At 68.5% G+C, this 111,572-nt stretch carries 109 protein-coding genes and 1 pseudogene (2 of these 110 cut by a window edge); 45 read left to right on the forward strand and 65 right to left on the reverse strand.

Annotation, left to right across the window (positions count from 1 at the left end; genetic code table 11):
• Positions 1-271, reverse strand: the start of a protein-coding gene (locus NR810_RS10615; RefSeq protein WP_257450940.1) for a S8 family peptidase. Its footprint begins 1,658 nt before the window's first position; 271 of the gene's 1,929 nt are visible here — the first part of the coding sequence; it begins with the start codon at positions 269-271; its stop codon lies off the left edge, out of view.
• Positions 272-464: 193 nt separating this feature from the next.
• Between NR810_RS10615 and NR810_RS10620 the strand changes: the two genes are divergently transcribed.
• The 4 genes from NR810_RS10620 (at position 465) to NR810_RS10635 (ending at position 7,947) form a co-directional block, all read left to right on the forward strand.
• Entirely contained in the window at positions 465-2,177 is a 1,713-nt protein-coding gene (locus NR810_RS10620) for a GTPase (protein WP_407653767.1), read from the forward strand.
• A 219-nt stretch (positions 2,178-2,396) separates the two neighbouring features.
• The gene (locus tag NR810_RS10625; RefSeq protein ID WP_257450943.1) at positions 2,397-5,264 is read left to right on the forward strand and encodes a serine/threonine-protein kinase; all 2,868 of its coding nucleotides are present in this window, start codon (positions 2,397-2,399) and stop codon (positions 5,262-5,264) included.
• 5 nt (positions 5,265-5,269) lie between these two features.
• Complete coding sequence (locus tag NR810_RS10630) at positions 5,270-6,292, forward strand: peptidase associated/transthyretin-like domain-containing protein (RefSeq protein WP_257450945.1); 1,023 nt, start codon at positions 5,270-5,272, stop codon at positions 6,290-6,292.
• A gap of 8 nt (positions 6,293-6,300) precedes the next feature.
• Positions 6,301-7,947, forward strand: a complete 1,647-nt coding sequence (locus NR810_RS10635; protein WP_257450947.1) for a DUF4215 domain-containing protein — start codon at positions 6,301-6,303, stop codon at positions 7,945-7,947.
• A gap of 31 nt (positions 7,948-7,978) precedes the next feature.
• Here the strand turns inward: NR810_RS10635 and NR810_RS10640 are convergent, their stop codons facing one another.
• Both NR810_RS10640 and NR810_RS52070 read right to left on the reverse strand, forming a co-directional pair.
• Positions 7,979-8,635 carry a hypothetical protein gene (locus NR810_RS10640; protein WP_257450949.1) on the reverse strand — a complete coding sequence of 219 codons (657 nt, stop codon included), beginning with the start codon at positions 8,633-8,635 and terminating at the stop codon, positions 7,979-7,981.
• A gap of 107 nt (positions 8,636-8,742) precedes the next feature.
• Positions 8,743-9,495 carry a M23 family metallopeptidase gene (locus NR810_RS52070; RefSeq protein ID WP_306818068.1) on the reverse strand — a complete coding sequence of 251 codons (753 nt, stop codon included), beginning with the start codon at positions 9,493-9,495 and terminating at the stop codon, positions 8,743-8,745.
• Between the two features lie 151 nt (positions 9,496-9,646).
• On the opposite strand from NR810_RS52070, the gene NR810_RS10650 reads away from it, so the two are divergent.
• From NR810_RS10650 to NR810_RS10660, 3 genes are all read left to right on the forward strand, one after another.
• Complete coding sequence (locus NR810_RS10650; protein WP_257450960.1) at positions 9,647-11,116, forward strand: amidohydrolase family protein; 1,470 nt, start codon at positions 9,647-9,649, stop codon at positions 11,114-11,116.
• Between the two features lie 23 nt (positions 11,117-11,139).
• Positions 11,140-11,550 carry a TfoX/Sxy family protein gene (locus tag NR810_RS10655; RefSeq protein WP_257450962.1) on the forward strand — a complete coding sequence of 137 codons (411 nt, stop codon included), beginning with the start codon at positions 11,140-11,142 and terminating at the stop codon, positions 11,548-11,550.
• Positions 11,551-11,642: 92 nt separating this feature from the next.
• Positions 11,643-12,035, forward strand: coding sequence for an HIT family protein (locus tag NR810_RS10660; protein ID WP_257450965.1), 393 nt, complete (start codon positions 11,643-11,645; stop codon positions 12,033-12,035).
• Positions 12,036-12,095: 60 nt separating this feature from the next.
• Here NR810_RS10660 and NR810_RS10665 read toward each other — a convergent pair whose 3' ends face one another.
• Positions 12,096-13,499 carry an ATP-binding protein gene (locus NR810_RS10665; RefSeq protein WP_257450967.1) on the reverse strand — a complete coding sequence of 468 codons (1,404 nt, stop codon included), beginning with the start codon at positions 13,497-13,499 and terminating at the stop codon, positions 12,096-12,098.
• Positions 13,500-13,721: 222 nt separating this feature from the next.
• Here NR810_RS10665 and NR810_RS10670 point away from each other — a divergent pair, with 222 nt between their 5' ends.
• The gene (locus tag NR810_RS10670; protein ID WP_257450969.1) at positions 13,722-15,971 is read left to right on the forward strand and encodes an ATP-binding protein; all 2,250 of its coding nucleotides are present in this window, start codon (positions 13,722-13,724) and stop codon (positions 15,969-15,971) included.
• A gap of 52 nt (positions 15,972-16,023) precedes the next feature.
• Here the strand turns inward: NR810_RS10670 and NR810_RS10675 are convergent, their stop codons facing one another.
• The 14 genes from NR810_RS10675 to atpG all read right to left on the reverse strand — a co-directional run bounded on the left by NR810_RS10675 (position 16,024) and on the right by atpG (position 28,528).
• The gene (locus NR810_RS10675) at positions 16,024-17,841 is read right to left on the reverse strand and encodes an AMP-dependent synthetase/ligase (protein ID WP_257450971.1); all 1,818 of its coding nucleotides are present in this window, start codon (positions 17,839-17,841) and stop codon (positions 16,024-16,026) included.
• Between the two features lie 92 nt (positions 17,842-17,933).
• Complete coding sequence (locus NR810_RS10680; RefSeq protein WP_257450973.1) at positions 17,934-18,983, reverse strand: cytochrome d ubiquinol oxidase subunit II; 1,050 nt, start codon at positions 18,981-18,983, stop codon at positions 17,934-17,936.
• Complete coding sequence (locus NR810_RS10685; protein ID WP_257450976.1) at positions 18,973-20,301, reverse strand: cytochrome ubiquinol oxidase subunit I; 1,329 nt, start codon at positions 20,299-20,301, stop codon at positions 18,973-18,975. The genes NR810_RS10680 and NR810_RS10685 overlap by 11 nt, the downstream gene beginning before the upstream one ends.
• Positions 20,302-20,426: 125 nt before the next feature.
• The gene (locus NR810_RS10690; RefSeq protein WP_257450978.1) at positions 20,427-20,957 is read right to left on the reverse strand and encodes a hypothetical protein; all 531 of its coding nucleotides are present in this window, start codon (positions 20,955-20,957) and stop codon (positions 20,427-20,429) included.
• A complete protein-coding gene (locus NR810_RS10695; RefSeq protein ID WP_257450980.1) occupies positions 20,954-21,358 on the reverse strand; it encodes a phage holin family protein in 405 nt (134 codons plus the stop codon). The genes NR810_RS10690 and NR810_RS10695 overlap by 4 nt, the downstream gene beginning before the upstream one ends.
• A gap of 168 nt (positions 21,359-21,526) precedes the next feature.
• The gene (locus NR810_RS10700) at positions 21,527-22,561 is read right to left on the reverse strand and encodes an ADP-ribosylglycohydrolase family protein (protein ID WP_257450982.1); all 1,035 of its coding nucleotides are present in this window, start codon (positions 22,559-22,561) and stop codon (positions 21,527-21,529) included.
• A 125-nt stretch (positions 22,562-22,686) separates the two neighbouring features.
• On the reverse strand, positions 22,687-22,944 hold the full coding sequence (locus NR810_RS10705; protein ID WP_257450984.1) for a hypothetical protein: 258 nt from the start codon (positions 22,942-22,944) through the stop codon (positions 22,687-22,689).
• A gap of 10 nt (positions 22,945-22,954) precedes the next feature.
• Positions 22,955-23,413, reverse strand: coding sequence for an RrF2 family transcriptional regulator (locus NR810_RS10710; RefSeq protein ID WP_257450986.1), 459 nt, complete (start codon positions 23,411-23,413; stop codon positions 22,955-22,957).
• Complete coding sequence (locus tag NR810_RS10715) at positions 23,391-24,407, reverse strand: 2Fe-2S iron-sulfur cluster-binding protein (RefSeq protein WP_257450988.1); 1,017 nt, start codon at positions 24,405-24,407, stop codon at positions 23,391-23,393. The genes NR810_RS10710 and NR810_RS10715 overlap by 23 nt, the downstream gene beginning before the upstream one ends.
• Before the next feature lie 23 nt (positions 24,408-24,430).
• Positions 24,431-24,823, reverse strand: coding sequence for a group I truncated hemoglobin (locus NR810_RS10720; RefSeq protein WP_257450990.1), 393 nt, complete (start codon positions 24,821-24,823; stop codon positions 24,431-24,433).
• A gap of 240 nt (positions 24,824-25,063) precedes the next feature.
• On the reverse strand, positions 25,064-25,468 hold the full coding sequence (locus NR810_RS10725; RefSeq protein ID WP_257450992.1) for a F0F1 ATP synthase subunit epsilon: 405 nt from the start codon (positions 25,466-25,468) through the stop codon (positions 25,064-25,066).
• 30 nt (positions 25,469-25,498) lie between these two features.
• Positions 25,499-26,041, reverse strand: a complete 543-nt coding sequence (locus NR810_RS10730) for a hypothetical protein (protein WP_257450994.1) — start codon at positions 26,039-26,041, stop codon at positions 25,499-25,501.
• A 30-nt stretch (positions 26,042-26,071) separates the two neighbouring features.
• On the reverse strand, positions 26,072-27,517 hold the full coding sequence (atpD, locus tag NR810_RS10735) for a F0F1 ATP synthase subunit beta (protein ID WP_257450996.1): 1,446 nt from the start codon (positions 27,515-27,517) through the stop codon (positions 26,072-26,074).
• A gap of 114 nt (positions 27,518-27,631) precedes the next feature.
• Positions 27,632-28,528, reverse strand: coding sequence for an ATP synthase F1 subunit gamma (atpG, locus tag NR810_RS10740; protein WP_257450998.1), 897 nt, complete (start codon positions 28,526-28,528; stop codon positions 27,632-27,634).
• A gap of 245 nt (positions 28,529-28,773) precedes the next feature.
• Here atpG and NR810_RS10745 point away from each other — a divergent pair, with 245 nt between their 5' ends.
• From NR810_RS10745 to NR810_RS10760, 4 genes are all read left to right on the forward strand, one after another.
• A complete protein-coding gene (locus tag NR810_RS10745) occupies positions 28,774-29,196 on the forward strand; it encodes a response regulator (RefSeq protein ID WP_257451000.1) in 423 nt (140 codons plus the stop codon).
• A 77-nt stretch (positions 29,197-29,273) separates the two neighbouring features.
• A complete protein-coding gene (locus tag NR810_RS10750) occupies positions 29,274-29,927 on the forward strand; it encodes a SanA/YdcF family protein (protein WP_257451002.1) in 654 nt (217 codons plus the stop codon).
• Positions 29,928-30,026: 99 nt separating this feature from the next.
• Positions 30,027-30,305 carry a hypothetical protein gene (locus NR810_RS10755; protein ID WP_257451004.1) on the forward strand — a complete coding sequence of 93 codons (279 nt, stop codon included), beginning with the start codon at positions 30,027-30,029 and terminating at the stop codon, positions 30,303-30,305.
• A 15-nt stretch (positions 30,306-30,320) separates the two neighbouring features.
• Positions 30,321-31,457, forward strand: coding sequence for an AI-2E family transporter (locus tag NR810_RS10760; RefSeq protein WP_306818070.1), 1,137 nt, complete (start codon positions 30,321-30,323; stop codon positions 31,455-31,457).
• Between the two features lie 56 nt (positions 31,458-31,513).
• On the opposite strand, the gene NR810_RS10765 is transcribed toward NR810_RS10760, so the two are convergent.
• The gene (locus tag NR810_RS10765) at positions 31,514-32,974 is read right to left on the reverse strand and encodes an SMI1/KNR4 family protein (protein ID WP_257451006.1); all 1,461 of its coding nucleotides are present in this window, start codon (positions 32,972-32,974) and stop codon (positions 31,514-31,516) included.
• Between the two features lie 184 nt (positions 32,975-33,158).
• On the opposite strand from NR810_RS10765, the gene NR810_RS10770 reads away from it, so the two are divergent.
• The 3 genes from NR810_RS10770 to NR810_RS10780 all read left to right on the forward strand — a co-directional run bounded on the left by NR810_RS10770 (position 33,159) and on the right by NR810_RS10780 (position 34,933).
• Complete coding sequence (locus NR810_RS10770; RefSeq protein WP_257451008.1) at positions 33,159-33,686, forward strand: hypothetical protein; 528 nt, start codon at positions 33,159-33,161, stop codon at positions 33,684-33,686.
• Positions 33,687-33,811: 125 nt separating this feature from the next.
• Positions 33,812-34,516 (forward strand): DUF4142 domain-containing protein, encoded by a 705-nt coding sequence (locus NR810_RS10775; protein ID WP_257451010.1) that lies wholly within the window; start codon positions 33,812-33,814, stop codon positions 34,514-34,516.
• Positions 34,517-34,588: 72 nt separating this feature from the next.
• A complete protein-coding gene (locus NR810_RS10780; protein WP_204224659.1) occupies positions 34,589-34,933 on the forward strand; it encodes a thioredoxin family protein in 345 nt (114 codons plus the stop codon).
• A gap of 13 nt (positions 34,934-34,946) precedes the next feature.
• Here the strand turns inward: NR810_RS10780 and NR810_RS10785 are convergent, their stop codons facing one another.
• From NR810_RS10785 to NR810_RS10795, 3 genes are all read right to left on the reverse strand, one after another.
• Positions 34,947-36,005 carry a terpene synthase family protein gene (locus NR810_RS10785; RefSeq protein WP_257451014.1) on the reverse strand — a complete coding sequence of 353 codons (1,059 nt, stop codon included), beginning with the start codon at positions 36,003-36,005 and terminating at the stop codon, positions 34,947-34,949.
• Positions 36,006-36,348: 343 nt separating this feature from the next.
• The gene (locus tag NR810_RS10790) at positions 36,349-37,347 is read right to left on the reverse strand and encodes a Gfo/Idh/MocA family protein (protein ID WP_257451017.1); all 999 of its coding nucleotides are present in this window, start codon (positions 37,345-37,347) and stop codon (positions 36,349-36,351) included.
• A 6-nt stretch (positions 37,348-37,353) separates the two neighbouring features.
• Positions 37,354-37,800, reverse strand: coding sequence for a hypothetical protein (locus NR810_RS10795; protein WP_257451019.1), 447 nt, complete (start codon positions 37,798-37,800; stop codon positions 37,354-37,356).
• Between the two features lie 268 nt (positions 37,801-38,068).
• Here NR810_RS10795 and NR810_RS10800 point away from each other — a divergent pair, with 268 nt between their 5' ends.
• Entirely contained in the window at positions 38,069-40,054 is a 1,986-nt protein-coding gene (locus tag NR810_RS10800) for a M3 family metallopeptidase (protein ID WP_407653770.1), read from the forward strand.
• Positions 40,055-40,129: 75 nt separating this feature from the next.
• Entirely contained in the window at positions 40,130-40,807 is a 678-nt protein-coding gene (locus NR810_RS10805) for a phosphoribosylanthranilate isomerase (protein ID WP_257451023.1), read from the forward strand.
• A gap of 42 nt (positions 40,808-40,849) precedes the next feature.
• On the opposite strand, the gene NR810_RS10810 is transcribed toward NR810_RS10805, so the two are convergent.
• On the reverse strand, positions 40,850-41,425 hold the full coding sequence (locus tag NR810_RS10810) for a CDP-alcohol phosphatidyltransferase family protein (RefSeq protein WP_257451025.1): 576 nt from the start codon (positions 41,423-41,425) through the stop codon (positions 40,850-40,852).
• Between the two features lie 79 nt (positions 41,426-41,504).
• On the reverse strand, positions 41,505-42,104 hold the full coding sequence (locus tag NR810_RS10815) for a hypothetical protein (RefSeq protein ID WP_257451027.1): 600 nt from the start codon (positions 42,102-42,104) through the stop codon (positions 41,505-41,507).
• A gap of 105 nt (positions 42,105-42,209) precedes the next feature.
• Here NR810_RS10815 and NR810_RS10820 point away from each other — a divergent pair, with 105 nt between their 5' ends.
• The 3 genes from NR810_RS10820 to NR810_RS10830 all read left to right on the forward strand — a co-directional run bounded on the left by NR810_RS10820 (position 42,210) and on the right by NR810_RS10830 (position 44,790).
• Positions 42,210-42,818 (forward strand): 2,3-bisphosphoglycerate-dependent phosphoglycerate mutase, encoded by a 609-nt coding sequence (locus tag NR810_RS10820; protein ID WP_257451029.1) that lies wholly within the window; start codon positions 42,210-42,212, stop codon positions 42,816-42,818.
• A 641-nt stretch (positions 42,819-43,459) separates the two neighbouring features.
• The gene (locus tag NR810_RS10825) at positions 43,460-44,176 is read left to right on the forward strand and encodes a hypothetical protein (protein ID WP_257451031.1); all 717 of its coding nucleotides are present in this window, start codon (positions 43,460-43,462) and stop codon (positions 44,174-44,176) included.
• A 173-nt stretch (positions 44,177-44,349) separates the two neighbouring features.
• Positions 44,350-44,790, forward strand: a complete 441-nt coding sequence (locus NR810_RS10830) for a VOC family protein (protein ID WP_257451033.1) — start codon at positions 44,350-44,352, stop codon at positions 44,788-44,790.
• On the opposite strand, the gene NR810_RS10835 is transcribed toward NR810_RS10830, so the two are convergent.
• On the reverse strand, positions 44,766-45,533 hold the full coding sequence (locus tag NR810_RS10835; protein ID WP_257451035.1) for a VOC family protein: 768 nt from the start codon (positions 45,531-45,533) through the stop codon (positions 44,766-44,768). The two genes, NR810_RS10830 and NR810_RS10835, sit on opposite strands and share 25 nt — an antisense overlap.
• A gap of 232 nt (positions 45,534-45,765) precedes the next feature.
• Between NR810_RS10835 and NR810_RS10840 the strand changes: the two genes are divergently transcribed.
• A complete protein-coding gene (locus tag NR810_RS10840; protein WP_257451037.1) occupies positions 45,766-46,701 on the forward strand; it encodes an SDR family oxidoreductase in 936 nt (311 codons plus the stop codon).
• A 46-nt stretch (positions 46,702-46,747) separates the two neighbouring features.
• Here the strand turns inward: NR810_RS10840 and NR810_RS10845 are convergent, their stop codons facing one another.
• Positions 46,748-47,206 (reverse strand): hypothetical protein, encoded by a 459-nt coding sequence (locus NR810_RS10845; RefSeq protein WP_257451039.1) that lies wholly within the window; start codon positions 47,204-47,206, stop codon positions 46,748-46,750.
• 465 nt (positions 47,207-47,671) lie between these two features.
• Between NR810_RS10845 and NR810_RS10850 the strand changes: the two genes are divergently transcribed.
• Positions 47,672-48,355 (forward strand): hypothetical protein, encoded by a 684-nt coding sequence (locus tag NR810_RS10850; protein ID WP_257451041.1) that lies wholly within the window; start codon positions 47,672-47,674, stop codon positions 48,353-48,355.
• Between the two features lie 38 nt (positions 48,356-48,393).
• Here NR810_RS10850 and NR810_RS10855 read toward each other — a convergent pair whose 3' ends face one another.
• The 3 genes from NR810_RS10855 to NR810_RS10865 form a co-directional block, all read right to left on the reverse strand.
• Positions 48,394-49,512, reverse strand: coding sequence for a 3-deoxy-7-phosphoheptulonate synthase (locus NR810_RS10855; protein ID WP_257451044.1), 1,119 nt, complete (start codon positions 49,510-49,512; stop codon positions 48,394-48,396).
• Between the two features lie 333 nt (positions 49,513-49,845).
• Positions 49,846-50,601, reverse strand: coding sequence for a PH domain-containing protein (locus NR810_RS10860; protein WP_257451046.1), 756 nt, complete (start codon positions 50,599-50,601; stop codon positions 49,846-49,848).
• Positions 50,598-51,113: a PH domain-containing protein gene (locus NR810_RS10865; RefSeq protein WP_257451048.1), complete on the reverse strand. Its 516-nt coding sequence runs from the start codon at positions 51,111-51,113 to the stop codon at positions 50,598-50,600. Before NR810_RS10865 ends, NR810_RS10860 begins: the two co-directional genes overlap by 4 nt.
• A gap of 104 nt (positions 51,114-51,217) precedes the next feature.
• Here NR810_RS10865 and NR810_RS10870 point away from each other — a divergent pair, with 104 nt between their 5' ends.
• The gene (locus tag NR810_RS10870) at positions 51,218-51,511 is read left to right on the forward strand and encodes a hypothetical protein (RefSeq protein WP_257451051.1); all 294 of its coding nucleotides are present in this window, start codon (positions 51,218-51,220) and stop codon (positions 51,509-51,511) included.
• Positions 51,512-51,942: 431 nt separating this feature from the next.
• On the opposite strand, the gene NR810_RS10875 is transcribed toward NR810_RS10870, so the two are convergent.
• Positions 51,943-55,164, reverse strand: a complete 3,222-nt coding sequence (locus NR810_RS10875) for an RCC1 domain-containing protein (protein ID WP_306818072.1) — start codon at positions 55,162-55,164, stop codon at positions 51,943-51,945.
• A gap of 449 nt (positions 55,165-55,613) precedes the next feature.
• On the opposite strand from NR810_RS10875, the gene NR810_RS10880 reads away from it, so the two are divergent.
• The 4 genes and pseudogenes from NR810_RS10880 to NR810_RS10895 all read left to right on the forward strand — a co-directional run bounded on the left by NR810_RS10880 (position 55,614) and on the right by NR810_RS10895 (position 58,262).
• Entirely contained in the window at positions 55,614-55,784 is a 171-nt protein-coding gene (locus NR810_RS10880; protein ID WP_257451057.1) for a hypothetical protein, read from the forward strand.
• A gap of 232 nt (positions 55,785-56,016) precedes the next feature.
• Positions 56,017-56,849 (forward strand): annotated as a pseudogene (locus tag NR810_RS10885) (IS5 family transposase).
• Positions 56,850-56,892: 43 nt separating this feature from the next.
• Positions 56,893-57,288: a hypothetical protein gene (locus NR810_RS10890; RefSeq protein ID WP_257451058.1), complete on the forward strand. Its 396-nt coding sequence runs from the start codon at positions 56,893-56,895 to the stop codon at positions 57,286-57,288.
• A 152-nt stretch (positions 57,289-57,440) separates the two neighbouring features.
• Positions 57,441-58,262, forward strand: a complete 822-nt coding sequence (locus NR810_RS10895) for a penicillin-binding transpeptidase domain-containing protein (RefSeq protein WP_257451061.1) — start codon at positions 57,441-57,443, stop codon at positions 58,260-58,262.
• A gap of 19 nt (positions 58,263-58,281) precedes the next feature.
• On the opposite strand, the gene NR810_RS10900 is transcribed toward NR810_RS10895, so the two are convergent.
• Entirely contained in the window at positions 58,282-60,381 is a 2,100-nt protein-coding gene (locus tag NR810_RS10900) for a lectin (RefSeq protein WP_257451063.1), read from the reverse strand.
• Positions 60,382-60,562: 181 nt separating this feature from the next.
• On the opposite strand from NR810_RS10900, the gene NR810_RS10905 reads away from it, so the two are divergent.
• Positions 60,563-61,489: a glutaminase gene (locus NR810_RS10905; protein ID WP_257451065.1), complete on the forward strand. Its 927-nt coding sequence runs from the start codon at positions 60,563-60,565 to the stop codon at positions 61,487-61,489.
• Positions 61,490-61,492: 3 nt separating this feature from the next.
• Here the strand turns inward: NR810_RS10905 and NR810_RS10910 are convergent, their stop codons facing one another.
• The 11 genes from NR810_RS10910 to NR810_RS10960 form a co-directional block, all read right to left on the reverse strand.
• Entirely contained in the window at positions 61,493-62,314 is an 822-nt protein-coding gene (locus NR810_RS10910) for an alpha/beta fold hydrolase (protein ID WP_257451067.1), read from the reverse strand.
• A 91-nt stretch (positions 62,315-62,405) separates the two neighbouring features.
• Positions 62,406-63,320 (reverse strand): ion transporter, encoded by a 915-nt coding sequence (locus tag NR810_RS10915; RefSeq protein WP_257451069.1) that lies wholly within the window; start codon positions 63,318-63,320, stop codon positions 62,406-62,408.
• A gap of 110 nt (positions 63,321-63,430) precedes the next feature.
• Entirely contained in the window at positions 63,431-64,318 is an 888-nt protein-coding gene (locus tag NR810_RS10920) for a hypothetical protein (RefSeq protein ID WP_257451071.1), read from the reverse strand.
• A 108-nt stretch (positions 64,319-64,426) separates the two neighbouring features.
• Positions 64,427-64,753, reverse strand: a complete 327-nt coding sequence (locus NR810_RS10925; protein ID WP_257451073.1) for a hypothetical protein — start codon at positions 64,751-64,753, stop codon at positions 64,427-64,429.
• Between the two features lie 11 nt (positions 64,754-64,764).
• Positions 64,765-65,526 (reverse strand): SDR family NAD(P)-dependent oxidoreductase, encoded by a 762-nt coding sequence (locus tag NR810_RS10930; RefSeq protein ID WP_257451076.1) that lies wholly within the window; start codon positions 65,524-65,526, stop codon positions 64,765-64,767.
• Positions 65,523-66,191 carry a TetR/AcrR family transcriptional regulator gene (locus NR810_RS10935; protein ID WP_257451078.1) on the reverse strand — a complete coding sequence of 223 codons (669 nt, stop codon included), beginning with the start codon at positions 66,189-66,191 and terminating at the stop codon, positions 65,523-65,525. The genes NR810_RS10930 and NR810_RS10935 overlap by 4 nt, the downstream gene beginning before the upstream one ends.
• Positions 66,192-66,554: 363 nt before the next feature.
• On the reverse strand, positions 66,555-67,469 hold the full coding sequence (locus NR810_RS10940) for a TPR end-of-group domain-containing protein (RefSeq protein WP_257451081.1): 915 nt from the start codon (positions 67,467-67,469) through the stop codon (positions 66,555-66,557).
• Between the two features lie 35 nt (positions 67,470-67,504).
• Positions 67,505-68,044: an NUDIX domain-containing protein gene (locus tag NR810_RS10945; RefSeq protein ID WP_257451083.1), complete on the reverse strand. Its 540-nt coding sequence runs from the start codon at positions 68,042-68,044 to the stop codon at positions 67,505-67,507.
• A 2-nt stretch (positions 68,045-68,046) separates the two neighbouring features.
• A complete protein-coding gene (locus NR810_RS10950) occupies positions 68,047-69,909 on the reverse strand; it encodes an OPT/YSL family transporter (RefSeq protein ID WP_257451085.1) in 1,863 nt (620 codons plus the stop codon).
• A 37-nt stretch (positions 69,910-69,946) separates the two neighbouring features.
• A complete protein-coding gene (locus tag NR810_RS10955) occupies positions 69,947-70,267 on the reverse strand; it encodes a hypothetical protein (RefSeq protein ID WP_257451087.1) in 321 nt (106 codons plus the stop codon).
• An 8-nt stretch (positions 70,268-70,275) separates the two neighbouring features.
• Positions 70,276-70,764, reverse strand: coding sequence for an NUDIX hydrolase (locus tag NR810_RS10960; RefSeq protein WP_257451089.1), 489 nt, complete (start codon positions 70,762-70,764; stop codon positions 70,276-70,278).
• A 115-nt stretch (positions 70,765-70,879) separates the two neighbouring features.
• Between NR810_RS10960 and NR810_RS10965 the strand changes: the two genes are divergently transcribed.
• Positions 70,880-71,590 carry a transglycosylase domain-containing protein gene (locus tag NR810_RS10965; protein ID WP_257451092.1) on the forward strand — a complete coding sequence of 237 codons (711 nt, stop codon included), beginning with the start codon at positions 70,880-70,882 and terminating at the stop codon, positions 71,588-71,590.
• 55 nt (positions 71,591-71,645) lie between these two features.
• On the opposite strand, the gene NR810_RS10970 is transcribed toward NR810_RS10965, so the two are convergent.
• The gene (locus NR810_RS10970; RefSeq protein WP_257451093.1) at positions 71,646-72,332 is read right to left on the reverse strand and encodes a Crp/Fnr family transcriptional regulator; all 687 of its coding nucleotides are present in this window, start codon (positions 72,330-72,332) and stop codon (positions 71,646-71,648) included.
• A 302-nt stretch (positions 72,333-72,634) separates the two neighbouring features.
• Between NR810_RS10970 and NR810_RS10975 the strand changes: the two genes are divergently transcribed.
• Positions 72,635-73,840: a cyclic nucleotide-binding domain-containing protein gene (locus tag NR810_RS10975; RefSeq protein WP_257451096.1), complete on the forward strand. Its 1,206-nt coding sequence runs from the start codon at positions 72,635-72,637 to the stop codon at positions 73,838-73,840.
• A gap of 18 nt (positions 73,841-73,858) precedes the next feature.
• On the opposite strand, the gene NR810_RS10980 is transcribed toward NR810_RS10975, so the two are convergent.
• Positions 73,859-75,721 carry an ABC transporter ATP-binding protein gene (locus tag NR810_RS10980; protein WP_257451098.1) on the reverse strand — a complete coding sequence of 621 codons (1,863 nt, stop codon included), beginning with the start codon at positions 75,719-75,721 and terminating at the stop codon, positions 73,859-73,861.
• A gap of 141 nt (positions 75,722-75,862) precedes the next feature.
• The gene (locus tag NR810_RS10985) at positions 75,863-76,372 is read right to left on the reverse strand and encodes a YfbM family protein (RefSeq protein ID WP_257451100.1); all 510 of its coding nucleotides are present in this window, start codon (positions 76,370-76,372) and stop codon (positions 75,863-75,865) included.
• Between the two features lie 100 nt (positions 76,373-76,472).
• Between NR810_RS10985 and NR810_RS10990 the strand changes: the two genes are divergently transcribed.
• Positions 76,473-76,598 (forward strand): hypothetical protein, encoded by a 126-nt coding sequence (locus NR810_RS10990; RefSeq protein ID WP_257451103.1) that lies wholly within the window; start codon positions 76,473-76,475, stop codon positions 76,596-76,598.
• Positions 76,599-76,623: 25 nt separating this feature from the next.
• Here NR810_RS10990 and NR810_RS10995 read toward each other — a convergent pair whose 3' ends face one another.
• The 6 genes from NR810_RS10995 to NR810_RS11020 all read right to left on the reverse strand — a co-directional run bounded on the left by NR810_RS10995 (position 76,624) and on the right by NR810_RS11020 (position 81,847).
• Complete coding sequence (locus NR810_RS10995; protein ID WP_257451106.1) at positions 76,624-77,874, reverse strand: M20/M25/M40 family metallo-hydrolase; 1,251 nt, start codon at positions 77,872-77,874, stop codon at positions 76,624-76,626.
• A 188-nt stretch (positions 77,875-78,062) separates the two neighbouring features.
• Positions 78,063-78,980, reverse strand: a complete 918-nt coding sequence (locus NR810_RS11000) for an aldo/keto reductase (protein ID WP_257451108.1) — start codon at positions 78,978-78,980, stop codon at positions 78,063-78,065.
• Positions 78,967-79,752 (reverse strand): phosphotransferase, encoded by a 786-nt coding sequence (locus NR810_RS11005; protein ID WP_257451111.1) that lies wholly within the window; start codon positions 79,750-79,752, stop codon positions 78,967-78,969. The genes NR810_RS11000 and NR810_RS11005 overlap by 14 nt, the downstream gene beginning before the upstream one ends.
• A gap of 25 nt (positions 79,753-79,777) precedes the next feature.
• Positions 79,778-80,371 (reverse strand): hypothetical protein, encoded by a 594-nt coding sequence (locus tag NR810_RS11010; RefSeq protein ID WP_257451113.1) that lies wholly within the window; start codon positions 80,369-80,371, stop codon positions 79,778-79,780.
• Entirely contained in the window at positions 80,364-80,924 is a 561-nt protein-coding gene (locus NR810_RS11015; RefSeq protein ID WP_257451115.1) for a hypothetical protein, read from the reverse strand. Before NR810_RS11015 ends, NR810_RS11010 begins: the two co-directional genes overlap by 8 nt.
• Before the next feature lie 29 nt (positions 80,925-80,953).
• Positions 80,954-81,847 (reverse strand): GNAT family N-acetyltransferase, encoded by an 894-nt coding sequence (locus NR810_RS11020; RefSeq protein WP_257451117.1) that lies wholly within the window; start codon positions 81,845-81,847, stop codon positions 80,954-80,956.
• Between the two features lie 55 nt (positions 81,848-81,902).
• Between NR810_RS11020 and NR810_RS11025 the strand changes: the two genes are divergently transcribed.
• A complete protein-coding gene (locus tag NR810_RS11025) occupies positions 81,903-83,279 on the forward strand; it encodes a cytochrome P450 (RefSeq protein WP_257451119.1) in 1,377 nt (458 codons plus the stop codon).
• A 40-nt stretch (positions 83,280-83,319) separates the two neighbouring features.
• Here the strand turns inward: NR810_RS11025 and NR810_RS11030 are convergent, their stop codons facing one another.
• Positions 83,320-84,453, reverse strand: a complete 1,134-nt coding sequence (locus NR810_RS11030; protein ID WP_257451121.1) for a hypothetical protein — start codon at positions 84,451-84,453, stop codon at positions 83,320-83,322.
• Positions 84,454-84,795: 342 nt separating this feature from the next.
• Here NR810_RS11030 and NR810_RS11035 point away from each other — a divergent pair, with 342 nt between their 5' ends.
• Positions 84,796-84,963: a hypothetical protein gene (locus NR810_RS11035; RefSeq protein WP_257451124.1), complete on the forward strand. Its 168-nt coding sequence runs from the start codon at positions 84,796-84,798 to the stop codon at positions 84,961-84,963.
• On the opposite strand, the gene NR810_RS11040 is transcribed toward NR810_RS11035, so the two are convergent.
• Together NR810_RS11040 and NR810_RS11045 are read right to left on the reverse strand one after the other, a co-directional pair.
• Positions 84,960-86,252, reverse strand: coding sequence for an RIO1 family regulatory kinase/ATPase domain-containing protein (locus NR810_RS11040; protein ID WP_257451125.1), 1,293 nt, complete (start codon positions 86,250-86,252; stop codon positions 84,960-84,962). The two genes, NR810_RS11035 and NR810_RS11040, sit on opposite strands and share 4 nt — an antisense overlap.
• A 50-nt stretch (positions 86,253-86,302) precedes the next feature.
• The gene (locus NR810_RS11045; RefSeq protein WP_257451128.1) at positions 86,303-87,877 is read right to left on the reverse strand and encodes a phytoene desaturase family protein; all 1,575 of its coding nucleotides are present in this window, start codon (positions 87,875-87,877) and stop codon (positions 86,303-86,305) included.
• Positions 87,878-88,054: 177 nt separating this feature from the next.
• On the opposite strand from NR810_RS11045, the gene NR810_RS11050 reads away from it, so the two are divergent.
• From NR810_RS11050 to NR810_RS11080, 7 genes are all read left to right on the forward strand, one after another.
• Complete coding sequence (locus NR810_RS11050) at positions 88,055-88,531, forward strand: chemotaxis protein CheW (protein WP_257451131.1); 477 nt, start codon at positions 88,055-88,057, stop codon at positions 88,529-88,531.
• Positions 88,528-89,970 (forward strand): CheR family methyltransferase, encoded by a 1,443-nt coding sequence (locus NR810_RS11055; RefSeq protein ID WP_257451133.1) that lies wholly within the window; start codon positions 88,528-88,530, stop codon positions 89,968-89,970. Before NR810_RS11050 ends, NR810_RS11055 begins: the two co-directional genes overlap by 4 nt.
• Complete coding sequence (locus NR810_RS11060; RefSeq protein ID WP_257451135.1) at positions 89,970-90,599, forward strand: chemotaxis protein CheW; 630 nt, start codon at positions 89,970-89,972, stop codon at positions 90,597-90,599. Before NR810_RS11055 ends, NR810_RS11060 begins: the two co-directional genes overlap by 1 nt.
• Positions 90,596-92,245 carry a methyl-accepting chemotaxis protein gene (locus NR810_RS11065; protein WP_257451137.1) on the forward strand — a complete coding sequence of 550 codons (1,650 nt, stop codon included), beginning with the start codon at positions 90,596-90,598 and terminating at the stop codon, positions 92,243-92,245. The genes NR810_RS11060 and NR810_RS11065 overlap by 4 nt, the downstream gene beginning before the upstream one ends.
• 2 nt (positions 92,246-92,247) lie before the next feature.
• The gene (locus NR810_RS11070; protein WP_257451994.1) at positions 92,248-94,389 is read left to right on the forward strand and encodes a hybrid sensor histidine kinase/response regulator; all 2,142 of its coding nucleotides are present in this window, start codon (positions 92,248-92,250) and stop codon (positions 94,387-94,389) included.
• Complete coding sequence (gene cheB, locus NR810_RS11075; RefSeq protein ID WP_257451139.1) at positions 94,386-95,444, forward strand: chemotaxis-specific protein-glutamate methyltransferase CheB; 1,059 nt, start codon at positions 94,386-94,388, stop codon at positions 95,442-95,444. Before NR810_RS11070 ends, cheB begins: the two co-directional genes overlap by 4 nt.
• Positions 95,445-95,582: 138 nt before the next feature.
• Positions 95,583-97,256, forward strand: a complete 1,674-nt coding sequence (locus tag NR810_RS11080) for an ATP-binding protein (protein ID WP_257451141.1) — start codon at positions 95,583-95,585, stop codon at positions 97,254-97,256.
• A 69-nt stretch (positions 97,257-97,325) separates the two neighbouring features.
• Here NR810_RS11080 and NR810_RS11085 read toward each other — a convergent pair whose 3' ends face one another.
• The 3 genes from NR810_RS11085 to NR810_RS11095 form a co-directional block, all read right to left on the reverse strand.
• Positions 97,326-97,706, reverse strand: coding sequence for a hypothetical protein (locus tag NR810_RS11085; protein WP_257451143.1), 381 nt, complete (start codon positions 97,704-97,706; stop codon positions 97,326-97,328).
• A gap of 213 nt (positions 97,707-97,919) precedes the next feature.
• Positions 97,920-98,471 carry a hypothetical protein gene (locus NR810_RS11090; RefSeq protein WP_257451145.1) on the reverse strand — a complete coding sequence of 184 codons (552 nt, stop codon included), beginning with the start codon at positions 98,469-98,471 and terminating at the stop codon, positions 97,920-97,922.
• 7 nt (positions 98,472-98,478) lie between these two features.
• On the reverse strand, positions 98,479-98,880 hold the full coding sequence (locus NR810_RS11095) for a hypothetical protein (protein ID WP_257451147.1): 402 nt from the start codon (positions 98,878-98,880) through the stop codon (positions 98,479-98,481).
• Positions 98,881-99,107: 227 nt separating this feature from the next.
• Between NR810_RS11095 and NR810_RS11100 the strand changes: the two genes are divergently transcribed.
• Genes NR810_RS11100 through NR810_RS11115 form a run of 4 tightly spaced genes read left to right on the forward strand, consistent with a single transcriptional unit; the run spans position 99,108 to position 102,230 of the window.
• Positions 99,108-99,788 (forward strand): hypothetical protein, encoded by a 681-nt coding sequence (locus NR810_RS11100; RefSeq protein WP_257451149.1) that lies wholly within the window; start codon positions 99,108-99,110, stop codon positions 99,786-99,788.
• Entirely contained in the window at positions 99,785-101,191 is a 1,407-nt protein-coding gene (locus tag NR810_RS11105; protein ID WP_257451151.1) for a glycoside hydrolase family 1 protein, read from the forward strand. Before NR810_RS11100 ends, NR810_RS11105 begins: the two co-directional genes overlap by 4 nt.
• A gap of 51 nt (positions 101,192-101,242) precedes the next feature.
• A complete protein-coding gene (locus NR810_RS11110) occupies positions 101,243-101,734 on the forward strand; it encodes a PilZ domain-containing protein (RefSeq protein ID WP_204224616.1) in 492 nt (163 codons plus the stop codon).
• 10 nt (positions 101,735-101,744) lie between these two features.
• Positions 101,745-102,230 carry a PilZ domain-containing protein gene (locus tag NR810_RS11115; protein WP_257451154.1) on the forward strand — a complete coding sequence of 162 codons (486 nt, stop codon included), beginning with the start codon at positions 101,745-101,747 and terminating at the stop codon, positions 102,228-102,230.
• On the opposite strand, the gene NR810_RS11120 is transcribed toward NR810_RS11115, so the two are convergent.
• From NR810_RS11120 to NR810_RS11155, 8 genes are read right to left on the reverse strand one after another with little or no spacing between them, the layout of a single operon-like run.
• Positions 102,223-103,092: a CheR family methyltransferase gene (locus tag NR810_RS11120; RefSeq protein ID WP_257451156.1), complete on the reverse strand. Its 870-nt coding sequence runs from the start codon at positions 103,090-103,092 to the stop codon at positions 102,223-102,225. The genes NR810_RS11115 and NR810_RS11120 overlap by 8 nt on opposite strands.
• 4 nt (positions 103,093-103,096) lie before the next feature.
• Positions 103,097-103,615, reverse strand: coding sequence for a chemotaxis protein CheW (locus NR810_RS11125; RefSeq protein ID WP_257451158.1), 519 nt, complete (start codon positions 103,613-103,615; stop codon positions 103,097-103,099).
• A gap of 16 nt (positions 103,616-103,631) precedes the next feature.
• The gene (locus NR810_RS11130) at positions 103,632-105,290 is read right to left on the reverse strand and encodes a methyl-accepting chemotaxis protein (protein ID WP_257451161.1); all 1,659 of its coding nucleotides are present in this window, start codon (positions 105,288-105,290) and stop codon (positions 103,632-103,634) included.
• Positions 105,291-105,308: 18 nt separating this feature from the next.
• Positions 105,309-106,988, reverse strand: coding sequence for a methyl-accepting chemotaxis protein (locus NR810_RS11135; protein ID WP_257451162.1), 1,680 nt, complete (start codon positions 106,986-106,988; stop codon positions 105,309-105,311).
• Positions 106,989-107,030: 42 nt separating this feature from the next.
• Positions 107,031-108,656 carry a chemotaxis protein CheA gene (locus NR810_RS11140; RefSeq protein ID WP_257451164.1) on the reverse strand — a complete coding sequence of 542 codons (1,626 nt, stop codon included), beginning with the start codon at positions 108,654-108,656 and terminating at the stop codon, positions 107,031-107,033.
• A gap of 29 nt (positions 108,657-108,685) precedes the next feature.
• Entirely contained in the window at positions 108,686-109,321 is a 636-nt protein-coding gene (locus NR810_RS11145) for a GAF domain-containing protein (RefSeq protein ID WP_257451166.1), read from the reverse strand.
• On the reverse strand, positions 109,318-109,701 hold the full coding sequence (locus tag NR810_RS11150) for a response regulator (protein ID WP_257451168.1): 384 nt from the start codon (positions 109,699-109,701) through the stop codon (positions 109,318-109,320). The genes NR810_RS11145 and NR810_RS11150 overlap by 4 nt, the downstream gene beginning before the upstream one ends.
• A gap of 44 nt (positions 109,702-109,745) precedes the next feature.
• Positions 109,746-110,915 carry a PilZ domain-containing protein gene (locus NR810_RS11155; protein ID WP_257451170.1) on the reverse strand — a complete coding sequence of 390 codons (1,170 nt, stop codon included), beginning with the start codon at positions 110,913-110,915 and terminating at the stop codon, positions 109,746-109,748.
• Between the two features lie 491 nt (positions 110,916-111,406).
• On the opposite strand from NR810_RS11155, the gene cutA reads away from it, so the two are divergent.
• Positions 111,407-111,572 carry the 5' portion of a divalent-cation tolerance protein CutA gene (gene cutA / locus NR810_RS11160; protein ID WP_257451172.1) on the forward strand. It continues 182 nt past the right edge of the window, so the window shows 166 of its 348 coding nt (coding positions 1-166); its start codon is at positions 111,407-111,409; its stop codon lies off the right edge, out of view.

The following is a 111,572-nucleotide window of genomic DNA, read 5'->3' on the forward strand; positions in this document are numbered from 1 at the left end:
CGCGGCGAGCCAGGAGCGAGCGCTCCTCGGGGCCGCGCTCGGAGGCGAGGGCCACCAGCCGGCCGTCGCGCGGACGCACCCGGGTGCCCTCGTGGAACTTCACCACCAGACGCTCCACATACATGCCCCGAGGCAGCTCGGCGCCCCGGGACTTCACCGCGGCGGCGCGCGGCACCAGCTCCTTCGCCGCGGCTTGCGCGTCGGGAATGGCCGTCAGCGACAGGCCCAGCGCCAGGGTGTGCAGGATGCGTCCCTTGAATACAGCTTGCATGCGTTGCCCTCATTTCGTGGGTGATGCAACGGCGCGGGAACGACTGGCGTCCGCGCCGCGAAGCACACTGGCATGCCTGTCTGACATGGATTTTTGTTTGGAATTGTCTTGACGGACTCGAGACCTTCCGGGTTCGGAGCGAAATGCCCGCTGGCGGAAGCTCGCCCGAATTCAGTGCTGGGCAGGAGCGCGCGTGTTGGCGAGGCTGGGGCCCGTGGACACCCTGCCCGACCCCCAGGAACTCGAGCCCCTCCTCTCCGCCGCGCTGGCGCTGCCCGCGCTGAAACCCCAGGCCGCCCGGCTCGAGCGGCTGCTGCGGGACTACGCGCGCGGCCTGGAGCGCAAGGACGCCCCCCTCTCCGTGGCCCTCGTCGGCGCCACGGGCGCGGGCAAGTCCACCCTGCTCAACGCGCTGGCCGGCCAGTCGCTCGCGCGCGAGGGGGAGGACCGCCCCACCAGCTCCGCCGCCACCCTCTTCGCCCCCGAGGGCGCGGGGCTCGACGACCTGGCCCAGACAGGCGCGAAGGTGGTGCGCTACACGCCGGGCCCCCGGGGGCTGTGGAGCGGCCAGGTGTTCATCGACACGCCGGACCTCAACAGCGTGGCCACCGTGCACCGCGAGGTGGCGCGAGCGGCCCTGGAGCGCGCGGACGTGGCGCTCGTGGTGATGCACCGGGGGAGCGTGGCCGAGGCCACCCAGGTGGAGTTCCTCTCCGAGTTCGCCCGGCGCCGGGCACTCGTGTTGCTCGTCAACTTCGCGGACGAGCTGTCCCCCGAGTCACGTGAGGCCCTGAAATCCCAGTCGCGCCGGCTGGCGGCGGAGCAGTACGGGCTGCCGCTGGAGTCCGTGCCCGTCTTCGCCATCAGCGCCCGGGCGGCGCAGCGGGGGGAGGATCCCTCGGGCGAGTTCGGCGCCCTGCTCTTCCATCTCAAATCCCTGGCCACGCAGACGGTGGCCGAGCGGGTGCGGCGCACCAACGCCCGGGGTGTGTTGGAGGAAATCACCACACGGGTGGAGGGCGCGCTGAAGGAGACGGAGGACACGCTGGCGCGGACGCGGGGCGCGCTGGAGTCGGGCCTCGCACGTGCCTCCGAGTCGCTGAAGGCGGACTTCGACGGGCGGCTGGGGCTGGCGCAGGGCCACCTGGGCTCGGAGGTGCGGAGCCAGGCGGCGGGGCGCTTCTGGGGCCCGGCGGCGTGGGGCATGCGGCTCTCGTACGTGGGGGCCGGGGGACTGGGAGCGGCGACGCTGGTGGCGCGGCGGAGCCTGCCGGTGGGGCTGGCGGTGGCGGCGACCTCGACGGTGCTGGACGCGGTGCGGGACAGGACGCGGGCGCGAGCGGCGGAGACGGCGGTGGTGGAGCCCTTCGAGGACGACCTGGCGGTGGAGTCGGCCGCGCGCACCGCGCTGGTGGAGGCGCGGAGTCTGGCGCACGCGAGCGGGCTATCGCCGGAGACGCTGGGCCTGCCGGACGTGGAGACGTTGCTGGCGGAGCTGCGGTCGGCGCGCGCGAGCGCCTGGCGCTACACGCTCACCACGGCGGTGGCCGAGACGGTGTCGCGCTGGTGGCGCACGGCGCGCTGGCTGCTGCTGCCCCTGGTCAACCTGCCCCTGCTGGCACTCATGGGCCACGTGGGCTACCGCGTGGTGCGCGCGTACGTGGAGGGCCCGCTGCTGGGAGTGGACTACTTCCTCAACGCGGGGGCCCTGTTCGCGCTGCTCGCGGGGGCGGGGGCGCTGCTCACCTCGTTGAGTCTGGCGGGCACCACCCGCGCCGTGCGCCGCGCGGGCCTCGAGCGCTTCGTCGCGCTCCTGGGGGCGCTCGGGGGCAGGCTGGGAGAGTCCATCCAGGAAAGCCTTCTCAAAGAGCGAGAAGCCGCCCGTAACATCTTACGATTCCGCTAAACAACAGACAGAAACTCTGTACCCGCGTCCGGGGTAGGCAGGGGGGCAGGGGTATGGCCATCATGTTGCCGTTGTTGCTCTAAATCAGACAGGCAAGACTCACGCTCGAAGCCCTGTCCATCTCTCGCACTCCGGCGGTTCATTCCATCGCGCCTCCGGGAGCATCGACGAGCATCCACTCCCATCGCGTTTCTGACTGTCCTGGGGAGGCAGCCAGACATGATCAAGAACCACAGCAGTGCCTTGCGCTCGATTCCGCCCACCGGAGTCCCGGGCCCTTCCAACAACGAGCTCGGGCCCGGCACGCGCATCCAGCACTACGAGCTCATCCGGGAGATCGGCAGTGGAGGAATGGGCACGGTCTACCTCGCCCGCGACACGCGGCTGGGCCGCCGCGTGGCCATCAAGTTCCTGCACACCCAGGACGCGGACCTCACCCGGCGCTTCATCCTCGAGGCCCGGGCCACGGCACGGTGCAGCCACGAGAACATCGTCATCATCTACGAGGTCGGCGAGCACGCGGGCAGCCCCTTCATGGTGTTGGAGTTCCTCCAGGGCCAGCCGTTGAAGAAGCTCGTGGCGGGCCAGCGGACTCCGGCCCCGCGCGCGGTGGAGCTGATGGTGCCGGTGGTGCGGGCCCTGGTGTGCGCCCACGAGCAGGGCATCGTGCACCGGGACCTCAAGCCCGAGAACATCCTCGTGACGGACTCGGGCGGCATCAAGGTGCTCGACTTCGGCATCGCCAAGGTGTTGCAGGAGGAGGAGCAGCCCGCCGCGGTCGGCAACGCCTCGGACACCTTCGTGGGGAGGCTGCTCGACGGAGAGGCCGGAGACCTCACCCGCCGCGGCGCCATCCTGGGGACGATGGCGTACATGTCCCCGGAGCAATGGGGCAACGGCGTGCCCATCGACCACCGGACGGACATCTGGGCCGTGGGCATCATGCTGTTCCGGATGCTCGCGGGCCAGCATCCGCTGGGGACGATGAGCGGCCCGCAGCTGGCGGTGACAGGCTTGCTCGACGAGCCGATGCCCGCCCTGCGCACCGTGGCGCCGGACGTTCCGAAGGAGCTGGCCGACATCGTCGACCGGTGTCTGCGCAAGCACAAGGAGGAGCGGTTCCCGGACGCGCAATCGCTGCTGCGCGCCCTGGAGCCCTTCCTGCCTGGGCGCTACGGCCGCGGCGAGCTGCGCATCGACGAGAGCCCCTACGCCGGCCTCAGCTCCTTCCAGGAGGCCGATGCGAACCGCTTCTTCGGCCGCACCCGTGAAATCACGGCCCTGGTGAACCGCATCAACGACCAGCCGCTGCTGGCGGTGGTGGGCCCCTCGGGCACGGGCAAGTCCTCGTTCGTGCGCGCCGGCGTCCTGCCCGTCCTCAAGCGCTCCGGCACGCCCTGGGAGTCGCTCGTCATCCGCCCTGGCCGCAGTCCCCTGTCCGCGCTGGCGGGTGTGGTGGCGCCGCTCGTGAGCTCCTCGCCCAGCATCGAGGAGGACATCCGGGAGCAGCAGATGCTCGTGGAGCGCCTGCGCGCCGAGCCCGGTTTCGTGGGCAGCGTGCTGCGCAGCCGCGCCCGGCGCGAGCACCGCAGAATCCTGCTCTTCGTCGACCAGTTCGAGGAGCTCTACACCCTGGTGCCGGACGCGAAGGACCGACTGGCCTTCACGGCGTGCCTGTCGGGCATCGCGGACGACGCCACCTCGCCCATCCGCGTGGTGCTCTCCATCCGCTCGGACTTCCTGGACCGGGTGCCGGAAGACGAGCGCTTCATGGCCGAGCTGAGCCAGGGCCTCTACTTCCTGTCCTCACCCAGCCGCGACGGCCTGCGCGACGCGCTGGTGCAGCCGGCGGAGATGGCCGGCTACCGCTTCGAGACTCCAGCGATGGTGGACAACATGCTGGAGCACCTGGAGTCCGCCCAGGGCGCGCTGCCCCTGCTGCAGTTCGCCGCCACCCAGCTGTGGGAGGCAAGAGACCCTTCGCGCAAGCTGCTCACGGAGAGCGCCTACAAGTCCATTGGAGGTATCGCCGGAGCGCTCGCCAGCCATGCCGACAGCGTGCTGGCCTCCCTGTCCACGCAGGAGCGCACGCTGGTGCGCGCGCTCTTCCTGCGCCTGGTCACCCCCGAGCGTACGCGCGCCATCGTCTCTCTGGAGGAGTTGCGTGAGCTGACGAAGGACACGGGGGAGATGCAACGGCTCATCGACCACCTCGTCCAGGCGCGTCTGCTCGTCGTGCAGACGGGAAGTGGCGCCACGGGCGCGACGGTGGAGATCGTCCACGAGTCGCTGCTCCACAGCTGGCCCACGCTGCGCCGCTGGCTGGACGAGGGCCAGGAGGACGCGGGCTTCCTGGAGCAGCTGCGCAACGCGGCCCGCCAGTGGCAGGCGAAGAACTTCGACGGCAACCTGCTGTGGCGCGGAGAGATGGTGGAGGAGGCGCAGCGCTTCCAGCGCCGCTATCGCGGGGAGCTGCCGCGGTTGCAGCAGGACTTCCTCGAGGCGGTCTCCTCCCAGGCGAAGCGGGCCACGCGCCTGAGGCGGGCGCTGCTCATCGGCTCCACCGTGTTCCTGGCGCTGCTGGTGGTCGCGGCGGCGGTGGCGCTGGTGGTCATCCGCAACTCCCAGCGAGAAGCGGAGCGGCAGGCGGAGGCGGCGAGGCAGGCCGAGACGGTGGCACGCAACGCGGAAGCGACGGCGCGCACCGCCGAGGCGGAGGCGAAGCAGCACCTGGTCGAGGTGCAGGCCAAGGAGCTGGAGCGCCAGAAGGCGGCGGAGGAGGCGCGCAAGGCCCAGCAGGCGGCGGAGGAGGCCGCCAGCCAGGTGGCACGCGCCAACGAGGAGCTGTTGAGCAAGAACGACGAGTTGCTGTCCGCGCTCAAGAGGGCTCGCGAGGCGCAGATGCGCGCCAGGGGCGCCAAGAAACGCGCCGAGCTGAGCGCGGAGGAGGCGCGTGAAGCCAAGGCGGCCGCCCTCAAGGCGGCGCAAGAGCTCGAGGAACTGCTGCGCAAGGAGCGGGAGCGCAACAAGCGGCTGAATGACCGGCTCGGCCCGGTCATCGAGAACCTGAAGGGGGCACGACAGTGAGAGGAATGAGGAACGGAGCCGCGCTCGGCCTGGCCCTGATGGTGTTGATGCACTCGCCGTGGACGGCGTCGGCGGCCACGCCCAACAAGCCAGGCACCAGACCCGAAACGGAAGCGACGCTCCCCTGGTCCCGGAACGTGCCACAGGAAGACCAGGACGCGGCCTATGTCCTGTTCCGCGAGGCCAACGGACTCCTGAAGGAGTCCTTCTTCCGCCAGGCCAGCGAGAAGTACACCCAGGCCCTGGAACGTTGGAAGCACCCAGCCATCCACTACAACCTGGCGCTGGCCCTGATGAATCTCGACAAGCCGGTCGAGGCCCATCAGCACCTGGAGTCGGCGATGCGCTACGGCCCCGAGCCCCTCGAGGAGGAGAAGTACGAGTACGCCCGCACCTACAAGGCCCTCATCGAGAAGCAGCTCACCCGGGTGGAGTTCAGCTGCGACACCCCTGGCGCCATCGTGACATTGGATGGACAGCCGCTGTTCACGGCCCCCGGCCATTACGTGGGGATGGTGCGTCCTGGCGCGCACAGCCTCGTGGCCACCAAGGAAGGCTACCTGCCCACGGACATGAGCCGGACCTTCATGCCCGGGGAGCAGCTCACCCTCGACCTCAAGATGTGCACCGTCGAGGAGTGCACCGTGTACAAGCGGCGTTGGCCCGTCTGGATGCCCTGGGCGGTGGTGGGGTCGGGCATGGCGGTCGCCGCGGGCGGAGGTCTGCTCCAACTCCAGACCAGCCAGAGCTACGACACCTTCGACGCCGGAATCCGGGAGTGTGGCGGATGCTCGATGAGGGACAAGCCGGACCTCGCCGCCCTGCGCACCCGGGGTGACAACCTGCAGCGGGCGGCTTTCGGCGCATATGGCATTGGCGGAGCCGCGCTCGTCACCGGCGCGGTGCTGCTCATCCTCAATCAACCCCAGGCCCACCGCACCGACCCGAACAAGCCGAACCATGCGGTGGATGTCACACCGCTGCTCGGCGGTGACACGAACGGCGTCCTGGCCACGTTCCGCTTTTGAGGTGCACGATGAAACGCGAGACCCTTCCCCCTGTTCGTCGAGCGCCCCTGCTCCCACTGGCGCTCCTGCTCCTGCCGCTCGCGGCCTGCCTCACCCCCGAGAGCGTGGACTGTCCGCCCGAGCTCGTCTGCCCCTCCGGACAGAGGTGCGCCGCCAGGCAGCCCGCGTGCATCAAGGATGATTGCGGTGATGGCGTCGTCCAGGCCGGCGAGACCTGCGATGACGGCAACATCGAAGACGGGGACGGCTGTAGCAAGACCTGCAAGTCGGACGAGAGCTGTGGCAATGGCGTCATCGACCTCACGTCGGAGGGGGGCGTCACCCGTAGAGAGGCCTGCGATGACGGCAACACCATCAATGGGGATGGCTGCAGTGCCGACTGCCTCTCGAGTGAGTTCTGCGGGAACACCATCGTGGACAAGGTTGCCGGCGAGGTATGTGACGACGGGAACAGGGCCAATGGCGATGGCTGCGACGCCGATTGCCTGTCCAACGAACAATGCGGGAACAAGGTCGTGGACACCGCCATTGGCGAGGTGTGCGACGACGGGAACAACACCACCGGTGATGGGTGCAGTGCCGACTGCCGCTCGGGCGAACAATGCGGCAATAGCAAACTCGACCCTGGCGAGGTGTGCGAAGACAACAACAGTGACAACACCGACAATTGCGTCGCCTGCCATCCAGCCAGGTGCGGAGATGGGTTCCTGCACAAGGGCGTCGAATCATGCGATCCCGGACCCGCCGGTAGCTCGCCGACCTGCAATTTCAACTGCACGACGAACAAGTGCGGCGACGGCATCGTGAACACCAGTGCCGGAGAACAATGCGATGACAGCAACGCCGTCGACACGGATGGCTGCACGGCTTTGTGCCAACTGGCTCTGTGCGGCGACGGCATCGTGAACACCAGTGCCGGAGAGCAGTGCGACGACGGAAACAAAGACAACGGGGATGGATGCACAGACTCGTGCCAATTGGCTCGTTGTGGTGATGGATACGTGAATGCCAGTGGCGAAGAGCAGTGCGAACCCGGGCTAGACGCGAACTGCAATCACAACTGCAAGTGGAATCAGTGCGGTGACGGCATTGCGAACATCAGCGCAGGCGAAGCATGTGACGACGGAAACAAGGAAGAGTGCGGCACCTGCAATAACGACTGCAAAAGGAACCAGGATCTAACCAGCGCAACCGGACGTATCATCGGCGTGCCAGCCGATACAATCACCGATGGCTCAAAGATTACCTTCAACAAGGGTCTAGAAAACGAGCGGGTCTTTGAGTTCGACAATAACGACAAGAAAACAGACGGCAACATCAGAATAGCCATCGCAGACTGGCAAGACTCCGACAGTGTTGCCGAAGCCATCCAGCATGCCATCAATCATCAATACAATGAAAACAACGGCTTCGACTGGCGTGTATCCGGCCGTTCTTGGAATGTCGTAATGCTCGAGTACAGGGCCGCAGGCCGGATTGACGAGGGCAAGAACATCACGGAGTCTGTTCCTGTTGGCGGCTTCTTCGCGGAACGGCTGACCCGTGGTTTCGGCTATGACTGCCCCACGAATACGGGGTGCAAGCGTAACGAGGACTGCAATTCCCAGAAGTGCACCATTCCACCGGGTCAGGTGAAAGGAACCTGCCAGCCCTAGCGAGCCAGGGTCGTCAATCTCCCCGCTCGACTCAACCGTGTCGGGCGGGGCGGACGACCCTGGCCTGCAAGCGCCTGTAGAGTTCCATCACCAGCAACAACTCCTCCGCGGTCCGCTGCTCGATGGCGCGGTAGTCGCCGCTCTCGTAGCTCTCCCACACGCCCTTGCTCGAGCCCTTCTTCTCGCGCAGCCCCAGGCGCCCGGCCATCTCCTTGGTCGTCTTGGGGTACAGGATGGGCTCCTCGGGGAAGAGGAAGCTCGCCTCGTTCGCCAGGTCGATCGGCCGGGCCTTGAAGAAGACCTCGAACAGCTCGGCCGGATCGGCGATCTCGTTGAAGAGCGAGCGGCAGTAGAGCGCCGGCAGGTCGAACTTGGCGATCCCCGCGCCACACACCACCAGGTCCGTCGCGGGCTTGCCGAGCACCCGCACGCCCTCGGCCCGCTGGCGCTTCCACTCCTCCTCGAAGCGCGCCTTGATGGCCCGGAGCAGCGCGGCCTCGGACTCGAAGTCCCACAGCCACAGCCCCTCCACCTCGGGTGCCTCTGGGATGGACTGCTCGAAGCGCTTGCTGAAGAAGCAGCCCCCGAGCAGCACGTGGCCCGGCCTCGCGGGATTGACGACGAGCGAGCTCAGGCTCGTGGCGCGCTCGCTCGGAGGCGCATAGGCCTCCAGGTCGAAGAACAGCATGGCCACCTCGTCGGGGGGTTCACCGAGAGGTGCACGCTAGCATGGAGAGCTGACGGGCAGCCGCTCCCCGGCGCACGGGGAGCGGTCCAACACCCGGAGTCCAGGTCCTACTCGGAGCGGCTGGCCTGGCGGGAGCCGCCGGCCGCATCCGATGCGCGACCCGCGGAGGAAGCCGCGCGCTCCAGGATGGCCTTGGCTCCAGCCGGGATGCCACCCGCGGCCTGCTCGCCCTCGCGAGGCGGGGCCGAGGCGGGCGCGAGCGGCTCGCTGCCACGCGCCGCGTCATGAGCGGCCATCACCGGCATGTCGCCCGTGTTGCCACACGCGGGCGCGGCGACGAGGGTGTCGCGCACCGGGTCGCCGTAGCCGGAGATGAGCGCGGGCACGGAGGGGTTGTTCCACCCGTTGCCCCGGGTCTGCGCCACCTTGAAGTGCAGGTGGGGACCGCAGGACCAGCCGGTGTTGCCCGAGTAGCCGATGAGCTGACCCTTGCGCACCTTGTCGCCTGCCTTCACCACCACCGCGCTGAAGTGGAGGTACTGCGTCTCGACGCCGCCCTCGTGGGAGATGACGATGTAGTTGGCGTACTGCGCCATCTTCGGATCGCACGCGCCCTGATTGCTGTCACCGCGCGCCATGCGCACCACGCCGTCCTGAGCGGCGACGATGGGGGTGCCAACGGGCATGCGGAAATCCCAGGCGTAGGTGTCGTTCTGAAGGTGGCTTCCCGTGTCGTGGCCCTGGCTCACCGGGAACACCCGGCCACAGGCAAACGGGACGCCCATCTCGGGAACCACGGTGTTGCGGGCGGAGGGGACTGCCGGAGCGGAAGCAAGCAGGAAGAGCGTGGGCAGGATCATGGGTGGGCCGCGCATAAACGACGGAGTGCCCTTGCTGTATTTCAGACTCTTTTTCCGCTTTCCTGCTCGTCTCCTGGTTCCGGGAACAGGCGACCAGACAGCCTTGTTGGCTGCGCCGCCCGGGGACCCCGGGTGAGGGGGAACGACACACATGCGGCGAGAGACACGGTGGCTTCGGTGGATGACCCTGGGCCTGGGGCTCGGGATGGCGGCCTGCGCGACGAGCCCGGCCACTCCAGCCGCGAGTGGGGAGGCTCCCCCCGTGGAGCGCGTGGTGGCCTTCGTGGACGTGAACGTGGTGCCCATGGATGCCGAGCACCTGCTCGCCCACCAGACGGTGGTGGTGAGGGGAGAGCGCATCGTGGCCCTGGGCCCGGTGGACTCCACGCGAGTGCCCCGGGACGCGGTGCGTGTGGAGGGACAGGGCCGCTACCTGATGCCTGGGCTGGCCGACATGCACCTGCACCTGGTGCCGGGCACGGGAGAGCCGGAGGATCCCGCCGGCCAGGTGCTCGCGCTGCTGGTGGCCAATGGCGTCACCTCGGCGCGGGCGCTGGGAGGCCCCAAGGACACCCCGCGGCTGGTGAGGGACCGGGTGGCGCGCGGGGAGGTGCTGGGGCCCACGCTGCGCGTCGCGGGGCCCTCGTTGCATGGCAAGTCGGTGCGGGGACCGGAGCAGGTGCGACAGCGGGTGCGCGAGTACGCGGCGGCGGGCTACGACCTGCTGAAGACACACGGCTCCCTGGGCCGAGAGACCTATGACGCCATGATGGCCGAGGCACGCGCGCGAGGGCTGAAGGTGAGCGGCCACGTGACACCGGACGTGGGGCTCTTCCACGCGCTGGAGTCGGGGCAGCAGATCGAACATCTGGACGGCTACCTCAACGAGCTGCTGCCCGAGAACGACGCCGCGCGGGTGGAGGTGGGCCAGGTGGAGCTGGGTGAGCCGCTGGAGCGGATGGACCCGGCCCGCATCCCAGCGCTGGCGGAGGCCACGAGAAAGGCAGGCGTGTGGAGCTCACCCACGCTGGCCCTGTTCGAGACGGTGACGAGCCCCGAGGGCGTGGAGCCGCTGCGTGCGCGTCCGGAGCTGCGCTTCGTGCCGCAGGCCTCCGTGGAGGCGTGGACGCGGATGGTGGCGGGAGACGCGCAGATGGCGGGAGTACCGGCGGAGCGCAAGCGCCGGTTCGCCGAGCTGCGGCGGCAGGTGGTGCACGGGCTGTACACGGCGGGCGCGAAGCTGCTGGTGGGCTCGGACTCGCCGCAGCTCTTCATGGTGGCGGGCTTCGCGGTGCACCGGGAGATGGAGGCGCTGGCGGCGGCGGGGATTCCGGCCTACGGGGTGCTGGAGGCGGCCACGCGCAACGCGGCGGAGTACCTGGGCGAAGCGAGCACCTGGGGCACGGTGGCAGAGGGCCGGCGCGCGGACCTGCTGCTGCTGGACGCCAACCCGCTGGAGGACGTGCGGCACACGCGCGCCATCGCCGGGGTGATGGTGCGCGGGCGCTGGCTGCCGAGGAGCGAGCTGGACGCGATGCTGGAGCGCACGGCGGTGGTGGCGAATGCGCCGCCCCGGGCGAAGAAGAAGAACGTGGCCACCACCGCGTCGGCGGTCCCATGATGGAGCGAACCGGAGGGCACCGCATGGCGCGCATGGACAGCTACGTGGAGTACACGCTGGAGCTGCTGGAGCCACTCGGCCCCGTGCAGGCGCGCAACATGTTCGGTGGGTGGGGCCTGTACCAGGGCGGGAGGATGTTCGGCCTCATCGCCGAGGACCGGCTGTACCTCAAGACGGACGACACCACGCGCCCCGCCTTCGAGTCCGCGGGAGGCGAGCCCTTCGTCTACGACGCGGGCAAGGGCCGCAAGCCCGTCACCATGTCGTACTGGACGCCTCCGCCGGAAGCGAGCGACGACGCCCACGCGCTGCTGCCCTGGGCGCGCCGCGCGGTGGAGGCCGCCCTGAGGGCCGCCCAGAAGAAGCCCGCCGCGAAGAAGAAGCCCGTGGCCCCGGCGAAGAAGAAGCCTGTCCGCCGCTCGCGGCGTGCCTGACTGTCACCGGTCCTCACTTTCCGAACGAGCCCGGCGCCCTTCGTGGCGGCAGCCGCTATCCTGCCGCCTCTTCCTTCAACGGAGGCAGCACCGTGGCCGCAGACACCCTCTTCGCGAAGATCGTCCGAGGCGAGATTTCCTGCCACAAGGTGTGGGAGGACGACCGGCACCTGGCCTTCCTGGACATCCGTCCGCTGAGGCCCGGGCACACGCTCGTCATCCCCAAGGTGGGGGTGGACTACCTCTTCGACATGGAGCCCGAGGCATATGGCGCGCTGATGCAGGCGGTGCGCACCGTGGCGCGGCTGCTCAAGGAGCGCACGCAATGCCAGCGCGTGGTGGAGGTGGTGCTCGGCTACGAGGTGCCGCACGCCCACGTGCACCTCATCCCCACCGACTCCATGGCGGAGTTGCCCTCGTTCGCCGGCAGCCCGATGGACCACGGCGAGCTGGCCAAGCTGGCCGCGCGCATCCGCGGGCAGTGAGCCGCTGACGCGCCGGGACGACCCTCACCCCAGCCCTCTCCCAGAGGGAGAGGGTGCTGCTCAACCTCTGTCGCCGGGGAGGTACGACAGCTCGACAATGAACGTGGCCCCATTCCCTGGCTCGCTCTCGACGCGAACGACGCCACCGTGAGCTTCGACCACTTGCCGGGTAATCCAGAGCCCGAGCCCGAGTCCGCCGTAATTCCGTGAGGACACCGCCCGCTCGAATCGGTCGAAGATGCGAGCCTGGTCCTTGAGCGGAATGCCAATGCCGTTATCCCGGACGGACAGCCGCGCTCGGCCCTTCCCCGCGTTCACCCGCACTTCCACGGGTTTGCCAACCCCGTACTTGAGCGCGTTGGAGAGCAGGTTCGTTATCACCTGCTCGATACGCAACCTGTCCCACTGCCCCCTCACGTGCTCCTCCACGCTCACCCTGAGCTGACATTCCGACCGGGCCACCGCTTCGGCGAAACGGTCCACCACGTCGAGCACGAGTGCTGACAAGTCACACTCCTCCAACCGAAGCGTGAGTTGGCCAGTGCTGAGGCGGGCAACATCCAGAAGCTCATCCGTGAGCGCGGCGAGCCGCTCGGTCTGCCGCCGCGCTTTTTCCAATTTCTCCTTCAGGCGCTCCTCCCCCCTCTCCTTCACCATGCCCAGGAGTGATTGGACATGGAGTTGGAGAGTGGTGAGGGGTGTCTTCAGCTCATGCCCGGCAACGGACAGGAAATCATCACGCAGCTTCAGCGCCTCCAACAGCTCCTTCTCGATCCGCTTCCGGTGCTCGATTTCAGCTTCGAGCGCCTGGGCGCGCTGCTGGAGAACGGAGACTTCGCGCAGGCGCGCATCGAGGGACTCGGCTTGTGAGTACTTCTCGGTGGGAATGACGTGGGAGTGTGCGCAGCAGACTTCGTGGAACGCCTGCGCATCGTCCTTCGTGCGGAAGTTTCCCATCTCGTAACCACACAGCAGGCTGAAGGGGTGCTCCTTGCCGAGCTCGTTCCACTGCTCCTCCAGCAGCAGTGCGGCCTGCGGATTTCGCTCCTTCCAGAGCAGGTCCACCATCTCGCCGTAGGCACGAACACATGCCCCCCCAGCGTTCCGATGACTCCTGTCGAGAACCCCACCGATGACATCCCGGAAGCGACTCCAGTCAGGCAGCCCCCCGACCATGAACCTGGCCAGGGTGTCCCGAGCGTCGAGGAGGACGAGACGCCCGTCCTCGCAGGCACGCTCCACGTCGAAGCCCTTCGCCTTCAGCCGCTGCACCAGGCCCGCTCGGTGCGCTTCCGTGGCGATGATGACAGCGGGTTCACCCGCCTGGAACCCCGCGTCCACGAATCGCACCACCACGTCGAAGAGGAACGTTGGGTCCTCGTAGAACTGAACGGTGTGGTTGTCCTCAGCCCTCCGCGGATGCTGGTTCTGGCTGTGCGCTGAACGTCCGGGTGCGGAGGTCATCTCAACACCCTAACACCAAGGGGGGGAGTCCCCCCTCTCCTCCATTCGCCCTCCACTGCTCCAGGCAGGCGAGCTGCTCGCGAGCCCCGGCGCGCTCTCGACGCGAACGCGCCCCCCCATCCGCATTTTAACGATCTCACAGTTGTCCCTGCCTCTTCCGACCGTCAGCGGGTAGGTAGCAGCATGGAGTAACGAGCAGATGTCTCCGCCAGGACTTTCCCGATGAAGACCGACACGTCCTTGCCCGGACAAGCCGTCGACCTGACCAACTGCGCCAAGGAGCCCATCCACATTCCGGGCGCCATTCAGCCGCATGGCGTCCTGTTCGCCCTGCACGAGCCCGCGCTGACGGTCGCTCAGGTGAGCGCGAACGTGGCGGACGTCCTGGGCATCGAACCGGAGCTGCTATTGGGCCGCCCGCTCGAAAACCTGCTCGATGCGACCTCGCTGGGCCTGCTGACCGAAGCGCTGCGGAGCGACCGTCCCCAGGAGAACAACCCATTTCCTGTCACGGTGGGCTCGCGCGCCTTCGACGGAATCGTCCATCGCCACCAGGGCGCCACCCTCTTGGAGCTCGAGCCGGTACGGCCCATGACTGAGGGGAAAGATGGGTGGTCCCTCCAGCGACTCCTCCAGCGGGCCCTCGCCCGGTTGCAGGCGGCGGAGAACCTGCGCGAGCTCTGCGACACGGCCGCCGCCGAGGTGCGCCGGCTCACGGGGTTCGAGCGGGTCACGATCTACCGCTTCGATGAGGAGGACAATGGCGAGGTCCTGTCCGAGGACAAGCTGGAGGGCCTGGATGCGTATCTCGGCCTTCATTATCCCGCCTCGGACATCCCCCAGCAGGCACGCCGGCTCTACCTGCTCAACTGGCTGCGCATCATCCCCGACAGGGAGTACAGGCCCGCGCCCATCCTTCCCAGCCTCCGGCCTGACAACCAGCAGCCCCTCGACTTGAGCTTCTCCGTGCTCCGGAGTGTCTCGCCCATTCATATCGAGTACATGCGGAACCTGGGCCTCCGCGCCTCCATGAGCATTTCCCTCGTCCATGGGGAAAGGCTCTGGGGATTGATTTCCTGCGGGAACCATTCCTCGCCAAGGTTCCTCCCTTACGAGCTGCGGGCCGCGTGTGAGCTCATCGGCCGCATCACCTCTCAGCTGATAGGAGCCATGGTGGAGCTCGAGAAGGTGGAGCTCCGCAAGAAGCTGCGTGGGCACCAGGAGCGCCTGGTGGAAGCAATGCGGGCCGAAGAGGAAGAGGCCCTCGCCGGTCTCGTCAAGCAGCCAGCGGAGCTGCTGGGGCTCGCGGGAGCGAGCGGCGCGGCCGTGTTCCGCGAAGGCAGGTGCTGGACAGTGGGGCGTGTCCCTCCAGAATCGGCCATCGAGGGCCTCGTCGAGTGGCTGCGCGAGACGGTCAAGGAGGGCCTCTTCCACACCAGGGCCCTGCCTGGCCTCTACCCGCCAGCGGAGGCATTCAAGGAGGTCGCCAGCGGCCTGCTCGCGATCTCCCTTCCCAAGCCCGCCCCCGACTACGTCCTGTGGTTCCGGCCGGAGGTCATCCAGACGGTGAACTGGGGAGGTGACCCCACCAAGCCCGTCGAGCGGGAGGGACAGGAGCTACGCCTCCACCCGCGCCGCTCGTTCGAGCTGTGGAAGGAGGTCGTCCGCTCGACCTCGCCGCCGTGGACGCCGGCCGAGGTGGAAGCCGCCGCGGACCTGAGGCGCTACGCCATCGAGATGGACCTGGGGCATCAGGTGCTTCGGGAGCAGAAGGCCGTCCAGGCCAGGGACGACCTGGTGGCGGTCGTCTCGCACGATTTGAAGAACCCGCTCGGGGTCATCCATCTCCAGGTAGGGTCCATCCTCCGGGCCTTGCCTCTGGACCGCGAAGGCCCCTGGCGGCGGCTCCAGAACTCAGCCGAGCGCATCCAGCACGCGACGGAGCGGATGAACACCCTCATCCGGGACCTGCTCGACCTCGCGAAGATCGAGGCGGGACGCTTCGTCATCGAGCCCGCGCCGGAGGAGTTGGAGAGCCTGCTCGAGGAGTGTCTGGAGATCCTACGTCCGCTCGCGGAGCAGAAGCGGCTGTCCATCTCACAGCGGGTGAGTCATCCCGAGGTGCTGATCCGAGTCGACCGGGACCGGATCTTCCAGGTGCTCTCGAACCTGATCGGAAACGCCATCAAGTTCACCCCGGAAGGAGGCTCCATCCAGCTCACGATCGATCTGGTGGGCAAGGCCGTGAGGTTCGCCGTGAAGGACACCGGCCCAGGCATTTCCGCGGAGCAGTTGCCCCACCTGTTCAACCGGTACTGGCAAGCCAAGAAGCGTGCTCGGGAGGGCACCGGGCTCGGCCTCTACATCGCCAAGGGCATCATCGAAGCCCATGGGGGCCAGCTGTGGGCGGAGAGCCAGGTGGGCTCCGGCAGCATCTTCTTCTTCACGCTGCCGGTGGCCACCTGGCCCTGAGAAGCACGGGGTCACCCGTCCGCGCTTCCACGCGGACGGCGAGCCATGGACCTCAGGCCGCTCGGGGCTCGCCGCTCTTCTCCGCCTCGCGGTACAGCTCCTCCACGGCCTCGTCGTACTTCTTGAGCACGCTGCGCCGCTTGAGCTTCAGCGACGCCGTCAGCATGTCATTGGCCGTGGTGAAGTCCTCGCTGATGAGCAGGAAACGCTGCGGCTTCTCGTACCCCTTGATGCTCTTGGTGTACTCAAGGATCTGCTCCCGGTAGAGCTGCTGCACCTCCTCGCGCTTGAGCAGCTCGGGGATGGAGGTGATGTCCAGTCCCTTCTCGGCCGCCCACTTCTTCAGCGCCTCCATGTCCGGGACGATGATGGCCACGTTGAAGGGCTTGTTCTGCCCGTGCACCATCACGTTCGTGATGAAGGGCGAGAGCTGCAGCGCCTGCTCGATGGGCACCGGCACCACGTACTTGCCGTTCTCCAGCTTGTACTGCTCCTTGATGCGGCCGGTGATCCACAGGTACCCGTCGTCATCCAGGTAGCCCATGTCGCCGGTCCTGTAGCCACCGTCGCCCGTGAAGGCCTTCGCGTTCTCGTCGGGCAGGTTGTAGTAGCCCAGCATCACGTTGTGGCCGTGGACGACGATCTCCCCCTGCTTCGGGTCGCCCGTCTCGCTACGGTCGATCTCCACGCGCGTGCCGGGGATGGCCTTGCCCACCGAGCCGATCTTCCGGTTGCCGGGGAAGTTGGCCGTGGCGATGGGGGACGTCTCGGTGAGGCCGTAGCCCTCGTAGACGGTGATGCCAAGGTTGTCGATGAACTCCGCCACCTCGCGCGAGATGGCCGCGCCACCGCTGAAGGCATACTTCAGCCGGCCGCCGAACCGGGCGCGCACCTTGGAGAAGACGACCTTGTCGAAGAAGGTGTGCTGCACGTCCACCAGCAGGCTGTTGTCCTTGCGGTCCGCCAGCTCGCGGCGCTGCCTGGCCACCTCCAGGCCGCGGGTGAAGAGCATGCGCTTGATGGGCGACTCCGAGGCCATGCGCTTCTGCAGCCCGTCATAGATGCGGTTGAAGATGCGCGGCACCGAGAAGAGCAGCGTGGGCTTCACCTCGCTCAGGTTGTCGATGATCTTGTCCACCGCCTCGGCGATGCCCATGGCGGCGCCCATGGAGAACAGGCCGTGCAGCTCCACCGACTGGCCGAAGACGTGCGCCCACGGGAGGAAGGACAGGGAGCAGTCCGCCTCGGACATGGGGAAGACTTCGTGGATGGCGGCCACGTTGCGCGCGATGTTGGAGTGGCTGAGCATCACGCCCTTGGGGTTGCCGGTGGTGCCCGAGGTGTAGATGAGGCCACACAGGTCCGTGGGCTTGGGCTGCACGACGGGGCTGGGCGTCTCCGTGCCCCGGCGCAGCAGACAGGCGAAGCTGTCCGTCTCGTGCGAGGTGCCGGTGAAGCGGATGATGTGCTCGAGCTTGGGTAGCTGCGGCTGAAGTGCCTTCACCTTGGCGGCGATGGCATCCGTGGCGACGAACACCACCTTGGCGCCACAGTCATTGAGGATGTACAGCCACTCCTTCTCCTGCTGCTGCTCGTACATGGGGACGTAGGCAGCTCCCAGCGTGTAACAGGCATATGCACCCACCGCCCACTCGTGGCGGTTGTTGGAGATGACGGCCACACGGTCTCCGTGCGTCACGCCGAGCTGTGACAGGCCCCCGCGCAGGTCATCCACCATCTGACCGAACTGGATGTACGTCATCCACGTCCATTGGCCGTTCTTCTTCTCGCCAAACAGGTTGCGAGGGCCGTAGTGGGCAGTGCTCTGCAGGAAGATGTCGACCAGCGTCTCGAACTTGGGGCTCGCCATGTACTCGGGCTCCTTGGGTGCTGGGAGGTGGACGGTTTTGAAGCTCCCCCCGTGCCTGAAGCCCGGACGCTACCTCATTTCATTTGGGGGCCCTACTGCATGGGTCTGGCCGCCTTTCCGCCCGCACCCGGGGTGGAAAATGGTGGGCGGGGTGACTGGAACACCCGCAGCAGGAAGAAGAGGGACGGGAAGATGAGGGCTCCCCCCACCGCGAGCGCCACCAGGAGGGCCCGCTGGGTGGCCACGTTCGCCGCCGCGCCCTGGAGGGTGACGTCCGGCACCACGAGGTAGGGGTACTGGGAGACCGCCCACCCCGAGACGATGAGGCCCACCTGTGCCGCCGCCGCCACGCGCGCCGGCCAGAAGTGTCGGGTGAGCAACAGTCCGAAGGCCAGCACCGCCGCCACCGCCGTGGCCGCGTGCAGCCCCAACGCGAAGGGAGAGCCCGTCAGCCCCGACCACACCCGGGGTGCCCCACCCCGCGCCAGCAGCAGCACGCCGAAGGCCGCGAGGAACACCGCCACGCCCGCGCCCAGCGCCCGCCGCCGGAAGTCCTCCTGGAGCGCGGGCTCGCGCGTCTCCGCCGTGAGGTACACCGCCGCCAGGAAGGCGAAGAGGCACAGCGCCAGCACGCCCACCGCCAGCGCGAAGGGCGACAGCCACGCGGAGAGGAAGCCGCTCACCACGGCGAGCCCCTCCACCTGGATGTCTCCGCTCACCATCGCGCCCACGCACATCCCCAGTAGCAGGGGCGCCAGCACGCTCGCCACGCTGAAGACGAGCCCCCAGCGCCGCTGCACCTTGTCCCCCCGCGCGTCGTAGGTGCGGAAGGTGAAGGCCGTACCCCGGAAGACGATGCCCAGCAGCAGCAGCGTCAGCGGCACGTGCAGCGCCACCGACAGCACCGCGAAGGCCCTCGGGAAGACGCCGAAGAGGATGACCACGCCGATGATGAGCCAGACGTGGTTCACCTCCCACACCGGCCCGAGTGCCCTGGCGATGAGCGCCCGCTGTTCCGCCTTCCGGGGCCCCGAGGCCAGCAGGTCCCACACCCCGCCGCCGAAGTCCGCGCCTCCGAAGAGCGCGTAGAGGACGAAGCTGCCCACCAGCGCTCCGCCCAGCAACCACAGCTCAGTGGACATGGGCCACCTCCGAGGGGGGCGCGCGGCCCGGCAGCGTGCCCGCCACCTGCCGCACCAGGAGGAACACCACCATCGCCCCCAGGAAGAGATAGACGAGCGTGAACGTCCAGAAGGGTACCGCCAGGTGCGTCACCGGCGTCACCGCGTCCGCCGTGCGCATCACCCCGCGGATGATCCACGGCTGGCGTCCCCACTCGGTGACGAGCCACCCCGCCTCCATCGCCACCACCCCGAGCGGTCCACACAGCAGCCAGCCCCACAGCACCCGCCGGCCCTCGGGCCACGCCTTGTGCCGCCAGCGCAGGAAGAGCGTCACCACCGCCAGCAGCGCCATCAGCCCTCCCGTGCCCACCATGACCTGGAAGGCCAGGTGCACCTTGAGCACCGGCGGCCACTCGTCACGAGGGAAGTCGTTCAGGCCCTTCACCTCCGCGTCCGGATCCCGGAACGCCAGGATCGACAGCCCCTTGGGTATCTCGATGGCGTAGGGCGTGGTACCCGTCTCCACGTCCGGCAGCCCGCCCACGCTCAGGGGCGCGCCCCGCTGCGTCTCGAAGAGGCCCTCCGCCGCCGCCAGCTTCACCGGCTGCGCATGGGCGATGTGCTCCGCCTCCAGGTCTCCCGCGAAGGGCTGCAGCAGCGCGGTGACGCACGCGAGCGGCAGCGCCACGGAGAGCGCCTTGCGGTGGAAGGCGGCTCCCGGGTGCCGCAGCAGCACGAAGGCGTGGATGCCCGCCATGGCGAAGGCGCTGGCCTGGTAACACGCGAGCAGCGTGTGCAGGACCTGATAGGCCCAGCCCGGGCTGAACATCGCCGCCACCGGATCCACGTTCACCGGCCCGCCCGCCGTGGGCGTGAAGCCCGCCGGGTGGTTCATGAAGGCGTTCACCAGCGTGACGAAGAAGGCGCTCGCCGCGCCGCTCACCGCCACCATCACCCCCGAGAAGAGGTGCAGCCCCGCCGGTATCCGCTCCCTCCCGTACAGATAGATGCCGAGGAACACCGCCTCGGTGAAGAAGGCCGTCCCCTCCAGCGCGAAGGGCAGCCCTATCACTTCTCCGTATGTCCCCATGAACGCGGGCCACAGCAGCCCCAGCTCGAAGGACAGCACCGTGCCGCTCACCGCCCCCACCGCGAAGAGGATGGCCGTGCCCTTCGCCAGCTTCTTGCTGAGCTCCACGTAGTCCGCGTCGCCCGTCCTCCGGGCCTTCACGTCACTGAGCACCATCAACAGGGGCAGCGCGATACCCGCGGCCGCGAAGATGATGTGAAAGGCGAGGGACAGCCCCATCTGGGCACGCGCGTAGAGCAGATCCATGACGTAGATGAGTCTGCTTTATGCGCTAATTTCTCGCAATCAACGATTCTTATCCATGTCACCAGCAGTGAACACGGCACGCCCCGTCGCCGGAGCATGCCGTATCCGCCGTCTGGCCCCGGACACTACGCGTGGGCCGGGGAGTGGTTGATGCGCAGCCCGAGGCGCTTCTTGCCTTCCGGGGCCTGCTGCGGCTCCGGGGAGGGAGGCACCAGCGTCTTCACTGCGCTCTTCGCCAGGGCCGAGGCCAGCGTGGAGGCGAAGATGAGGACGAGCTTGCGGCCGAGCTCGAAGCCGATGGGCCGCTCCTCGGCTTGCGAGGCCAGCCGGTCCGGATGCTCCCAGGCCCGCCGCAGCGCCTGGCGGCGGTGCTTCCACAGCAGCTCCTCGCGGTGGCGCGCCTTCCACCAGGAGTAACCCATGCTCATGACCAGCAACCCCAGCGCGACGCCGCCCGCCTTGATCAACACATCGCGGTTCTTCTCGACCGCGTGGCGCACCTGGTAGCGCACGTCCATGGCGCGCTCGCGGCGCCGGTCCAGCTCCTCGAGGGTGAGGAGCAGTTCGTCGCGCAGCCGGTCCGCCGTCTTCTCCACCTTCTCGCGCTCGTCCATGCCGGCGGTGATGTGCCCGCCGCCCTTTTCCTGCTCGCTCATTGCAGTGTCTCCCGGGTGCGGGCGATGTCCGTCTTCAACCGTTCCTGGGTGTGGGACAGGGGCTTCTTCGGCAGCCGCCTGGCGCCCGCGAATGCCAGGCCTCCCGCGAGCAGCACCAGGAAGACGCCCACCAACAGCACGCCGAGCCACTGGGCCAGCGGCAGCGCCAGGCCCGCCGCCACGAGGAGGGCCGCCAGGCCCACGAGCCCCAGCACGGCACCGGCGCCCAGGAGGATGCCGGAGGTGCGCGCCGCCTTCACCTCTTCCCGCAGCTCCTTCTTCGCGTGCAGCACCTCGGCGCGCGCCAGCAGCCGCGCTTCCTCGATGGCATGGCGGATGAGCTCCGCCGTGGACAGGGACTCCAGTTGTCTGCGCTCCAGACGCTCCGATTCGAGTTCCACGTCTCCGCCTCCCGGGGCATCCGGCGGGCCCACCCCGTGGTACCGGGTGCCACCCGCTCTCTCGCGGAAGGTGGGAGCGGAGACATTCCTGGGGAAGTCCGTCCGCCGGAACACGGCGATGCCCGGCCGCCTCCTTGGAAGCGAGCGAGCGGCCAGGGGCCCGGTGGGTCAGCGGCGGCGCTTCTGCTGGGCCAGCGCGGTGGCGAGCGTCTCGCGCACCTGCCTCGCCTGGAAGAGCCGGTCCGCCGCGTCCAGCAGCGTGTCCGCGTACAGCACGTTCTTGCGCAACCGGGCCGGGAGGATGGCCGTGCCCAGGTGCGCGCCCAGCAGCGCGCCCGTGCAGGCGGCGGCCACGTCCGCCTCGCCTCCGCAGCGCAGCGTCAGCTCCACCGCCTGCCGGAAGTCGTGCGGCACCTTCAAGGTCGCGTACAGCGCCGTGAGCAGCACCGGCACCACGTGCGGCGGCAGCCCGTCCACGCCCCGCAGCTGGCTGGGCGGGACGCTCACCTTGCGCAGCTGCCCCAGCGCCCGCGCCGTGTCCCACGTCAGCAACCGTGGCAGGTGCCGCAGCTCCTCGGCCAGCTCCTTGTCATGCGCCGCCGCGGAGAGTGCCAGCTCCTCGCAGAACGCCGCGGGCGTGAGGGGCTCCTTCGTCGTCAGCCCCAGCGCCACCGCCTGCGCGAAGGCCGCCGCCGCCGCCGCGCACGTCGGGTCCTTGTGCGTCAGCACCGACAGCACGCCCGCGTCGTGGCGGATGCGCACCTTGCTCTTGCTCTCGAAGAGGCCCACCACCACCGCGCGGCTCAGCACCGAGTGGCACTTCACTCCCAGCGGCGCCCCCGCGCTCATCCACGGCGTGCCCTGCGCCAGCTTCTGCAGCGCCTCGGACAGATGCTTGGGCGGCTGGAGGATGATGCCCTCCTGCCACAGCCACGCCAGGTGCGCCGCCGCGCTGCGCCCCTCCACCTTCCCCTCGCGGATGACGCTCTCGGCCGCGGCCAGCATCAGCTGCGTGTCATCCGAGAACTGGCCCTTGGCGAACTTCCCCCGAGGCCGAGGCGCGAAGTCCTCCGCCAGTCCAGGCAGGCGCGCGAGACTCGCCGGAGGGATGCCCCGCAGGGGAAAGCCCAGGGCATCCCCAATGGCGAGTCCCAGGAACGCGGCGTGGAACCTGTCCTGGCGCTCGGCGGGTGTCAGCGACATGGGGAGCGGCAAGATAACCGAGCCACGTCCCGTGACCAGCACCGACTTTCATCCACAGTGAGATCTCCCCGTGCCCACGCACGGGTTGGGTGGAGGACGCGCTCCCACCACAAGATCCGGAGCGACTACTCGTCGCGGCCGAGGTTGACAACCGCCTGCAGTCTGGCCAGTACCGCCTCGGCGCCCTGGTGCAGGTGCACGCCATCCCAGAGCGCCGGTGTGCTGTGTCCACCACGCTCTCGCCAATCCGCCTCCGCTTCTGGAAAGGCGACATTGCGGAAGCGCACCCGGTCCTCGAGCGCGTAGTCCACCACGTAACGGCGCGCCGCCGCCGAGGGAGGATCCGCGATGAGGTGGAAGAGCTCCAACACGGGCGACGTCACGGGAGGACCCTCAACCGACCCCGGCATCCGCCGTGGGCTTGAGGAAATAGGCGGACAGCTTGCGCGGGCTGCGGCGCAGGACGTCCTCCAGCGTGTACTTGTCCAACGAGGACTGGAAGGCGCGCGTGGCCTCGTTGAGTATGCCGATGAGCCCGCAGGCCGGGACGATGGGGCACTTGTTCGTCTCGGGATCGAAGCACTCCACCACGTGGAAGTCCGGCTCCATGCGGCGCACCACATCTCCCACGGAGATCTCCGACGGGGGCCGCGCGAGGATCACCCCTCCCGCGCGCCCCGGCCGCACCTCCACGAAGCCATGCCGGCCCAGGCCCTGCATCACCCGGACGAGGTGGTGCTTGGAGATGCCATAGGCGTCGCTCACCTCGCCCGTGGAGACCACCCTGTCGGGGTTGGACGCCAGGTACAGCAGCACGCGCAGCGCGTAGTCAGCGTGAAGGGTCAGATGCACTCGTCGTCACCCCTATGCCCACCTGCGGCGGAGGTGTACTCGGAAGGAACGCATCCGCATGGATCTCCTTGAGCGACAGTCCGGCGAGGAAGAGCTTCTTCCTCAGGGATAGCACCAGGTCCGGGTTGCCGCACAGCCAGGCGCGCCAGCCGGCCGGCCGGGGGCATGCATCCTTGATGAGCGCATCGAGCGCACCGACGGAGACGCCCACCCGTTCCGGCCCTCTCAGAACACAAGGCCGGTACTGCAACTGGGGGTGACGGGACTGCAAGGCGCGCAGCTCGTCCACGAGGTACAGCCCGGAGGCATCGACGGCACCGTGGAAGAGCCAGATGGGACCGGTGTGTCCCTGAGCCAGCGCGTCCCGGACGATACCGTACAGCGGCGCCAGACCCGTGCCCGACCCCGCCAGCAACAACGGTTGCTCCGGCCGCCCCGGCACGTAGAAGCATTCACCCGCGGGTCCTTGGAGCTCCACCGGATCTCCCGGCCGGGCCTCGTCGAAGAGCCACCCGCTCATGCGGCCTCCGGAAATCCGACGGACGTGGAGCTCCAACGTGTCCTCGTGCGGCTGGCTCGCGAGTGAGTAGCTGCGGGCCAGGCCATCGGCTCGAAGCAGGGACACGTACTGGCCGGCCCGGTACTCGAAGCCTCCCTCGGGGCGCAGCCGCACGCACAGCACGCTGTCGCTCAGACGCTCCAGCGAGGCGATGCGCGCGGACACCCGCAGGTCCGCGCCGGCGCTCGCCACCTCGAGCTCGGAGTCCGGACGGCACGCACACGCGAGGAAGTAGCCCTGGGCCTTCAGCGTCTCCTTCAGCCCCACCTGCGCCTTGGCCGGCACGTCTCCGCGCTCGGCCCGCATCAGACAGGACTGGCAGGCCCCCGCCCTGCACGAGTGCGGCACCGCCACGCCCCCCCGCAGCAGTCCGTCGAGCACCGACTCGCCCTCATCCAGCCCGTACCACTGGCCCTCGTGCTTCACCCTCGTCATGTGCGTGCCCTCCCCCCGGCTCTTCAGCGGTTGAGCACGTCCGCGCGAGCGCCCTCGGCGATCTTCAGCACCTGCTCCACCAGCGGCGCAGGCACACCCAGCTCCGTCAGCGTCGCGCCCAGGTGCTCCGCCACCGCGTTGAAGTGCGTGTCGTTCAGCCCCTGCTTCACCAGGTGCGCGTGCCCCTTGCGCATGTCCTTGCCCGAGTAGGAGACAGGGCCTCCGCACACCATCGTGAGGAACGCCTTCTGCTTCGCCGCCTGGCGCTCCATGTCCACGTCCTCGAAGAAGTGGCTGATGCGCTCGTCCGACAGCACCTTCCGGTAGAAGAGCTCCACCGCCGCGCTCATCGCCGGCTCTCCGCCAATCTGCTCGTACAGGCTGGACGGCTTCTTCTCCGCGACGCTGTTCTGCATGTGCCCCTCTCCCCTGGCCTTCTTGGGCCGCCATATTGATGCATTTCATATGCATCTTTAAAGGTGCATATGTGATGCACCTTTTTTGACGCAGCGTCAAGTCGCCCCCCAGGGTCGGGGAGTGGAAGTGGGGCCCAGAAACGCGAAGAGGGCATCCCAGGACCCGAACACGGGACCCGAGATACCCTCACCCCAGCCCTCTCCCAGCGGGAGAGGGTGGGTAGTCATGCGTTTGCGGAGTTAGCGCAGCGAGGCCGCGCTCATGCGCGCCGTCTCGCGGCGCACCGTCGCCTGCTCGATGTCGAAACGCACGTCGTCCGCCGACATGCCCTTGAGCCGCTCGGCGGCCTCCTGCATCCGGCGCCGCGCCGCCTCCACGTCGATGCCCGTCACCGACTCGGCCACGTCCGCCAGCACCAGCACCTTGTCGTTGCTCACCTCGACGAAGCCGCCCGCCACGAAGTAGTACTCGCGCCGCCCGCCGTCGATGAGCGTCAGCGGCCCCGGCTCCATCAGCGACAGGAACGGCGTGTGGCCCGGCCTCACGCCGAACAGGCCCTTGCCACCGGGGACGATCGCCTCGTCCGCCTGCACCGACAGGATGCGCTTCTCGGGGGTCACAATCTCGACCGTCAGCTTGGCCATGGGCTTCCGTGCTCCCTGGGTACCGCTTTTTCAGAAGGTCAGCTGGTGGGTCTTGCCGCCCACCGTCTCGAACTCGATGCGCCCGGCGTCCGTCAGGCGCGGGCCCTTGCCCGGAACCCCGAGCACGCCCTCCAACCACTTGAGGTGCTGCGCCATCTGCCGCACCTCGGGCAACTCGCGCGAGCCCACGAACTCCAGCAGGCGCCGCTCCTGCACCTGGCCCCGGCGGGTATACTGCGCCGCCACGGCCGTATTGGCCCACGCGGGTATCTTCCTGTTCTTCTTGCCGGCTAGCTTCACCGTGCCCTTGGGCGCCAGCGGGTAGAGCACCCACACCCGCTCCCCGTCATTGGAGACGAAGTACAGGTCGTCCACCCCGCCCACGCACTCCGCCAGCGTCCAGACGGGCCCGCTCTCCTTCGACACCTCCAGCGTGCACTGCCCGGGGTTCTTCTCCACCAGGCGCACACTGAAGGTACCGTTGGCGCTCACCCGCGTACGGCTGGAGCGCTCCGCGGCGGACACCGGGAGCGCCACCAGCAACAGCACCAGGACGAGGACGGATCGCAGCACGCTGACGACCTCCCGGCGCGGTACGGCCGACTAGGCCGCCGCCATCTTACGGGCCTTCTCCAGCGCCTCGTCGATGCCGCCCACCATGTAGAACGCCGACTCGGGGATGTCGTCGTGCTTGCCGTCGCAGATCTCCTTGAAGCCCTGGATGGTGTCCTGGAGCTTCACGTACTTGCCCGGGGCGCCGGTGAACACCGTGGCCACGAAGAAGGGCTGCGAGAGGAAGCGCTGGATCTTCCGGGCGCGCGCCACCACCAGCTTGTCGTCCTCGGACAGCTCGTCCATGCCGAGGATGGCGATGATGTCCTGCAGCTCCTTGTAGCGCTGGAGCACGCCCTGGACGCGGCGGGCCACCGTGTAGTGCTCCTGGCCCACGACGTCCGGCGACAGGATGCGGCTGGTGGAGTCGAGCGGATCCACGGCCGGGTAGATGCCCAGCTCGGAGATGGCGCGGTTGAGCACCGTCGTCGCGTCCAGGTGGGCGAACGCGGTGGCGGGCGCCGGGTCCGTCAGGTCGTCGGCGGGCACGTAGATGGCCTGCACCGAGGTGACCGAGCCCTTGGTGGTGGAGGTGATGCGCTCCTGCAGACCGCCCATCTCCGTGGCCAGCGTGGGCTGGTAACCCACGGCGCTCGGGATGCGGCCCAGGAGGGCGGACACCTCGGAACCGGCCTGGGTGAACCGGAAGATGTTGTCGATGAAGAGGAGCACGTCACGCCCCTCGACGTCGCGGAAGTACTCCGCGATGGTCAGGGCGGTGAGGGCCACGCGGGCGCGGGCGCCGGGCGGCTCGTTCATCTGCCCGTACACCAGCACCACCTGGCTCTCCTCCAGGTTGTCGATCTTGATGACCTTGGAGTCCTGCATCTCGTGATACAGGTCGTTGCCCTCGCGGGTGCGCTCGCCCACGCCGGCGAACACGGAGAAGCCACCGCGCTCCACGGCCACGTTGCGGATGAGCTCCTGCAGGAGCACCGTCTTGCCCACGCCGGCGCCGCCGAACAGGCCGATCTTCCCGCCACGGGTGTAGGGGGCCAGCAGGTCGATGACCTTGATGCCCGTCTCGAACATCTGGACGCGCACGTCCTGCTCGGTGAACGGGGGCGGCTGGCGGTGGATGGGCCAGGTCTCCTTGGCGGCCACGGGGCCCTTCTCGTCCACCGGATCGCCGGTCACGTTGAGGATGCGGCCCAGGGTGGCCTTGCCCACCGGCGCCTGGATGGGCGCGCCCGTGTTCGTCACCGGCTGGCCACGGCCGATACCGTCCGTGGAGTCCATGGCGATGCAGCGCACGGTGTTCTCACCCAGGTGCTGCGCCACCTCGATGGTGAGGTTGTTCTGCCCCGCGCTGATGTTGGGGTTGGTCACCTTGAGGGCGGTGAACACCTCGGGGAGCCCACCGGGCGGGAACTCCACGTCGACCACAGGACCGAGAACCTGGGTCACCTTACCTACCGTCGGAACTTGAGCGCTCATGGAATGTCTTCCGTCCCTCGTCGAATTTGTGGCCCGGGGGATGGGCGGGCCCCCTCTACAGGTGGCCTCCCCCAGGGGTCAAGCTTCGCGGCCCTTCGGCCAGAAGCGGAACTTCTACTTCAGAGCCTCGGCACCGGACACGATCTCCATCAGCTCCTTGGTGATGACGGCCTGGCGCGTGCGGTTGTACGTGAGCGACAGGGCGGCGATCATGTCCGTGGCGTTGCTGGTGGCGTTTTCCATAGCGCTCATGCGCGCGCCGTGCTCGCTGGCGACGCTCTCCAGCAGGGAGCGGTACAGCTTGATGGATACCGCCTGGGGCACCAGCCGATCGAGCACGTCCTGGCGGCCCGGCTCGTACTTGAAGTCCACCAGCGCCGGGGTGGCCGTCTCCGGAGCGGCCTGGACGGCCTTGGGGGCCTCCACCGACAGCGTCTGCAGCGGCAGCAGCTGGGCCACCGTCACCTTCTGGCTGATGGCGGACAGGAACTCGTTGTAGATGACGTAGACGGCGTCCACCTCGCCCTTGAGGAAGCGGGCGCTCATCTCCTCGGCCACCTGGGAGGCGTGGAGGTAGTCCAGCCGCTGGTAGAGCTGGCCGAAGTCCTTGCGCATCTTCTGGCCGCGCTGGCGGAAGAAGTCGTTGCCCTTGCGGCCGACGGTGGACACCTCGACGTCCATGCCGCTGTTCTCGTAGAGGAAGCGGCTGGCGCGACGGATGACGTTGGAGTTGAAGCCACCGGCCAGACCGCGGTCCGAGGTCAGCAGCAGCAGCTCCACCTTGCGCACCGGGCGCGAGGTGAGCAGCGGGTGCGCCAGGCCCTCGCCCTGGGAGCGCGTCACCAGGTCGGAGATGATCTGGTCCAGCATCTGCGCGTAGGGCCGGGCGGCGATGATGGCGTCCTGCGCCTTGCGCAGCTTCGCGGCGGCCACCATCTTCATCGCCTTGGTGATCTGCCGCGTGTTCTTCACCGAGCGGATGCGCTTGCGAATGTCGCGAAGGGACGCCATGGGGCCACCAACTCCTCTGGAAACGCGGACCTGAGCACCCCCGCGGGGGGGCGGGGTCCGGACGCGGCCCCCTATATAGGGCGGTGTGCCAGCCGGTCAACCGTGGCCTTCCACTAAAGAGGCCTCACGGGCCCCGGAGTGGGGTATGGCGTCCAGGCGGACACGCCGCGCGCCCGGGGATGCCGACCCGGGACCCGGGAACTAGCCTTCAAGGGCAGGCCCACACCTCACCGGAGCTCTGACCCATGGCCTCGCTGCGCGGCCCGGTACTCATCGTGGAGGACGACCCCGACATCCGCGAGTCGCTCCAACACTTCCTGGAGTCCCATGGCTATCCGGTGCGATCAGCGAGTCACGGGAAGGAGGCGCTCGAGATGATGGCGCGCGCCCCCCGGCCCGCCATGGTGGTGCTGGACATGTCCCTGCCCGTCATGGACGGCCACCGGCTGCTCACCACCCGGCGGGGGGATGACACCCTGCGCTCCATTCCCGTCGTCATCCTCTCGGCGTCCATGGCGAGGATGAGTCCGAGGGACCGGGCCCTGTACGCCTCCAGCTATGGGGTCGCCTCCTTCCTGGGCAAGCCGGCGGACCCCCGGCAGGTGCTGGAGGCGGTGGAGCGGCACGCGCAACGGGCCGAGGACACCAACGCGGGTGTCCCCGTGTGAGCAACCAGGCGGGGAATCGGTTCCCCACCGGAGGCGAGGGGACGAGAATGGGCCTCCCGGTGGTTGGGCCGGGGTCCATGGGGAGAGGCAAGGCGAGTCAGGTACGCAGGTGGGCGCTGGCGCTGCTGGCCATGGGGCTGGCGGTGACGCTGGGCGTGTGGGCGGCTTCCCTCTATGTGGAGAAGCGCTACGCGGACCGGATCCTCCCCCGTGCCGAGGCGCCCCAGAAGCCGGTGGCCATCGTGTACGGAGCGGGGCTCGCCCCCGGGGGGGTGCCCTCGCCGGTACTGGCCCAGCGGCTGGACGCGGCCATCGCCCTCTACCGCGAGGGCAAGGTGGACACGCTGCTGCTCAGCGGGGACAACTCGGACCGCTTCCACGACGAGACGCGGGCCATGCTGCACTACGTGCTGGAGCGGGGCATCCCGGCCTCCGCGGTACAGGAGGACGACGCGGGCCTGTCCACCTACGACAGCTCCGTGCGGGCGCACACCGTCTTCGGGGTGCGCGAGGCGGTGCTCGTCACCCAGCGCTTCCACCTGACGCGTGCCCTCTACATCGCCAACTCGGTGGGCATCGACGCCTGGGGGGTGGCCGCGGACGAGGGGCGGCCACGCACCCGCCGCTATGCCCTGCGTGAGACGCTCTCCCGGGTGCTGGCCCTGTGCATGGTGATGGCCGGGGCGGAGCCCCGCTACCCCTCCGGCCGGACGCTGGCCGGGTCGCGCTGAGCCACCTGACAGGCGAGCAACCTCGCCCTGTTGCGTGGAATCCACCCGGTTCGCACCGTTGGCTGGAGCAGCCAACCCGGCGTGCTCGGAGGAAGAGCCATGCGATTCAAGGACCTCGGAGCCGAGGACGTGGGTGAGTCGGAATCCTTGCGGAATCGGGACCCCGTCACCGGCCAGGAGCACATCAACTTCACGGACCAGGAGCTCACCGCGACCCCTCCGCTGGAGGACTCGCCGGACTACCGGGACATCCTTCCGGATCAGATCCACGAGTTCCGCCGCGGCGAGGGAGAGGACGAGGAGGAGCAGGCGGAGATCACCGCCCGGCCGAGGGAGCCGCTGCGGCCCCTGCCTCCGAACGATCTACCCGAAGGGTAGACGAGGGACGGTTCCTTGGAGACACGGACCCGACGCTCCGCGCCGCTGACGCCCCGAGTGGTGTGGATGGTGGCGCTGAACGTGCTGGCGCTGGTGGCCGTGCTGTGGCTGGTGGCCACGGTGTGGACGGTGCTGTCATGGATGCTGGTGGCCCTCTTCCTGGCGCTGGCGGCGAACCCGCTGGTGCGCTGGCTGGAGCAGAGGGGGCTGCGGCGAGGCCTGGCCGTGCTGGCGGTGTCCCTGTTGGGACTGGGCCTGGTGACGGCGCTGGTGATGACGCTGGTGCCGATGTTCATCGAGCAGGGACGCGCGCTCATCCGCGCGGCCCCGGACTACATCGAGCGCTTGCAGCAGCACCGGTGGGTGAGGACGCTCGACGATCGCTACGACATCATCGACCGGATCTCCCAGGAGCTGCGCCGGCGGATTGGAATGGCCCCGGGGCCGGTGCTCGGGATGGTGACGGACATCCTGCGGGACGTGGCGGCCGCGGTGACCATCGCCGTGCTGACGATCTTCTACCTGCTGTTCGGAGCGGACCTGTTCGACAAGGCGCTACAGTGGGTGGAGCCGTCGCGACGTGAGCACTGGCGGTCCCTGGGCCACGAGATGCACCGCACGGTGGGCGGCTACGTGGCCGGAGCGTTCTTCGTCTCGCTCGTCGGCGGGGTGGTGACGGCGGTGTTCACCCTGCTGCTGGGTGTGCCCTACTTCCTGCCACTGGGGTTGGCCATGGCGGTGCTGGGACTCATCCCCTTCGTGGGCTCCGCCCTGGGCGCCCTGCTGGTGGCGGGGACGACGTTCGCCTCGGTGGGAACGAAGCAGGGCCTCATCGCGCTGGCGGTGTTCCTCATCTACCAGCAGGTGGAGGGCAACCTGCTGCAGCCGCTCGTCCAGCGCCGGACCCTGAAGATGAACCCGCTGCTCATCGCCCTGGTGATGCTGGTGGGCACGAGCCTGACGGGGCTCGTCGGCGCGCTGCTGGCGCTACCGATCGCGGGCGCGGTCCAGGTGCTGCTCCAGGACCGGCTGTCGCAACTGCGCAAGCAGTGGAGCACGAACAGCAACGGGGCGACGCGCATCATCCTCGCCCCCGAGGCCCGGAAACTCCACGACGAGCCCCCCACCGAGCCGCCCGCCGTCCATCACTGAGCCCTACCCCGGAGCCCCGGTCCTCCGTGCGAAGGGAAGGACCAGGGCAACGAGGCTCAGCGCCGGCCGCGCGCGGCCCCTCGCTTGACGGCCGTCCGGGTATTCGCGGCCTTCTTCGCGGGGGACTTCTTCGCCGCCGCCTTCTTCGCTGGAGCCCTCGCGGCCACCTTCTTCGCCGCCGCCTTCTTCGCGGGGGCCTTCTTCGCCGCCGCCTTCTTCGCGGGGGCCTTCTTCGCCGCCGCCTTCTTCGCGGGGGCCTTCTTCGCCGCCACCTTCTTCGCCGCCACCTTCTTCGCCGCCACCTTCTTCGCGGGGGCCTTCGCCGCCGCCTTCTTCGCCGGAGCCTTCGCGGCTACCTTCTTCGCGGGGGCCTTCTTCGCCGCGCCCTTTCCGGCAGCGGGAGGCGTGGCCCGCACAGCCGTATTCTTCGCGACGGTCTTCACCACGGCGGCTGCCTTCTTCACGGCCTTCCGGGCAGGAGCAGCAACGGGCGCGACCTGGGCCTCGGTGGCCGATTGCTGGAGCTGCTCCACGCGGCGCCTGGCGGCGGCGACCACGGGCTTCCGCAATTCCTCCTCGGCCTCCTCCTCGTCAGCCTCGGTCTCGAGTTCCTCCTCGGCCTCGACCTCTTCTTCCTCGTCAGCCTCGGCCTCTTCCTCGTCAGCCTCGGCCTCTTCGCCGGCCTGCTCCTCTTCCGCCGTGGCCTCCAGTTCCCCGGGTTCGGCCTCCAGTTCCTCGGCCTCGGTCTCATCCTCCTCGGCTTCGGCGCCCTCCTCCTCGGCCTCTTCCTCCTCGGCCTCTTCCTCCTCGTCAGCCTCGGCCTCTTCCTCCTCGGCCTCCTCCTCGTCAGCCCCGGCCTCTTCCTCCTCGGCCTCTTCCTCCTCGTCAGCCCCGGCCTCTTCCCCCTCGGCCTCCTCCTCCTCGTCAGCCCCGGCCCGGGTCTTCACCTGCTCGCCCTTCTCTCCGTCCTCGTATTCCACGTGGAGGTCGGTCAGCGCGCCCTGCACCGCGGAGAGGGCCCGGGCGAAGGTCCTGTCACCGAACTCCTCCACCTCGGCGGGAGGCACGAGCACCTCGAGCATGCTCTGCAACGAGCGGTACAGCCGCAGCTCGCGCTTCTCCGTCTCCCAGGTGCCGTAGATCCAATCATCGTCCGAAAGCGTCTCCGCCCAGCTCGGGAGCGGGCTGTCGGCCTGCTCCACCATGGCGGACTTGCGCGCGGCGAACATCTGACGGTGCGGACCCTTCACCCCGATGCGCCAGAGGCCGGCGGCGGGCAGGCTCTCCAGCTTCAGCCGCGACTTCTCCAGCACGCTGGGCGCGCCCTCGGGGCCATGCAGCGGGAAGAGGTGGACCTCCCCCTGGAACTCACCGCCATCGAACGCCCGGTACAGCGCGCCGAGCTCCTCGGGGAATGGCACCCCGCACTCGGTCTCCGCCCGCCGGACGTCCTCGTGTCCCACTCCGGCCGCCACCCGCTTCGCTGACTTCTGAAGTCCCTCCAGCCACTCGAACATGTCCCCTCCACATCGAAGGGCCCCAACTTATGGCGCGCGGGGCCTGCTGCGCAGTGCGCCTCGTCGGATATTGTGCACGGCACCGGCCCGTGCGGGCAGCCTCTTTCCGCACCCGCGAGCCGCTGATCCCGTATCGACTCAACCCGCGGGAACACCCATCCACATCCCATTCTGGAGCCCCACCATGCACCGCCTCCTCATCCCCCTCCTCCTGATCCTGACCGCCTGTGGTGGCGGTCACGAAAGCACCGTCACCTATCAGGTGAACCTCAAGCCCGGCGATGTGACGGGCAGCACCATCGCCAAGGACCTGCGCGTGGACCCCGACGATGCTCAGTGGAAGACCTTTCTGTCCCAGGCCCAATCCACCCTGGGCGAGGCCCCCACGCGCTTCGAGGTGACGGGCGCGCGCATCCAGCTGGATGCCACGAAGTCGAAGAACGTGGGCATGCTGCAGGACGTGCTCTCCGGCGACGTGGTGGCCTTCCTGCGCGCCAGCGAGACCGGTGCCCAGGTGGAGGTCGCCGAGACGCGTGACCCCCGGGGCAGCGCCCAGGTCACCATGGACCCGACCGGCGGCTCGCTCGAGACGCTGGAGACCAACCTGGCCCGGAGCGACTTCCGGCTCGGGCTGCGCGGGGGCACCACCCGGACGGCCTCTGGCGACTTCGAGGCCACCATCATCCTCTCCCTGGACGTCACCGCCCGCTAGGCCCCCGTCCTCCAGGGCTCCCCCGTCTGGCCTGGGGGGCCCCGTCTGGCGGACTCCCCTCCCCTGTCCTCCCGTTCCCTCCCGCGCCAGCTTCCTCCGGTGAAAGCCTGCAAGGAGTGGAGCACATGAATCGCTCGTGGGGACGGTGGGCACTGCTCGGAGTGATGGCCGTGACGGTGGGAGGCCTGGCCCTGGCGCAGGAAAGACCAGGCGCGGCACAGCCGCCGGAGCAGAAGAGCGTACGGAGCGAGAAGCGCGACCCGATGGCGAAGCAGATCGCCGAGCTGGGCCGGATGATGGTCGCCGATGGCATCCCAGCCTTCCTCACGCAGCTCCACGGCATCAACCAGACGGAAATCGCCCTCGGGGAGCTCACCCGGCAGAAGTCCCTCTCGCCGACCGTGCAGCAGTACGGCGAGCACATGGTGCAGGACCATACCCGGGCCGACCAGCAGCTCATGGACCTCGCGAAGCAGCGCGGCATCCAGCTCGGCGCGATGGCGCAGCCGACCAATGACGTGCAGCGCCGGCTCCTGAGCGCCAACGAGGCCACCAAATCCAAGCTGATGGTGCTGCAGGGGAGCCTCTACGACCAGGAGTACCTGGCCTCGCAGGTGGCCTCCCACGACGAGACCATCCAACTGGTGACGCTCGCCCGGCAGCAGTACCCCGAGCTGGCCCCGATGCTGGACGGGCTGCTGCCCACCCTCCAACGGCACCGGGACCAGGCGTACCAGCTCCTCGGCCAGGTCAAGCCACAGGCCCAGGCCAGCCAGCAGCCACCTGCTCCACAGCAGCGGCAGGGGCGCCCGCCACCCGCTGGCCGGTGAGCGGCACCGCGCCAGGCCCCGGCACCCGCTTCCCCGGTTGAAGCGGGTGCGGTGTGCCGTTAGTCAGGGGCCATGGCACATCCCGTGAGCTACGACGCGACGACGGAGAACTTCGACGCGCTGGTGCTGGCCCCCCAGGGCGAGCTGGTGGTGGTGGACTTCTGGGGCCCCGGCTGCCCCAACTGCGACATCTACGCGGCCGCCGAGCCCGCGCTGCTCTCCGAGCTGGAGGGGGCCCGTATGCGCGTGGTGAAGGTGAACGCGTACGAGCACGAGGAGCTGGCGCGGCGCTTCGGGCTGTACGGCATCCCCACCTTCCTCCTCTTCCGCGACGGCAAGCTGCTCGGGAAGATGAGCCAGTACTACGGGCGCGAGTACTGGCTCGGCGTCATCCGCGACCACCTGCCCACGGCCTGAGCGCCCGCGGGGGCTACAGCAGGCGCATCTCGGGGAAGGGCGAGGTCCGCGAGCAGTAGCGCCCCGACACGAGCGACCACGTCACGTTCCCCCGCATCCACGACTTCATCCCCTCGACGTAGTAGGCCACCCGCGCGTCGTCGAGCCACCCCGAGCGCATCAGCCGCCCCTCGCACGCGAGGAAGCGCTCCACGTCCGTGTTGATGACCTGGATGGCCTCTTCCACCGCGTCCTCCAGGCTCATCGACAGGTGCACCTGCAGCATGTGCACCAGGTTGTTGGGGTTGTGGTGCCAGAGGACCTCCTTCTCGTAGGAGAAGAGGTCGTTGCTCAGCGCCACCACCCGCGTGGACAGCTCGCGCATCCGCTGCAGGTCGTCATTGATGAGCACGCCCTCGGGCAGCTCGCGCCCCTCCTCGGTGATTTCGATGAGATCCAACGCCGTGAACACCGCCGAGTCCAGGGCGCGCTGGGAGTAGTACGCGTCGAAGTCCGGCACGGTGCCGGACGCCCAGTGCTGCGCGGCCGGGAGCGTGCCCCGGAAGAGATAGAGGTCCACGTCATCCGCGAAGCGGGCCAGCCACGCGTCGCTGGCGAAGCGCCGCAACCGCTCCCGGATGCCGAGCGTGTAGTGCTCGAGCGCGGTGGCACTCGCGCGCAGCGGAGCGCCCCGCAGCACCTCGACGCACGCCACCATGAGCTGCTCCAGGTGCGCCGGCCGCTGTCCCACCTCGGACACCTCGTCGGCGATGTCGTCGAAGAAGAACAGCCAGGCGTGCCAGTCGTTGCAGACCTCCAACCGCTCGCGGGTGGCCTGCGGGTAGGTGTACGCCGCGAGCAGCCCGAAGTTGCTCGTGTCGAAGCGCCGGAGGCTCTCCGGGTCGTCCGGCAGCAGCTTCACCCCGAGCAGCCGCGCCCGGCTGGCCTGCTGGATGGCCGCGGCGAACAAGCTGTGCTGCGACGGCCAGTGCGAGGGAATCCGCAGCGCCGACAGACCGGGGCCACGCAGAAGAGGAGCCTCACCCCGCTCCCGCGGTACCGCAGCGGAAGCAGACGAACGGGCGACGGACATAAGGACCTCCCTCCAAAAACGGTATACCCCGTGGAACATGGAGCGCCTGTCAAGCGCTCAACACTCTAATACTCCGACGCAGGTGGAAACGAATCTTCCTTTCGGGGAAGAAAGCCGCTCCGCCCCGGCGCCCGGAAGGTGCTTCGAGGACCCGCTTCCGCCAGGGGAAACCGGGAGTGAAGTGACACGGACTCATCACCCCTCTCATCGTCTGAATGCCTGAGAACACAAGACTACTTGAATTGGAGGAGAGCCACGAGAAGCAGACCAGCCTGGAGAGCCTCCGAGCCGTTGTCCACCCAACGGATGGTAGGACACCACGAGCTGACGCATCGCATCACCCTCAGTCCAGCGAGACGCGGCGGCCTTCGCCCTCCGACACCACCGCCGCCGAGAGGATGCGCTGCACGGTGGCTGCCTCCTTCACCGTGGCCAGCTCGCGGTCCGTGGGCGGCCGTCCCGCGAGCCTTCCGAGGAACTCGCGCGCGGTCTCCACGTGGGCCTGGGCCCAGGGCTCTCGCGCCCCGGGTTGGGGTTCGAGGCCCGGAGCCAGATCACGCCACGCACCGGACTCGAAGCACCGCACGGGCGAGACGCACCAGCCCTCGCGCGCCGGGATGTAGCCCCCGGAGAAGCCGGCCTCCCACGTCTCTCCCAGAAGCGACCACGCACCGTGCAGCCCCGGCTCCGGACTGGCCGCGTGCGTCAGGACGAGCACGGCTCCATGGGAGAGCCCCACGTGCAGCGCGGCCGTGTGCACCGGGCGGCCGGACAGCGAGGCCTGAACCCAGGTGGGCGCGCTGCCCGTCAACCACAAGGCCGCGTCGAGCAGGTGGGAGACGCCCCCGAAGTCCGCCGAGAGCCCCACGTACGCCCCGGGCTGCGTCACCTCCGTGGGGACGAAGCAATTGCGCACCGTGAGGACCAGGTGGTGCACCGGGTGCTCCGAGAGCCAGGAGCGCAGCGCGCGCAGCGGCGGGAGCATCCGGTAGGGGAAGTTCACCGCGCAGGGGAGCTTCGCCTTGCGCGCCTTCTCGACCAGGGCCCACGCGTCCTCGGCGGTGAGCGTCAGGGGCTTCTCGCAGAGCACCGCCCGGCCCGACTCCAGTGCCGTCTCCACGTGCTCGCGGTGCAGCGCGTCCGGGCTCGCCACCACCACCGCGTCCACCACCGCGCACAGCTCCCGCACGTCCGTCGTGGCCAGGAGGATGTCCTCCCGGGCGGCGATCTCGCGCGTGGAGCCCAGGTGCTGGCCACACAGCGCCACCACCTGGGCCCCCGCCTCGCGGAAGGCCCCCACGTGCATCAGACCCCACTTCGTTCCGATGACGCCGATTCGCATGGATGACTACCCGTCGCAGCCGATCCGCTGCGTGCCAAGAGCCACGTCGTCGTACCAGAGCTCGTCCTGCTCGCCGTGATAGGTCTCGAAGCCGAACCACGCACGGGCATGGCGGGGGGACCAGCTCGTCAGGTTGGCGTTCCAGTTCGTCGTGTGGAGGCCCCCCACCTCGTTCCCATCGAACCACGCGCGCAGCTCGTGCCGGGCACCATCCTTCGAGCTGGAACGCGCCTGGGTGCCATCGACGGAGATGCGGCCCTGCTGCTGGAAGACCTGGACAGACCATGTCCCGGGGTCGGGAGCACCACCCGCGGACGCCGCCTCGAAATCATCACAGAGCAGCAGCCCGTCCGCCTTGCACGCACTCGAGGGGCTCACCTTCGGTTCGATGTCGGGCGTGACCTCCGCCCCGGTCGAGCCACAGCCGCAGGTCAATCCCAGCAAACAGGACATCAACAGCCACACTCCATGTCTCGGATGCACGGTCACCACGCCTTGGAAAGGGGCACACAGGATACCCGTACCCCATTCCGCTCCCTGGAGGAGAGGGCGGGCCGGGGCGATTGGTTGACTGCCCGGCTCGGGAGCACGGTATGGCAGCGGCCGTCTCATCCCGGCGATACATTCCGCCGTTGCGTACTTCGCAGAAGGAGTCGTCTTGAGAATCGCAGCACTCTCCCTCGCGGCCGCCCTCAGCGTGGCCGGTTGCACCCACTCCACCATGCAGAATCCCGAGCCCTCCTCCCCCACCCGAACCGAAGCCCGTGGGTCCCTGCCTCCTCCCGAGGGGGCCAGGGGCCTCTCTGGCACGCTCGAGGCCTTCAACGCCGCCTGCACCGCCGACCTGGAGAAGGCCCGCGCCCAGGTGGCCGCCCTCAAGAAGCTGAAGCCCGCCACCGACGGCCGCGCCATCCTCGAGGCCTACGACGAGGCCACCGCCGCCATCGGAAACTCCTTCAACCGCTCCAGCCTCGCGCGCGAGGTGCACCCCAACGCCGCCTTCCGCGACGCGGCCCGTGCGTGCGAGCAGAAGGCCGATGCCCTCAACGTGGAGATCTCCCAGGACCGCGGCGTCTATGACGCCCTGTCCGCCGTGGACCTCTCCCAGATGGACGACGCCACCCGCTACTGGATGCAGCGCACCCTGCTCGACTTCCGCCGCGCGGGCGTGGACCGGGACGACGCCACCCGCGCCCGGGTGAAGGCCCTCAACGAGGAGATCCTCAAGCTGGGCCAGACCTTCAACCAGAACATCGCCGAGGACGTGCGCAAGGTGGAGCTGGACCCGAAGGAGCTCGCGGGCCTGCCCGAGGACTTCATCAAGGCCCACGCGCCGGGGGCGAATGGGAAGGTGGTCATCACCTCCAACTACCCCGACTACTTCCCGTTCATGACGTACGCCCGTGACGGCAAGGCGCGCGAGAAGGTGTGGCGTGCCTACCACCAGCGCGCGCACCCGAAGAACCTGGACGTGCTCTCCCGGCTCATCGCGAAGCGGCACGAGCTGGCCACGCTGCTGGGCTATCCCACCTGGGCCGCGTTCGTCACCGAGACGAAGATGACGCGCACGCAGCAGGTGGCGGCGGAGTTCATCGACAAGGTGGCCGCCACCTCCGAGCGGCGCGCGAAGCAGGAGTACGCGGACCTGCTCGCCCGCAAGAAGAAGGACGAGCCCAAGGCCACCGTGCTGGAGCCGTGGGACCAGGACTACTACGAGGACAGGCTCAAGGCGGAGCGGCTCGGCTTCGACTCGCAGGCGCTGCGTCCCTACTTCGAGTACGGCCGGGTGAAGAAGGGGGTGATGGACATCACCTCGCGCATGTGGGGCATCACCTTCGTGCCGGTGAAGGACGCCACGGTGTGGCACGCGGAGGTGGAGACATACGACGTCACGGAGAACGGGGCACTGCTGGGCCGCATCTACCTGGACATGCACCCGCGTGATGACAAGTACAAGCACGCGGCGCAGTTCGACGTCGTGGCGGGCCAGGCCGGCAAGCGCCATCCGGAGGGCACGCTGGTGTGCAACTTCCCGCGTCCGGGCGAGCTGATGACGCAGGACGACGTGGAGACGTTCTTCCACGAGTTCGGCCACCTGCTGCACCACATCTTCGCGGGCCGGCAGCAGTGGAAGGGCATCACCGGCATCTCCACGGAGTGGGACTTCGTGGAGACGCCCTCGATGCTGCTGCAGCAGTGGGCGTCCAACCCCACGGTGCTCCAGGAGTTCGCCCGCCACCACCAGACGGGCGAGGCGATTCCCGCGGCGATGGTGGAGAAGCTGCGCGCCTCGAACGAGTTCGGCAAGGGCCTGTGGACGCGGCGGCAGATGTTCCTGTCGGCGGTGGCACTGGAGTACTACTCGCGCGCGCCGGGCTTCGACACCACGGCGGAGCTGGCGAAGCTGCAGGAGAAGTACAGCCCGTTCCGCCACGAGTACCGGGATGGCACATACTTCCAACTGTCCTTCGGACACCTGGAGGGCTACTCGGCGGCGTACTACACGTACGTGTGGTCGCTCGTCATCGCCAAGGATCTGGAGACCGAGTTCCAGAAGAACGGCTACCTGGACCCGGCCACGACGATGAAGTACCGCAAGACGGTGCTCGAGCCCGGTGGCTCCAAGCCCGCCGCGGACCTGGTGAAGGACTTCCTGGGCCGTCCCTACGGCTTCGAGGCCTACCGCAAGTACCTCGACGAGAACTAGCCCCCCTCTTCATCCCCTCCCCTCTCCCCCTGGGAGAGGGTTAGGGTGAGGGTCTTCCACGACCAGGAGTCCCACGTGCAAGCCACCCTCACCCCTCGAATCAAGATCTGCTGTATCTCCAGCGTGGAGGAGGCGTGGACCGCCATTCGCGCTGGAGCCTCGGCGCTCGGTCTCGTGTCCTCGATGCCCAGCGGTCCCGGCGTCATCTCCGAGGCGCTCATCGCGGAGATCGCCGCCGCCGTGCCGCCACCCATCGCCACCTTCCTGCTCACGTGCGGGCAGGACGTGGAGCACATCATCGCGCAGCAGCGCCGCTGCCGGACCAACACCGTGCAGATCTGCGACCGGCTCACCTCCGGGAGCTACGCGGATCTGCGCGGAGCCATGCCCGGCGTGTCGCTCGTGCAGGTCATCCACGTCACCGGCGAGGAGTCCCTGGAGGAGGCGCTCTCCGTGGCACCGCACGTGGATGCACTGCTGCTCGACTCGGGCAACCAATCCCTGGCGGTGAAGGAGTTGGGCGGAACCGGGCGCGTCCACGATTGGAACGTCAGCCGGCGCATCCGCGAGCAGGTGCGTGTGCCCATATTCCTGGCTGGCGGTCTGCGCCCGGAGAACGTGGGCGAGGCCATCCGCCAGGTGGGACCGTTCGGGCTGGACCTGTGCAGCAGCGTGCGGACCGAGGGCAAGCTGGACGAGGAGAAGCTGACGCGGTTCTTCGCGCGAATTCGCTCGGTCACCGACGAGCGTTGACCCTCACCCCGGCCCTCTCCCAGGGGGAGAGGGAGCGACGCCTCACACCGCGCCCCTTCCCGTGGGCGTGGGGATGTGGGGTCCACCCGGACCGGGACGTGCCCTCGCCCGCCACACCGCCGCCGTGTAGTCCACCACGGCGGCGAGCGCCGTCAGCCCCACCGCGATGACCAGCGGGCGCACCAGCACCGGAGCCACCAGCACCGCCAGCAACGCTCCGAGTTGCAGCGTCGTCACCACCTTGCCCAGCATCCGCGCCTGGAACTTCACCGGCCGGAATCGGGGCACGATGCGCGCCACCACGAACGCCAGCCCCGTCGCCACGTCGCGCACCACCAGGATGCCGAACTCCACCGGCGACAGGCTGCCCTCCAGCACGAAGGCCAGCAGCGCCACCATCACGAAGCCCCGGTCGGCGAGCGGGTCGATGAGCGCTCCCCAGTACGACTCCAGGTGCTTGTGACGGGCGATCCACCCATCCAGGAAATCCGTCAGCGCCGCGGCCATCACCAGCCCGACCCGGACCAGCGGCTCCTCCATCACGACGAAGACGGCGGCGAGTGGCAGGCGGGAAAGCGACAGCGCGTTGAGGAGCGTGAGGCTCGTGCGGCGGCGCATACCTCCACAACCTAGGAACTCTTCCCGCCCGCTGCATTCCGGGGGAGCAATGGCCCGCCCGCTCCCTCGTCGCCCCCTGTCAGTCCTCCTGCTCTTCCTCGGGCGCCCCGGGCCGCCACGACGCCCCGAGCAGCACCTTGCCCACCCCGATGAAGATCGACCCCGAGAGCAGTGCCATTCCGTACACGAGGAGCAGGAAGCCGTCCCAGCGCCTGATCGCCAATACATGGAGGACGTGCCCCACCAGCAGCAGACCCGAAGCCCCGATCAGCACGGCCACGAAGGCGACCAGCCCGCGCACCCAGGCGGGGACCTCCGCCCCAGAAGACGCCAGACCGCGGGACTCGGCGAGCAGTTCCGGAGGGATCTCCAGCGCGTAGGGATAACCGAGCGCCAGGAGTGCCTCTCCCACCGCATGGGCCACCCGGCGCCCCTTGCTGCCCGTGAAGGCCCGGACCCGCTTGTCCTCCAGGATCTCGTGCAACAGGTCCGCCCGAGCACGAGCGTCCTCTCCTGGCTTCAGGGGCAGGGCGAGCCCCCGCAGAAGCGCATCCACCTCGGGACGGGCCGCGTCAGGCGCCCGCGCCCGCTCCAGCAGCTCGCGCGGCGAGGGCACCTCTTCCATGGGAGAGAGCGCGATGGGCTGTTCCGAGGGCGGGTGAGGGCGGGAACGTTGCACGGTGAGCACCAGCTTAGCCTGCCCCCATGATGGATGGATCCCACCCCGGACCCGGAGCGCTCGTCCCGGTTTACAGCCCGGCCCGGGTTGAAGTAGGGGGCGGACATGCCCATCCTCGCTCTCGTCCGACACGGTCAGTCCCTCTGGAATCATGAGAATCGCTTCACCGGCTTCGTGGACGTGCCCCTGACGGAACAGGGCCGCGCCGAGGCCCGGCAGGCCGCCAAGTCCCTCGGTGGCCTCAAGTTCGACGTCGCCTATACCTCCGCCCTCACGCGCGCCCAGGAGACGTTGGCCATCATCCTCGAGTCGCTCGGCCAGCGCATCCCCGTCATCCGCGATGCCGCCCTCAACGAGCGCCACTATGGCGACCTCCAGGGCCTCAACAAGGAGGACGCCGCCAAGCGCTGGGGCGACCACCAGGTGAAGCTGTGGCGCCGCTCCTTCGACGTGCCGCCCCCCAATGGCGAGTCGCTCGAGATGACCGCCAAGCGCGTGCTGCCCTTCTACGACCGCGCCATCAGCGGCGACCTGCGCCAGGGCAAGAACGTGCTCGTGGTGGCCCACGGCAACTCCAACCGCTCCCTGGTGATGAAGCTCGACAAGCTCACCGGCGAGCAGGTGGTGGGCCTGGAGCTGGCCACCGGCGTGCCGCTCGTCTACGAGCTGTCCAACGAGTGCGAGGTCATCAGCAAGCGCAACACCACGCCGTAATCCGCGCCCGAGTCCCAACGGGTTCGAATCCCGTCGGGGACAACCTGGGAAGCCCAGCAATCTCAAGGGATTGTTGGGCTTTTCTTTTGTCCCCTCATGTGCCCTCGGTGGCTGCCCGCCAAGCCCTGAGTCTCACTCCATGAGACAGCGTTGCAGGCTGGCTTTCTTTTAATGCCAAAAGCCAGGAAACCGGCGTGCGCGCAAAACCACATGCCCGAGGTCCGCTGCACACTCATGTTTGTGACAAGTGCGTGCCAATTCCTCCCAGGCAATGCATTGCGTCAACACCTGACAATCATCGCAATGCGTCATCAGGCACGCGCTGACAAAACGAATTCATTGCCTCTGAGCGAGCAAGAAACAGAAGGCATGGGCACGCTCACTTATCCGCCCTATGCATTCTTGTCTCTCGCACCCCACGGGGGCATGTGTATATTCATGAAGACACTCAGCCAGCGCAAACCTCTCAAGACCCATTTTACAAGGTCTGAGAATCTGCCAATACATCACAGTTAATGAGTCCCATCACGCGGGAGGGGTTGTCAGACCCACCTGCTACTGACGCGGCCGATGTTTGCAATGGCTGAGTGTGTGGTGTCGTTGCCGTCATGAAGCAAATCACCCTGGAGAGGTATACAACCATGAGAAATCTGATGAGCAGCGCCGTGTGCGCCGTTGCAGTGGCGGCTTCGTTCATGAGTGGGCAGCCGAGTGCCCAGGCCTCCGCGCCCGTGTCCGTGAGCTACACCTTCGCGCAGGGCACGCAGGGCTGGACGCATGGGTTCGCCGATCTTCCGACGGACTACCTCAGCACGGGCATCTACGAGACCGGCTTCGGGTGGAGCGCCATTCCGGATCAGTACGGGGTGAACGGCCTGAGGATCCAGAGCCATAACCGCAGCGACGATGTCTTCATGTACATCTCGAGGAAGATCGACGCCTCCGTGGGCCTTCTGCCCAACAGGCAGTACACGGTCTACCTGAACTTCGACCTCGCGACCGACGCCGTCCCGGGCTCGATCGGCATCGGCGGCTCGCCGGCCGAATCCGTCGCGGTCAAGGCCGGGGCGGTGAACTACGCGCCCGTCCTCAACGTGGAGGACGTCGGCGGCACCCCGTACTACATCCTCAACGTCGACAAGGGCAATCAGCTGAATGATGGCCCCGACATGCAGTTCATTGGCAACCTCGCCAAGCCCAACCCGGACGTGCCCGGCTACCAGCTGAAGCACTTCGAGCACTCCTTCACCGTGACGACCAACGCCCGCGGTGAGGTCTACCTGCTCATCGGCACCGATTCCGGATACGAGGGCCTCACCCGGATCTACTACACGAACATCCAGGCTAGCTTCTACTAAGCCAGCGAAGTGAGCATGGGAGGGAGGGGAGCGGCCCGTTCCCCTCCCTCCCATCCGGGTCTGTTCATCGTCGAGACCTTCTTCTCCTCATGTCGACTGTCGAATCGAGATTGTGCCTCCGGCTCCCTCGCCCTGACCATTGTGCGTCGAGATGAGACACAAGGAGAGGAAGAATGCGTATCGACAGGATCGACCACCTCGTACTGACCGTCCGCAGCATCGAGCGCACCTGCGCGTTCTATTCGCGGGTGTTGGGGATGGAAGTCGTCACCTTTGGCGAGGGGCGCAAGGCGCTCGCCTTTGGCAATCAGAAGTTCAACCTGCATGAGGTGGGCAAGACCTTCGAGCCCAAGGCCGAGTCGCCGACGCCCGGCGCCATCGATATCTGCCTCATTACCCGGACGCCCATGACGGATGTCGTGGAACACCTCGCCGCGGTAGGCGTTCCAATCCTCGAGGGTCCCCTACGCCGCACGGGTGCGACCGGTCCGATCCTCTCGGTGTATTTCCGGGACCCGGACGCCAATCTGGTCGAGGTCTCCGAGTACCTCGATGATGGTCGAGCGAACCTGGTTGCAGGCAAGGAGAGCTACGCGCGCCTGGCTGCCGAATAGATGGCGAACACACCGCCCTGCGGATCCATGCACTGGGCGACGCGGTCTCCGCCGGGGACGTCCATCGGGCCGTTGAGCACCTTTCCGCCCTTTTCCGGGATGCGCCTGGCGGTCTCGTCGGCGTTCTTCACGTTGATGTAGTGCAGCCAGTGAGCAGGGGCCTTCATCATGTTGGCGGCATTCGACATCCCGCCCATCGACTGCTTGGGATCGGTGCCGAACATGAAGTACTCGCCGAACTCGGGGCCCATGTTCATGGACGAGGTGGCCTTCCAGCCGAAGAGCGCGGAGTAGAATTTCCAGGCGCTCTGCCAATCGGTGGTGTTGAGTTCGGCCCAGCTGAAGTTGCCGAGCAGCTCGCGAGGAGCGAGCTCGCCTTCGCTGGGCAGCGGCTTGAAGACGGCGAACACGGCCCCCTGCGGATCCGCGAGGACGGCGAAGCGGCCAACGGTGGGGATGTCGGAGGGAGGCGACATCACCCTGCCTCCCATCTTCTGCGCCTCCTGAGCGGTGGCATCGACGTTGTCGGCGTGGATGTAGCCCATCCAGTGCTGCGGAACGCCAGCGCGCTTCATCTCGTCAGGCAGCGCCATGATGCCCCCGACGCCTTTGTCGCCGGCTTTCAGGATCTCGTAGCCGCCTCCCGGAAACTCCTCGGTCTTCCAGCCAATGATGTCCGAATAGAAAGCCTTCGCACCGGCGAGGTCGGAGCACATCAGGTCGTACCAGATGAATCGGCTCATCGCGTTTCCTCCAAAGGGGTGTCTATTACACGAGCGGTCGCCGCAAGTGCGGCGAATGGTGCCGGTAGTCCGCGACAGAACGGTGCCAGCTCTCGGACGAGCGCTGCGCTTCTTGCGTCACTTCGACTACACCTCCCCCTGCCTCGGGGGGCCATTGGCTCCACCACCCCGTGGCGGCTATGTCCTTCCCCGTTCAAGCCGGGGCACGAGCCCCGCACACCCGGGGGGAATCATGCAGGGTCCATCCAGCCGCACCACGCAGCGCTCCGTCCTGGTCCTCGGGGCGCGAGGTACCGTCGGCAGCGAAGTCACCCGAGCCCTGCTGGACGCGGGCGCGCGCGTGCGCATCCTCACGCGCTCCTCGAACGGACTCGCCCACCTGCCCGACACCGTGGAGCGGCAGGTGGGAGACGTGCGGGATCGCACCTGTCTCGCACGGGCCATGGACGGCGTGGCGTCCGCCTTCTACTCCTCCCCACACGAGGAGGACGAGGAGCAGCTGGCCCGTAACGTCGTGGAGGCGTGCGAGACGGCCGGCGCGCGCCTCGTCTTCGTGGGGGTCCACGTGGACGGGCCGAACCGCCTGGTGCGCGCCCTCAAGCGGGGGACGTTCGGCCGCCTGATTCCGCACTACCGGCCGAAGTTCGCCATCGCCGAGCGCGTCCGCCGCTCGCGGGCCAACCCGGTCCTGCTCATGCCCTCCAACTTCTGCCAGAACGACGAGCTGTTCCGCGAGCAGTTGCTGGAGGGCATCTTCTCCCAGCCGCTGGGCCACAAGGGCCTCAACCGGGTGGACGTGCGTGACGTGGGCGACGCCGCGGCCCGAGCGATGCTCGACCCGTCCATCCCCTCGGGGACGCACCCGGTGGACGGGCCGGCGACCTTCTCGGGACCCGCGTGCGCTGCGGTGTGGAGCGCCGCGCTGGGCCGCGAGGTGCGCTACACCGGTGACGACGAGCAGACCTGGACGCGCCCGCTGCGCGAGCGCCTCTCGGGCCGCAAGCAGGAGGACTTCCTCAACACCTACCGGCTCATCTCACGCTTCTACGTGCCGACCGATCCCCGCAGCGTCGCACGCACCACGGAGCTGCTCGGTCACCCTCTCCGGAGCTATGGGGAGTACGTCCGGGACACTCTCGCCCGGTGGCGCTCGGCCGCGGCGGCCTGAGACGCCCTGCTCGAGCAGCGTGACACGCTCGCGTGCTGACCTCGAATCACCCCAGAGGGCAGATGATGCTGATGTGAAAATCGTTGGGCCAACGCCCGTAATCCACCAGGGCCGGACAGAGATGTGCCTGCCGGAGATACGCGAGCCCATCGTCGGTCACCAGGTTGTACATCCTGGCGTAGTTCTGCCAGGCGGTGCAGTCCACCGACGGAATGGAATAGACACAACGCGGCGACTGGCTGTCTTTCTTGTACTTGCACTCGAGGGACAAGCGGTCGGCCGGCTCTGGGAGGGTGCTCGGGCAGCTCGAGGACGGGGGCGGGGGCGGGTCCACGGGCTCGGGATCCTCGGGCTCATTCCAGGGGTCACCGCACTCGTGGCACCGCATCTCCTGCGCGGTGCTCTCGAGAGAATCCGCGTTGCTGGAGACCTCCGTACCACCACAGCCCGCAGCGGATAGAGAAACTCCCAACCAGATGGCAGCCACGAAACCACTACGCTTCATACCGTTCTCCCTCTACGACTTGCGTTCTTGATGTCGAGCGGAAATGGGCGACGCTCCTGCCTTGGGTCCCCCCCGGAAAGAGTGCATCGCGCTCAGACATGCACTACTCGCACGAACACCACGTCTGTGCAAGATGACAATCACTGTCACGGCAGACAACACCTCTCCGTGACGACTGATGGTGATTCCTGTCACGGCGCATGAAGCCGTATTCGTGACGATTGATAGTGATTCTTGTCACGGTGCGGACCTGGCGCTCCAGTTCGATCGGCACCCGCGAAGCCTCCTCGGGTTGATCTCGGAGCGCGTGGTTCGGGCATGTTCCCGCCCGACCCAGGCGGGTGGGTTTCCCACTCACTTCCCCTCTGCGGCAGGGAGTGCCTCCGGGCCTTCCTCCGGGCCGGACATGTCAGACCCGAACGGTAGTGTTGCTTCATGCCCAACACCGGCAAGGAAGGGTCTTCCGTGGCTGATTTCCGTGAGAATCCGTGCGTCTCGGTCAACAAGCTCGGCCAGTACCTCACCGCGCGTCCCGCGCTGCGCAAGCGCATCATCCACGCGCAGAAGCACCCGTGTGACCCCAAGTACCTGCGCTACCCCGAGGCCGCCCAGGCCATCGTCGAGTTCCTCTGCGATGGCCGGGACGAGGCCATCCTCCGCTACCACCAGCACCGCCTGATCAACGCCATCCCCGAGTCGGACTTCGACGCCCACCGGTTCGCCCTGTGCGCCGAGGCCCTCCAGCACTTCCTCAAGGCCTCGGGCGAGCTGGCGCTGACGAACGCGGTGGCCAGCCCCGCGGACGAAGGGCTGCCTCCGCTGGCGCTCGCGGGGGTGTCCATCAACGTGCGCCCGGAGCTGCTCCTGCGCAGCGTGGACCGCCACGGGATGATGCGCTCGGGGCTGCTCAAGCTCTACTTCTCCAAGCACACGCCGCTGGACGAGGCCTCCGGCCAGTACATCGCCACGGTGCTCCAGCTCTTCGCCGAGCAGAACCTGAAGCAGCAGGGCGAGGTGGACCACCGGCTGGTGCGCGTCTTCGACGTGTTCGCCGGCAAGGTGTTCGTGGCACCCAAGGCCCAGCGGCGGCGGTTGGGAGACGTGCACCTGGCGTGCGAGGAGATCGCCGCGCGCTGGGACATGAACTGAGCGCCGGCTGAAGGTGTCGAAGTCGCCACCACGGGCGGTCAGGGCCGCCGCGCCTTCACCGCGTCGCTCAGCAGCTTCAGCACCTCGCCGGAGTCGTCCCAGCCGAGGCAGGCGTCGGTGATGCTCTTGCCGTATTCGAGCCGCGCCGGGTCATCCTTGCCGGGCGAGAACTTCTGCGCGCCGGCCACCAGATGGCTCTCCACCATGACGCCAAACACGCGCCGGCTGCCTCCGGCGATCTGCGACGCGATGTCGCGCGCGACGTCGAGCTGCTTCTGGTACTGCTTGCTGCTGTTGGCGTGCGAGCAGTCCACCATCAGCGTGGCCGGCAGCATTGCCGCTTCGAGCTCCTGGCAGGCGGCCGCGACGCTGGCCGCGTCGTAGTTCGGCAACTTGCCGCCGCGCAGGATGACATGACAGTCGGTGTTGCCCCGGGTCTCGACGATCGCCACCTGGCCGTTCTTGTGCACCGACAGGAAGTGGTGCGGCCGTGCCGCCGCCTGGATGGCATCGGTGGCGATCTTGATGTTGCCGTCCGTGCCGTTCTTGAAGCCGATGGGTGCCGAGAGGCCCGAGGCCAGCTCGCGGTGCACCTGGCTCTCCGTCGTGCGGGCGCCGATCGCACCCCAGGAGATGAGGTCGCCGATGTACTGCGGAGAGATCACGTCGAGGAACTCGCTGCCCGCCGGCATGCCGAGCCGGTTGATGTCCAGCAGCAGGTGGCGCGCGATGCGCAGGCCTTCGTCGATGCGGTAGCTCTCGTCGAGGTAGGGATCGTTGATCAGCCCCTTCCAGCCGACCGTCGTGCGCGGCTTCTCGAAGTACACACGCATCACGAGCTCCAGCGTGTCGGCGTAGCGCTCGCGCTCCACCTTCAGCCGCTTCGCATAGTCGAGCGCGGCCTGTGGGTCGTGGATCGAGCACGGGCCCATGATGACCAGCAGGCGGTCATCCTTCCCGGTCATGATGTCGCGGATGCGCTGGCGCGTGTCGCTGATCAGCGCTTCCATTGGCGTGCCGCGCACCGGGAAGAAGCGGATGAGGTGTTGCGGCGGCGGCAGCGGCGTCACGTCGCTGATCCTCTCGTCGTCTGTCTGGCCGGTCTTGTCGACGGGCGCAGAGCAACCCTCGGTCGCGCTGGCGGACCTGGTCTTCATCGGAGCTCCTTCATGCTGGTTGCAGGGGTGACGCGCAGCCACTCGGGCAAAAAAAAACCGCCGGGGGGAGCCGGCGGTTTCGGGAGAGTTGCTGCGCGGTTCGCTTACGCGTTCGCCTCTCCTCCGCCGGTGCGGTGCGAGAACCCAAAGGACGTAAAGCCAAAGCGAACGGAACGCATACGTTCAATGTAGCACGGGGGGCCGGCGGGGCCAATCCGGGGCCACTTCTCCCGGGAAGGTGCGTCAGGCAGGGCGAGGCGGCGTCAGTCGGAGCTGGCCGGGAGCGTGACGGTGCCGGGCTACTCGATGGCGGCGAGCACCTACCGAGCTGTCTCAACGGCCCGGCGGGGCTGGCGGGAGACCTCCGCTCGTCTTCTGGGCCCGCCTCTCGGTGGCGAGCGCGAGAGCTGCCGCTGCGTCCCGGATCTCCTTGAGCAGCCGGGTACGTGTCCTCGGGGCCTCGTGGGACGGATCTCCGAGTCCGGCATCGCGCTGCTGTCTCAGTGCACCGAGGATGAGATCCCGGATCCCCTCGGCATCCTCCAGGCCCACGAGCCGAGCCTCATGGCTTGGAACGCCGTGCTCTCCTGGTTTGCCGCGGCTGCCTCCCGCCGTGCTGACACGCAGGCTCTTGAACCCAAAGAGCCGCTCGAGCGGGCCCTGCGTCACCTCCACGTTCTGCACGTTGGCGTAGCTCAGGGTGAGCTCGCGCTGGACGAACGCGCCCTCGCGCAGGCGGAGGCTCCGGCTGCCGATGAGGTAGTCACGGAGCTCCCAGTCCAGCCGAAGCACCACCAGGGACACGGCCAGCGATGCGAGGGTCAGGGAGAGCACGAGGATCGCGGCGAGAAAGGGAGACACCGTGGCGTAGCCGCCCACCACGAGCTCCAGGACTATGAGCGCGGGGACTGAGAGGAGCGGCCCGACATGGGAGAGCACGGCTCTCGTATAGGCGTAGGCCAGGTAGCGCTCGGAAGGCTTGAGCTTGCGCAGGGTCTGGCTTCCCTCTGGAAGCGTCGGCGGCTCGAAGCGCAGCTTGAGCAGGGGTTCGACCAGCGGTCGCAGGGCGGAGACGAGGGCGGAGATCACCGTGACTGCTCCTCGATGGCGCTCGCCGCCACCCGCAGGGAGTCGCGGATCTCCGTGAGGAGTTGCTCCTCGGTGCTCCGGGTCTCGCTCGGGGCCAGGGCTTTCTCGCGGACGCCTCGCATGCGTGCATAGAGGTAGTCGCGCACCGCCTCGAAGTTGCGGAGCCCCTCTAGCTTCATGTCGCCCCCTTCTCCCGCTCCCGCGGTCTGGAGGGTGACGGAGCCGATGCCGAGCCACCGCTCGAACAGGTTCTGGGACAGGTGGATGTCCTGCATCCGCGCGTAGGTGAGGTGCATCTCGCGCCGGAAGAGGATGCCATGGCCCATCGAGACGCCCTCCGCGTCGAAGCGGAAGTGCAGGGTGTGGTAGCGGAAGTAGAGCGGCAGGATGACGAATGGCAGCGCCGGCAGGGCCAGACAGGCCATGAGGATGTAGTACGTCAGGAGCGAGGGGTCGGGGCGCTGCAGGGCTCGAACCTCTTGGTCGAGCCGCTGAAAGGTCGTGTCGTCCATGGAACCTCCGGACAGTCGGGAGAGAGGACGCTGGCACCCGGAGGTCCCTCGAGCAAGCCAGCAGAGCCGAAGCCGGGCTACCCAGGGCAGCCTGGGCAGACGTGATGCGATGGCCACGCCCAACGGCTTCCAGGCCGCACGGCCCGGTTTGGTGCTGGGGCGGAGAGGGCTGCTCGGTCATCCTCCGAGGCATCAAACGGGACGGGCAGTTTCGCGGGCTCCCGGATCGGCTCGCGGATGGCACGCCCCGGTTGGTGGCCAGCCTGCTCGCCCGCCACGCCGAGCAGAGCGGGCTCTACGACCCGGCGGTGATGGGCATGCCCCTCGGATTCCCACCCATTCCCGACGAGGAGATTGATCTTATCAACACGTGGATCGAGCAGGGCGCGCCTGAGTAGACGGCTTGCCGTCACCGCCCCACGTAGGTGGAGGCGGCGGGAATCGAACCCGCCGCCTGGCACTCTCAGAGCGGGGCTGGAGGAGTTTCGTGGGAGCTTGGCAACAGACCCACACCCCTGTCGCACCTCATGGGAGGGCGGCCTGGGCAGGCGTGTGCACCCTGGGGGCTCCACCCAGAGTGCACTGGCATGGCGCACAGCGCTTGGGCTCCCGTCAGCGGCTTTCCTCTGCCTCTCTGCTTGGTGGCCCACGGCTTCCGCGCGCTCCGTCGGGCGCCCCCCCCCGAGGAGGACGCCATGGATGCTGCCCCAGGTACGCCGTCGTCTTCAGCATTTACTGCTGCGGCGTATCGGTCACTGACCTCTCTGCCTGCGTAGACTCGGAGCCCGAGCTCCTCCTCGCGGGCTCTCTCGCATCTAACCTAGTCGTATTAGGGCATCAGGATCTGAACAGGGATGTACTGGTCCGGACTGGGGAAACCGTCGCCCAGTTGACCATAATAGTTTGACCCCGAAACCCAAAGGGAGCCATCTCTATCCTGGAAGAGCGAATGGCTTTCACCACCTGCTGTGTTCACAACGCCGGTTGGACCTGAGGCCTGTACGGGGGCAAGACGGATGGTAGTACTACCATCTCCGAGTTGCCCGTCGTCATTTTCGCCCCAAGCCCACAATGTACCGTCCGAACGCACCGCATACGAGTACATATAGCCTGCACCAAAATATTTCACCGAAGTCAATACTTCGACCGGTGTGCTACTCCAGCTAGCGTAGGTATTACCCCAGGACCAGAGCGTTCCGTCCCAACGTTTAGCGAGGATGTGCCAAGTCCCAGACGCGATTCCCACCGCACCAGTGATGTTTGTGAGTTGAGTTGGTGGCAAGCTGCTTTGATAGCCGCCAAAGCCCAATGTGCCTGAACCCCATACCCAGATCGTACCATTCACGCTCAGAGCGACTGAATAGCCACTACCTGCGGCGATGGAGACAATGTCGCTTATACCTTGGAGTTGAAAAGGCCTTGGTTGGATGGAACCCGTTCCGCCTGCGAGTTCGCCACTGGAATTTGCACCCCATCCCCAGACACTGCCGTCCGCACGCAATGCGAGGGAGTGATAAGGTCCTGCGGCAATGGCCGACACCTGGGTTAACCCAGTTACTGGAATTGGTGCTGACCGATTGGTGCGTGTACCATCGCCAAGCTGACCTTGCCCGTTGTCGCCCCACGCCCACACCGTGCCATCCGAGCGCAAGGCCATGAAATGCCCAAAGCCTGCGGCGATATCTGTTACACCATTCAAGTTGTTCACCTGCGCCGGTGTGAGCTGTCCGTATTCGCGGCCCCAAGCCCATACGGTGCCGTCCGAGCGCAATGCACTAGATGAATATTGGCTGGCAGCCACATCAATCACATGACTCAAGCTATTCAACTTATACGGCGTCACTCGCTGATTGAATTCGCCATTGCCAAGTTGCCCATTGTTGTTGACTCCCCATGCCCAGAAGGTACCGTCGCCGCGTAGCGCCAAGGCATGGAAATAGCCAGCTGCTACGGCCACTATATTGCTCAAGCTGCTCACCTGCACGGGCGTATAGCGAGCAATGGTTGTCCCATTCCCCAATTGACCATCGTCGTTGGCACCCCAAACCCAGATAGTTCCGTCGGCGCGTAGCGCCATGGAATAGGCGTAGCCGGTTGCTACGGCTACTACGTTGCTCAAACTGCCTACCTGCACGGGAGTATGGCGCTCATTGATTGTTCCGTCTCCCAATTGACCCGAGTCGTTTTTTCCCCATGCCCAGACAGTACCGTCGGCGCGTAGTGCCAGGGAGTGGGAGTACCCAGCCGCTACGGCCACCACATTACTCAAGTTACCTACTTGCACGGGTATAAGTTGATCGGTAGTCGTCCCGTTCCCCAGTTGACCGTAGTAGTTAGAGCCCCATGTCCAGACAGTGCCATCAGCGCGCAGCGCCAAGGTGTGTGGGCCACCAGCTTCTGCTGTCACTACGGAATTCAAACCGTTCACTTGTGCGGGAGTGTCACGCCGGGTTCTCGTCCCATCTCCCAATTGACCGTAGGAGTTGGAGCCCCAAGCCCAAACAGTACCATCTGCCTTAAGCGCAACCGCAAAATGCATACCCCCAGAAACGTCAACCACGTTGCTCAACCCAGATATTTGTGTAGGCCTGTCGTATCCCACAATGGAGTTGCTGCCCCAGCACCAGACCGTACCGTCCCCGCGTACAGCCATGGAGTAACCGTCTTGAGCGTCTGCGGCCACGATGTTGCTCAGGCTGGGGATCTGCATAGGCATTGGATGGTCGTTGGTCGTACCGTCGCCAAGCTGGCCAGCTGAGTTCTCACCAGTTGCCCAGAGGGTGCCATCCGAGCGCAGAAGGATCGAGTGCTGGCCTCCTCCGGAGAGGGCACCCCATCCTGAGTGGATGCTCGTTAACCCAGGAAGAGCACGGTCCGTCGTGGTCGTATCCCCGAGTTGTCCGAGGAAATTGCTACCCCAGGAGTAGACTGCCCCCGAGGCTAGCAGCACGAGCGAGTGCATACTCCCCATTGCACCCACTTGTCCCTGACTCACTCCGCTCACCTGCACTGGCGTTGCACGGTCCACCCAGGTGCCATCGCCAAGCTGGCCCGAGGCATTGAAGCCCCATGCCCAGACGGTGCCATCCGCACGCACGGACAGAGAGGAACTCAGCCCTGCGGAGACGGCCACCAAGCCGTTCTGGCTTAGCACCGTGACAGGGGTCAGGCGGTTCGTAGTCGTCCCGTCGCCGAGCTGCCCGTAGGCATTGTTGCCCCAGGCGCGCACGGTGCCATCCGACCGCAGAGCCAACGAGTGGCTATCTCCTGCGGCGATGGCGCTCACGCCGTTCAAGTTGGGGATCACGGTGGGAATGAGTCGGCGGGCCGTCGAACCATTGCCGAGCTGTCCACTGGAACCTGCGCCCCAGGCGCGCACAGTGCCATCAGACAGCAGCGCCATCGAATGCGCGCTTCCTGCGGCAAGCGCCACGACATTGACCAGGGTGGTACTAACCCTCACGGGAGTGGTCCGGGAGGCCGTGGAGCCATTGCCTAATTGACCATCACTATTAGCCCCCCATGCCCAGAGGGTTCCATCCGAACACGCCGCGAGAGAGTGCTCCGCGCCCGCCCCGATCGCGGTCACCGCACAGAGGCCAGGAACCTGCACAGGCACTGGACTGTCCACACCCGAGTTATCGCCGAGTTGGCCCGAAGCATTAGAACCCCACGCCCAGACGGTGCCATCTGCGCGCAGCGCCAGGGAGTGTGAGAGACCCGATGCCACGGCAACCACCTGGGTGAGGTTTCGCACCTGGGTAAAGCTCGCCCGATCCGTAGTCGTCCCGTCTCCGAGCTGGCCGTAGACATTGGAGCCCGTAGCCCAGACGGTGCCATTCGGACGAACCACCAGGGAGTGCTCCTGCCCGGCTGCGATTCGCATCGAAGGCGTCTTTCTTACCGCAAGTCCCTCTGAGTCCATTGTGCTCTTGGGCACACTGGGTGTTGGCGCTGGCTCCGTCTCGGAAACACCACAGCCCCCCACGAATAGCAGCACGAGCACCGCCTGTAACGGCATCCCTAGGACATCTCTTCTTGAATCTCTCATGTTCAAAACTCCTCACGTATTTGGCGTTCCAGCAGGGTCCGCCAGAAAGCACTTCTAGCGCGCTCATCACACCCAGGACAGAAACATTCGTTTCAAGTTTACCCAACGAGGGTAAGAGACGAATACCGTCATAAGTCGTTCGTTGTCGACTCGGACGCATTCTCGGGGCCGTGCACCGTCTTCACCACGAGGACCACCAAGTCACGCATGAAGCGGGCGGCTTCGTCCTCGTCGACCGTGTTGCGCCTGAAAGGCTCTGTTGGCGCGCCTCTCAGGTCCTCAACCGATGGAGGAGCCAAAGCCGGAAGACGCGAACCTACCGCCATTGGCAGCGACGGGAGCGGAGCTAAAGACGAAGCGGAAGCCACAATTGGATTGGTCAGGCCTACCGCGCAACAGCTTCGCGATGGACGTGTTCGCCTGCCTCTTGCGAGGAGGCCGCCCCCACCTTGATTGAACTCCTCATCTCCCTGTACTGGGTGAGGCTGGTCCCCCTGGATACCGTCAGCGTCGTGGTGCGAGGCAGTCTCTCCGGGCTCGCTCACCAAAAACAGGGCCACCGGCTCTCCATACCGAGGATGGCTGGCAGCTCCTTCGCCTACATGATCTGCTCGAAGTGACGCTGCACATAGGCTTGGTGCGCGTCGTAATAGGCATTCCTCGCCTCACTGTTCTTCTCATGCACGAGCTGCCAGACGCTCTCGGGCGCAACATGTGCAACAGCGGCAGCATTGCCTATATGTTCCAGCGCATGGGCGTGTTCCGGCTCGCCCCCGAGGGGCTGGACCTGGAGGCGCTCGAGCTAGGGCCTATTTGCAAAGTAGTACAGGCGTGCCCACCTTTAAAGTCACCATGAGTGAGGTGGGCAGAGGGGAGCTGACGGACGAGGAGTGGGCGAGGATACAACCGCTGCTGCCGCGACAGAAGCCCAAGGTGGGACGGCCCAACAAGGACCACCGTCCCATCATCAACGGGATTCTCTGGGTGCTGCGCACGGGAGCGCCGTGGCCGGACCTACCGCCCAAGTACGGCAAGTGGCGCACCGTGGCCAGCCGCTTCTATCGCTGGAGGAAGGCGGGCGTCTGGCAGAAGGTGCTCGAGGCCTTGCAGGCGCGCAGCGACGCGGCAGGTGAGTTCGACTGGCAAGTGCACTTCGTGGACGGCTCCGTCATCCGCGCCCACCAGCATGCGGCGGGAGCAAAAGGGGGGACCCTGAAACCGAAGCACTCGGACGCAGTCGGGGCAGTTTCTCCACCAAACTTCATCTGCGCGCGGAGGGACGGGGCTGTCCTGTTACCTTCGTCCTGACTCCAGGGCAGCGCAACGAGTCCACGGTCTTCACCTCCCTGATGAGCCAGGGCGCGGTACGGCGCAAGGGCCGAGGTCGGCCGCGTCTACGCCCTCTGGGCCTGGCGGCAGACAAGGGCTACAGCTCGCGAGCCATTCGCCACTACCTGCGCCTGCGTCGCATCCGCTGCATCATTCCTCGCCGCAAGGACGAGTGCCGCAAGGGCCGTTTCGACCGCGACACCTACCGGCAGCGCAACAAGGTGGAGCGGCTGATAAACCGGCTCAAGCAGTTGCGTCGCGTGGCCACCCGCTACGAGAAGCAGGCGGCCAACTACCTGGCGATGGTCACCATCGCCACCATTCTCATCTGGCTCAGGTTTGCAGAAGCACCCTAGACTTTGCCTCCAGAGACAGAAACGCGAAAGGCTCGGTGCTACCATGCCCCTTATTTCAGACTTCGACACAGACGCAATCATCAGCGCTCTTGATTCAATCAGCGAAAAGCACCCGGAGGGCTCGCCAGAGAGGGATGTGATCGAACTCGCGCAGATTGCATTGCTCTACCCCCGCCACATCAGGAAAGAGGACGATTTCCGCAGGTTCTACAGGGACTTTTTCGACCCCTCATTTAAGCTCAAGGTCTCCCATGGGTTCGCCACACGGGAAGAGGCAGACAAATGGCTGGCCAGCGGGAAGGCAGAGGACGCAGAGCGCGTCAGAATCGCCGGTAAGGGTTTCATGGTCGTTCGATTGCCTGGGAGGTTTACGTTCATGAACGCACCTCTTGAGGGGGAAGAGGCGGAGACAGGCAAATCAGCGGAGGATTCCGAGTAGGCAATTCAAGCGCTCCTCCGAGGGAAAGTCCCACTGTAGTACCAATCAGGGCCCCCATGCGTCCCATAACGTCAGTAGCCCAGGGTGAATCGCCTCAGCACGTACCGGGGCAGTTCCGCTTCGCCAATGTGCGGGCGGCGGTATGTTGGGTGATGACCCGAGCCCCTTCTCCCCTGCCCTCGCTGCTGCTGGCCCTCGTGCTTCTCCCGCCCCTGGGCGCCCTGGCCCAACCCGCCAGGACCGAACCCAAGAAACACCCGGGCTGCTTCGTGCTGCTGGACTTGAAGACGGGCGAGCTGACGCGCAACGACCCCGAGCGCTGCGCGAAGCGGATGCCCCCCGCGTCCACCTTCAAGGTTCCGCACGCCCTCATCGCCCTGGAGACGGGCGTGGTCACGGACCCGGCGGCCACACGCAAGTGGGACGGGAAGAAGCGGGACGTGCCCGACTGGAACCGGGACCACTCGTTGGAGTCGGCCATCCGCTACTCGGTGGTGTGGTTCTTCCAGGGCACGGCGAAGCAGATCGGCCGTGAGCGGATGAAGGACTGGCTGCACCGCTTCGGCTACGGCAACGAGGACGTGTCCGGTGAGCTCACCGGCTTCTGGCTCGCGGGCCCGCTGCTCATCTCCCCGGAGGAGCAGGTGCGGTTCCTCGCCCGCCTGTATAAGAACGAGCTGCCGGTGAGCGAGCGCTCGCGGGAGGCGGTGAAGCGCATCCTGGTGCAGGCACCGGACACGGCGCCGGAGCGGATGAAGCGGCTGGCGGGGCCGTGGCCCACGGGCGCGGTGGTGAGCGGGAAGACGGGCTCCACGCACACGAAGCAGGACGGTGACGTGAGCTGGCTGGTGGGCCATGTGCGCTCGCCGCGCGGAGAGTACGTCTTCGCGAGCCTGGTGACGGGCGAGCACCTCGAGGGCCCCACGGCGCTTCACGCGGCCGTGGACGCCCTCCAGGGCCTGGGCGTGCTCTAGAGAAGAACGCGCGTGCGCCTCAATTGCCGAGCAGCACGCGGAAGATCTTCTCGTTGCTGTTGTTGGGGATGCTGTCCTTGTCCCCCGAGTTGCTCGTGGTGAGCCAGAGGTTCCCGTCCACGGACGGCTCGACCGTGCGCAGCCGTCCGTACGTTCCGACGAAGTACGGCGTCACATTGGTGAGGCTCGAGCCCGAGATGACCTCTCGGTACAACCGCGTGCCGCGCTGGCACGCCACGTAGAGCACGTCACGCACGATGGCGATTCCACTGCACGAGCCCTCGGCCGTGGAATACGTCTGCTTGGGCGCGATGTAGCCCGGAGTCGCACAACCGCTTCCGCCTTGCGAGACTGTGCCCTCGCAGTTGGGCCAGCCGTAGTTGCCCCCCTTCACGATGAGGTTGGTCTCGTCCATCACCGAGTTGCCGAATTCCTGCTCCCAAAGCCGGCCGTTCGAGTCGAAGGCCAGCCCCTGCGGATTGCGGTGGCCATAGCTCCAGACGAAGTTCCCGAACGGGTTGTCGCTGGGAATGGTGCCGTCCGGGTTGATGCGAAGCACCTTGCCCGCGAGGTTCGAGGTGTCCTGCGCGTTGGCGCCGTTCTGCGCGTCGCCGGTGCTCGCGTACAGCTTGCCGTCCGGGCCCCACCGCAGGCGGCCGCCGTTGTGGAACTTGTTGCGCAACAACCCCTGCACCAGCACCTGATGGCTCGCGAGGTCGAGTGTGAAGCCCGCCGTTACCTTGATGCGCACGATGCGGTTGTCCGTGGGCGACGTGTGCATGATGTACAGCCAGCGGTCCGTGTCGAACGTCGGTGCGACGGCGAGCCCGAGCAGGCCGCCCTCTCCGTCCGTGCTCTGCACGTTGGGCACCGTGCCGAGCGTCGTCTTCACGCCCGTCACAGGATTCAAGCGCACGATGTCCTGCGCGTCCCGGCGGCCGTAGAGCACCGTCCCGTCCGCGAGCGGCACGAGCCCCCACGGGATGTCCGTGTCCGTCGTGACCTGCGTCACCGAGCAGATGGGGTTCGCGCAGGCCGCGCCCGTGGTGAGCGTGAGCGCGTTGCTCGCGGTGGACACGTTGCCCTGGGCGTCTCGCGCGACGACCGTATAGGTGTATGAGGTGCTCGCCGCGAGCCCGCTGTCCGCGAAAGTGGTGCCCGTCGCGGTTCCAACCCTGGCGCCGTCGCGGAGCACGTCGTAGCCGGTGACGCCCACGTTGTCCGTCGAGCCGTTCCAGCTCAACGTCACGCTCGTTCCGGACGCACTGCCCGACAGCTGCGTCGGTGCCGTCGGTGGCGTGGTGTCCACCTGGCACTGCGGCGGCTTCAACGACAGCGTAGGGCTTGCCTGCGAGACGTTGCCCGCGGCGTCGCGCGCGTTCACGTACAGGCCCCAGGTGACGCCCGGCACCACCGTGAGCGACGTCGAGTGCGTGTTGCCATCCACGGACTTCATCTGCTGACCGTCGTGGTACACGTCGTAGAAGGCGACGCCCACGTTGTCCGTCGAGCCCGTCCAGCTCAGCGTCACCGAGTTGCAGGTGAGGTTGCTCGTCACGAGGCCGCTCGGCGGCGTGGGCGCTTGCGTGTCCGGGGCCGCGGGACGGGACCACTTCTGGTTCGTCTGTCCATTGCAGGTCCAGACGATGACGGGCGTCCCGTCCGCGGTCTTCGCGCCCTCCACGTCCAGGCACAGGCCGCTCGCCGTGTGGACCAAGGTGCCGTTCGCGTTGAAGACCCACTTCTGCGCCAGCGAGCCCGTGCACGTGGCGATGACGGCGCGCGTTCCCTGGGCCGTCTGCCCCGAGGCCGTGTCCACGCACAGCGTGTTGTCGTAGGTGCGCAGCTCGCCCGCGGCGGTGAAGGTGAAGGCCTGGTTGATGCGGCCATGGCAGCCATGAATCTGCAGCCCCGTACCGGGCGTGCGGCTCTCTTGCTTCACGTCGAGGCAGCGTCCGCTCGACGCACTCACGAGCGGCTCACCCGTGAAGAGCGCCGCGCCCTGGGTCCGCAGCCCGGGTGATTCGGACACAGCCCCGGGACCGCACGCGGCCGCCAGGACCAGGATGGAAACGCCAAACACCTTCCTCAACAGGACTCGCTGCGTACGACGATCCATGAAACGCCTCCTTCTCGCCAGGCGACTGGCGGGCGGCCGCTCATAGTCCTCGGCGCGTGCGGATGGTCGCGCCGTTTCGCCCCTTCTCGCGCGACTGTGCCGAAGTGGAAACTGCCGCTGCGCCTCGCATGCGCCAGTGAGGTGGACGCCCGCGCCCTCGCGACTATCATGTGCCGCCGAGATGGACGGGCACGCCATGGACTACCAGGGGATTCTCGACGAGGTAATGGCGGCGGTGTGGCCGCTCATCGGGCAGGGGCGTGTCGCCAGCTACATCCCCGCGCTCGCGGCGGTGGACCCGAATCGCTTCGGCATGGCGCTGGCCACCGTGGACGGAGACCTCTTCGGCGTCGGCGATTGGCACGTGCCCTTCTCCATCCAGAGCATCTCCAAGGTCTTCACCCTCGCCCTCACCCTGGCCCGAGACGGTGACGCCGTCTGGCGCCGCGTGGGCAAGGAGCCTTCGGGCAACCCCTTCAACTCGCTCGTCCAGCTCGAGTACGAGCAGGGCATCCCCCGCAACCCCTTCATCAACGCGGGCGCGCTCGTCATCACCGACCGGCTGCTCCGGCTCACCGGTGACGCGCGGGGCGTGCTGCGCGACTTCCTCCGCGCGGAGAGCGGCAACCCGGCGCTGGACTTCGACCCCGCCGTCGCCGCCTCCGAGGCCGAGCATGGCCACCGCAATGCCTCGCTGGCCCACTTCATGGCCAGCTACGGCAACATCGAGAACCCCGTCGCCGAGGTGCTGGAGCACTACTTCTGGCAGTGCTCCCTCGCCGCGAGCTGCGCGGACCTCGCCCGGGCCTGCGGCTTCCTCGCCCGCCATGGCCAGCGCGCCGATGGGGAGCGGCTGCTCACGCGCAGCCAGGCCAAGCAGGTCAACGCGGTCATGCTCACCTGCGGCACCTACGACGCCGCGGGCGAGTTCGCCTACCGCGTCGGCCTGCCCGGCAAGAGCGGCGTGGGCGGCGGCATCATCGCCGTCATCCCCAACCGGTGCGGGCTCTGCGTGTGGAGCCCCGGGCTCGATGCGCGCGGGAACTCGGTGGCCGGCGTGGAGGCGCTGGACCGCTTCACCACGCTGACCGGGCTCTCCGTGTTTTGAGGCTCAGGACTTCAGGAAGGCGAGCAGGTCGGCGTTGACCTGATCCTTGTGCGTGCTGGTGAGGCCGTGAGGCGCACCGGGATAGACCTTCAGCGTGGAACCCTTGACGATCTTGGACGAGAGCAGGGCCGAGGCACCGATCGGCACGATCTGATCGTCGTCTCCGTGGATGATCAGCGTCGGCACGTCGAACTTCTCGAGATCCCGGGTGAGATCCGTCTCCGAGAACGCCTTGATGCAGTCGAGGGCGCCCTTGAACCCGGCCTGCATCCCCGCGAGCCAGAACGCGTCCCGCATACCCTGCGAGACCTTGGCGCCCGGACGGTTGGCACCAAAGAAGGGCCCGGTGAGGTCCTTGAAGAACTGCGAGCGGTCGGCGAGGACATTGGCCCGGATGTCGTCGAAGACCTTGATCGGCAGTCCACCGGGATTGGCCGCCGTCTTCAGCATCAGCGGCGTCACCGCGCCCACCAGCACGGCCTTGGCCACACGCTTCGTGCCATGGCGACCGATGTAGCGGGCGACCTCGCCTCCACCCGTGGAGAAGCCGACCAGCACGACCTTCTTCAGGTCGAGGGTCTCGATCAGCTCCGCGAGATCGTCGGCGTAGGTGTCCATGTCGTTGCCAGTCCAGGACTGGCTCGAGCGGCCATGGCTCCGACGGTCATGGGCGATGCAGCGATAGCCATTGGATGCCAGGAACAGCATCTGGTCCTCCCAGCTATCGGCGTTGAGCGGCCATCCGTGGCTGAAGACCACCGGCTGCCCCGTACCCCAGTCCTTGTAATAGATCTGCGTGCCGTCCTTCGTCGTGATCGTGCTCATCGTCTGGGCTCCATGGCTTTGGTGGGAATTGACATTCCCGAACCTATTCGCCGGAGTCCGTGGCGAGAACCCTTGGGAGGGTGGGGGAGCTCTACCCCATTCGAGTGATGGGCGGATTTCGAGCTCGCGGCCCACTCCGGACCGCGATCTTCCGCAACCGGGCGAGGCGCTGCTGCATCTCCGCCATCTCGCGCTCCAATCCTTCCAGCTCGTGTTCCAGGCTCTGGCCCCGCGAGGGTGCGGCGGTCCTGCGACGCTCCTCCTCTTCCTCGGCTGCCTCCTCCATGCCGCTCATGATGACGCCGATGAACAGGTTGAGGATGATCATCGTGCCCAGCAGGACGAAGGAGACGAAGAAGACGACCGCCGCCATCGGTTGAGGCTGAGGCTGGGTGCACAGCGCGGCGAAGTCTCCGTAGCCGAACCGGTCGCAGCCCCGCATCTGGATGTAGAGCAGCTCGGTCCAGCCTTCGAGGGTGACGACACGGAACAGGGAGAGCAGGGCCGTGGGCAGGCTGCCGAAGTGGACCGGATCGTTGGCACCGAAGAGGAAGGTCCCCGCTACACCGTAGATGTAGAAGACCAGCCCCAACAGGAGCGCCACGTACCCCATGGACGGAATGCTCTTGATGAGGGCGGTGACGAGAATCTGGAGCCTGGGCAGGGCGCGCACCAGCCGGAGCACCCGGAACAGCCGTACCAGCCGGAGCACCATCAAGTGCTGCGCGGAGATGGGCAGGAGCGCCGTGGCCACGATGAGGAAGTCGAAGACGTTCCACGGATCCTGGAAGAACCGCCAGGGCTTGCGGCCCTCGGCTCCCAGCTTGATGAGGAGCTCCACCACGAAGATGACGAGCACCAGCCGGTCGAGCGCGTGGAGCAGCGCCCCGTGTCGTGCGACCAGCTCGGGGGAGGTCTCCACGCCGACGAGGGCACCGGCGAACAGGATGGACAGGGTGATGAGGGTCTGGAAGGGACGAGAGCCCGCGATTCGCTGGAGCTGCATGGCTGTTGACTCGGAGTCACACCGCTCCCCGAGCGGCGCGGCGCCAAGCTAAGACCGGATGCGGACGGCGCAAGGTGCGAGCGTCCCGTGCAACCCACCACCTCCCGGCGTCAGACGAAGTAGGCGCGGCGCAGCACTTCCTCGGGCAGGTGGTGCAGGTCGAAGCCGTTCAGCTTGCTCATCTCGTGCTCGTTCAGCCCGACCGCCTTGTACTCCGGCGTGGTGCTGACCACGCCCTGCAGGATTCCGGGCGTCATGCGCCGCACCACCGACAGGCCCGTCGGCCCCACCGCCATGCGGTTGAAGGCCACGTGGCCCACCTCGTCCACGAGGATCTCAATCAGCCGCCGCTCCATGGACTCACGCACCGCGGGCTGATCCCGGAAGATCTGCCCCACCCGGTGCAGCATCCACTGGAAGATGAAGACGCCGGAGATCTCCGAGGCCAGCAGGATGGGATGGAAGAAGAGGCCCGGCGCGTAGGCCAGGGAGCCGATGAGCAGCCGCAGTTGCAGGTTCGGCCGCCACGCCCCCTCCACCTTCACCCCGAAGTGCTGCGTGGCACCGATGAGGATGCGCGTGTGGTACGTCTCCTCGAAGCTCAGCAGCCGCTCCACCTGGTGGAAGAGCTTCGTCCCGTCCTGGCGCTTCTGGCGCACGCGGTTGACCACCTCCACACCGTAGGCCTCGCCCGCGTTCGCCTTCACGAACGTCAGCAGCGCCACCTCTGGCATGGACAGGTTCTTCACCTCGTCGAAGCGCGCGTAGGCCCGGTTGAAGGCCTCGCCGTCCACCCGCCCCTTGAACTCACTCCGCCAGCCGGCGGCCTCGCGCAGCCACTCCTCCCGCCGCGAGAAGCCACGGGTCAAATCCATGTCGCCGTTCCGGCTCTCGAGGAACCGCCGGTAGGCAAGCAGGAGATCCTCCCGCGCGGACTCGGGGATGGGGGAATAGAAGCTGGAGCGCAAGGACGTGGTGGGAACCAGTGCGTCGGCCATGAGGAACCTCGGTGGGATTTACCGCCTGGTGGGCAAGTGCTTACCGGATGGTAAGCCCGCATCTTCCACTCGCCCGGTGCCTTCACGCAACCTCCACCCTCCCCCGATTCACGGATGATGAACGTCCCGCGAGCGACGCGGTCCACCGCACAGGAGCCGGGCCAGGCCGTAGACCAGACTCGCGTACATGAGGATGAGGAGCACGCAGGCCGGGCCGCTGGGACCGACGACCCATTCGCCGGAGGTCAGGCCGAGCGGGCGCAGCAGGGGATTCCACACCAACAGGAGCAGCAGCGCGGGCGCCGCCAACAGGCTCAATCCCTGCTCCAGCCAGGCTGGCGGTCCCAGGGAGAAGGACCACACCGAGCCAAGGCTGAGCACGAAATAGGCCACGGTGATGCCCGCGGCCCAGGCGGGAACGAGTCGGCGGTTCATGGGCCGCGACTCTAGGCGGCGAGGAAACCGCCGTCGACAGGCAGCGGCGTGCCGGTGACGTAGCCCGCGCCGTTGGAGCACAGCCAGAGCACGGCGCTGGCGATCTCCTCTTCCGTGGCCATCCGCTTCATCGGGTGCTCGGAGACGAGCCCCCGGACGATGTCGGGCATGAACGCCTCCGCCTCGAGCATGCTGGCGGTCGCGACGGTGCCGGCGCAGAGGGCATTCACACGGATGCCGCGCGTCGCGAACTCGAGCGCCACGGAGCGCGTCAGTCCGACCACCGCGTGCTTCGAGGCGACATAGGCGTGGTTCGCCGCCCGTCCGGCGAGGCCGAAGATGGAGCTGATGTTGACGATGGAGCCTCCGCCCGTGGCGAGCATCGCCGGGATTTCATGGCGCATGGCCAGCCAGATGCCTCGGGCATTGACGGCCATGACGTCGTCCCAGACATCCTGGTTCGTGCTCTCCAGCGGGGCCATGTCACCCGCACCCGCGCTGTTGACCGCGTAGTCGAGCCGGCCGAAGTGCTTCACGGTGCCCTCCACGGCCCTCGCCACGGTGGCTTCGTCACGCACGTCCGTGGGGAAGAAGAGGACGCGGGCGCCTTCGGCCTCCAGGGCCGCGCGGGCCGCGAGTCCCGCCTCCTCTCCCCGGGCGGCGAGCGCGATGCTGGCGCCCGAGCGGGCGAAGGCTCGCGCCGTGGCGAGGCCGATTCCAGAGGTGCCTCCGATGACGAGTGCGACGCGTCCGGTGAAGTCATAGCGAATCATCGTGATTTCCTTTCAGAGCCCAGTCCGTTGCGGATGAAGTGGATGGCCTGGCGAGCGAGGGCCCGCCGGCGTTTGAGGTTCAATCGTTTACGCAAGGAGTCCGAAGCGAGGACCTCGTGGAGCTCCGCGCCGAGCTCCAGGAGGATGACATCCGTCAGGCCGGGGCCGATGACGGTGGCGACGAAGCGGGTGGCGATGTCGAGGTCCGGCGCTTCGAGCGCACCGCGGCGGGTGCCCTCCTCCAGGACGGCGCGGAGTTCCACGATGCCGGCCTCGCAGATGGCCTTGTAGAGGCCGCGGACCTCCACCACCGCGGTCGGAGCGGCGGCGGCCGCGGAGAGCCGGGCCAGGCGCGGGTGCTCCACGAGGAACGCCATGCCGCGCTCGATGAACGTCTCGAGGCGGGCCCAGAAGTCGCTCTCCGGGGGCACCGCGCCGATGAACTCACGCTTGCGGCGCGGGGCTTCCTCGGTGAGGAGCCAGCGGTACAGGTCGAGCTTGTCCTCGAAGTACTGGTAGACGCTCCCCTTGGGAATGCTCGCGCGGAGCGCGATCTGCGAGAGCGAGGCCTCGGTGTAGCTCCGGTCGGAGAACTCGATGATGGCCTCGTTCACGAGGCGGTCCCTGCGCTCGTCGGGCAGTCGGAAGAAGGTACTCGTGGGCATGTGACCGACCAGTCATATGACCGATCGGTCGCACAGGCAACAGGTGATTCCGACCGAGGGCCCACGTGCCCCCCAAAAAGAATCGGGAAGGAGCTGCCCCCCAGCAGCTCCTTCCCGACGTGTTTCCCCCGTACTACCCCCGAAGACTGCCCTACCCCCTACTGCCCCCTGTACCGCTCAACCCCGACCGACCCGCCGCCCCCACCCCTCACGCCCGTCCTACCCCGTCACCTTCACGAGCAGGGCATGGAGCATCTCGCGTGCCAGCAGCGCCCCATCGGAAGAGCTCGTCATTTCAAGGGCTTATCGGGCCAGGGTGGGCCGCCTCGGGCTGGAGGACGGTAAAACGTACCTCCCCCGGGCCTACATCCCCGGAGAGAGCTCGGCGAGCGGCGGGAAACCCCAACGCGCGCGCTCGGCGTCGGTCACCGCCGGGTCCACCGGGTAGAGACGCATCTGCTTCGTGGCGGGGTCGGGCCTGTACTGGGTGCCGAAGCGCTGCGGCTTGCCGGCCCTCATCAACCACCGGTCCCACGCGGCGGCGGTGAGCCAGAGGGCGTGCGGGTGGCCCCGGCGGGCGGCCTCGGCGGCCAGCTCGCGCGCCCGGGCGTAGTCCTCGAGCGCGTTCCCATGCTGGAAGACGAGCGCCGCGGCGAAGAAGTCCGCCCCCGTCTTCGCGGCGCCCGCGTCGAGCAGCTCGCCCACGCGCTGGCGGCGCTGGCGGTCGCGCTCGGCGATCTGCTTGAACTGTTCGGGATTGGAGAGGCTCGCTCCCCGGCGATCCGCCTGGTCCTCGTCCATCAGCCGCTTCATCTCGGGGTTCGCGTCCTCCTGGGCGGACGCGGGGAGCGTGGCGATCCGGTCCACCAACGCGGTGAAGGCCGGCAGCTCACGCAGGGAGGAGAGGTCCTCGTCCTGCTTCATCCACTCCGTGTCGCGGAAGCCGCCCTCCACGGAGCGCGTCAACCAGGTCATCGCCTCGTCCTTCTGCCCCTGCAGGGCCGCGGCGCATGCGGCGGAGTAGGCGGTGCCGTCCTCGCGGTTCCCCGCCTCCCACGCCTGCCGGTAGAGCGGGAGCGCCTCGGCGGGCTTGTGCTGCTTCATCAGCGCATCGGCGCGGTGGACCTGGAGCCAGCCCGGCGGAGGCGTGCTGGGGGGCTCCAGGTCCGGAAGCGTGGCGGCGGCGGAAGACTCCGTGCCAGCGGGGGTGGAAGAGGGCGCGGGTGAGTGCGCGCAGGCAACAGCCAACAGGAGGAGACAGGGAGCGAATGAGCGCATGGCGCGAACCATACCGGTGCTGGGGGGCGCGTCCATCAAGGGAGGTGCTTCTTCAGCCTCAGCAGGCCATAGGCCGAGACGCTCGAGGCGTCCTTGATGCGGCCGTCGAGGATGAGTGCCTCGAACTCCTCGACGCTGACACGGGTGACCACCAGGTCACCCTCCTCGGGGGACGGACTCCGCGGCCCCTGGGACAGCTCCTCCGCCAGGAAGACGTGCATGCCCTGCGTGGAGTAGCCAGGGGCGTTGAAGAGGTGGCCGAGGTACGTCATGCGCCCGGCCACCAGCCCCGTCTCCTCCTGGAGCTCCCCCACGGCGACGGTCTCGGGCGCCGCGTCCTGCTGGTCCTCCCAGGTGCCCTGGGGGAACTCCAGGTAGCGCCCCTTCACGGGGTAGCGGTACTGCTCCACCAGGTGGAACGCCCCCTTCTCGTAGGGGATGATGAGCGAGAAGTCCGGCTTGTGGACGACGCCATAGATGCCACTCGAGCCATCCTGCCTGCGAATGGCGTCCTCGCGCACCGTCATCCACCGGTTCCGGTAGACCTCCCTCGAAGAAATCGTCTCGATGGTCATGGTCACCCCAGCAGCGCGAGCAGCCCCGCGAGCCCCAAGAAGAGGAAGTAGAGCGACTCGCCGGCGATGAGCCCTCCGCCCACCAGCGACGTGGAGCTCATGTCCTCGGGCAGCACCTCGCCCTCGCCGGGTGAGCCCGCCACGCGCGGTGCCGGCCTGCTCCTGAGCGTGTTCCACAGCGAGGAGATGATGCCGCCGACGGAGAACCACACCACCACCGGCAGGTTCACGAAGCCGCCGAGGGACGTGGCATAGGGGCTCGACAACAGCACCGCGTCCATCGTCCACCCCACCGCGTAGCCCGCCCGCGAGCCCTTCACGAAGCGCTGATAACCCTCATGGCGCTTGAGCAGCTTGCGCGCCACCTCGATGGTGAAGCCAATCCCCAAGCCCAGCAGCAGCGCCTTCACCGTGTAATCCGACAGCGAGCCCAGGCCGCGGATGGCTCCCACGAGCTTGTACGTCATCGCCGAGCCCCACTGGCCCACCTCGGCGTTCGGGCTGTCCAGCTGGTTGATGGCCAGCACCGGATAGGCGCTCATGAAGACGCGCGCCAGCCCCACGCACAGCACCGCGCCCATCACGATTCCCACCACCTGATAGCGGAACTGGATGACGCGGTCCGTTCCCAGGCGCCAGCCCGTGGAGCGGTCCTGCTGCATGTCGCTGCCCACCGAGGTGGAGATGAGCAGGATGCTCGCGGCCATCATCCCCACCACCGGGTTCCTCAGCCCCAGGAGCGACATCAGCAGCACCGAGATGACGAAGGCGCTCGAGATGGGGTTCTGGTCGCTGATGCCGTAGGCGATGCCGTTGATGAGCACGAACAGCAGCGACAACGCCAGACCGAAGGCGACGAAGCCCAGGGGCTGCTCCAGCAGCTGCGTGGCCACCAGCACCACCGCCACGCCCCAGAAGCCCACCCAGGCCACCAACCTCGGCATGTTCACCTGCTTCCAGGCCGGCACCTCGCCCTCCTGGAGCCGGGCCCGGTTGCGCACCCGCTCCACCGCCTGCACCGCCAGCAGCGACAGGTCCACCACCGCCGCGCCGCAGATCATCGCCAGGGCGATGAGGAAGCCAATCTTGCGGAACGGATCCTCCGCTCCCAGCCAGCCGATCTCCCGCAGGTAGGGCACGAAGGCCATACCGATGAGCCCACCGATGAGGGCCGGCACGGTGATGCGGCTGCCCACCACCATGCCCGCGCCCACCGTGGAGGCGCTCATGCCCGCGGCCCCCAGGGCGGCCACGTGCTCGGTGAGCCACGCCACCAGCGCGCCCAGGCCGGTGCCACCGCCCAGCTTGGCGATGGAGGCCTTCAGCAGGCGCTTGTCGGTGAGCGCCCGGAGGATGTTGGCCACCGCGTAGCCCGAGGGGTAGTCGAGCTGCAGCCGGTCCACGAGCAGCGGCGTGTAGAGCATGCCCACGCCCACGCCGAACATGCCCACGCAGCCCACGAAGACCATCAGGTGCCACGCGGGCGGCTGCGGCATGCCCAGCCACACCATGGCCTGGACGAGCACGGACATGGCGCACATCGAGGCCACCGAGGCGGCCATCGTCTGCATGTAGTTGGCGCCGTGCTTGCCATCCGGGCCGTAGCCGTAGGTGACGGCGCTGCCGAGGATGCCGGCCAGCACCTGCCCACCCACGAAGATGCCCAGGCTGAAGTTCATGTACGAGGCGGCGATGCCCCCCAGCGGCCCGAGGATGAAGATGGCCACCGCGCTCAGCAACAGGTGGAACTTCCACGAGCCCGGCTCGGGCAACCAGCCGAAGCGCGGAGCACCGCCCTCCGGGCTGGAGCTGGCTGAGGACGCGGCGGCGGAAGACGACGGGCTCGATGGGGCGGACTGGGCCATGGACGCGGAGGGTATCGGCCCCTCCGCGTCACCTCAACTACGGCTGGCAGATCCCCGGACACGTCGCGCTGCTGCCCGGATTGCACGTATCCGTGGTGTCATCGACACACCGGAGGTTCTGACCCGCACAGGCTCCGAAGGCGAATCCGCCACAGCATTGGACGTAACCCGCCGGTATCTCGCAGGACGAGGCGAACTGCTGGCAGTCGGTGCCCGCCGCCGGCCGCGCGTACACGGTCTTCGCGTCACAGTTCTGGCCCGCGTCGGGCGGGTCGTTGTCATTCGGAGTGTTGGGGGAACCACACGCGAGCAATCCGCAGCTCGCGAACATCGAACACAGACGCAGGATGGATTTCATGGCTCGTCTCAGATGCGGGTGAACGACCAGCTCACCGCGCGGCCGTTGGCGTAGGGCATGACGCCGTGGAACGCCCGGGGGTCATCATCGAACACCAGCGGCAGGAAGTGGCGGTCTCCGTCCCAGAGCGGAAGGGACATGATGTCCTTCACCGGAACCCAGGAGAGGGTGCCCTCCACGTTGCGCTCGAACGGGGTGCCCTCGAAGCGGTCGATGAGGAAGATGAAGCCGAGCCAGTCCTCGCCCTTGGGGCCGAAGCCCGGCCAGTTGATGGTGCCGCGCAGCCGCAGCTCCGTGCATTCGATGCCCGCCTCCTCGCGAATCTCCCGGCGCATGCAGGAGACCACGTCCTCGCCCGGCTCCATCTTCCCGCCGAGTCCGTTGTACTTGCCGAGGTGCGCGTCGTTCTCGCGCGCGTTGCGGTGGATGAGCAGCACCTTCGTCCCGTCCGGGGACATCACGTAGCCGAGGGTGCCGAGAATGGGCGTGTAGGGCATGGACAGGGCTCTTATCGCTCGGGTCCGGGCTCGCAAGAAGTCAGAAGGTAGGCGCCGGACATCCTACCCACGTGCGGGTGGATGACTGGCACTCCCCCTGCACGAACCCCGCGACATGTCTCCGCGAAGCCACGGTCTTTCCTCTCGTCTCCTGAGAGGAGGCCTCGCCGCCCTGCTCCTCGCCCCGCTCTTGCTGCTCGGGAGCGTGGAGGCCGCGTACCACTACGGGCTGTCCCGTGTGGGCGAACGGCCACGCCCCCCTCCGCCCCGGGTGGACTTCGCCCACCAGGTGCTCTGGCTCATCGAGGAGGATGGCCGGCCTCTCCAGCTCGAACCCCTCTGGCCCTGGACGCTCGTGAACGGCCTGGCACGGGGACAGCGCTCCGCCGGAGAGGACCTCGCCTGGCTGACGGCACGGCGGTGGTTGGCGTCCCAACCCAGGCGCGAGGGCGAGCGGCACCTGCACCGGAGCTTCCAGGCGCTCGCGCTCACCGTCTGGATTTCACGCCACTGGACCGCCGAGGAGCTGCTGACCGCCTACGCCGAAGGCGCCTCGTTCGGACGAGACAGCATCGGTCTCGATGCCGCCGCGCGAAGGTACTTCGGCCGGGAGCCTGAGCGGCTCGCGCTCCACGAGGTCGCCCTGCTCGCGGGGCTGCCCCAGTCGCCAGGCCGATATGACCCGCTCCGCCGGCCCGAGGCCGCGCTCCGACGAAGGGACTTCGTGCTCGCGCGCCTTCGGTCCACGGGGCTCATCTCCGAGGCCCAGCGCGAGGAGGCGAGCCAACAGCCACTGCCGCTCCCGGCCACGGGGCCCACCCATTGACATCCTCTCTTCCGCGCGACGTCGGACTGGGCGGTGACCCGGCGCCCCACCCGCCTCAATCGGCGTTGATGCGAAGGTTCTGGGGGTCCAGCAATGTGATGACCCCCCCTTCGTAGGACAGCAGCCCCTCGCGCACGTAGAAGCGCAACCACCGGTTGGTGCTCTCACGGGTGAGTCCGCACAGGTTGGCGAGCTCGCCCTGGGTGAGGCGGGAAGCGATGGCCACCCCCTCCCCCTCCGTGCCCGACTGTCCCTGGGACTGGGCCAGATCCAACAAGACGCGCGCCAGCCGGGCCCGTGCGTCCAGGAAGTTGGCGTCGTGCACCACCCGGGTGACCCGCCGCACCATCCGGCTCAGCTCGGCGAGCAGGGCCGGCACCACCTGGGGCCGCTCCTCCAGGAAGCGCTGGAACTCCTCCCGGCGCAGGCTCAACAGCGAGGTCTCCTCGCGAGCCACCGCGTCCGTCGAGCGCGGCTCGCTGTCCAACAATGCCAGCTCTCCAAAGGAGTCCCCCCGCCGCAGGAGCGCCAGGGTGACCTCCTTGCCATCGGCGGAGCTGAGGCGGATGGTCACCTCGCCCTTGCGGATGATGAAGAGGTCCGTTCCCACGTCGCCCTGGTGGAAGACGATCTCCCCCCGGTCGTAGTTCCGCGGTTGAAGACGTGAGGAGAGTCGCTCCAGGTCATCGGACCCGAGAGACGCAAAGAGGGGTACCCGAGAGAGGAGCTCCGAATAGGACATGGCTCGCGGCTTTCATGGTGGGAAACATCCCCACCGTTGCTCATTCTGCCCGGAGCAACGGCTCCCCACCAGGGAGGAGCCGCCCGCTCGTCGTGGCAACAACGATAGGACAGACATCACCACACGGAAACCCCCGGGCCTCCGAGCAGTCGAGCATGCCCGTGAGGGCGGGCATGTGACCCACTCCACACCGGACGTGTCAGACGCATCACAGCCTCGGGAGAAGCGTCATGCGAAAACCGGAATGAAAGCGGACGGAGAGACACATGCCCCCTCCGGAAGGTCCGCGCGAAAGGGATGCCATGCTCGAGACGCTTCGTGAACACAAGGACAGGGCCGCTCAATTCTTCGCCAGTGGAAAGCTCGAGGAGGCACTCGCCGAGTACCAGGTCGTGGTGGAGGCGACTCCGGGAGAGCTGAGCGGCCGTCAGAAGGTGGCCGAGCTGCTCCAACGGCTGGGACGCAAGCAGGAAGCCATCGCGACGTACGAGGAGGTGGCCACCGCCTGGGCCCGGCAGGGCTGGCTGCTGCGCGCCATCGCGATGTGCAAGGTCATCCTCCAGCTCGAGCCGGGCCACGGCCGCACGCAGCGGATGCTCGCGGACCTCTACGCGCGGCGCATGGCGCCCCCACCGCGGCTGACGCCCACGCCGAAGCCGGCGGCGCCCCGGGCCCTGCCCCGCATCCCGCTCTTCTCGCAGCTGAACCAGGAGGCGTTCGTGGCGGTGCTGGAGGAGCTGGCGCTGAAGGTCTTCGCGCCGGGGGACACCATCGTCACGGAGGGCGAGCCAGGCAACTCCCTGTTCGCCATCGTGGAAGGGCGCGCGGACGTGGTGCGGCAGCTGGAGGGAGGCAAGCGGCGGAAGGTGGCCTCGCTGGGCGAGGGCGACTTCTTCGGGGAGATGGCCCTGCTCTCCGCGGGCCCGAGGCTGGCCAGCGTGGTGGCCGCCGAGCGGACCGTGGCGCTGGAGCTGACGCGGGAGCAGGTGGAGCGGCTCGTGCGGCACCACCCCTCGGTGGGCCAGGTGCTGCACACCTTCCACGAGGAGCGCCTGCTGGCCAACGTGCTGCGCTGCAATCCGATCCTCTCCGTCCTCTCGCCCCAGCAGCGCGAGGCCCTGGCCCCTTCCTTCCAGCTCCACTCCGTGGCGGCCGGCCAGAAGCTGCTCGAGCAGGGACAGCCAGGGACGGCCCTGTACCTCATCCTCCGGGGCCAGTGCCGGGTGACGCACCAGCATCCCGATGGGCACGAGAGCCAGTACCCCGTGCTGCGCGAGGGGGACGTGTTCGGCGAGCTGTCCGTGCTGCTCGGCCTGCCCGCCACCGCCACCGTGTCCGCGGACTCCGCCTGCACACTGCTGCGGCTGGACCGGGAGGCCGTCGAGCGTCACGTCCTCGTTCGGGCCGGGGTGCGCGAGGCGCTCTCGCAGCTGAGCTCCGAGCGCCTCCAGCGCACCGCCCGGCTGCTCTCCGGCCACGAGGTGCTCGAGGGCGACCAGCGCGTCTGAGTGGGCCCGGAGCGGGTCTCAGTCCCGGTAGCCGCGCGCCTGCAGGTTGAAGAGGTGCGCGTACCGCCCGTTGCGCGCCATCAGCTCCGCGTGACTGCCCAGCTCCTCCACCGTGCCGTTGTGCAGCACGGCGATGCGGTCCGCCATGCGCACCGTGGAGAACCGGTGGGAGATGACCAGGGCGATGCGGTCCGCCGCCAGCTCCTGGAAGCGCTCGAAGAGCGCGTGCTCCGACTCCGCGTCGATGCTCGCCGTCGGCTCGTCCAGGATGAGCACCTCCGCGTCCTCGCGCATGAAGGCCCGCGCCACCCCGAGCTTCTGCCACTGTCCGCCGCTCAGCTCGTGCCCCTTCTCGAACCAGCCGCCTAGCATCGTGTCGTACTGGCCCGGCAGCGTGGAGATGACGGCGCTCGCCCCGCCCTGCTCCGCCGCGCGGACGATGCGGTCGCGGTCCTCCAGCGCCGGCACGTGCCCCAGTCCGATGTTCTCCGCCACGCTGAACTGGTAGCGCACGAAGTCCTGGAACACCGCCCCGAAGCGCGAGCGCAGATCCTCCGGGTCCATGTCCTTCAGGTTCACCCCGCCGTAGAAGATGTCTCCCTCCGTCGGCTCGTACAGGCGCAGCAGCAGCTTCACCAGCGTGCTCTTTCCCGCCCCGTTCTCACCCACCAGCGCCAGCTTCTCCCCCGGCTCCAACCGCAACGACACGTTCCTCAACGCCCACGCGTCCTTGCCCGGGTAGCGGAACGACACGTCGCGCAGCTCGATGGCGTTGCCCCGGCCCCTCGGTGGCTTCAGCGGAGGCAGCACCCGCGATGACTCCTGCCCCGTCGGTATCTCCAGGTACGCGAACAGGTTGCTCATGAAGAGCGCCCCCTCGTACATGCTGCCCACGCTCGACAGAATCCCCTGGAACGCCGACTGCCCCTGCCGGAACACGGACAGGTACAGCACCATGTCGCCCACCGTGATGGCCCCCAGCGCCGCCCGGTTCGCCACGAACGCGTAGCACCCGTAGAACGCGCCCAGCGACACCAGCCCCAACCCCAGGCCCCACCCCATCCGCTTCATCGCCAGCGCCCGGTCCTCCTGGAAGAACTTCTGGAAGAGCGTCCGGTACCGCCCCAGCACCAGCTGGCCCAGCCCGAACACCTTCACCTCCTTCACGTGGTTGTCCCGCGTGAGGATCCACTCCAGGTAGTTCAGCTTCCGCCCCTCGGGCGCGCGCCACGAGTGCAACCGGAATCCCTCCGCCGCCAGCCGCGCCTCCGCGATGAACGCCGGGATGCTCGCCGCCACCAGCACCACCACGCTCCACGGTGACAGCGACACCAACAGCACCGCGTACGTCGACAGCGTCACCGCGTTGCGCACGATGGAGAACGCATCCATCACCAGCCCCAGCGGCCGGCTGTTCGCCTCGCGCCGCGCGTTCTGCATCTTGTCGTAGGTGTCCGAGTCCTCGAAGTGCCGCAGCTCCAGCTCCAGCGCCTTCTTCAGGATGCGCTCGTTGAGCAGGTTGCCCAGGTTGGCCCGCAGCAGCTCGCGCACCAGCGACAGCGCCCGGTCCAACGTCACCGAGCCCACCATCAACCCGAACTCGAGCAGCACCAGGTGCAGCACCCGCTCCCGCGCCGCCTCGCCCCCGCCCGCGGCCGCCGCCACCACCCCGTCCACGATGAGCTTGCCCACCCAGGCGATCGCCGCCGGCAGCACCGCCGCCACCAGCGTCAGCACCGCCAGCCCCACCGCGCCCCGGGGACTCGACGCCCAGAACAGACGGAAGGTGCCCGGCAGCTGCCGGAAGAGCGTGCCCGCGTTCTTCAGCCGGGCCTTGAGGGATTCGGGAGGACGCGCCGAGCGCGAATACGGGGGAGGCACGCCCTCTGTCTAACCCGGCACTCCGACGTACGCCGCATCTCCCGCGCCGGAGGGGCCCCACCGGAGGGGTTCCCCGCTCCGCATTCCCCTCGGAGGTCACGCCCGCCCGGATGCTCCCCGGGCAACCTCCGGGGCGCACACTCAACTCATGTACACGAGGGCCCCGAGTCCCCGCTCCACGCCCTTGCGCAGGAACGGCTTGAGCAACTCGAAGTGCTCGAGCACGTACCCCAGCGTGTCGTCATCGGCGGGGTCGCGGTCCCAGATGCTCGGGTAGATGTCCAACTCCATCATCTTCGCCGGGTCGAAGCGCTGGCGCAGCGCGTCCGAGCTGATCCCATCGAGGGCCCGGGAGATCTCCGCGAGCTGCTCGGGAGTGAAGGCGCGGGCCGGCCCGTAACCGACATCCTCGTCACCGACCGTCTCGCCGCCCGCGACGATGAAGTTCAGCGGAGGCTTGCCTCCCCAATCCGTGCCCGTGAGCAGGAAGTGGAGGCCATGCCACGCCTTGTCGATATCGAGCACGTCCTCCGAGTTGTCAGCGTCCTCATCGTCGGCATCCTCGAGGAAATCGAACACCTGCTCCGGCGAAGCGAGCAGGGATGAAAGTTGTTCGCGCTGGGCCAGACGAAATACGACGATCATGCTCATGGGGATTCTCCGTGGCGCGCGACTCTATCCCGCCTGCCCGCGCTCATCATAGTGAGATGGCGTGGTCGGCTCTTCCGGAGCGGGGGAGTACGGAGAGGACATGTACAACTGGCTCGCGGGAAGCCTGCTCATCCGCGATGCGCTCGACTGGGGGGCCACCAGCATCCTGGCGGCCGCGCCCGCACTGCATGCTCCGATGAAGACGGCGCTCCGGACCGTGGAGTGACCCGGGCGCCGCCGTCAGTGCCTCATCAACGCTCGGCTTCGGCGTCCGGCACCAGGGCGGTGCCCGCCGTGCCCTTGGCCAGCTCGGCCATGTAGGCCGCGGCCAGCTTCACGAACTTCACCGAGTTCTGCGCGCTCCCGGCCGACTGCGTGAGCGTGTCGCTCGAGGTGTGGATGTACGGGTTGTCCTGGCCCATGAGCGCCTCGAAGGGGATGGAGGCCGCGAAGCCCTGGTTGTGCCAGGAGGCGTGATCCGAGCAGCCGTACCCGCAGCGCGTCGAGGTCGAGGTCACCCCCGGCAGGTACTTGCCGATGAGGCTGGAGAGGAACGAGTTCTGCGCGGCGTTGGTGTAGTCGGACACCAGCACGATGTCGTAGCTGGAGCCGCGGTAGTTGGTCATGTCCAGCTGCAGCACGCCCACCACGTTGGTGCCGCTGCTCTTGTGCTGGGCGGCGATGGCGGCCGAGCCCCTGAGGCCCACCTCCTCGGCGGCGTACGCCATGAACTTCACCGTGCGGGCCGGCTTGTAGCCCTTGAGCATGGCCACGCGGATGACCTCGGTGAGCGAGGCGATGCCCGAGGCGTCATCGTCCGCGCCCGGCGCGCTGGCCGTGGAGCTGCTGCCATTGATGGAGTCCAGGTGTCCGCCGAGCACCACCACCTCGTTGGGCAGCGTGGTGCCCTTGATGGTGAGGATGACGGACGGCTGCAGCCAGGAAGAGTGGTTGAAGAAGGCCACCGACACGTCGCTGCGCGAGCCGGCCAGCGTCGTCCACTGGGTCTTGAGCCAGGTGGCCGCGTCCGCGCCCGACTGCACGTTGTAGCGGCGCGACGTCCACCGCGTCGACAGCGTGCTGATGGTGCTGCGGATGCTGGACTCCTGCACACTGCCCAGCAGCGCGTTCACCGTCGTCGCGTTGTCGATGGTGTAGCTGATGAGGGATTGCACCGGCTTGGGAGAGGTGGAGCTCTCCACCGCCGCCAGCGCATGCTCCTCGGTGTCATGGACGATGAATCCCGCGCACCGGTTGAGCTTGTCGTGCATCGCCGAGGCCAGCTTCTCCAGCTGGGACTCGCGCACGCGCATCACCGCCACCCCGCCTTTCTCGTGCAGCACGGCGGGGGCTACCAGGCCCTGCCCCTGGAACGACTCACGCGCGGGCTCCAACGCGTCCGTTCCAATGGTGACCCACACCTCTTTGTCCTTCTCACCCGCGAACGCGGGGGTGGTGCACACCAACGACAACGCGACCGCTCCGAACTTCGTCATCCTCATACGCTGCTCCTCGGCGGTTGATGCTTCCCCTGTTTTGATTTCCGTGAACCAGAACTTCCCGATTCGCCGGAGGCGCCGTTCTAACCGCTTTCCCGGGGATCAGCTAGATGACTCACAAACATGAGAATGACTTTTTAATAATGAACTCAAAACATTTTGACGCATTTGTGAGAATACCGTGCAGCCGTTCAGGGAACGGGCCGTCCCGCCGAGGCCTCCCAGATGGAGAACCACTGCTGGCGTGACAGCGCGAGCGATTCGCCACGCACCAGCTCACGCAGCCGCTCCACCCTGCTCGAGCCCAGGACCGGCACCGGGCGAGAGGGGTGACGCAGCAGCCAGGCAATGGCGACCGCCCCCAGGTTGTCGTGGCCCTGCTCCGCCGCCACGTCGGACAGGGCTCGCCGGACCCGCTGTTCGCGCTCTCCGTCGCCCTTGAAGAGGTTGCCGCCTCCGAGCGGAGACCAGGCCATTGGCGCCATGCGCAGCCGCTGCGCCTGCTCCAGTGTGCCGTCGTGCAACGGCTCCAAGTGCAGCACCGACAGCTCCACCTGGTTCGTCACCAGCGGCCGTGACAGGCGGGATTGCAGCAGGGAGATCTGCTCGGGCGTGTGATTGGAGACGCCCACGTACCGGACCTTCCCGGACCGGCACACCTCGTCGAGAGCCGCCGCCGTCTCGTCGGCGTCCATCAGGGGATCCGGCCGGTGGAGCAGCAACAGGTCGAGGTAGTCGGTCCCGAAGTTCCGCAGGGAATTGTCGACCGAGGCGAGGATGTGCGCGCGGCCGGTGTCGTAATGCTTTACGCGGTGCGCCGGGCGCTGGCCGCTCTTCAGCATGATGCCGCATTTGGTGATCAGCTCGATGCGGCCACGGTCGCCGCGCCACTCCCGCAGCGCTCCGCCGAAGAGTGATTCAATCTGATAGTCTCCATAAATATCGGCGTGGTCGAAGCTGGTGAGGCCCAACTCCAGACAGGCGTCGATCCACCGGGCGAGCCCGGTGGGCTCACGTGTCTCCTCGCCCTGGAAGGCACGCCAGAGACCACAGACGAGACGCGAGAGCTCCAGTCCTTCAGGGTGCAGCTTCTGCCTACCGACGGTCATGTTTGTCTCCAATGGAAACCGGTGAGTCCTCGAGGATGCGTATCACCCTCTCGCGCAGCTGGCCGAGAGCGGACGCGAGCCTCGCGCCCGGGAGGTGCTGCGAGCGGCTCGCCCAGAGCGCACGCTCCAGTCCGCGTGGTGGCCGCAGGCGGGTGAGCAGCGCGAGCAGGATGTCCACCCGGGCATAGGCGCGGAGGAAGACTCCAGCCCATTGTCCCAGTGCCCCCTCCGGCGCGCGTCCCGCGAGGTCCAGCAGGAAGACGAACAGGTCATCCGCGTGGCGCTCGTCGGCGGAGAGCCAGGGCTCGTGCGGGGTCTCGAAGTCGATGAGCCGCGCGCACCGCCCGGCCGCGTCATAGAGGACATTCTTCAGGTGGGCATCGCCGTGGGACCATGGCACCCGCGAGCCCGGCAGGCACAGCGCGTGGGCACGGCGGAGCTCCACGGCGGAGGCCGCCAGCATCTCCGGCGTCAGCTCCCCGCGCGCCAGCAGCCGGTCCAGGCTCTCGCCCGGGAGCTCCTCCAGCGCGACGGCGCCGCCCTTCCGGCGCTCGGCGAGCCGCCCCGGGTGCAGGAGTTGGAAGGACGCGAGCTCCCAGTCCTGCCACCGCGCGCACGACACGAACATGCGGATGCGGCTGCGCGACAGGCGCAGGAAGAGGTTTCCGGGAGCGATCACCGCTCCCATGCCCGGGCGGCGGCGCTTCACCCAGACGGCGCGGCCCCGCAGGGACTCCGGGCGCACCGTGTTGACCCGGACGAGTTCGATCATCCGTCCCAGTCCCTGGCTCCAGCGCTCAGCCAATGACAAGCGCTTCCCCCGTCAGCTCCTCGTACCAGAGCACGACCGCCAGGCATCCCAGACACCAGCAGCGCACCACGCCCCTCCCCGCCAGCCCGCCGAAGAGCATCACCGCCGCCAGGAGGAGCACCGTGCCCATGACGCTCAGCGTACCTCCGGCCCTGCGTGTGAGGGCCCGCGACGCGCGGAACGGGTGCGCGGCTCCATCGAGCGCCAGGGGGAAGAGGAACACCATCTGCGCCTCGACGGCGTAGAAGGCCAGGAGCGCGAGGGCAGGTCCCACCAGGAGAGGTCCCCCGGCGAACGCCGCCAGGCCCCAGGCTCCCAGCGCCGCGAGCAGCGCGGCCATGTACTTGAGGACTCCCAGTCCGTGTGCCCGGGGAAGCGTGGTGGGAACGGGACGGCCCCGCACGAGGGCCATGGCCTCGGCCATCCAGGCGGCACCGCCCCGGAAGCCTCCGCGCCATGCACCCCGGGCGGACCGGGCGGGCGGAGAGCCGGGTGCATCGTAGAACCTCGCCGCGCGCTCCAGCAGCGTGCGCCCGCGGCCCCAAGCGAGCGGCACGGCTTCCCAGGTGGACTCAGCCATGGAACCCCTCCCGCACGAAGCAGAAGTGCGCCCAGGCCAGGAACGCGGCCGCATGTCCCGCCAGGAGTGTGCGGTGCAGCAGGGACTCGAACCGCCCGCACCGCCGCCGATGGAAGACGAACTCGTCGTAGCAGACGAGCGCGACCGTCCCCATCAGGACGACGAGCACCGGCAACAGGAACATCCGGGGGCGCGACGAGACGGAAGCGGCCCCCATCAACAGGAACAGCGGCAGCCCTCCGCCCGCCAGCGCGAGGAACTCCGCCCGGTGCTCGTTGGGGCCGACCCGCACTCCGGCCGTGCGGTGGTAGCGCCAGTCCGCGAGGCCCGCCAGGGTCGCGGTCGTCCCGGCCACTGCCACCACCCAGAGCTCCCACGGGTACCGGGCGGGCTCGATGAGCCAGGAGAAGCGCGGGTCACGGGAGAGGAGAACGAGCGCCGAGCCGAACAACACACCCGGAGCCAGGGACGCCAGCAGGTTGGCGGCATCGCGCAAGCGTGAGAGCCACTGGCGCGGAGTGGGCGTGAGAGCCTGGACGAGAGCTTCGGGCATGGACTGCCTCCAACGGGGAAACCCCGGAACTAACCACCGGCGAGCGGAGGACGCATCAAGGTGAAGCGCTCGATGTCCTCGTCCCGCCCCAGATGGTGGAGCGCTTTCTCTTCATGGCCGATGTGACGGAACCCCGCCTTCTCCAATACGCGCCGGGAACCCGGGTTGCGTGAGAAGCAGTTGGCGTGAATGGACTCCAGGCCCAACGTCTCGAAGCCGTAGCGCACCAGCGCCTGGGCCGCCTCCGTGCCAAAGCCCCGCCCCCAGTAGGGACGGCCAATCCAATAGGAGAGCTCGGCCGTGCGGGGCCGCTCCTCCCCGGCCTCCACCAACCCGGCCGCGCCAATCATCTCGCCGGACCCGGTCAGGCAGAGCGCGAAGACGTGCGAGCGCGCATCCAGGGAGGAGATCCACGCCTCCGCCATGCCATCCTCGAAGGGGTGTGGGATTCCCGCGGCGTTCATCGCCACCTCACGCTCACCCGCCAGGCGCTGCACGGACGGGGCGTCTTCCAGGCGGATGGGGCGGAGAATCAGGCGGGCACTCTCGATGGCGGCGCCCTTGCGATCGCGCGAGAGGGCGCGGTGGATCGCCGGTGTGAGCACGCTCGTGTGGAGCGCGTCCAGCGCGAGCTCCCAGCGGCCCTCGGCGCACAGGCCGCTCAGGCCCCCCTCCTCATAAGCCTCCCGTGCCGCTGACTCCAATGCCTCGCGCACGGCCTCTGCGACCGCGCGACCGGCCTCGTCGCAACGTTTGCATTCGAGCTCGATCCCCAGGCGGCTGCGCCTCCCCTCCTCCGTGAGGACCCAGGGCCGAGCCATCCACGGCGGCTCATGACGCATGTGCTGCCCGTGGCCGCACTCGAGCTCCGCGACCCAGTGCGCTTCACCATCGAGATGGAATCCAGTGATCTTCTGCTTCATCGGGTCCTCTTGCCGTCGAGGGTATGGCACCATCACCCGAAACAGGAGGCTTCTCATGACCGCCACGCCCGCAGTCGCGCCGCCCACCTCGCCCCGCATCGCCACGGGCCCTCGAGGAGTCCCCATCCTCGGAGTCATGGTCGAGGCCCGCAAGGACATCCTGGGCTGGCTCAAGCGAACGGTGGCGGAGCACGGAATCGTGGCGCAGTACCGCTGCCCCTGGCGCGCCTACCTCGTGACGCACCCGGATGGGCTCAAGCACGTGCTGCAGGACAACGTGAAGAACTACACGAAGGAGCACATCAGCTACTCCATGCTCCGCCGCATCGTCGGCGATGGCCTGCTCACGAGCGGGGGCGAGACGTGGCTCAAGCAGCGCAGGCTCGCGCAGCCGGCCTTCCACCGGGCGCGCATCTCGGCCATGGCGGACCACATGGTGAAGGCGACGGCGGAGCTCTCGGAGCACTGGGCCGCGTCCCAGCGCGCGGGCGAGCCGCGTCACGCGGGGCAGGACATGATGGCGCTCACGCTGCGCATCGTCGGCGAGGCGCTGCTCGGAACCAACGTGCGCGCGGAGACCGAGGCCGTGGCGGTGTCCTTCAACCTCATCAGTGAACAGTCGGTCGAGCGGTTCCGCGCCCTGCGCTTCATCCCTCCCATCCTGCCCACCGCCTATGACCGCGCCTACCGCCAGGCGACCCGGGCGCTGAACGACGTGGTGACACGCGTCATCGCCCAGCGCCGCGAGCGCATGGAGGACCGCGGAGACCTGCTCTCCATGTTCATGCTCGCCAAGGACGAGGAGACGGGCGAGCAGATGGACGACGTGCACCTGCGCAACGAGGTGTTGACCATGTTGCTCGCGGGCCACGAGACCACCGCGACCGCGCTCTCATGGGCCTGGCTGCTGCTCGAACAGAACCCGGACGCGGAGCGCAAGCTCCACGAGGAGCTGGACTCCGTGCTCGGCGGCCGCCTGCCCACCGCGGACGATGTCCCGAAGCTCGTCTACACGCGCCGGGTGCTGGACGAGACGATGCGCCTCTACCCACCCGTCTACCTCCTGAGCCGCAAGGTCGTGGAGGAGGACGTCATCTGCGGCTACCAGATCCTCGCCGGGTCGACCATCGACATCAGCCCCTACGCCACCCACCGCCTGCCGGAGTTCTGGCCGGACCCCGAGCGTTTCGATCCGGATCGCTTCTCGCCCGAGCAGGTCGCCGCGAGGCCCCGGTACGCGTACTTCCCGTTCCTCGGCGGTCCGCGCCAATGCATCGGCAACAACTTCGCGCTGATGGAGGGCACGCTCATCCTCGCCACGCTCGCGCAGCGCCACCGTCCGAGGATGGTGGCCGGCTACACGCCCACGCCCGAGCCGCTCATCACCCTGCGGCCCTCCGGCGATCTCCCCGTGAGGATCACCTCGCGCTGAGCCATCGGGCGGGCCCGTCCGGTATCCGGACGGGTCTCGTTCAGTGGCAGTGCGCCACCCCCATCACTCCATCGGTGAAGCTATACCAGACGTTCCCCCCCGAGACGCCCGCGTCCTTGATGACGGGCTGCTTCTCGAGCCAGTCCGCCAGCTCCGGGCCACACTCCAGCTCGCCCATCCGGGCCTCCAGCTCCTTGAGGAACGCCATGCGCCGGGTGGCGGACACCTCGTTCGCCGCCTTGGCGGCCACCTGAGCGGGTGTCAGCACCTGGACCTCGGCCGGCTGGGAGAGCAGCCACGAGCCATCCGCGTACCCGGCCTCCAACGCGAACCGGACGGGCCCCGCCGCCTTGGGCGTGAAGGTGTGCCGCGGCGCGAACTCCGCGTCGTCTCCACGGCCCGACAGGCGAACGGGCGGGAAACGCTCGGCGACCTGACCCTTCTCGTCGAGCCGGACCACGCGCAGGCTCTGGAGCTCCGGCACCCAACCCCCTGGCCGCACACGGGAGAACTCCACGGTGCTCTTCCTGCCCAGGTGCAGTTCGTCCGGAGTGGGATCTGGCTCCTGGCGGGAGAACTTGGACAGCATCAGTTGATAGACCCCACGGTTGCGCTCCACCTCGGAGCCGGTGAGACCCGTGACCGCCTCCTCGGAAGGAGCGGAGGGCCGGCACTCCGCCTGGAGGGGGATGACCTGCTCCTGCGTGATGACCCGTCCGCTCTTGCAGCGGAGCGTCAGGCTCACCGGCACGGAGTCCACACGGGCCTCGCCGTCCTTCGCGCAGGCGGCCTTCACCGCGGAGACCTCCCACAGGTAGAGCTCCGCCCGCGTCGAGCCGCCCTGGAGGTTGTGCTTGCGCAACAGCTCGAAGGCTCGAGGCTTCGCGTCCGGCCCCTTGCCCGTCTTCACCTCCAGGTCCACCGCCTTGCTGTCCGAGCAGGTCCACCGCAGGTCCACCATCGCGACGAGCCAGCGCGGCGTCATGCTGGCGGGGCCATCCGGGAAGGCGACACTGGCGGCTTCGCCCTGGCCGGTCACCACCGTGCGGACCTCCCCGGGCTCCGGAGAGCGGATGAGGACTTCGTCCTTCAACGCATACGCCGGTGTGAGCGCGAGCACCGTGGCCACGGCCATCAACCGGGCGCCATCGAGGGGGCATCGAGAGAGGGGCATGACCCGGTATGCGTAGCACGCCCGCCCGGCCACTGCCCGGGCGGCCGATGAGGCGTCATCCGGCCAGGACGGCACCACGATTGTAGAAGGAGCCCCTACCCGTCGACCTTTCCACAGGCGGCCTGTAGGAACTCCAGGGTTCCGGGGAGGGGTTCCAACCTGGGCGCAGGTGGGCGTGCATCGCCAGACGGAAGACGGGCCGCTTGGAACGTCCAATGGCAGACAGACCCTGTATTTCCGTCAGGAATGGCTCGGCAAAGGGTTTGCAGAGGGCCCCTGCGAGCATCCTCCGCCTCGCTGGCACGTCAGGAGGGGAGACGATGCTCCTCAGGGGGGTGCGCCATGCGCGGAGTCATCACGGGACGTGAGGTGATGGAGAACCTCGGTCTCATCTACCGGGAATTCGGAGCCACCTGTCTCCTGCGCTGTCTCTGGGCCCTAGTCCGCGGACGTAGCACCACCTTCCTGGAGGTGGCCTGCCAACCGGAGCCGTCGGACCGCTACCGCTAGGACTCGTCTTCCGGCTTGGACGGGGAAGCGGAAGTGGCCGGCGCCTTGTACGTCACCACCGGACCGCCACCGTCCCGAGCCTGACGCGGCCCACGCTCGGGCCCCTCGCGCCTCCGCTCCGGAGGACGCCCCTGTGGCCGCGGCTCCCGCGGACCCTGCTGACCCGAGGGCCTCGCGCCCTGCTCTCCCCACCTGGACTGGCCCTCTCCGTTGCCGCGAGGCGGACGGTCTCCCCGTGGGGGACGGTCTCCCCGAGGGAAGCGCTCACCCGGTGGACGGTCTCCGCGGGGAGGACGGTCTCCCTGGGGGCGCATGTCCCGGGGGGCCTGCTCCGACCACTGGCGTGGCCCTTCTCCGTTGCTCCGAGGCGGACGCTCGCCCTGGGGACGCGCCTCGCGCGGAGGACGTCCCCCCTGCTGGAAGCGCTCGCCCTGGGGCTGGGGACGCCCATCACGCGGGGGACGCCCGCCCTGGCCGTTGCCCGGGTTGCCATCGAAGCGGCCTCGCGGGCCACCGGAGAAGCGGCGCTCGCGCGAGTCCGGCCCCTGGAAACGGCCCGTGGGCACGAAGTCCGGCGACAGCTCGCGCTTCACGTACGCCCGCCAGATTTCCTGCGCGTCACCCGCGCGCGCCCTCAAGGACGGGTCCGTCGCCTCGAAGTAGCGGCGCAGGTTCTCCACGTCGCGCTTGAAGAAGAACTCGGCCTGGCTGTTGGCCGCCGCGTCCACCACCTGCGGGAAGTCGATGATGGTGGCCCCGCGGTTGCCCAGCAGGATGTTGAACGCCGACAGGTCTCCGTGGATGAGGTCGCAGCACAGCATCCGGATGGCCTGGTTGCGCAGGTCGAAGTACAGCGCCGACGCCTCCTCGGGCGTGAGCGCGGCCTCCTCCAGCCGCGGCGCCGGGTGCCCCTCGAGGTCCAGCACCAGCTCCATCAACAGCACGCCCTCGTAGAACATCACCGGCCTGGGGACGCACACCCCGGCCGCGTACAGCTTCGTCAGCGCGTCCGACTCCGCCGTCTTCCAGGCATCCTCGGCGGCCTGCACGCCGAAGCGGCTGCCCTTGGCGATGGCTCGCGCGGTGCGGCTGTTGCGCACCTGCCGGCCCTCCCGGTAACCCGAGTTGTTGCGGAAGTTGCGGTGCTCGCGCTCCTTGTAGATCTTGGCCGCGACGATCTCGCCGCCGTGGCGGACGAGGTACACGTCCGCCTCCTTGCCACTCTTGAGGCGGCCCACCACTTCGTCAATCACACCATCGGCCAGGAGGATTTGGAGCGCTTCGTTCATTCGTTCGAGAGTCGAAAGGCTCCTTGTCCTACCACGTATTCCGCGTAACCTCAGCCTACACGTGCGGGGGGCTCGTTCGTCACCCCGCCGAGCGGAGGCACATAGGGCCAGTCAACCAGGGGACCCCTCCCCGCCTCCCTCGACAGGTAGTCCGCCGCGATGTTGGCGCTCTCCATGATGGTGAGCAGCCCGCTGCCGGGGTGTGTCCCACCCCCCACCCAGTAGAGCCCCTCGACGCTGGGGCTCTTCACGTGGGGGCGCAGGGGGCCCAGCTGCAGCCAGGTGTGCGACAGATTGAAGACGGCCCCCCGGAAGACGTTGAAGTCGTCCCGCCACGTCTCCGCGGTGAAGTAGCGCTCGGCCCGGATGTGCTCGCGCACCCCTTTGATGCCCACCTTCTCCAGCATGGACGGAATCCGCTCGCGCAGGGTGCGCTCCGTTGCCGCCCAGTCCACCTCCCGGGAGGTATTCGGCGTGGGTACCAGCACATACAGGGTGGAGTGGCCCTCGGGCGCCCCGCTCCGGTCCGTCACACCCGGGTTGCAGACGTAGAAGGGCGGGTCGTCCACGTCCACCTCCCGGTCCTCCAGGGCGGACCTGTCCGTGCGCCGCGCGCTCTCGGACAGATAGATGAGGTGGTGGGGGAGGTCGTCATAGACCCGGTCCAGCCCGTAGTAGGCCATGAAGGTGCTGCACGAGTACTTCGCCCGCTCCAGCGCGGCGTCCGTCAGCCGGGTGCCGGCGCGCGCCTCGGAGGGGACGAGCTTCTGGGCCGCGTAGGGCAGGTCCGCGTTCACCACCACCGCGTCCGCCTCCAGGCGCTCGCCGCCCTTCAGCACCACGCCCGCCGCCCGGCCGTACTCCACCAGCACCCGCTCCACCGGCGCGTTCATGCGGAAGGTGGCGCCCAGGTCCTCGGCGCACTTCATCATCCCCCGCGCCAGCGCCCGGAAGCCGCCCTCCACGTGCCACACCCCGAAGGCCAGCTCCAGGTACGGAATCACCCCGAAGACCGAGGAGCACGTGGTGGGGTGCAGCCCCAGGTACTTCGACGGGTAGGCCAGCGCGTAGGTGATGCGGTCGTCGTGGAAGAACCCGTCCAGGTGCTTGTAGAGCGTCTGCCAGGGCTTGAAGCGCAGCGTGGAGAGCAACCGCCAGGGCGCGTAGTAGGCGAGGCTGTCGGCGTGCGTCGCCATGAACTTCTCGTAGGCGAGCGGGTACTTCTCCCGGCCCTCCTCCAGCCAGCGGCGCAGCGCGGGCGCCTTGTCCGGGCCGAACTTCGCCACCTCGCGCTCCATGCGCGCCGCGTCCCGCGTGGTGTCCAGGTACGTGCCATCCCAGAAGTGCACCCGGGTGTTGGTGTCCAGCGGCACCAGCTTCACGTAGTCGGAGATCTTCTTGCCCGAGCGCTCGAAGATGCGCTCCAGCACCCCGGGCAGTTGGAGGATGGAAGGCCCCGTGTCGACGGCGTACTCGCCCCGCTCCCCCAGGGTGAGCCCCTTCATCCGCCCCCCGGGCACCGCCTCCTTCTCCACCACCGTGACCTTCAGGCCCAACCCCGCGAGGTTGATGGCCGCCGACAGGCCCCCAGGTCCCGCTCCCACGACGATGACGTGACGTACCATGGCGGACACTCCGATGCCTGGGGCAGCCCGGAGTTGCGCCCTTCCGGCGATTTGCTGGAGTGCGCGGAGATGGGTCTTCCCCCTGAAGTCCAACACCCGTCAGGTGGCCCCTTCGCCCCACATACGAGCGACCAGAGCGGGCGGCCCGTGCCTAGACTGCGCAGCATTGGGAGACCCATGCCGACTCCGCCGCCCCGCGAGGTCCTTCTCTTCACGCTGGAGGGGCAACGCTACGCGCTGCCCGCCGGGGATGTGCGGGAGCTGGTCCGCGCCGTGCGCCTCACCCCGTTGCCCCGCGCACCGGCCGTGGTGGAGGGGCTCCTCGACCTGCGCGGAGAGCTGCTCCCCGTGCTGGACATGCGACGGCGCTTCCGCCTGCCCGCCCGCCCGCTCTCCAGCTTGGACCACCTCGTGGTCGCCCAGGCCGGCTCCCGCCACGTCGCCCTCCGGGTGGACCGCGCCGAGGGTCTGCTCACCCTGGAGCCAGCCCTGTTCGACGAGACGCCTCGCGCCCTGCCCGGCGTGGGCTACGTGGCCGGCGCCCTCAAGCTGACCGACGGGCTCGTCCTCGTGCACGACCTGCGCACCTTCCTCTCCGAGGCGGAGGCTCTCGAGTTGGAGGAAGCACTCGCACGGGAGGGAGCCCCCCGGTGAGCGACGCCTCCCAGGCCTGGCGCCACCCCGGTTACGTCGCGGTGCTCGATCTCGTCGCCGCGCGCGCCGGCCTGTTGCCGCCCAGCTGCCCCCCGGCCGCGATGGAGGGCATCGACCGGGCCATGGCTCGCGCCGGCCTGCCCGGGGACTTCACCTCCTACCTCGAGCGGCTCGCGGCGGACCCCGCCACGCTGGATGACCTGCTGGTGGAGCTCACCATCGGCGAGACGTACTTCTTCCGCAATCCGGAGCATTTCCTCTTCGTGCGCCACCAGGTGCTGCCGGAGCTCGCCAGGCGCCGGAGCCCCGGGCACGTGGTGCGCGCGTGGAGCGCCGGCTGCGCCTCCGGCGAGGAGCCCTACTCGCTGGCGGTGCTCCTCCTGGAGGAGGGCTACGCGAACCGGATGGAGGTGCGGGGCACGGACGTGTCGCGCGCGGCCCTCTCCCGGGCCCACGTGGCCAGCTATGGCGAGTGGTCCCTGCGAGGCCCCGAGGCGGGCCGCATGCGCCCCTTCCTCCAGTCCGAGGGCAAGCGCTACATCCTCGCCCCCGAGGTGCGCGACCACGTCCACTTCGGCTACCTCAACCTCGCCGAGGACTCCTGGCCCTCCCCCACCAGCGGCATCTGGGGACAGGACATCATCTTCTGCCGCAACGTCCTCATCTACTTCAACCGCGCCACCATCGCGGCGGTGGCCCGGCGGCTCCACGACGCGCTCGCCGAGGGCGGCTTCCTCATCGCCGGCCCCTCGGACCCCTCTCTCAGCGCCTTCGCGCCCTTCGAGACGCTCCTCACCGACTGGGGAATCGTCTACCACCGGCCCGCCGCGGGCAGTCCCCCGCGCCGGACCCCGGCCCCGCCGCCGCCCGCGACGCCCCCGCCACGAGCCCCCGTGGTGCTCGCCCCCCCGCCCCCACCTCCACCCGAGCCCGCCGCCATCCCCGAGGGCCTGGAGGGAGCGCGGCGGGCCCTCGCCCTCGGAGACTGGCGCGAGGCGGCACGGCGGGCCGGAGCCCTCCAGGATGACCCGGGCGCCGCGGAGGTGGCCGTGCGGGCCCTCGCCAACCTCGATGCCCGGGCCGCCGTGCGCGCCTGTGCCGAGGCCGCCGCGCGCCACCCGCTCGCCGTCGAGTTGCGCTACCTGGAGGCCCTGCTTCTCCTGGGCCTCGGCCATCTCCAGGAGGCCGAGCGCGCCGCGCGCCAGGCCCTCTACCTCGAGCCCTCCCTGGCCGTGGCCCACCTCATGCTGGGCCACATCCTCCGGCGCCAGGGAGATACCCTGGGAGCCCTGCGCTCCTTCGGCACCGCCGAGACACTGTGCGCCACGCTCCCCCCGGACATGCCCGTGCCCCTGTCCGAGGGCGAGCGCGCCGGCCGGCTGGTCGAGGTGGCCCGCGAGGAACGCACCCGGTTGGAAGCCCCTGAGGAGCTGCGCTGATGGCGGAAGGTGACGACACGAAGGGACGCGGGCTGGACTGGGCCGCGGCCCACAGGCGATTGGCCCGGCTCGCCGCCGCCACGGAGGCCACCACCACCCTGGACCCCGAGCGCGAGGCGGCGCTGCTCGACGCGCGCGCGCGGGCCCTGGCACGCCCCCTCGACCGGGAGACCCAGGCCGGCCCTCTGCTGGAGCTGATGCACTTCCGCTCCGGCGAGCAGGACTACGCGCTGGAGACACGCTTCGTGCTGGAGGTGCTGCGCTCCCTGGAGCAGCTCGTGCCCCTGCCCGGCGCGCCCGCGCCCCTGCGGGGCCTCACCCTGCTGCACGGCGAGGCGCTCGCGGTGGTGGAGCTCGCCCCCCTCTTCGGACGGACCGCCCCCGCCACCCACGGGCCCGTGCTGGTGGTGGGCGCGGGCCGCCCCGAGCTGGGCCTGCGCGCCGACGCCGTCGAGGAGGTGCTCCTCGTCTCACGCGACACGCTGCTGCCCGCCCCGCCCGCGTTCGGCAACCAGGAGCGGGCGCTCGTGTCCGGCATCAGCCGTGACGGCATCATCGTGCTGGAGGGAGAGGCCCTGCTGGAGGATGGTCGCCTCTTCTTCGACCTCTCCGAGGAAAGGACCGCATGAGCATCGGGAAGAAGATCGCCCTTGGCTTCGGATTGTCCCTGCTGGTGCTGCTCGCCGTGGCGCTGGTGGCCTTCCAGGGCGCCCAACAGCTCACCCAGACCACCGAGGCGCTGATGGAGAGCAGGGATCAGGCGCGGGCCATCCGGGACGTACGCATGCTCCTCCTGGACGCCGAGACGGGCCAGCGCGGCTTCCTCCTCACCGGAGAGCCGCGCTACCTGGAGCCCTACGAGCGGGCCACCCAGGCGCTGAATGCGCACCTCGATGGGCTGCACAAGAGCCTGAATGACGACCCCGAGCAGCGCGCGCGGCTGGACCGCCTCGAGCCCATCGTGCGGGATAAGCTCGACGAGCTGGCGGAGACCATCCGCCTGCGCCAGCAGAAGGGACTCGAGGCCGCGATGGAGGTCGTCCGGACGGACCGGGGCAAGCGGGCCATGGAGCAGATCCGTCAGGGACTCGGCGAGATGGTGGATACCGAGGACGAGAACTGGGTCGTGAACGAGCGGCAGGCCCGGGCCAGCGCGTGGCGCAGCATCGTGGTGCTGGGCGCGGGCACGCTGCTGGGCGTCCTCACCGTCGCCCTGGGCAGCCTCCTCATCACCCGCGCCATCACCGGCCCGCTGGACAAGCTGGTGACGGGCGCCGAGCAGATCGGCCGCGGCAACTTCGCCCACCGCATCGAGGTGCACAACCAGGACGAGACGGGAGAGCTGGCGCGCGCCTTCAACGCCATGGCCGAGCGCCGCCAGCAGGCCGAGACACAACTGACGAAACAGGCCGCGGAGCGCGAGCACACCCTGCGGACGGTGGCCGAGTTCGTCAACCAACTGGCGGGCACCACCGCCGAAATCCTCGCCAGCACCACCCAGCAGGTGGCTGGAGCCCAGGAGCAGGGCAGCGCGGTGGCGGAGACGGTGAGCACCATCGAGGAGATAGCCCAGACGTCCGACGAGGCCGCCGGCCGCGCCCGCGCGGTGAGCGAGTCCGCGCGTCACTCCGAGGAGGTGGGCAGGAATGGCCGGCGCGCGGTGGAAGAGGCCATCGGCTCCATGGCCAGCGTGCGCGACCAGGTGGAGTCCATCGCCTCGCGCATCCTCGCCCTGGCCGAGCAGGCCCAGGCCATCGGCGACATCATCACCACCGTCAACGACATCTCCGAGCAGACGCACATGCTGGCCCTCAACGCCTCCATCGAGGCCAGCCGCGCCGGAGAGCACGGCCGGGGCTTCGCCGTGGTGGCCGCCGAGGTGAAGGCCCTCGCCGACCAGTCCAAGAAGGCCACCGCCCAGGTGCGGCAGATCCTGGGGCAGATCCAGAAGGCCACCCAGGGCGCGGTGATGACGACCGAGGAGGGCACCAAGAGCGTGGCCTCGGCCACCCGCGTGGTGACCCAGGCAGGCGCCACCATCCAGACGCTCAGCGAGCACCTCGCCCAGGCCTCGCTCACCGCGGCGCAGATCTCCGCCTCCGCCAACCAGCAGGCCACCGGCATCAGCCAGATACGGCAGGCCATGCGCGACGTGAGCCAGGCCACCCAGCAGACGCTCAACAGCATCCGGCAGACGGAGCGCGCGGTGCAGGACCTCAACGCCATGGGCCAGAAGCTCAAGGGCCTGCTGAGCGAGTACGGGCGCGCCGCATGACGATGGACCGCGACAGGCTCGCCCAGGCGCTGATGGCCACGTTCCTCGAGGAGCTCGAGGGACACGTGGCCGCGCTCAACCGGGAGCTGCTCGCGTTGGAGAAGGCGCCCTCGCCCGCGCGCTTCGCCGAGCTGATGACCTCGCTGCTGCGCACGGTGCACAGCGTGAAGGGCGCCTCGCGGGCGGTGAGCGAGGGCATCATCGAGGCGGCCTGCCACCGGTTGGAGGAGGTGCTGGCGGTGGTGCAGCGCCTGGGCCGCGCCAGCCCGGAGCTGATGGAGCTGTGCTTCACCGCCGCGGACGCGCTGGACGACGCGGGGCGGCGGCTGGCGCAGAAGCAGGGGCTCGCGGACTCGCCGCTGGAGGCGCTGCTGCCCCGGTTGGAGGAGGCGGCCCGCGCGCCCGAGAGCGTCCACCGGACGGAGCCGAAGCGGGCCCCCGCCCCCGAGACTCCACCGCCTCCGCCCCCGGCCCCAGTGGCCGAGGCCCCCGTCCCCGGCGTGGAGGGACTGCCGGTGCGCGTGTCCGCCCAGAAGCTGGACGCGCTGCTGTCCCGGAGCGGCGAGCTGCGCGTGGCGGGCCTGCGGATGGAGGGGCGGGTGGAGCTGGTGGAGGCGGTGCGCGAGGAGTTGCACCAGCTCCGCCTCCGGCTGACGGGTTCGGACGAAGTGGTGGCACGGCGGCTGGAGACACGGCTGGCGCAGCTCGGCCGGACGCTGGCGGCGGACCGGCGGACGCTGCTGGCCGCCACGAGCGGGCTGGACGAGGAGGTGCGGCGCGCGCGCACCCTGCCCTTCGCCGAGGCGTGCGCGGGGCTGGAGCGCAGCGCGAGGGACCTGGCCCATGCCGCGGGCAAGCGGGTGCGGCTGGAGGTGCACGGCGGCGCGCTGGAGCTGGACCGCTCGCTGTTGCAGAACCTGCGCGAGCCACTGCTGCACCTGGTGCGCAACGCGGTGGCGCACGGCATGGAGACTCCGGCGGCGCGGCGCGAGGCGGGCAAGCCCGAGGAGGGCCTGGTGGCGCTGAGCGCGCGGCTGCTCGGCGGCCGGGTGCAGGTGGTGGTGGAGGACGACGGCCGGGGGTTGGATCTGGAGTCCATCCGCGAGCGGGCGCGCGCCCGGGGCCTGCCGGTGATGGAGGACGCGGGGGACGCGCGGCTCATCTTCCTCTCCGGCCTGTCCACGGCGGAGTCGGTGACGGCGGTGTCCGGACGTGGGGTGGGGCTGGACGTGGTGCGCTCGCAGCTGGAGGCGCTGCGAGGCAGCGTGGAGGTGTCCTTCGAGCCGGGCCGGGGCACGCGCTTCACCCTGGACGTGCCCCTGACGCTCAGCACGCTGCGGGTGCTGCTGGTGACGGCGGGCGGCCAGTCCTTCGCGGTGGCGGGCGAGAGCGTGGCGCGCCTGCTGCGGCTCGGGCCCGGGGACGTGCGCGTGGTGGAGGGCCGGCGGACATGGGCCACCCCCCAGGCGCTGGTGCCCCTGGCCACGCTGGCGACGGTGCTGGGCCTGCCCGCGAGCGCCCCACGCCAGCGCCCCGGTGCCATGGTGCTGACGTCGGGAGAGCAGCGCGCGGTGCTGGTGGTGGACGAGGTGGTGGCCGAGCAGGAGGTGCTCATCCGCGGCCTGGGCCCGCGCATCCGCCGCGCGCGCCACGTGACGGGCGTGGCGGTGCTGCCCGACGGGCGCATGGCCCCGCTGCTCAATGCCGCCTCCCTGGTGCGCGCCGCCGAGGGCCGCACCGACCCGGTGGGCATCTTCCCCGCCCCCGTCCAGAAGAAGCTTCGCCGGCGCGTCCTGCTCGCCGACGACTCGATGACGACACGCACGCTGGAGCAGAGCATCCTGGAGGCGGCCGGCTACGAGGTGCTGGCGTGCGTGGACGGACAGGAGGCGTGGGAGCGGCTCCAATCCGAGGGGGCCGACGCCGTCGTCTCGGACGTGGAGATGCCGCGCATGGACGGCTTCGCCCTCACCGAGGCGGTGCGCGGCTCCCCGCGCTTCGGCCGGCTGCCCATCGTCCTCGTCACCGCGCGCTCCAAGCCCGAGGACAAGGCGCGCGGCCTGAAGGTGGGCGCCAGCGCCTACCTGGTGAAGAGCGCTTTCGATCAAACCCATCTGCTGGAGACCCTGAGACAGCTCCTATGAAGCCCGACAAGCTCCGCGTCGTCGTCGCAGAAGACTCACCCACCGCCCGGCGCCTGCTGGTGGAGATCCTCCGCGCGGACCCTTCCTTCGAAGTGGTGGGAGAGGCGAAGGACGGCGTGGAGGCACTGGAGCTCACCCGGCGCCTGCGGCCGGACCTCGTCACCATGGACATCCAGATGCCGAACATGGATGGCCTGGAGGCCACGCGGCGCATCATGACGGAGGTGCCCACGCCGGTGGTGGTGGTGTCCACGCTGGTGGAGCGGGACATCCAGACGTCCATGACGGCGCTGCGCTCCGGAGCGCTGGCGGTGCTGCAGAAGCTGGTGGGCCCACAGGCGCCCGACTTCGAGCTCGAGGCCCGCCGGCTGCGCGACACGGTGAAGGCCATGGCCGAGGTGAAGGTGATCCGGCACTGGCCGACGCGCGGAGAGACGCCCGCGCCCCGTGCCGCCTCGGTGCAGACGGGCCGGAGCCGGCCCGCGGTCATCACCATCGCCGCCTCCACGGGAGGCCCCGCGGCGCTGCACCGCATCCTCTCGGCGTTGCCCGCGACCTTCCCGCTGCCCATCCTGGTGGTGCAACACATCGCCCTGGGTTTCGCCCGGGGCCTGGCCACGTGGTTGGACAGTGTGTGCCCGCTGGAGGTGAAGGTGGCCGAGGAGGGAGAGCCCTTGCGTCCCGGCGTCGTCTACATCGCACCGGACGACCGGCACCTCGGGGTGCGGGCGGACAGACATATCGAGGTGTCGAACGCCGCGCCGGTGGGAGGCTTCCGGCCCTCGGGCACCTGGCTCTTCCGTTCGGCGACCCGGGTCTTCGGCGCCGCCCAGGCCGCCACCGTCCTGACGGGAATGGGGCAGGACGGGCTGGACGGTCTCCGCGAGGTGCATGAGGCCGGAGGCTGGGTCATGGCCCAGGACGAGGCGACGAGTGTCGTCTATGGAATGCCGGGAGTGGCCGTGTCCGCGGGAGTGGCCGACGAGGTGCTATCCCTGGATGCCTTCTCCCGGCGTTTCCGGCAGCTCGCCGGGTTGGAGACCGAGGGAGCGTGAAAGATGCACATGCGGCAGGTGAGCGCGTTACCTTTTCCATTCAGGTGCCGCACGCCCGGCTGCCCCACGGCCAGGCTGGACGGAGCCCAGGTGGCATGAAATGAAGAGGAGCCCCCCGACGCTCGTTGCGGCGATGCCATGAGCCTTCCCCTGTCCGGATTCGAGATGGCCTTCAAGGCCCTGCCGGAGCCCGCCTACCTTCTGGACGAGGCGGGCCAGGTGCTCGCGTGCAGCGAGGCCGGCGCGAGGGTGTTGGGGCTGGTGCCGGAGCTGCTCGTCGGCCAACGGTGGGCCGGGCTGGCGCTGGGGGCCGAGGAAGGGGTCCTGCTGGAGTCCGGGCGGAGCATGGCGCTGGCCAGCGAGGGAACACACTCGGTGCAGGCCACGTGGCCGGGCGAGGCCGGCCCCCGGCCCCACACCTTCAGCTTCACCGCGCTGAGGGACGAACAGGGCCCGGGACGGATGCTGGTGATGGTGCGGCCTCTCACGGAGGCGGAGTCCGCGTACTCGCGCGCACTGGCGCTGGAGCAGGCCGCCCGGGCCGAGGTGGAAGCGGCCGAGCGCCGGCAGTCCTTCCTCTACCAGGCGATGACGACGCTCTTCGCCCACCCGCCGGATCCGCAGGGCATGTACACGCTGCTGGCGCACCTGGCGGTGCCGGACCTGGCGGACTGGTGCCTGGTGGACGCGGTGGAGCAGGGCGCGTGGGTGTCGCGCGTGGCGGTGGCGCACCTGGATCCGACACAGACGGAGCAGGCGCGTGCGCTGACGAAGCGCTTCGAGCGGCGCCCGGCGCCGGTGGGCGTGCTGCGGGTGCTGCACACGGGCGAGCCGGAGCTGGTGCCGGCGGTGACGGACTCCCTGCTGCGCGCGGCCGCCAGCGAGCCCGAGCACCCGGAGCTGCTCAGCCGGCTGCAGGCGCGCTCGTACATGATCATCCCCCTGAAGGCGCGGGGGCACACGCTGGGGGCGGTGACGTTCGTCTCGAGTGCCTCGGGGAGACGCTACGGCCCGAACGACCTGGCGCTGGCGGAGGACCTGTGCGTGCGGGCGAGCCTGGCCATCGACAACGCGCGGCTCTTCGGTGAGTCGAGGCGGGCCACGCGGGCGCGGGAGGACCTGCTGGCGGTGGTGTCCCACGACCTGAAGAACCCGCTGGGGGTGGTGCAGCTGGCGTCGGCGCTGCTGCTGCGCACGTGGCAGGGGAAACCGGGCGGCGAGCAGGTGCAGAAGCAGGCGGGCCGCATCCAGGCGGCGGCGGAGCGGATGGGGCGGCTGATCTCGGACCTGCTGGACTGGGGGCGGATCGAAGCGGGAGGGCTGCCGCTGGAACCCTCGGTGCAGGAGGTGGCCTCGCTGGCGACGGAGGCGCTGGAGAGCGTGCGCCCCCTGGCGGAGGCGCGAGGGCTGAGGGTGGCGGCGGAGCTGCCGGAAGAGAACGTGCGGGTGAAGTGCGATCGGACGCGGGTGTTGCAGGTGCTGGGCAACCTGCTGGGCAACGCGGTGAAGTTCACGCCGGACGGCGGACAGCTGACGGTGGGAGCGCGGGTGCACCGGGGAGAGGTGCGGCTCTGGGTGAAGGACACGGGGACGGGGATCCGGCCGGAGGCACTGCCCCACGTCTTCGAGCGCTACTGGCAGGCGAAGGAAGCGGAGAGCCGGGGAACGGGCCTGGGCCTCTACATCGCCAAGGGAATCGTGGAAGCGCACGGTGGGCGCATCTGGGCGGAGAGCGAGCAGGACAAGGGAAGCACCTTCACGTTCACGCTGCCGTTGGTGAACCTGAAACCGGAGACGCACCCGCCCGTGTAAATCCCCTCTCCCTCTGGGAGAGGGCCAGGGTGAGGGTAATCGTCCCCGTCCCCGTCCTCCCGCCCGTACTTACCCCCCCACGGGAGCGTGCTGGGTCACCGTGCGGACCAGCACGAAACTCCCCGTGGGTCCGAGGGCAATGACATACGTCTCGTGCTCCACCTCGACGAGGGAGCCCGTGGAGGCCTCGGGCTGACCCTCCAACCACACGAGGGCATCGCCCATGGAGTGGAAGGCGCGGATGGGAAGGGAAGAAGCCTCGACGGTGGAGGGAGAGGCGAGCCACTCACGAAAAGCCCCGAGCTGCTCGCTGTGGTGGAGGAACAGGAGTGCGCGGGCGGCGAGGGAGATGGCGGCATGCTCATCCGACTCGGGCGGGTGGGAGCGGGCCGCGGAGACGAGCGCTCGCAGCGTCCGCTCCAGGCCGGGCTCGGAAGAGGATTCGTCCATGGTGCACCCCCTGCGCGTGGAACACGGAGATGCGTATCAATCTGGCCGAGCCAGTGGCGGAGACAAGCCCGGCGAGGCGGAAGCGCACGGTTGTCGACGGGCATTCCGGAGGAGGAGCCCAGGCGCACTCCTGTCATGTCCGGCCCCGTGCGGGAAACCCGACACTCCGGCGTCCCCACCACGCCGGAGTACGCGGGGCCCGCGGCGCCCTGGTCAGCCCTCATCGAGAGAGAGGAGGCCCGCGCGGACGGCCTTCTCCCTCGCGTCGTCCACGACGTTCGAGATGCGAGCGGATTCCGGGAAGACCCGTTCGGCCAATTCAGCCAGCTTCAGGGCCTTCTCCAACGTATCCGTCCGCCGCTCGGTGACCCAGAAGTCGATGAGCCCCGCCCAGGAATTCTCGAGCGCACGCAGGGCACTCGTCACGCTCTCCTCGAAGAGCTTCTCCGCCTGCTCGGGCGAGTCGCGGAAGACATACATGAAATGGGCGAACTCCAGCAGCGAGGGTGCACTCCGTGCCGAGGCCTGAACCGCCTGCTCCAGCAACCGTTGGATCTCCGCGAGGGCATCCTCTGTGCCGACCCCGGGCTCGTCCGTCAGCCGTAACAGTCGTGCGAGCTCCAGCAGGTTGGGCGTGAAGGCAGGACAGTCCCGGGTCAGTTCCCGGAGTTGCTGGAGCTGCTCCGGGCTCGCCTCATTGGCTGAACCAGCCTGTCGGGCCGCTCGCATCCTGGCCATCATCTGTTCGAGACTGGGATGTGCCATCTGCTCCTCAGAGCTTGTCCATGAGGCGCGTCTGCTCCTTGATGAGCTTGGCGGCCTCCTTCAACTGGGCCTTGGTCGCGAGGCTGAAGTCTCCACCATCCAGCATCTTCTCGATCTGATACAGGGTGTAGTCCTTGAGCTGTGAGGGAAAACCCTTCGCCCGATGGAGGCGCGCGGGAATGTCCCCCAGCTTCGTGTTCAGTTGGGCGATGCGCTCCAACAGACGGGCAGCTTGCGACTTGGACAGCAGACCCGCGGCGCTGGATTCAGCGATGAGCGCCTCGGCTTCGGCGAATTTCCCCTGAGCGATCAGCGCGTGGATACGGGTGACGACCGTACTGCCTTTGACGCGCACGCCATCATCAGGTTGATCGCGCTCCACCTGGGGTACGGCGGCATGCTCGCGCATGCCACTGGCATCATGGCCGCATGCACCGACGGACAGGAGGAGGAGGAGCAGAAGCCCGCACAAGAGCACCACCTGGTTCCTCACGAGCACCTCCTGTTGCCGTGGAGGCAACAAGGATAGACCTCGGCACCGCTCTCTCTGAGAAAAAGGAAGACGAACCCCGGGGGGGAAAACCCCGCCCCCGGGGTTCCGTCGGTGATGCCCGCCCGGTTATCCTGCGAGCATCCATGCGTCCCCGTCTGCTCTTCCTCCTCGCGCTCGCCGCGGCGCCCTCGGCCTGGGCACAGCCGCCGGGCCCGGAGCCACTCCCGCCCCCTGACGCCGCCCCGCGCGCCCTGCCCCGCTCGGAGCTGCGCGTGGACCTCGGTGCCCTCTCCGGCGGCTACACGTACGGTGGTGGTGCGTGGATGGACCCCCTCGCCTCACAGGCGGCCTCGGGCCACCTCCTCCTCGGTGGCTTCACCGTCGACGCCGGTGTCCTCTCCCTCGTGCCCCTGCAACGCCGCGGCCCTGGCGCCAGCCTCACCCTCACCGCCCGCGCCGGCTACACCGGCGAGCGCTGGAGCCTCGTCGGCGGCCCCGTGCTCAACCTCGCCTACACCGCCCGGCCCGCGCTCCAGGTGCTGCCCTCGGTGAAGGCCCTCTACCGCGTGGGCCCCGTGGACCTGCACGCGGGCGTGCTCGACCTGCACGGCCTCGTCCCCGCGCACGTCGGCGCCTCCTGGAACGGACTGGGCCTCGCGTATGTCCTTCCCCTCGGAGCCCGCGCGTGGGCCCACATCCCCCTCTCCTCCGCCCTCGGCCTCCGGGTGGAGGGCTTCGCCTTCCGCCTCGGCAGCGCCCAGTCCGCGATGCTCACCGTGGGCCTCTCCGCCCTCCCCTCCCCTTCCACCTCCGCCCAGCCATGAGCCCCCGCCCCCTCCTCCTCGGCCTCGCCCTCCTCGCGGGTTGTAGCGAGCGGCCCTCGTTCGATCCGGCCCGGGTGAACGCCGCGCCCATCGGCAAGGGCCTTCCCCGGGGCTTCCTCCTCGGCACCTCCACCTCCAGCCATCAAATCGAGGGCGGCAACGAGAACGACTGGGCCGCCTGGGAGCGCACCTCCTTCCCGGATGGCACGCCCCACATCAAGGACCGGAGCATGTCCGGCCCCGCCTCGGACTCGTGGAACCGCTTCGACGAGGACGTGAAGTCGATGAAGCAGCTGGGCTCCAACGCCTACCGCTTCGGCGTGGAGTGGAGCCGCCTGGAGCCCACGCCCGGCGCCTGGAACGAAGAGGCCGCCGAGCGCTACCGTCAGTGGGCCCATACCCTGCGCGTCCAGGGAATCGAGCCCATGGTGACGCTGCACCACTTCACCCTGCCCAACTGGGTGGCCGAGTCCGGTGGCTGGGAGAACCCCGCCACGCTGGACGCCTTCGAGCGCTTCTCGGGCAAGGTGGCCGAGCTGCTCGGCGCCGACGTGGACTGGTGGTGCACCATCAACGAGCCCAACGTGCAGGCGGTGTTCGGCTACATGGACGGCGTCTGGCCTCCGGGGAAGACGGACACCGCGGCTGCGGCCCAGGTGATGGCCAACCTCCTGGAGGCCCACGCCCGCGCCACGCGCCAGCTACGGACCCTCGACACGGTGGACGCGGACGGGGACGGCAAGGCCACGCTCATCAGCATCGCCCACCACGTGCGCTACTTCCAGCCCGCCAGCGGCTCCGTCACCGACGTGACCGTGGCCGGCCTCACCGACGCCTTCTTCAACGAGAGCATCCCCGAGGCCCTGCGCACCGGCCGCATCTCCCTCTTCGTGCCCGGCACGGTGTCCCTCCAGCGGGACATCCCCGGCCTGAAGGGATCCATCGATTACCTCGGCATCAATTACTACACGAGGGACCACATCCGTCAGGACGCCTCACCGTCCTTTTCCCACAAGTACGTACCCGCCGGGTACGACACCAACGACCTGGGCTGGGAGCTATACCCGGAGGGCCTCTATCTGCAGCTCGAGCGCTATGCGAACCTCGGCGTGCCGCTGGTGGTCACGGAGAACGGGATGGATGACCGCACGGGCGAGCGCCGGCCGTACTACCTTCGCAGCCACCTGTACGCGGTGGAGCAGGCGGTGGCGAAGGGGGTGGACGTGCGCGGCTACTTCCACTGGAGCCTGATCGACAACTTCGAGTGGGCGGAGGGGTACGAACCGCGCTTCGGCCTGTTCCGGGTCGATCGTGCGAACATGGAATTGACGAGACAAGCCACACCCGCAGTGGAGACGTTCCGGGAAGCCGCGAGGAACCTGGGATTGACGCCCACTCCCTGATGGACGGGAGGGCGAATTTTCCGGAAAGTATAAAGTTAGAGGGGTGACACCATGGGCGTGATCCAGTTCATCGACGATTTCCGTTCCCTCCACACGCGAGCCCGCCGTGGGCAGCTGCCGGAGTCAGAACGGCAGGCCTACCTGGCGGCGCGCGAGCAGTTCGCGCGGGCGCTGTTGAATGCCCAGGGCCTGATGTTGGACGGAGCGGAGGCCCGGCGCCACTACCGCGTCGCGCACCAGCTGCCGGTGGAGCTCCAGATGGCGTATGGCAACGTGTGGACCAACACGTTGGACATCTCGGCGGGAGGCTTCTCGGTGATGCTGCCGCACGCGGTGGACACGGCGGAGCGACCGAGCACCCTGCTGCACCTGCCGGACGGCTCGTCACTGGCGGGCCGGGTGCGGGTGGTGTCGCAGTTCCAGAGGGCCGACAAGCACCGGGCCTCGTTCGCCTTCCTGGATCTCACCGAGCGTGAGATGGAGATGCTGGAGGGCTTCCTCATCGACTTCGCGCTGGATCGCGTGGGCATCACCCCTCCGTAGAGGAGCCGTGATGAGCCCGAACCAGTGGGTGGAGCACTTCCGGACGCTCCATGAGCGCGCGCGAAAGGGGCAGCTGCCAGAGGAAGACAGGCGGCGCTACGTCGCCGCGCGGGAGCAGTTCGCGCGGGCGCTGACGGCGGCCCAGGGAATGATGCTCCCCCCGGGCCAGTCCGCCCGCCGCACCTTCCGCATCGCGCAGGGGCTGCAGGTGGACCTGAGCCTGGCCACGGGGCCCACACGCTCCATGACGCTGGATGTGTCGTGTGGGGGCTTCTCGGTGATGATGCACAAGCCGCCCCCGGAGACGGAGGAGCCCGGCTTCACGCTGCGCCTGCCGGGCAATCAGGACCCGGTGACGGGCCGGGCGAAGCTGATCTCCGTGCAGCGGAAGATCGGCACCCACCGCGTCTCCTTCTCCATGCTGGGCATCCCCGACAAGGACATGGAGCGGCTGGAGTCGGCCCTGTTCGACCTGGCGCTGGAGCGCATCAAGTAGGGCTGGTGCCCGTGGGAAGCGGGGGCTTCGCGCAGTAGATGTTGGGGGCCACGCAGCGGGCGGGCTCGGTGCCGCCGGTGAGGCTCTCCGCGTGTCCGAGGAAGAGGTAGCCCGTGGGAGGCAGCCGCCGCAGCAGCGCGCCCAGGGCCTGCGCCCGCGCCTGGGCTCCGAAGTAGATGAGGACGTTGCGGCAGAAGACGAGCTCGAAAGGCCCCGCCGGCCAGCCGCGCTCGTCGTTCAGGTTGACGCGCGCGAAGCGCAGCACCGAGCGCAGCTCCGGCCCCGCCTGCATCCACCCCTCCTGGCTGCGCACGCCCCGCTGCATGAAGGTGCGCAGCAGCGGCCCGGGGATGCTCGCCGCCCTCTCCACCGGCCACAGCCCCTGCCTGGCGCGCTCCAGGGCCCACGTGGACAGGTCCGTCGCCAGCACCTCCACCTCCCACCCCGAGCCCGGAGGGAAGTGCGCGAGCAGCTCCATGGCCAGCGAGTAGGGCTCCTCGCCAGTCGAGCACGCCGCGCTCCACACGCGCACCCGCCGCGCCATCAGCCCCTGTGCCGCCCGCCGCGTCCACTCCGGGAAGACGCGCTGGCGCAGGAACTCGAAATGCTCCGGCTCGCGGAAGAAGTGCGTCTCGTTGGTGCAGAGGCAGTCCAACATCCGCACCCGCTCCGCCTCGTTGCCCCGGGTGATGACGAACCGGTAGTAGGCACCGAAGGACGGCAGCCCCAGCGCGCGCACCCGCCGTGACAGCCGTCCCACCAGCAGGGCCTGTTTCGTGGGGCCCAGGTGGATGCCCACCTCGCGCTCCACCAGCGTCTGGAAGAGGGCGAACTCCCGCTCGGTCAACGGGAGTGGGCCCACGCACTCATGAGCCCCCACTGGCCACGCCCCCCACCAGGCCCAGCAACTCCTCACCGGACAGCATCCGCTCCAGGTCCAGCAGGAGGATGAAGCGCTGCTCCTGGCGGCCCATGCCCCGCAGGTAGCTCATCGGCGTACGTATCCCGAAGGCGGGCGGAGGCTCGATGTCGTCCGCGCCCAGGTCGAGCACCTCGCTGACGGAGTCGGCCAGCAGCCCCAGCGCCGTGCGCTCGCCGTCCAGCAGCACCTCGACGATGACGAAGCACGTCCACCGGGTGATGGGGCGCGGGCCGAGCCCCATCTTCACCGCGAGGTCCACCACCGGCACCACCCGGCCCCGCAGGTTGATGACCCCCAGCACCGAGGGAGGCATCCCCGGCACCCGGGTGATGGGGACGTGCTCGATGATCTCCCGGATGCGCAGCAGCTCGATGGCGTACGTCTCGCCGGCCAGGGAGAAGCCCAGGTACTGCGCCGGACGCGCGATCTCCGGGGCGGTGCTCGTATTCGTGCTGGTGCTCATGGTGGGGCTCTCCGTCCTAGAAGCGCTTGAAGTCCTGCGAGTGGGTCTGCGCCGCCTGCGCCGCTGGCATCGCGTGCGCCACCGTCCGCAGCCCTGGCGGGGGTGTGAGCGCCGGCTGCTGGACCGGCGGTGGCCTCAGCGAGCGCACCTGCTGTGCCTGCGTCGTCTCCGCCACCCGGAAGAACGTCATCATCTGCTGCAGCGACTCCGCCTGTGCCGCCAGCTCCTCCGCCGTCGACGACAGCTCCTCCGCCGCCGACGCGTTTCGCTGCGTCACCTGATCCACCTGCACCATCGCCCGGTTCATCTGCATCACCCCGCTGGCCTGCTCCCTCGACACCGCCGCCACCTGCTGCACCAGCTGCGCCGTCTTGCGGATGGATGGCACCAGCTCCTTGAGCAGATTCCCCGAGCGCTCCGCCACCTTCACGCTGCTGCTCGCCAGGCTCCCTATCTCCTTGGCCGCCTTCTGGCTCCTCTCCGCCAGCTTCCTCACCTCCGCCGCCACCACCGCGAATCCCCTCCCGTGCTCTCCCGCCCTCGCCGCTTCCACCGCTGCGTTGAGCGCCAGCAGGTTCGTCTGGTACGCGATCTCCTCCACGATTCCGATGCGCTCGGCGATGGCCGTCATCGCCTCCACCGTCTCGTTCACCGCCAGCCCGCTCTCCTCCGCGTCCGCTGCCCCCTGCACCGCCATCCCCTCCAGCTGCCGGCTCGTCTCCGCGTTCTGGTTGATGGACGCGCTCAGCTGGTTGAGGCTCGTCGTCGTCTCCTCCACCGATGCCGCCTGGGTGCTCGTGCCTTGTGACAGCGCCTGCGCCGCCGCCGCCACCTGTCCCGAGGCCCCCGAGAGCGAGCCCACCGCTCCCCTCACCTCTCCCAGCACGCTGTTGAAGCGCTGCACCATCTCCCGCAGCCCCACCATCATCCGCGCCATCTCGTCCCGCCCCCGCACCTCGATGGAGCTGGTGAGGTCCCCCGTGGCCAGCTTGCCCGTGAGATCCAGTGCCCCGTGCAACGGCCGCACGATGCCGCGCGCCAGCACCCACGCCAGCAGCACCGCCAGCACCGGCCCCACCAACCCGCCCATCACCAGGAGCTTCTTCAACCGCTCCACGCCCACGTTCCCCTCCGCTTCACGCCGCTGGTGCTCGACTCGCACCTCCTGACGGAGGGAGCCCGACATTGCACGAATCTCCTCCAGGACCTTCCGCCCCGTGCCGTTCTTCACGTAGTCGGCGATCTCCGTCAGGGGCACGTGTCCGGCATCCAGGCCCTGACGCAACGCCATCTGGCGCTCGAGGTGCGGGACGTACTGCTGCTGGTACTGCTCCATCATCCGCGAGAGCAGCACCTGATGTGCGGAGTTGGTGGCCGTCAGTTCCTTCAAGCGGGTGTTGGACTTGAGGAACGCGGCCTGCAACCTGGACAGCTCGGCGAGGGCGGGCATGTCTCCCGGGCCCGGCAGCCCCAGCGCCCGGGACTCCATGTCCACCAGGAGGGTATCCAGCAGCTGGGCCTCGTTCAGGACCTCGTAGGAGCGGTAGTTGTCGTATGCGGTACCCACCAGCCCGAGAAAGATGGCGTAGGACCCCCAGATGACGATGACGAGCAGGCCAACGGGCACGCCGAATCCGAGCTGCAACTTCCTGGCGATGGTGAGGTTCTCGAGCATGGGCGTCTTGTCTCCGGCCTAGAAGCGTTTGAAGTCCTGGTCCGAAGCGGCCGCCGCGCGCTCCGTCACCACCGGGAAGGGCATGTGCAGCACCTGCGATCCCGCCCTCGGCCCCTGCGTGGGCGGAGGCACCGGCAGCTGGACCGGCGCCGGCCTCAGCGAGCGCACCTGCAGCACCGGCGTCTGCGTCGTCTCCGCCACCCGGAAGAACGTCATCATCTGCTGCAGCGACTCCGCCTGTGCCGCCAGCTCCTCCGCCGTCGACGACAGCTCCTCCGCCGCCGACGCGTTTCGCTGCGTCACCTGATCCACCTGCACCATCGCCCGGTTCATCTGCATCACCCCGCTGGCCTGCTCCCTCGACACCGCCGCCACCTGCTGCACCAGCTGCGCCGTCTTGCGGATGGATGGCACCAGCTCCTTGAGCAGATTCCCCGAGCGCTCCGCCACCTTCACGCTGCTGCTCGCCAGGCTCCCTATCTCCTTGGCCGCCTTCTGGCTCCTCTCCGCCAGCTTCCTCACCTCCGCCGCCACCACCGCGAATCCCCTCCCGTGCTCTCCCGCCCTCGCCGCTTCCACCGCCGCGTTGAGCGCCAGCAGGTTCGTCTGGTACGCGATCTCCTCCACGATTCCGATGCGCTCGGCGATGGCCGTCATCGCCTCCACCGTCTCGTTCACCGCCAGCCCGCTCTCCTCCGCGTCCGCCGCCCCCTGCACCGCCATCCCCTCCAACTGCCGGCTCGTCTCCGCGTTCTGGCTGATGGACGCGCTCAGCTGGTTGAGGCTCGTCGTCGTCTCCTCCACCGATGCCGCCTGGGTGCTCGTGCCCTGTGACAGCGCTTGCGCCGCCGCCGCCACCTGTCCCGAGGCCCCCGAGAGCGAGCCCACCGCTCCCCTCACCTCTCCCAGCACGCTGTTGAAGCGCTGCACCATCTCCCGCAGCCCCACCATCATCCGCGCCGTCTCGTCCCTGCCCTGCACCTCGATGGAGCTGGTGAGGTCCCCCGTGGCCAGCTTGCCCGTGAGCCTCAGCGCTCCGTGCAGCGGCCGCACGATGCTGCGCGCCAGCACCCACGCCAGCACCACCGCCAGCAGCGGCCCCACCACGCCGCCCGTCACCAACATCCGCTTGACCGACTCCACCTGTGTGTTGGTCACCTCATCGATCTTCCGGCGCTGCTCCTCTTCGCTCTGGCTGATGGCATTCGCCTCGCCGCGCATCATCTCCAGGAGCCGCTGCCCCTTGCCGCTCTTCACGTAGCCGACGAGCTGCTCCATGGGGATGCGCCCGGCATCCACGTCCCGGCGCAGCGCCATCAGGTGCTCGAGGTGGGGGAGGAGCTGCTGCTCGTACTGGTCCTTCAACTGTTGGAGCAGCTCCTGCTCACCAGGGCTGTTGACGGTCAGCTCCTTCGCCCGGGCGTGGGACTTGAGGAACGAGGCCTTGCGCTGAGCCAGTGGCTCGAGGACGGATTCCTGTCCCGTGAGCGCGAACTCCTCCACCCGGCGCTCCATGTCGTGGTGAGCGATGCCCATGGAGAGCAGCTCGATCCGCACCTCGTGGGAGCGGTAGTAGTCCTCGTTGTTCACCAGCATCATGAAGAAGGCGAAGGCCCCCCACATGGCGGCGGCGAGCAGCGCGACGAGCACGCCGAATCCAAGCTGCAGCTTCCGGGAGATGGTCAGGTTGCTGATCATGATTCTCTTTCTGGACATCGAAGGAGTGGAGGAACGGAGACCTCACCTCGCGGCGGTCCGCTGACGCACGGCCATGCGCAGCAGGGTGGGCACGTCCAGGACGAGCCCCACGCGTCCGCTGCCGAGGATGGTGGAGCCGGACACGCCGGGGACGTGGCGGAAGAGCCGGCCCAGGGGCTTGAGGACGCACTGGCCCTCGCCGTGCAGCGCGTCCACCACCAGGCCCGCGCGGCCCCCACCGTGGCCCAGCACGACGACGTTCTCCCGGGCGGGCCCGGGGCCCTCCACGCCCAACACCTCGCGCAGCCGCAGGTAGGGCAGCGACCGGCCCCGCAGGTTCAACACGCCACCGCCGGGCTGGCCGCACCGCTCCGCCGGCAGCTCCAGGCACTCGCGCACCGCCTCCAGCGGCAGCACGTACGTCTCCTCGCCCACCCCCACCGAGAAGCCCTGGATGGTGGCCAGCGTCAGCGGCACCCGCAGCGTCACCGTGGTGCCACGCCCCTCCTCCGAGCGCAGCGTCACCATGCCCCGCAGCATCTCGACGCTGCGGCGCACCACGTCCATGCCCACCCCGCGCCCGGACACCTCCGTCACCGCGTCCGCCGTGGACAGCCCCGGCAGGAAGACGAGCTCCTCCAGCTCCTCCACCGTCATCCGCTCGGGCTCCAGCCCCAGCCCTCGCGCCTTCTCCCGCAGCCGGTCGTAGCGCAGGCCCCGGCCGTCGTCGGACAGCTCCACCACCAGCGAGCCCGGCTCGTGGAAGGCCCTCAGCACCAGCGTGCCGCACGCCTCCTTGCCCGCGGCCCGCCGCTCGTCCGGCGTCTCCAGCCCGTGGTCCACCGCGTTGCGCACCAGGTGCAGCAGGGGCTCGCGCAGGCCGTCCACCAGCGCCGTGTCCACCTCCACGTCCTCGCCCTTCAGCGCCAGCCGCGCCCACTTGCGCTCCGTGCGCGCCAGGTCCCTCACCGTGCGCAGGTGCTGCCGGAAGAGCGGGCCCACCGGCACCATCCGCACCCGCATCACCTCTTCGCGCAGCTCCTCGTGGAGCCGGTCCGCCTCGCGGTGCACCTCCAGGGCCTCCTCCACCGTGCCCGTGGACAGCACCTGCGCCAGGCGCGTGCGGGCGATGGCCAGCTCGCCCGTGAGCGTGGCGATGCGGTCCAGCTTCTCCAGGTCCACCCGGAGCGTGCGTCCGCGCCGCCCTCCCGTGTGCGACTCCTCCACCCCCGCCTCTTCCACCGGCCCCGCGGGTGACACCGACGGCCTCGCCTGCTGGCGCAGCGCCGCGCTACAGGCCCTCAGCCGCTCCAGCAGCGACTCATGGCCCTCCAGGGGCCCCTCCCGCCCCACCAGCGCGCCCTGTAGCATCTCCCGCAGCTGGTCCACGGACTCCAGCAGCAGCGACACCTGCTCGTCCGACACCGGCAGCCGCCGCTCCTGCACCACCTCCAGCACGTCCTCCACCACGTGCGCTACGTCCGCCATGGCGGAGAAGCCCAGTGCTCCCGCGGCCCCCTTCACCGTGTGCGCCCCCCGGAAGATGGCCATCAGCCCCTCCTCGTCCGGGTGTGTCTCCAGGGCGAGGAGCTGCTGCTCCATCTCGGTGAGGAGCTCTCCCGACTCCTCTGCGAAGGTGGCGAGCAATTGCTCGCGATCCAGGTCCACCGTGTCCCCCTCCACGAAGTGGTTCCCGCTCAGGACGGTGTCCCGGCGGAGATGCCTCGCGCGCAGTAGAGGGCCCGCGCCCCCTCGGCCCCGAGCAGCTCCAGCAGCTCGCGGTCCTCCTGCACGAGGCGTGGTTTGTGAGGCAAGAGTCCGAAGAGCACCATCATCCCCAGCACGTGGCTGCCCAGCCGCAGGGGCACGCACGCGCGAGGCCCCTCGCGCCGCGCCTGCTCGGACACGTCCTCCCTCAGGTCCGCCAGCCAGGGCGAGCCGGTGCGCGCCGCCTGGCCGATGGGATCCTCCCCCAGCGGCAGCCGGCGGAAGCGCTCGGCGTCGATGCCCATGGAGGCCCGCAGCACCAGCGCCTGGCCCGCGGGCTCCAGCTCGAAGATGCCCAGCATCTCCGAGCCCACCAGGTTGACGATCAGATCCTGGAGGATGTCCATCAACTCTCCCGGATTCAGCGTCTCGTGCAGACGCTGGGAGGCCACGCGCAGGCGCACCAGATGGGAGAGCTCCGCCTCCACCAGGCCCTGGCGCTGGACCCGCCACTGCTCGTCCTCGCTCTTGAGGGCGAGCGAGCGTTTGAGTTGCTCGTTCTCCGCGCGCAGGGTGGCCACCTCCGCGCGCAGGGCCTCGTTCTCCCAGCGAAGCTGCTCCCTCATGCGGACCGTGCCTCCTCCAGGTGGCTGCGCACCTTGGCCAGCAGCTCCTCCCCGTCGAAGGGCTTGGTGATGTAGTCGGTGCACCCGCTCTCGAAGCCCTGGCGCACGAAGTGCGGCTCGCCGCGGGTGGTGACGAGGATGATGGGCACGTCCCTCATCTCCGAGCGCAGGCGCAGGGCCCGGCACGTCTGGAAGCCATCCAGCCGCGGCATGAGGACATCCAGGAAGATGAGGTCCGGGCGCTCGACGAAGGCCTTGTCGAGGGCCTCCTGCCCGTCACGCGCGGTGAGCAGATCGTAGCCGCAGTGGGACAACATCATCCGGTGCAGCAGCAGGACGGTATGGGAGTCGTCGACGAGGAGGATCTTCTTCTTGGGCATGACATTCCTCCGGCGTTGGAGTGAAGGGGTGGGGTGACGGGGATTCAGGAGCCGCTGCTGAAGCGGATGAGCTCGCGCAGCTGCATCAGCCGCCGGGGGCTCATGCCCAGGAACTGGATGCCCATGCCGAGCGGGTACGAGGCGATGCGGCGGGGCGCGTAGGGGTTGGACCAGGCGACGAGCCCGGGCCCCTCGAGCACCTCGCGGGTGGTGGGCAGGTGGATGCGCAGCTCCAGCGCGGAGCCGCAGCGGGCGGGCACCAGGGTACGCACGAAGAGGGCGCCAGGGCTGAGCGCGCTGGAGTAGCAGGAGCTCCACGAGTAGCCGCCCACCTCACGGAACTCCACGGGGCAGACGAAGGGCACGCGCTCGTCCACCAGGAGCGCCACCATGTTGCGCTGAAGCAGGCCGTTGATGCGGGCCAGCAGGTGGCGGGGTGCCAGGGTGCGCGCGCTCATCCACACCTGCCCGAACGACTGCACGTCCGTGACGTCGGCGTCCGTCACCACCACGGTGGGCACGCGGCCCAGGTGCGAGTCGGTGCGCAGGTGTTCCACGCGCAGCATCTCCTCGGCCGAGGTGACGGCGGTGCGCACGAGCAGCAGGTGGATGGGCTCGGAGTGCTCGGCGGCCAGGGCCACGGCGCGCTCGCGGGTGGGAGCGTAGAGCAGGTGGTGGCCACACGCCTCCAGGTGAGGGCCCAGTCCGTCGGGCGCGTCCGGCGCCTCGCCCACCAGCAGCACGGTGCGAGGGGTGCGCCGCTCCATCAACCGGGGCGCGGCCCACGGCGTCTTGTCGCGCAGCACGTCCAGCCGGGCCTGCAGCTCGTTGATGCGCACGGGGCCGAGCACGCAGTCCTCCGCGCCGCCGCGCACGCACGACTCCAGCAGCTCCGCGGGCGTGTTCTCCCCCACGACGACCAGGATGGGCACGTCCCCGTGGAGCGGGTGGCTGCGCAGCACCCCGCAGCCGGGCCCTTCGTCTTGCGGCAGCACGCGCCAGTCCACCAACACCATCAGCGGCCGGAACCGGCCCAGCTCGACGCGGGCCGCGAGCAGGCTGTCCACCGACACCACCTCGCAGCCCACCGTGCGCAGCAGGGGGGTGAGGGACAGCCGCAGCTCCTTGACGGCATCGACGAGCAACACCCTGCGGGAAAGCGCCGCGGAGGCTCCCGGCGAATGGGACAACACGTGCGAGGCAAGTGACGACATATCCGGTTTCCCCCCATGACACCGCGAGACAGTCTTCAACATGGCCCCCCCCGCCTCACGGGTCCGCTCATTCCCTATCAGCGCCGGGAATCGAGGATGACCGCGTGAAAAACTCATGAAAGGAAATACGAGAAATTGAGCTTGCTTGCCTCCTGACCCAGGGGTCTGAAGCCCGGCACATGGAGGTTAACGGACACTCGCCCCCCACTTCAGGGTTTCCCTCCTGGTATCCCGTGGAAGAACAGGGGCTTGCCGTGTTCTTGACTGGACACGTGAACGCCCCCCCATGCGGTCGGACCTTGACCTACCAGGAGAGTGTTGTCCCGTTGTCCACAGTCTTTGAAAGACATGTTCAAACCAGCCAGAACATTCCATGGCGCGCGCTGGGAATGATCTGTCCCCAACAAAAACTCTCACCTCGTGAGACACATACTATGTATGGGTTCATCCGCCTCTTTCACGACCCATCGTGGGCGGGTATGTGTGGACCCATGACCGAAACGCTCACCGATGCCATGATCGTCCTCGTGACAGCGCCCACGGCCGACAAGGCCGCGGAGCTGGCCCGCACGCTGGTGGAGGAGGGGTTGGCGGCGTGTGGCAACGTGGTGCCCGGCCTGCGCTCCATCTACCGATGGGAGGGGAAGGTGCATGACG

It is taken from the genome of Archangium lipolyticum (assembly GCF_024623785.1).
Taxonomy (GTDB): Bacteria; Myxococcota; Myxococcia; order Myxococcales; family Myxococcaceae; genus Archangium; species Archangium lipolyticum.

Coding starts and splice junctions, on each gene's coding strand:
- NR810_RS10840 (WP_257451037.1), top strand. CDS start 45,766: ATGCAGGGTCCATCCAGCCGCACCACGCAGCGCTCCGTCCTGGTCCTC.
- NR810_RS10635 (WP_257450947.1), top strand. CDS start 6,301: ATGAAACGCGAGACCCTTCCCCCTGTTCGTCGAGCGCCCCTGCTCCCA.
- NR810_RS10725 (WP_257450992.1), bottom strand. CDS start 25,468: ATGGCCAAGCTGACGGTCGAGATTGTGACCCCCGAGAAGCGCATCCTG.
- NR810_RS11065 (WP_257451137.1), top strand. CDS start 90,596: ATGAGCATCGGGAAGAAGATCGCCCTTGGCTTCGGATTGTCCCTGCTG.
- NR810_RS10690 (WP_257450978.1), bottom strand. CDS start 20,957: ATGAGCGAGCAGGAAAAGGGCGGCGGGCACATCACCGCCGGCATGGAC.
- NR810_RS10625 (WP_257450943.1), top strand. CDS start 2,397: ATGATCAAGAACCACAGCAGTGCCTTGCGCTCGATTCCGCCCACCGGA.
- NR810_RS11010 (WP_257451113.1), bottom strand. CDS start 80,371: ATGGCTGAGTCCACCTGGGAAGCCGTGCCGCTCGCTTGGGGCCGCGGG.
- NR810_RS10810 (WP_257451025.1), bottom strand. CDS start 41,425: ATGCGCCGCCGCACGAGCCTCACGCTCCTCAACGCGCTGTCGCTTTCC.
- NR810_RS10920 (WP_257451071.1), bottom strand. CDS start 64,318: ATGGCCGACGCACTGGTTCCCACCACGTCCTTGCGCTCCAGCTTCTAT.
- NR810_RS11150 (WP_257451168.1), bottom strand. CDS start 109,701: ATGCCCAAGAAGAAGATCCTCCTCGTCGACGACTCCCATACCGTCCTG.
- NR810_RS10640 (WP_257450949.1), bottom strand. CDS start 8,635: ATGCTGTTCTTCGACCTGGAGGCCTATGCGCCTCCGAGCGAGCGCGCC.
- NR810_RS52070 (WP_306818068.1), bottom strand. CDS start 9,495: ATGATCCTGCCCACGCTCTTCCTGCTTGCTTCCGCTCCGGCAGTCCCC.
- NR810_RS11080 (WP_257451141.1), top strand. CDS start 95,583: ATGAGCCTTCCCCTGTCCGGATTCGAGATGGCCTTCAAGGCCCTGCCG.
- NR810_RS10670 (WP_257450969.1), top strand. CDS start 13,722: ATGAAGACCGACACGTCCTTGCCCGGACAAGCCGTCGACCTGACCAAC.
- NR810_RS11100 (WP_257451149.1), top strand. CDS start 99,108: ATGCGTCCCCGTCTGCTCTTCCTCCTCGCGCTCGCCGCGGCGCCCTCG.
- NR810_RS11045 (WP_257451128.1), bottom strand. CDS start 87,877: ATGGTACGTCACGTCATCGTCGTGGGAGCGGGACCTGGGGGCCTGTCG.
- NR810_RS11115 (WP_257451154.1), top strand. CDS start 101,745: ATGAGCCCGAACCAGTGGGTGGAGCACTTCCGGACGCTCCATGAGCGC.
- NR810_RS10915 (WP_257451069.1), bottom strand. CDS start 63,320: ATGCAGCTCCAGCGAATCGCGGGCTCTCGTCCCTTCCAGACCCTCATC.
- NR810_RS11060 (WP_257451135.1), top strand. CDS start 89,970: ATGGCGGAAGGTGACGACACGAAGGGACGCGGGCTGGACTGGGCCGCG.
- NR810_RS10630 (WP_257450945.1), top strand. CDS start 5,270: ATGAGGAACGGAGCCGCGCTCGGCCTGGCCCTGATGGTGTTGATGCAC.
- NR810_RS10940 (WP_257451081.1), bottom strand. CDS start 67,469: ATGCGCTCATTCGCTCCCTGTCTCCTCCTGTTGGCTGTTGCCTGCGCG.
- NR810_RS10950 (WP_257451085.1), bottom strand. CDS start 69,909: ATGGCCCAGTCCGCCCCATCGAGCCCGTCGTCTTCCGCCGCCGCGTCC.
- NR810_RS11090 (WP_257451145.1), bottom strand. CDS start 98,471: ATGGCACATCCCAGTCTCGAACAGATGATGGCCAGGATGCGAGCGGCC.
- NR810_RS11070 (WP_257451994.1), top strand. CDS start 92,248: ATGGACCGCGACAGGCTCGCCCAGGCGCTGATGGCCACGTTCCTCGAG.
- NR810_RS10865 (WP_257451048.1), bottom strand. CDS start 51,113: ATGGACGACACGACCTTTCAGCGGCTCGACCAAGAGGTTCGAGCCCTG.
- NR810_RS10835 (WP_257451035.1), bottom strand. CDS start 45,533: ATGAGCCGATTCATCTGGTACGACCTGATGTGCTCCGACCTCGCCGGT.
- NR810_RS10925 (WP_257451073.1), bottom strand. CDS start 64,753: ATGAACCGCCGACTCGTTCCCGCCTGGGCCGCGGGCATCACCGTGGCC.
- NR810_RS10700 (WP_257450982.1), bottom strand. CDS start 22,561: ATGTCGCTGACACCCGCCGAGCGCCAGGACAGGTTCCACGCCGCGTTC.
- NR810_RS11015 (WP_257451115.1), bottom strand. CDS start 80,924: ATGCCCGAAGCTCTCGTCCAGGCTCTCACGCCCACTCCGCGCCAGTGG.
- NR810_RS10990 (WP_257451103.1), top strand. CDS start 76,473: ATGTACAACTGGCTCGCGGGAAGCCTGCTCATCCGCGATGCGCTCGAC.
- NR810_RS10890 (WP_257451058.1), top strand. CDS start 56,893: ATGCCCCTTATTTCAGACTTCGACACAGACGCAATCATCAGCGCTCTT.
- NR810_RS11145 (WP_257451166.1), bottom strand. CDS start 109,321: ATGAGGGAGCAGCTTCGCTGGGAGAACGAGGCCCTGCGCGCGGAGGTG.
- NR810_RS10790 (WP_257451017.1), bottom strand. CDS start 37,347: ATGCGAATCGGCGTCATCGGAACGAAGTGGGGTCTGATGCACGTGGGG.
- NR810_RS10685 (WP_257450976.1), bottom strand. CDS start 20,301: ATGGATCTGCTCTACGCGCGTGCCCAGATGGGGCTGTCCCTCGCCTTT.
- NR810_RS10720 (WP_257450990.1), bottom strand. CDS start 24,823: ATGCAGAACAGCGTCGCGGAGAAGAAGCCGTCCAGCCTGTACGAGCAG.
- NR810_RS10795 (WP_257451019.1), bottom strand. CDS start 37,800: ATGTCCTGTTTGCTGGGATTGACCTGCGGCTGTGGCTCGACCGGGGCG.
- NR810_RS10665 (WP_257450967.1), bottom strand. CDS start 13,499: ATGACCTCCGCACCCGGACGTTCAGCGCACAGCCAGAACCAGCATCCG.
- NR810_RS10845 (WP_257451039.1), bottom strand. CDS start 47,206: ATGAAGCGTAGTGGTTTCGTGGCTGCCATCTGGTTGGGAGTTTCTCTA.
- NR810_RS10830 (WP_257451033.1), top strand. CDS start 44,350: ATGCGTATCGACAGGATCGACCACCTCGTACTGACCGTCCGCAGCATC.
- NR810_RS10905 (WP_257451065.1), top strand. CDS start 60,563: ATGGACGGGCACGCCATGGACTACCAGGGGATTCTCGACGAGGTAATG.
- NR810_RS10680 (WP_257450973.1), bottom strand. CDS start 18,983: ATGTCCACTGAGCTGTGGTTGCTGGGCGGAGCGCTGGTGGGCAGCTTC.
- NR810_RS10750 (WP_257451002.1), top strand. CDS start 29,274: ATGGGGAGAGGCAAGGCGAGTCAGGTACGCAGGTGGGCGCTGGCGCTG.
- NR810_RS10970 (WP_257451093.1), bottom strand. CDS start 72,332: ATGTCCTATTCGGAGCTCCTCTCTCGGGTACCCCTCTTTGCGTCTCTC.
- NR810_RS11110 (WP_204224616.1), top strand. CDS start 101,243: ATGGGCGTGATCCAGTTCATCGACGATTTCCGTTCCCTCCACACGCGA.
- NR810_RS11000 (WP_257451108.1), bottom strand. CDS start 78,980: ATGACCGTCGGTAGGCAGAAGCTGCACCCTGAAGGACTGGAGCTCTCG.
- NR810_RS10985 (WP_257451100.1), bottom strand. CDS start 76,372: ATGAGCATGATCGTCGTATTTCGTCTGGCCCAGCGCGAACAACTTTCA.
- NR810_RS10895 (WP_257451061.1), top strand. CDS start 57,441: ATGACCCGAGCCCCTTCTCCCCTGCCCTCGCTGCTGCTGGCCCTCGTG.
- NR810_RS11025 (WP_257451119.1), top strand. CDS start 81,903: ATGACCGCCACGCCCGCAGTCGCGCCGCCCACCTCGCCCCGCATCGCC.
- NR810_RS10855 (WP_257451044.1), bottom strand. CDS start 49,512: ATGAAGACCAGGTCCGCCAGCGCGACCGAGGGTTGCTCTGCGCCCGTC.
- NR810_RS11155 (WP_257451170.1), bottom strand. CDS start 110,915: ATGTCGTCACTTGCCTCGCACGTGTTGTCCCATTCGCCGGGAGCCTCC.
- NR810_RS11020 (WP_257451117.1), bottom strand. CDS start 81,847: ATGAAGCAGAAGATCACTGGATTCCATCTCGATGGTGAAGCGCACTGG.
- NR810_RS10935 (WP_257451078.1), bottom strand. CDS start 66,191: ATGCCCACGAGTACCTTCTTCCGACTGCCCGACGAGCGCAGGGACCGC.
- cheB (WP_257451139.1), top strand. CDS start 94,386: ATGAAGCCCGACAAGCTCCGCGTCGTCGTCGCAGAAGACTCACCCACC.
- NR810_RS10650 (WP_257450960.1), top strand. CDS start 9,647: ATGCGGCGAGAGACACGGTGGCTTCGGTGGATGACCCTGGGCCTGGGG.
- NR810_RS10820 (WP_257451029.1), top strand. CDS start 42,210: ATGCCCATCCTCGCTCTCGTCCGACACGGTCAGTCCCTCTGGAATCAT.
- NR810_RS10975 (WP_257451096.1), top strand. CDS start 72,635: ATGCTCGAGACGCTTCGTGAACACAAGGACAGGGCCGCTCAATTCTTC.
- NR810_RS10965 (WP_257451092.1), top strand. CDS start 70,880: ATGTCTCCGCGAAGCCACGGTCTTTCCTCTCGTCTCCTGAGAGGAGGC.
- NR810_RS11040 (WP_257451125.1), bottom strand. CDS start 86,252: ATGAACGAAGCGCTCCAAATCCTCCTGGCCGATGGTGTGATTGACGAA.
- NR810_RS10755 (WP_257451004.1), top strand. CDS start 30,027: ATGCGATTCAAGGACCTCGGAGCCGAGGACGTGGGTGAGTCGGAATCC.
- NR810_RS11105 (WP_257451151.1), top strand. CDS start 99,785: ATGAGCCCCCGCCCCCTCCTCCTCGGCCTCGCCCTCCTCGCGGGTTGT.
- NR810_RS10675 (WP_257450971.1), bottom strand. CDS start 17,841: ATGGCGAGCCCCAAGTTCGAGACGCTGGTCGACATCTTCCTGCAGAGC.
- NR810_RS11035 (WP_257451124.1), top strand. CDS start 84,796: ATGCGCGGAGTCATCACGGGACGTGAGGTGATGGAGAACCTCGGTCTC.
- NR810_RS11030 (WP_257451121.1), bottom strand. CDS start 84,453: ATGCCCCTCTCTCGATGCCCCCTCGATGGCGCCCGGTTGATGGCCGTG.
- NR810_RS11130 (WP_257451161.1), bottom strand. CDS start 105,290: ATGCTCGAGAACCTCACCATCGCCAGGAAGTTGCAGCTCGGATTCGGC.
- NR810_RS10745 (WP_257451000.1), top strand. CDS start 28,774: ATGGCCTCGCTGCGCGGCCCGGTACTCATCGTGGAGGACGACCCCGAC.
- NR810_RS10715 (WP_257450988.1), bottom strand. CDS start 24,407: ATGACGAGGGTGAAGCACGAGGGCCAGTGGTACGGGCTGGATGAGGGC.
- NR810_RS11005 (WP_257451111.1), bottom strand. CDS start 79,752: ATGATCGAACTCGTCCGGGTCAACACGGTGCGCCCGGAGTCCCTGCGG.
- NR810_RS10765 (WP_257451006.1), bottom strand. CDS start 32,974: ATGTTCGAGTGGCTGGAGGGACTTCAGAAGTCAGCGAAGCGGGTGGCG.
- NR810_RS10780 (WP_204224659.1), top strand. CDS start 34,589: ATGGCACATCCCGTGAGCTACGACGCGACGACGGAGAACTTCGACGCG.
- NR810_RS10900 (WP_257451063.1), bottom strand. CDS start 60,381: ATGGATCGTCGTACGCAGCGAGTCCTGTTGAGGAAGGTGTTTGGCGTT.
- NR810_RS10955 (WP_257451087.1), bottom strand. CDS start 70,267: ATGAAATCCATCCTGCGTCTGTGTTCGATGTTCGCGAGCTGCGGATTG.
- NR810_RS10655 (WP_257450962.1), top strand. CDS start 11,140: ATGGCGCGCATGGACAGCTACGTGGAGTACACGCTGGAGCTGCTGGAG.
- atpD (WP_257450996.1), bottom strand. CDS start 27,517: ATGAGCGCTCAAGTTCCGACGGTAGGTAAGGTGACCCAGGTTCTCGGT.
- NR810_RS10770 (WP_257451008.1), top strand. CDS start 33,159: ATGCACCGCCTCCTCATCCCCCTCCTCCTGATCCTGACCGCCTGTGGT.
- atpG (WP_257450998.1), bottom strand. CDS start 28,528: ATGGCGTCCCTTCGCGACATTCGCAAGCGCATCCGCTCGGTGAAGAAC.
- NR810_RS10785 (WP_257451014.1), bottom strand. CDS start 36,005: ATGTCCGTCGCCCGTTCGTCTGCTTCCGCTGCGGTACCGCGGGAGCGG.
- NR810_RS10775 (WP_257451010.1), top strand. CDS start 33,812: ATGAATCGCTCGTGGGGACGGTGGGCACTGCTCGGAGTGATGGCCGTG.
- NR810_RS10910 (WP_257451067.1), bottom strand. CDS start 62,314: ATGAGCACGATCACGACGAAGGACGGCACGCAGATCTATTACAAGGAC.
- NR810_RS10960 (WP_257451089.1), bottom strand. CDS start 70,764: ATGCCCTACACGCCCATTCTCGGCACCCTCGGCTACGTGATGTCCCCG.
- NR810_RS10930 (WP_257451076.1), bottom strand. CDS start 65,526: ATGATTCGCTATGACTTCACCGGACGCGTCGCACTCGTCATCGGAGGC.
- NR810_RS11085 (WP_257451143.1), bottom strand. CDS start 97,706: ATGGACGAATCCTCTTCCGAGCCCGGCCTGGAGCGGACGCTGCGAGCG.
- NR810_RS10800 (WP_407653770.1), top strand. CDS start 38,069: ATGCAGAATCCCGAGCCCTCCTCCCCCACCCGAACCGAAGCCCGTGGG.
- NR810_RS10995 (WP_257451106.1), bottom strand. CDS start 77,874: ATGAGGATGACGAAGTTCGGAGCGGTCGCGTTGTCGTTGGTGTGCACC.
- NR810_RS11095 (WP_257451147.1), bottom strand. CDS start 98,880: ATGCGCGAGCATGCCGCCGTACCCCAGGTGGAGCGCGATCAACCTGAT.
- NR810_RS10825 (WP_257451031.1), top strand. CDS start 43,460: ATGAGAAATCTGATGAGCAGCGCCGTGTGCGCCGTTGCAGTGGCGGCT.
- NR810_RS10870 (WP_257451051.1), top strand. CDS start 51,218: ATGCGATGGCCACGCCCAACGGCTTCCAGGCCGCACGGCCCGGTTTGG.
- NR810_RS11050 (WP_257451131.1), top strand. CDS start 88,055: ATGCCGACTCCGCCGCCCCGCGAGGTCCTTCTCTTCACGCTGGAGGGG.
- NR810_RS11135 (WP_257451162.1), bottom strand. CDS start 106,988: ATGATCAGCAACCTGACCATCTCCCGGAAGCTGCAGCTTGGATTCGGC.
- NR810_RS11125 (WP_257451158.1), bottom strand. CDS start 103,615: ATGAGCACCAGCACGAATACGAGCACCGCCCCGGAGATCGCGCGTCCG.
- NR810_RS10945 (WP_257451083.1), bottom strand. CDS start 68,044: ATGACCATCGAGACGATTTCTTCGAGGGAGGTCTACCGGAACCGGTGG.
- NR810_RS10875 (WP_306818072.1), bottom strand. CDS start 55,164: ATGAGAGATTCAAGAAGAGATGTCCTAGGGATGCCGTTACAGGCGGTG.